98 protein-coding genes, 1 tRNA gene, 1 other RNA gene and 1 pseudogene are annotated in these 97,484 nt (G+C 74.4%); 33 read left to right on the forward strand and 68 right to left on the reverse strand.

From position 1 onward, the window contains the following. Positions 1 to 104 precede the first annotated feature (104 nt). Positions 105 to 401 carry a GroES family chaperonin gene (locus AC3WT4_RS12610; protein ID WP_009862228.1) on the reverse strand — a complete coding sequence of 99 codons (297 nt, stop codon included), beginning with the start codon at positions 399 to 401 and terminating at the stop codon, positions 105 to 107. A gap of 157 nt (positions 402 to 558) precedes the next feature. Between AC3WT4_RS12610 and bcp the strand changes: the two genes are divergently transcribed. Both bcp and AC3WT4_RS12620 read left to right on the forward strand, forming a co-directional pair. After that, positions 559 to 1,035: a thioredoxin-dependent thiol peroxidase gene (bcp, locus tag AC3WT4_RS12615; RefSeq protein ID WP_021482400.1), complete on the forward strand. Its 477-nt coding sequence runs from the start codon at positions 559 to 561 to the stop codon at positions 1,033 to 1,035. 95 nt (positions 1,036 to 1,130) lie between these two features. Beyond that, positions 1,131 to 1,212, forward strand: a tRNA-Leu gene (locus tag AC3WT4_RS12620). A 253-nt stretch (positions 1,213 to 1,465) separates the two neighbouring features. On the opposite strand, the gene trxA is transcribed toward AC3WT4_RS12620, so the two are convergent. Continuing rightward, the gene (gene trxA / locus AC3WT4_RS12625; protein WP_492315596.1) at positions 1,466 to 1,849 is read right to left on the reverse strand and encodes a thioredoxin; all 384 of its coding nucleotides are present in this window, start codon (positions 1,847 to 1,849) and stop codon (positions 1,466 to 1,468) included. 113 nt (positions 1,850 to 1,962) lie between these two features. Between trxA and AC3WT4_RS12630 the strand changes: the two genes are divergently transcribed. The 4 genes from AC3WT4_RS12630 to AC3WT4_RS12645 all read left to right on the forward strand — a co-directional run bounded on the left by AC3WT4_RS12630 (position 1,963) and on the right by AC3WT4_RS12645 (position 6,425). Further along, the gene (locus AC3WT4_RS12630) at positions 1,963 to 3,417 is read left to right on the forward strand and encodes an MFS transporter (RefSeq protein ID WP_492315597.1); all 1,455 of its coding nucleotides are present in this window, start codon (positions 1,963 to 1,965) and stop codon (positions 3,415 to 3,417) included. Next, positions 3,383 to 5,011, forward strand: coding sequence for a pyridoxal phosphate-dependent decarboxylase family protein (locus tag AC3WT4_RS12635; protein ID WP_492315598.1), 1,629 nt, complete (start codon positions 3,383 to 3,385; stop codon positions 5,009 to 5,011). Before AC3WT4_RS12630 ends, AC3WT4_RS12635 begins: the two co-directional genes overlap by 35 nt. 83 nt (positions 5,012 to 5,094) lie before the next feature. After that, complete coding sequence (locus AC3WT4_RS12640; protein WP_043652560.1) at positions 5,095 to 5,664, forward strand: NUDIX hydrolase family protein; 570 nt, start codon at positions 5,095 to 5,097, stop codon at positions 5,662 to 5,664. A gap of 218 nt (positions 5,665 to 5,882) precedes the next feature. Further along, positions 5,883 to 6,425, forward strand: a complete 543-nt coding sequence (locus AC3WT4_RS12645) for a flavodoxin domain-containing protein (RefSeq protein WP_074810667.1) — start codon at positions 5,883 to 5,885, stop codon at positions 6,423 to 6,425. A gap of 65 nt (positions 6,426 to 6,490) precedes the next feature. Here the strand turns inward: AC3WT4_RS12645 and AC3WT4_RS12650 are convergent, their stop codons facing one another. Further along, a complete protein-coding gene (locus AC3WT4_RS12650) occupies positions 6,491 to 8,122 on the reverse strand; it encodes an ABC-F family ATP-binding cassette domain-containing protein (protein WP_108048783.1) in 1,632 nt (543 codons plus the stop codon). 110 nt (positions 8,123 to 8,232) lie between these two features. On the opposite strand from AC3WT4_RS12650, the gene AC3WT4_RS12655 reads away from it, so the two are divergent. Then, the gene (locus tag AC3WT4_RS12655; protein WP_492315599.1) at positions 8,233 to 8,682 is read left to right on the forward strand and encodes a DUF3054 domain-containing protein; all 450 of its coding nucleotides are present in this window, start codon (positions 8,233 to 8,235) and stop codon (positions 8,680 to 8,682) included. Here AC3WT4_RS12655 and rdgB read toward each other — a convergent pair. The 6 genes from rdgB to clpS form a co-directional block, all read right to left on the reverse strand. Next, positions 8,671 to 9,357, reverse strand: a complete 687-nt coding sequence (rdgB, locus tag AC3WT4_RS12660) for an RdgB/HAM1 family non-canonical purine NTP pyrophosphatase (RefSeq protein ID WP_400109895.1) — start codon at positions 9,355 to 9,357, stop codon at positions 8,671 to 8,673. The genes AC3WT4_RS12655 and rdgB overlap by 12 nt on opposite strands. Then, the gene (rph, locus tag AC3WT4_RS12665; RefSeq protein WP_074810675.1) at positions 9,354 to 10,124 is read right to left on the reverse strand and encodes a ribonuclease PH; all 771 of its coding nucleotides are present in this window, start codon (positions 10,122 to 10,124) and stop codon (positions 9,354 to 9,356) included. Before rph ends, rdgB begins: the two co-directional genes overlap by 4 nt. A 92-nt stretch (positions 10,125 to 10,216) precedes the next feature. After that, positions 10,217 to 11,047: an MBL fold metallo-hydrolase gene (locus AC3WT4_RS12670; protein ID WP_074810678.1), complete on the reverse strand. Its 831-nt coding sequence runs from the start codon at positions 11,045 to 11,047 to the stop codon at positions 10,217 to 10,219. Continuing rightward, positions 11,047 to 11,850: a glutamate racemase gene (gene murI / locus AC3WT4_RS12675; protein ID WP_031316087.1), complete on the reverse strand. Its 804-nt coding sequence runs from the start codon at positions 11,848 to 11,850 to the stop codon at positions 11,047 to 11,049. Before murI ends, AC3WT4_RS12670 begins: the two co-directional genes overlap by 1 nt. A gap of 88 nt (positions 11,851 to 11,938) precedes the next feature. Further along, positions 11,939 to 12,622, reverse strand: coding sequence for a DUF2017 family protein (locus tag AC3WT4_RS12680; protein WP_492315600.1), 684 nt, complete (start codon positions 12,620 to 12,622; stop codon positions 11,939 to 11,941). Then, a complete protein-coding gene (gene clpS / locus AC3WT4_RS12685) occupies positions 12,619 to 12,906 on the reverse strand; it encodes an ATP-dependent Clp protease adapter ClpS (RefSeq protein ID WP_257416928.1) in 288 nt (95 codons plus the stop codon). The genes AC3WT4_RS12680 and clpS overlap by 4 nt, the downstream gene beginning before the upstream one ends. A 113-nt stretch (positions 12,907 to 13,019) precedes the next feature. Here clpS and AC3WT4_RS12690 point away from each other — a divergent pair, with 113 nt between their 5' ends. Further along, positions 13,020 to 14,450 carry a nicotinate phosphoribosyltransferase gene (locus tag AC3WT4_RS12690; protein ID WP_108048703.1) on the forward strand — a complete coding sequence of 477 codons (1,431 nt, stop codon included), beginning with the start codon at positions 13,020 to 13,022 and terminating at the stop codon, positions 14,448 to 14,450. Between the two features lie 85 nt (positions 14,451 to 14,535). Here the strand turns inward: AC3WT4_RS12690 and AC3WT4_RS12695 are convergent, their stop codons facing one another. The 9 genes from AC3WT4_RS12695 to AC3WT4_RS12735 all read right to left on the reverse strand — a co-directional run bounded on the left by AC3WT4_RS12695 (position 14,536) and on the right by AC3WT4_RS12735 (position 24,488). Beyond that, entirely contained in the window at positions 14,536 to 16,389 is a 1,854-nt protein-coding gene (locus AC3WT4_RS12695; RefSeq protein ID WP_492315601.1) for a DEAD/DEAH box helicase, read from the reverse strand. Then, a complete protein-coding gene (locus AC3WT4_RS12700) occupies positions 16,386 to 16,721 on the reverse strand; it encodes a DUF3039 domain-containing protein (RefSeq protein WP_021482851.1) in 336 nt (111 codons plus the stop codon). Before AC3WT4_RS12700 ends, AC3WT4_RS12695 begins: the two co-directional genes overlap by 4 nt. Positions 16,722 to 16,914: 193 nt before the next feature. Next, complete coding sequence (nagB, locus tag AC3WT4_RS12705) at positions 16,915 to 17,697, reverse strand: glucosamine-6-phosphate deaminase (protein WP_492315602.1); 783 nt, start codon at positions 17,695 to 17,697, stop codon at positions 16,915 to 16,917. Beyond that, positions 17,697 to 18,725: an ROK family protein gene (locus tag AC3WT4_RS12710; protein WP_492315603.1), complete on the reverse strand. Its 1,029-nt coding sequence runs from the start codon at positions 18,723 to 18,725 to the stop codon at positions 17,697 to 17,699. The genes nagB and AC3WT4_RS12710 overlap by 1 nt, the downstream gene beginning before the upstream one ends. A gap of 1 nt (position 18,726) precedes the next feature. Beyond that, complete coding sequence (locus AC3WT4_RS12715; RefSeq protein ID WP_021481374.1) at positions 18,727 to 19,659, reverse strand: carbohydrate ABC transporter permease; 933 nt, start codon at positions 19,657 to 19,659, stop codon at positions 18,727 to 18,729. Continuing rightward, positions 19,656 to 20,612 (reverse strand): carbohydrate ABC transporter permease, encoded by a 957-nt coding sequence (locus AC3WT4_RS12720; RefSeq protein ID WP_021481373.1) that lies wholly within the window; start codon positions 20,610 to 20,612, stop codon positions 19,656 to 19,658. Before AC3WT4_RS12720 ends, AC3WT4_RS12715 begins: the two co-directional genes overlap by 4 nt. Positions 20,613 to 20,768: 156 nt before the next feature. Then, complete coding sequence (locus AC3WT4_RS12725) at positions 20,769 to 22,079, reverse strand: extracellular solute-binding protein (RefSeq protein WP_108048709.1); 1,311 nt, start codon at positions 22,077 to 22,079, stop codon at positions 20,769 to 20,771. A gap of 208 nt (positions 22,080 to 22,287) precedes the next feature. Next, complete coding sequence (locus tag AC3WT4_RS12730; RefSeq protein ID WP_051027709.1) at positions 22,288 to 23,448, reverse strand: ROK family transcriptional regulator; 1,161 nt, start codon at positions 23,446 to 23,448, stop codon at positions 22,288 to 22,290. Positions 23,449 to 23,561: 113 nt separating this feature from the next. Then, positions 23,562 to 24,488 (reverse strand): PfkB family carbohydrate kinase, encoded by a 927-nt coding sequence (locus AC3WT4_RS12735; protein ID WP_492315633.1) that lies wholly within the window; start codon positions 24,486 to 24,488, stop codon positions 23,562 to 23,564. A gap of 97 nt (positions 24,489 to 24,585) precedes the next feature. On the opposite strand from AC3WT4_RS12735, the gene AC3WT4_RS12740 reads away from it, so the two are divergent. After that, positions 24,586 to 25,563 (forward strand): DUF4349 domain-containing protein, encoded by a 978-nt coding sequence (locus AC3WT4_RS12740; RefSeq protein ID WP_492315604.1) that lies wholly within the window; start codon positions 24,586 to 24,588, stop codon positions 25,561 to 25,563. After that, on the forward strand, positions 25,556 to 25,906 hold the full coding sequence (locus AC3WT4_RS12745; protein ID WP_492315605.1) for a hypothetical protein: 351 nt from the start codon (positions 25,556 to 25,558) through the stop codon (positions 25,904 to 25,906). Before AC3WT4_RS12740 ends, AC3WT4_RS12745 begins: the two co-directional genes overlap by 8 nt. 63 nt (positions 25,907 to 25,969) lie before the next feature. Here AC3WT4_RS12745 and ssrA read toward each other — a convergent pair. The 16 genes and pseudogenes from ssrA to AC3WT4_RS12825 form a co-directional block, all read right to left on the reverse strand. Continuing rightward, positions 25,970 to 26,336, reverse strand: a transfer-messenger RNA (tmRNA) gene (gene ssrA, locus AC3WT4_RS12750). A gap of 146 nt (positions 26,337 to 26,482) precedes the next feature. Then, positions 26,483 to 26,896 (reverse strand): hypothetical protein, encoded by a 414-nt coding sequence (locus AC3WT4_RS12755; RefSeq protein WP_021482408.1) that lies wholly within the window; start codon positions 26,894 to 26,896, stop codon positions 26,483 to 26,485. Between the two features lie 119 nt (positions 26,897 to 27,015). Then, positions 27,016 to 27,486, reverse strand: coding sequence for an SsrA-binding protein SmpB (gene smpB / locus AC3WT4_RS12760; protein ID WP_492315606.1), 471 nt, complete (start codon positions 27,484 to 27,486; stop codon positions 27,016 to 27,018). A gap of 119 nt (positions 27,487 to 27,605) precedes the next feature. After that, entirely contained in the window at positions 27,606 to 29,000 is a 1,395-nt protein-coding gene (locus AC3WT4_RS12765; RefSeq protein ID WP_492315607.1) for a peptidoglycan DD-metalloendopeptidase family protein, read from the reverse strand. Between the two features lies 1 nt (position 29,001). Further along, positions 29,002 to 29,913 carry a permease-like cell division protein FtsX gene (ftsX, locus tag AC3WT4_RS12770; RefSeq protein ID WP_061267705.1) on the reverse strand — a complete coding sequence of 304 codons (912 nt, stop codon included), beginning with the start codon at positions 29,911 to 29,913 and terminating at the stop codon, positions 29,002 to 29,004. Positions 29,914 to 30,182: 269 nt separating this feature from the next. Then, a pseudogene (gene ftsE / locus AC3WT4_RS12775) lies at positions 30,183 to 30,863 on the reverse strand (cell division ATP-binding protein FtsE); the annotation flags it as partial. A gap of 162 nt (positions 30,864 to 31,025) precedes the next feature. Beyond that, the gene (prfB, locus tag AC3WT4_RS12780; protein ID WP_074810766.1) at positions 31,026 to 32,138 is read right to left on the reverse strand and encodes a peptide chain release factor 2; all 1,113 of its coding nucleotides are present in this window, start codon (positions 32,136 to 32,138) and stop codon (positions 31,026 to 31,028) included. 166 nt (positions 32,139 to 32,304) lie between these two features. After that, a complete protein-coding gene (locus tag AC3WT4_RS12785) occupies positions 32,305 to 33,522 on the reverse strand; it encodes a WxL protein peptidoglycan domain-containing protein (protein WP_074810714.1) in 1,218 nt (405 codons plus the stop codon). Between the two features lie 132 nt (positions 33,523 to 33,654). Further along, positions 33,655 to 34,269, reverse strand: coding sequence for a hypothetical protein (locus tag AC3WT4_RS12790; protein ID WP_108048791.1), 615 nt, complete (start codon positions 34,267 to 34,269; stop codon positions 33,655 to 33,657). Positions 34,270 to 34,457: 188 nt separating this feature from the next. After that, positions 34,458 to 35,045, reverse strand: a complete 588-nt coding sequence (locus tag AC3WT4_RS12795; protein WP_492315608.1) for a pilus assembly protein TadG-related protein — start codon at positions 35,043 to 35,045, stop codon at positions 34,458 to 34,460. Continuing rightward, positions 35,042 to 35,515, reverse strand: a complete 474-nt coding sequence (locus AC3WT4_RS12800) for a TadE/TadG family type IV pilus assembly protein (protein WP_492315609.1) — start codon at positions 35,513 to 35,515, stop codon at positions 35,042 to 35,044. The genes AC3WT4_RS12795 and AC3WT4_RS12800 overlap by 4 nt, the downstream gene beginning before the upstream one ends. Further along, positions 35,512 to 35,937, reverse strand: a complete 426-nt coding sequence (locus tag AC3WT4_RS12805; protein WP_492315610.1) for a TadE/TadG family type IV pilus assembly protein — start codon at positions 35,935 to 35,937, stop codon at positions 35,512 to 35,514. Before AC3WT4_RS12805 ends, AC3WT4_RS12800 begins: the two co-directional genes overlap by 4 nt. Position 35,938: 1 nt before the next feature. Next, a complete protein-coding gene (locus AC3WT4_RS12810) occupies positions 35,939 to 36,154 on the reverse strand; it encodes a hypothetical protein (RefSeq protein WP_492315611.1) in 216 nt (71 codons plus the stop codon). Between the two features lie 154 nt (positions 36,155 to 36,308). Next, positions 36,309 to 37,250 (reverse strand): type II secretion system F family protein, encoded by a 942-nt coding sequence (locus AC3WT4_RS12815; RefSeq protein ID WP_108048725.1) that lies wholly within the window; start codon positions 37,248 to 37,250, stop codon positions 36,309 to 36,311. Further along, positions 37,247 to 38,107 carry a type II secretion system F family protein gene (locus AC3WT4_RS12820; protein WP_492315612.1) on the reverse strand — a complete coding sequence of 287 codons (861 nt, stop codon included), beginning with the start codon at positions 38,105 to 38,107 and terminating at the stop codon, positions 37,247 to 37,249. Before AC3WT4_RS12820 ends, AC3WT4_RS12815 begins: the two co-directional genes overlap by 4 nt. A 2-nt stretch (positions 38,108 to 38,109) precedes the next feature. Further along, positions 38,110 to 39,393: a TadA family conjugal transfer-associated ATPase gene (locus AC3WT4_RS12825; protein WP_257417036.1), complete on the reverse strand. Its 1,284-nt coding sequence runs from the start codon at positions 39,391 to 39,393 to the stop codon at positions 38,110 to 38,112. A 200-nt stretch (positions 39,394 to 39,593) separates the two neighbouring features. Here AC3WT4_RS12825 and AC3WT4_RS12830 point away from each other — a divergent pair, with 200 nt between their 5' ends. Next, positions 39,594 to 40,817: a pyridoxal phosphate-dependent aminotransferase gene (locus AC3WT4_RS12830; protein ID WP_108048089.1), complete on the forward strand. Its 1,224-nt coding sequence runs from the start codon at positions 39,594 to 39,596 to the stop codon at positions 40,815 to 40,817. A 6-nt stretch (positions 40,818 to 40,823) separates the two neighbouring features. On the opposite strand, the gene AC3WT4_RS12835 is transcribed toward AC3WT4_RS12830, so the two are convergent. Continuing rightward, the gene (locus AC3WT4_RS12835) at positions 40,824 to 42,191 is read right to left on the reverse strand and encodes an LCP family protein (protein WP_492315613.1); all 1,368 of its coding nucleotides are present in this window, start codon (positions 42,189 to 42,191) and stop codon (positions 40,824 to 40,826) included. Positions 42,192 to 42,270: 79 nt separating this feature from the next. Further along, complete coding sequence (locus tag AC3WT4_RS12840; protein WP_074809314.1) at positions 42,271 to 43,506, reverse strand: Bcr/CflA family efflux MFS transporter; 1,236 nt, start codon at positions 43,504 to 43,506, stop codon at positions 42,271 to 42,273. Positions 43,507 to 43,671: 165 nt separating this feature from the next. Here AC3WT4_RS12840 and AC3WT4_RS12845 point away from each other — a divergent pair, with 165 nt between their 5' ends. Further along, complete coding sequence (locus AC3WT4_RS12845) at positions 43,672 to 44,439, forward strand: SOS response-associated peptidase (RefSeq protein ID WP_074809312.1); 768 nt, start codon at positions 43,672 to 43,674, stop codon at positions 44,437 to 44,439. Positions 44,440 to 44,529: 90 nt separating this feature from the next. Here AC3WT4_RS12845 and AC3WT4_RS12850 read toward each other — a convergent pair whose 3' ends face one another. Then, positions 44,530 to 45,612 carry an adenylate/guanylate cyclase domain-containing protein gene (locus AC3WT4_RS12850; protein WP_286185777.1) on the reverse strand — a complete coding sequence of 361 codons (1,083 nt, stop codon included), beginning with the start codon at positions 45,610 to 45,612 and terminating at the stop codon, positions 44,530 to 44,532. A gap of 142 nt (positions 45,613 to 45,754) precedes the next feature. Then, a complete protein-coding gene (locus AC3WT4_RS12855) occupies positions 45,755 to 46,630 on the reverse strand; it encodes a biotin--[acetyl-CoA-carboxylase] ligase (protein ID WP_492315614.1) in 876 nt (291 codons plus the stop codon). Between the two features lie 154 nt (positions 46,631 to 46,784). On the opposite strand from AC3WT4_RS12855, the gene AC3WT4_RS12860 reads away from it, so the two are divergent. From AC3WT4_RS12860 to AC3WT4_RS12900, 9 genes are all read left to right on the forward strand, one after another. Beyond that, positions 46,785 to 48,416, forward strand: coding sequence for an acyl-CoA carboxylase subunit beta (locus tag AC3WT4_RS12860; RefSeq protein ID WP_492315615.1), 1,632 nt, complete (start codon positions 46,785 to 46,787; stop codon positions 48,414 to 48,416). A gap of 61 nt (positions 48,417 to 48,477) precedes the next feature. Next, entirely contained in the window at positions 48,478 to 48,987 is a 510-nt protein-coding gene (locus AC3WT4_RS12865; protein ID WP_074809302.1) for a hypothetical protein, read from the forward strand. Further along, entirely contained in the window at positions 48,984 to 49,250 is a 267-nt protein-coding gene (locus AC3WT4_RS12870) for an acyl-CoA carboxylase epsilon subunit (protein ID WP_492315616.1), read from the forward strand. Before AC3WT4_RS12865 ends, AC3WT4_RS12870 begins: the two co-directional genes overlap by 4 nt. Further along, entirely contained in the window at positions 49,247 to 49,960 is a 714-nt protein-coding gene (locus tag AC3WT4_RS12875; protein WP_492315617.1) for a hypothetical protein, read from the forward strand. Before AC3WT4_RS12870 ends, AC3WT4_RS12875 begins: the two co-directional genes overlap by 4 nt. A gap of 10 nt (positions 49,961 to 49,970) precedes the next feature. Then, positions 49,971 to 51,713 (forward strand): DUF885 domain-containing protein, encoded by a 1,743-nt coding sequence (locus AC3WT4_RS12880; RefSeq protein ID WP_492315618.1) that lies wholly within the window; start codon positions 49,971 to 49,973, stop codon positions 51,711 to 51,713. 71 nt (positions 51,714 to 51,784) lie between these two features. Continuing rightward, positions 51,785 to 51,949 (forward strand): hypothetical protein, encoded by a 165-nt coding sequence (locus tag AC3WT4_RS12885; protein ID WP_257417029.1) that lies wholly within the window; start codon positions 51,785 to 51,787, stop codon positions 51,947 to 51,949. Continuing rightward, entirely contained in the window at positions 51,946 to 52,338 is a 393-nt protein-coding gene (locus tag AC3WT4_RS12890; protein WP_492315619.1) for an AEC family transporter, read from the forward strand. Before AC3WT4_RS12885 ends, AC3WT4_RS12890 begins: the two co-directional genes overlap by 4 nt. A gap of 35 nt (positions 52,339 to 52,373) precedes the next feature. After that, the gene (locus tag AC3WT4_RS12895) at positions 52,374 to 53,033 is read left to right on the forward strand and encodes a Maf family protein (protein ID WP_108048074.1); all 660 of its coding nucleotides are present in this window, start codon (positions 52,374 to 52,376) and stop codon (positions 53,031 to 53,033) included. A gap of 183 nt (positions 53,034 to 53,216) precedes the next feature. After that, the gene (locus AC3WT4_RS12900; RefSeq protein WP_257417032.1) at positions 53,217 to 55,016 is read left to right on the forward strand and encodes an acetyl/propionyl/methylcrotonyl-CoA carboxylase subunit alpha; all 1,800 of its coding nucleotides are present in this window, start codon (positions 53,217 to 53,219) and stop codon (positions 55,014 to 55,016) included. A gap of 147 nt (positions 55,017 to 55,163) precedes the next feature. Here AC3WT4_RS12900 and AC3WT4_RS12905 read toward each other — a convergent pair whose 3' ends face one another. Next, positions 55,164 to 56,462: an MFS transporter gene (locus AC3WT4_RS12905; protein WP_492315620.1), complete on the reverse strand. Its 1,299-nt coding sequence runs from the start codon at positions 56,460 to 56,462 to the stop codon at positions 55,164 to 55,166. Between the two features lie 108 nt (positions 56,463 to 56,570). On the opposite strand from AC3WT4_RS12905, the gene AC3WT4_RS12910 reads away from it, so the two are divergent. The 4 genes from AC3WT4_RS12910 to AC3WT4_RS12925 all read left to right on the forward strand — a co-directional run bounded on the left by AC3WT4_RS12910 (position 56,571) and on the right by AC3WT4_RS12925 (position 60,357). Beyond that, a complete protein-coding gene (locus tag AC3WT4_RS12910; RefSeq protein WP_492315634.1) occupies positions 56,571 to 57,107 on the forward strand; it encodes an NUDIX hydrolase in 537 nt (178 codons plus the stop codon). Positions 57,108 to 57,217: 110 nt separating this feature from the next. Further along, complete coding sequence (locus tag AC3WT4_RS12915) at positions 57,218 to 59,230, forward strand: endonuclease/exonuclease/phosphatase family protein (RefSeq protein WP_492315621.1); 2,013 nt, start codon at positions 57,218 to 57,220, stop codon at positions 59,228 to 59,230. A gap of 82 nt (positions 59,231 to 59,312) precedes the next feature. Then, the gene (locus AC3WT4_RS12920; protein WP_061267660.1) at positions 59,313 to 59,786 is read left to right on the forward strand and encodes a hypothetical protein; all 474 of its coding nucleotides are present in this window, start codon (positions 59,313 to 59,315) and stop codon (positions 59,784 to 59,786) included. A gap of 1 nt (position 59,787) precedes the next feature. Then, the gene (locus tag AC3WT4_RS12925) at positions 59,788 to 60,357 is read left to right on the forward strand and encodes an AAA family ATPase (protein WP_492315622.1); all 570 of its coding nucleotides are present in this window, start codon (positions 59,788 to 59,790) and stop codon (positions 60,355 to 60,357) included. Positions 60,358 to 60,391: 34 nt separating this feature from the next. Here the strand turns inward: AC3WT4_RS12925 and AC3WT4_RS12930 are convergent, their stop codons facing one another. Continuing rightward, positions 60,392 to 61,855, reverse strand: a complete 1,464-nt coding sequence (locus AC3WT4_RS12930; protein WP_074809283.1) for an NAD(P)H-quinone dehydrogenase — start codon at positions 61,853 to 61,855, stop codon at positions 60,392 to 60,394. Positions 61,856 to 61,976: 121 nt separating this feature from the next. Between AC3WT4_RS12930 and AC3WT4_RS12935 the strand changes: the two genes are divergently transcribed. Together AC3WT4_RS12935 and AC3WT4_RS12940 are read left to right on the forward strand one after the other, a co-directional pair. Continuing rightward, positions 61,977 to 62,828, forward strand: coding sequence for a purine-nucleoside phosphorylase (locus tag AC3WT4_RS12935; RefSeq protein ID WP_031316850.1), 852 nt, complete (start codon positions 61,977 to 61,979; stop codon positions 62,826 to 62,828). A 1-nt stretch (position 62,829) separates the two neighbouring features. Continuing rightward, positions 62,830 to 64,674: a phospho-sugar mutase gene (locus AC3WT4_RS12940; RefSeq protein WP_257419381.1), complete on the forward strand. Its 1,845-nt coding sequence runs from the start codon at positions 62,830 to 62,832 to the stop codon at positions 64,672 to 64,674. 62 nt (positions 64,675 to 64,736) lie between these two features. On the opposite strand, the gene AC3WT4_RS12945 is transcribed toward AC3WT4_RS12940, so the two are convergent. The 15 genes from AC3WT4_RS12945 to AC3WT4_RS13015 form a co-directional block, all read right to left on the reverse strand. Continuing rightward, positions 64,737 to 64,964 carry a hypothetical protein gene (locus tag AC3WT4_RS12945; protein ID WP_257419380.1) on the reverse strand — a complete coding sequence of 76 codons (228 nt, stop codon included), beginning with the start codon at positions 64,962 to 64,964 and terminating at the stop codon, positions 64,737 to 64,739. 4 nt (positions 64,965 to 64,968) lie between these two features. Then, entirely contained in the window at positions 64,969 to 65,691 is a 723-nt protein-coding gene (gene deoC, locus AC3WT4_RS12950) for a deoxyribose-phosphate aldolase (RefSeq protein ID WP_074809281.1), read from the reverse strand. After that, positions 65,688 to 66,818: an adenosine deaminase gene (locus AC3WT4_RS12955; RefSeq protein ID WP_043651295.1), complete on the reverse strand. Its 1,131-nt coding sequence runs from the start codon at positions 66,816 to 66,818 to the stop codon at positions 65,688 to 65,690. The genes deoC and AC3WT4_RS12955 overlap by 4 nt, the downstream gene beginning before the upstream one ends. An 81-nt stretch (positions 66,819 to 66,899) precedes the next feature. Next, positions 66,900 to 67,139, reverse strand: a complete 240-nt coding sequence (locus AC3WT4_RS12960) for a hypothetical protein (protein WP_074809280.1) — start codon at positions 67,137 to 67,139, stop codon at positions 66,900 to 66,902. Between the two features lie 28 nt (positions 67,140 to 67,167). After that, positions 67,168 to 68,127 carry a hypothetical protein gene (locus tag AC3WT4_RS12965; protein WP_492315623.1) on the reverse strand — a complete coding sequence of 320 codons (960 nt, stop codon included), beginning with the start codon at positions 68,125 to 68,127 and terminating at the stop codon, positions 67,168 to 67,170. Beyond that, on the reverse strand, positions 68,124 to 68,468 hold the full coding sequence (locus AC3WT4_RS12970; protein ID WP_074809276.1) for a DUF202 domain-containing protein: 345 nt from the start codon (positions 68,466 to 68,468) through the stop codon (positions 68,124 to 68,126). The genes AC3WT4_RS12965 and AC3WT4_RS12970 overlap by 4 nt, the downstream gene beginning before the upstream one ends. Before the next feature lie 2 nt (positions 68,469 to 68,470). Further along, positions 68,471 to 68,878, reverse strand: coding sequence for a YidH family protein (locus tag AC3WT4_RS12975; RefSeq protein WP_074809274.1), 408 nt, complete (start codon positions 68,876 to 68,878; stop codon positions 68,471 to 68,473). A gap of 2 nt (positions 68,879 to 68,880) precedes the next feature. Beyond that, entirely contained in the window at positions 68,881 to 70,215 is a 1,335-nt protein-coding gene (locus AC3WT4_RS12980) for a thymidine phosphorylase (protein WP_492315635.1), read from the reverse strand. 29 nt (positions 70,216 to 70,244) lie between these two features. Next, a complete protein-coding gene (locus AC3WT4_RS12985) occupies positions 70,245 to 70,709 on the reverse strand; it encodes a cytidine deaminase (protein ID WP_257419242.1) in 465 nt (154 codons plus the stop codon). Between the two features lie 7 nt (positions 70,710 to 70,716). Continuing rightward, the gene (locus tag AC3WT4_RS12990; RefSeq protein WP_074809271.1) at positions 70,717 to 72,012 is read right to left on the reverse strand and encodes an ABC transporter permease; all 1,296 of its coding nucleotides are present in this window, start codon (positions 72,010 to 72,012) and stop codon (positions 70,717 to 70,719) included. Further along, a complete protein-coding gene (locus AC3WT4_RS12995; protein ID WP_074809269.1) occupies positions 72,009 to 73,325 on the reverse strand; it encodes an ABC transporter permease in 1,317 nt (438 codons plus the stop codon). Before AC3WT4_RS12995 ends, AC3WT4_RS12990 begins: the two co-directional genes overlap by 4 nt. Then, positions 73,322 to 74,971: an ABC transporter ATP-binding protein gene (locus AC3WT4_RS13000; protein WP_492315624.1), complete on the reverse strand. Its 1,650-nt coding sequence runs from the start codon at positions 74,969 to 74,971 to the stop codon at positions 73,322 to 73,324. The genes AC3WT4_RS12995 and AC3WT4_RS13000 overlap by 4 nt, the downstream gene beginning before the upstream one ends. 204 nt (positions 74,972 to 75,175) lie before the next feature. Further along, complete coding sequence (locus AC3WT4_RS13005; RefSeq protein WP_074809265.1) at positions 75,176 to 76,288, reverse strand: BMP family lipoprotein; 1,113 nt, start codon at positions 76,286 to 76,288, stop codon at positions 75,176 to 75,178. A gap of 225 nt (positions 76,289 to 76,513) precedes the next feature. Further along, positions 76,514 to 77,743, reverse strand: a complete 1,230-nt coding sequence (locus AC3WT4_RS13010; protein WP_074809262.1) for an amidohydrolase — start codon at positions 77,741 to 77,743, stop codon at positions 76,514 to 76,516. Further along, a complete protein-coding gene (locus tag AC3WT4_RS13015) occupies positions 77,740 to 78,888 on the reverse strand; it encodes a mannose-1-phosphate guanylyltransferase (protein WP_492315625.1) in 1,149 nt (382 codons plus the stop codon). The genes AC3WT4_RS13010 and AC3WT4_RS13015 overlap by 4 nt, the downstream gene beginning before the upstream one ends. 234 nt (positions 78,889 to 79,122) lie before the next feature. Here AC3WT4_RS13015 and sdhC point away from each other — a divergent pair, with 234 nt between their 5' ends. The 4 genes from sdhC to AC3WT4_RS13035 all read left to right on the forward strand — a co-directional run bounded on the left by sdhC (position 79,123) and on the right by AC3WT4_RS13035 (position 82,635). Further along, positions 79,123 to 79,506, forward strand: a complete 384-nt coding sequence (gene sdhC / locus AC3WT4_RS13020; RefSeq protein WP_021481379.1) for a succinate dehydrogenase, cytochrome b556 subunit — start codon at positions 79,123 to 79,125, stop codon at positions 79,504 to 79,506. Further along, positions 79,506 to 79,964, forward strand: coding sequence for a succinate dehydrogenase hydrophobic membrane anchor subunit (locus tag AC3WT4_RS13025; RefSeq protein WP_021481378.1), 459 nt, complete (start codon positions 79,506 to 79,508; stop codon positions 79,962 to 79,964). Before sdhC ends, AC3WT4_RS13025 begins: the two co-directional genes overlap by 1 nt. A gap of 71 nt (positions 79,965 to 80,035) precedes the next feature. Beyond that, entirely contained in the window at positions 80,036 to 81,868 is a 1,833-nt protein-coding gene (gene sdhA, locus AC3WT4_RS13030) for a succinate dehydrogenase flavoprotein subunit (RefSeq protein ID WP_492315626.1), read from the forward strand. Then, positions 81,868 to 82,635, forward strand: coding sequence for a succinate dehydrogenase iron-sulfur subunit (locus AC3WT4_RS13035; RefSeq protein ID WP_108048056.1), 768 nt, complete (start codon positions 81,868 to 81,870; stop codon positions 82,633 to 82,635). Before sdhA ends, AC3WT4_RS13035 begins: the two co-directional genes overlap by 1 nt. 198 nt (positions 82,636 to 82,833) lie before the next feature. Here AC3WT4_RS13035 and AC3WT4_RS13040 read toward each other — a convergent pair whose 3' ends face one another. The 7 genes from AC3WT4_RS13040 to sigE form a co-directional block, all read right to left on the reverse strand. Continuing rightward, positions 82,834 to 84,021: a YihY/virulence factor BrkB family protein gene (locus AC3WT4_RS13040; RefSeq protein WP_492315627.1), complete on the reverse strand. Its 1,188-nt coding sequence runs from the start codon at positions 84,019 to 84,021 to the stop codon at positions 82,834 to 82,836. Between the two features lie 10 nt (positions 84,022 to 84,031). After that, positions 84,032 to 84,595 (reverse strand): 2'-5' RNA ligase family protein, encoded by a 564-nt coding sequence (locus AC3WT4_RS13045; protein ID WP_108048052.1) that lies wholly within the window; start codon positions 84,593 to 84,595, stop codon positions 84,032 to 84,034. Further along, the gene (trpS, locus tag AC3WT4_RS13050; protein ID WP_081599752.1) at positions 84,592 to 85,683 is read right to left on the reverse strand and encodes a tryptophan--tRNA ligase; all 1,092 of its coding nucleotides are present in this window, start codon (positions 85,681 to 85,683) and stop codon (positions 84,592 to 84,594) included. The genes AC3WT4_RS13045 and trpS overlap by 4 nt, the downstream gene beginning before the upstream one ends. Positions 85,684 to 85,751: 68 nt before the next feature. Further along, positions 85,752 to 86,093, reverse strand: coding sequence for a twin-arginine translocase TatA/TatE family subunit (locus tag AC3WT4_RS13055; RefSeq protein WP_074809249.1), 342 nt, complete (start codon positions 86,091 to 86,093; stop codon positions 85,752 to 85,754). Positions 86,094 to 86,102: 9 nt separating this feature from the next. After that, on the reverse strand, positions 86,103 to 87,539 hold the full coding sequence (locus AC3WT4_RS13060; protein ID WP_492315628.1) for a S1C family serine protease: 1,437 nt from the start codon (positions 87,537 to 87,539) through the stop codon (positions 86,103 to 86,105). Further along, positions 87,536 to 88,504 carry a zf-HC2 domain-containing protein gene (locus tag AC3WT4_RS13065; RefSeq protein WP_492315629.1) on the reverse strand — a complete coding sequence of 323 codons (969 nt, stop codon included), beginning with the start codon at positions 88,502 to 88,504 and terminating at the stop codon, positions 87,536 to 87,538. The genes AC3WT4_RS13060 and AC3WT4_RS13065 overlap by 4 nt, the downstream gene beginning before the upstream one ends. Next, positions 88,501 to 89,127 carry an RNA polymerase sigma factor SigE gene (sigE, locus tag AC3WT4_RS13070; RefSeq protein WP_083385296.1) on the reverse strand — a complete coding sequence of 209 codons (627 nt, stop codon included), beginning with the start codon at positions 89,125 to 89,127 and terminating at the stop codon, positions 88,501 to 88,503. Before sigE ends, AC3WT4_RS13065 begins: the two co-directional genes overlap by 4 nt. A 235-nt stretch (positions 89,128 to 89,362) precedes the next feature. Between sigE and AC3WT4_RS13075 the strand changes: the two genes are divergently transcribed. Continuing rightward, the gene (locus tag AC3WT4_RS13075; protein ID WP_400110131.1) at positions 89,363 to 89,968 is read left to right on the forward strand and encodes an O-methyltransferase; all 606 of its coding nucleotides are present in this window, start codon (positions 89,363 to 89,365) and stop codon (positions 89,966 to 89,968) included. Between the two features lie 9 nt (positions 89,969 to 89,977). Here AC3WT4_RS13075 and AC3WT4_RS13080 read toward each other — a convergent pair whose 3' ends face one another. The 6 genes from AC3WT4_RS13080 to dapE form a co-directional block, all read right to left on the reverse strand. Continuing rightward, the gene (locus tag AC3WT4_RS13080; protein ID WP_492315630.1) at positions 89,978 to 91,582 is read right to left on the reverse strand and encodes a leucyl aminopeptidase family protein; all 1,605 of its coding nucleotides are present in this window, start codon (positions 91,580 to 91,582) and stop codon (positions 89,978 to 89,980) included. Between the two features lie 21 nt (positions 91,583 to 91,603). Continuing rightward, positions 91,604 to 91,771 carry a DUF3117 domain-containing protein gene (locus tag AC3WT4_RS13085; RefSeq protein WP_064506638.1) on the reverse strand — a complete coding sequence of 56 codons (168 nt, stop codon included), beginning with the start codon at positions 91,769 to 91,771 and terminating at the stop codon, positions 91,604 to 91,606. Between the two features lie 122 nt (positions 91,772 to 91,893). Further along, complete coding sequence (locus AC3WT4_RS13090; RefSeq protein WP_492315631.1) at positions 91,894 to 93,111, reverse strand: hypothetical protein; 1,218 nt, start codon at positions 93,109 to 93,111, stop codon at positions 91,894 to 91,896. Next, complete coding sequence (gene folP, locus AC3WT4_RS13095) at positions 93,108 to 94,106, reverse strand: dihydropteroate synthase (RefSeq protein WP_257419169.1); 999 nt, start codon at positions 94,104 to 94,106, stop codon at positions 93,108 to 93,110. Before folP ends, AC3WT4_RS13090 begins: the two co-directional genes overlap by 4 nt. A gap of 13 nt (positions 94,107 to 94,119) precedes the next feature. Continuing rightward, positions 94,120 to 94,959 (reverse strand): LOG family protein, encoded by an 840-nt coding sequence (locus tag AC3WT4_RS13100; RefSeq protein WP_108049902.1) that lies wholly within the window; start codon positions 94,957 to 94,959, stop codon positions 94,120 to 94,122. A gap of 10 nt (positions 94,960 to 94,969) precedes the next feature. Beyond that, positions 94,970 to 96,097: a succinyl-diaminopimelate desuccinylase gene (dapE, locus tag AC3WT4_RS13105; RefSeq protein ID WP_400110139.1), complete on the reverse strand. Its 1,128-nt coding sequence runs from the start codon at positions 96,095 to 96,097 to the stop codon at positions 94,970 to 94,972. A 36-nt stretch (positions 96,098 to 96,133) separates the two neighbouring features. Here dapE and dapD point away from each other — a divergent pair, with 36 nt between their 5' ends. Then, on the forward strand, positions 96,134 to 97,126 hold the full coding sequence (gene dapD, locus AC3WT4_RS13110; protein WP_074809449.1) for a 2,3,4,5-tetrahydropyridine-2,6-dicarboxylate N-succinyltransferase: 993 nt from the start codon (positions 96,134 to 96,136) through the stop codon (positions 97,124 to 97,126). Positions 97,127 to 97,484: the final 358 nt, after the last annotated feature.

Genomic DNA, 97,484 nt, shown 5'->3' on the forward strand with positions numbered 1-97,484 from the left:
CGAGAGAAAACACTAGCAGCCGCGGGCGCGCCGGGAAAATCCGTTCCGCCCGCCCTCGTGTGACGTCGGCGACACGGGCCGGCGGGCCCCCGGAGCGGCTCCGGCTACAGGTACAGCCCTGTCGGGCCGTCCTCCTCGACCTCCTGCGAGACGGCGTGCACGTCGCGCTCGCGCAGCAGCACGAGGTCCTTGCCGCCGAGCTCGACCTCGGCGCGCTCGTCCGGGTCGAACAGCACGCGGTCCCCCACCGCGACCTGTCGCACGTGCTCACCGGCCGCGACGACGACGGCCCACGCGAGCCGCTTCGGGCCCACGGCCGTCGCGGGGATGACGAGACCGGCCGAGCTCTGCCGCTCGCTCGCGTCGACCTCCGGGTCGACGAGCAGGCGGTCGTGCAGCATCCGGATCGGCAGGTCGCGGGCGACCGGCCGGGACGGCGACGGGCGGGACGAGGTGGTGGCGGGGGCGGACGTCGTCTTGCTCACAGCGCCAACGCTACCGGTGCCGCCCACCCTCACCTACGCTCGAACCACACCCTGGCCGGACCGAAGGAGATCCATGTCCACGCGCCTCACCGTCGGCGACACCGCTCCCGACTTCTCCCTGCCCGCCGCCGACGGCAGCACCGTCACGCTGTCCGACCTGCGCGGCAAGCACGTCGTCGTCTACTTCTACCCGGCGGCCGGCACGCCCGGCTGCACGACGGAGGCGTGCGACTTCCGCGACAACCTCGCCTCGCTCCAGGGCGCGGGCTACTCGGTCGTCGGCGTCTCCCCCGACCCGGTCGACAAGATCGCCGCGTTCGTCGAGGCCGAGCACCTGACCTTCCCGCTCGTGTCGGACGAGGACAGGTCCGTCCTCGAGGCGTACGGCGCGTGGGGCGAGAAGAAGCTCTACGGCAAGACGGTCGTGGGCGTCATCCGCTCGACGGTCGTCGTCGACCCGGAGGGCAAGGTCGAGCTCGCGCAGTACAACGTCAAGGCCACGGGCCACGTCGCGAAGCTCCGCCGCGACCTCGGCATCGACCCGAAGTAGCGCACCCGGGCGGCGCGGTCCTGGCCGGGTGCGCGTCGAGCGACGCGCACCCGGCCGCCGGGGCCGCGCCGCCCGCGCCGTAGACTGACCCCCGCGCGCGAGTGGCGTAACTGGCAGCCGCGCCAGGTTTAGGTCCTGGTGTCCTCGGACGTGCGGGTTCGAGTCCCGCCTCGCGCACCGTTCCCGTCCCGCCGGAGCCCTCGCCGGGACCGCGTGGCGGCACGCGCGGATTCACCCGCACCTCATCTGGACGACCGTCCAGTTCGGTGTCTACCGTTGGTGGCAGAGCCGGTGCCCGCACCACTTGCCCCCTGCCGGTACGGGCACCGGCTCCACACCCGCCACGCAGCGACTGCGCGCGAGACGGCCCCCGACACCACGACGGCCCGGCACCCTCCGAGGGTGCCGGGCCGTCGTCCTGCGTGCAGGCTCAGGCGTCCTGAGCCGGCGAGCCGTCGCTCGCCTCAGCGATCTGACTACGCACGTCCTCCATGTCGAGGCCCTTCACGGCGTCGACGACCTGCTTGAGCGCCGGGGCCGGGAGCGCGCCCGGCTGCGAGAACACGAGGATGCCCTCGCGGAACGCCATGAGCGTCGGGATCGAGGTGATGTTGGCGGCGGCGGCCAGGCCGCGCTCGGCCTCCGTGTCGATCTTGCCGTGCACGACGTCCGGGTTCTCCTCCGAGGACGCCTCGAAGACCGGCGCGAACATCTTGCACGGTCCGCACCAGTCGGCCCAGAAGTCGACCAGGACGATGTCGTTCTCCTTGATCGTCTGCTCGAACGTGGACTCGGTGAGCGTCTGCGTGGCCATGGATGTTCCTCCTGGGGCTGTAGGGGTCTGCTTCGTAGAGCGCACACCCTGTCCTGAGTATTCCCCGCGCACGACCGCGCAGGCCCGGCCCGCGCACCCTCTACGCTGCCCCTGTGACGCACGCCACCTCCACCCACCGGCTCTCGCGTGCCACGGTCGCGGGCTACGCCGCCGGGTCCGTCGGCACCGGCGGGTTCGGCACCCTGCCCGGCCTGGTCCTGCTGGTCTACCTCACCGACGCGCTCGCCGTCCCCGCCGCGGTCGCCGGCCTCATCGTCACGGGCGCCAAGGTGTGGGACGTCGTCGTCGACCCGTTCATCGGCTACGGGTCCGACCGAGACCTGGCTCGCACCGGCTCGCGCCGTCGCTTCATGACGCTGGGCGCCCTCACGCTGCCCGTGCTCTTCGCGCTGACGTTCGCGGTCCCGGCGGCCGCGGGGCCGACCGCCGCCGCGATCTGGGTGCTCGTCGCGTTCCTGCTCGCCGCGACGGCGTTCTCGCTCTTCCAGGTCCCGTACATCTCGCTCCCCGCGGAGCTCGACCCCACGTACGACGGCCGCACCCGCCTCCTCGCGTGGCGCGTCGCGACGCTCGCGTTCGCGATCCTCCTGTTCGGGGCGGGCGGACCGGCGCTGCGCGGGGGCGGGGACTCCACGACGGGGTACCTGGTCATGGGCATCGTGTCGGGCGTCGTCATCGGGGCCGGGATGCTCGTGGCGGCACGCGTCGCGCCCCGCGGCCGGGGCACGCCCGCTCCCCCGGCCGACGCACCCGCGGCGCCCGCCGGCGCCGTCGCGGGGACGACGGCGCCCTCCTCCGCCACGCGCGCGTGGACCCTCGCCGTGCGCGAGGCGGTCGACGCGCTGCGCCGCTCGCGCCCGTTCCGCACGCTGCTCGCCGCGTTCGTGCTCCAGGCCGTCGCGACGGGGCTCATGCTCGCCGGGGCGGCGTACGTCGCGCGGTACGTGCTGCGCGACGAGGCGGCCGTCAGCTACCTCTTCGCCGCGCTCGTCGCGCCCGCACTGCTCTGCATGCCGCTGTGGACGCGGCTCGCGCGGCGCGACGGCAAGGAGCGCGGGTTCGTCGTCGCGACCGTGCTCTTCGCGGTCGCCGCGCTCGGGATGGTCCCGCTCGTGTGGGCACCGGGCGCATGGGTCTACCTCCCGACGGCGCTCGCCGGCGTCGCGTACGCGGGCATGCAGGCGCTGCCGCTCGCGATGCTCCCCGACGCCATCGCGCACGACGCACGGACGCACGGCGAGGGCCGCGGCGGAGCCTTCAGCGGCGTGTGGACGGCGGGCGAGACGACGGGCATGGCGCTCGGCGCCGCGGTGCTCTCGCTCGTCCTGGGCGTCACCGGGTACGTGTCCACGCGGGCGGGCGAGACGGTCGGCCAGCCCGCCGCCGCGGTGGACGGGATCGCGCTCTCCTTCTCGGTCGTGCCCGCCGCGCTCGTCCTGCTGAGCCTCGTCCCGCTCGTGCGCTACGGTCTGCGCAGGGGGGACATCGACGACACAGCACCGGAGCTGCCGCGTGACCACTCCCCGACCGACCGAGCCCGTGACTGACGCGGGAGCGAGCGCCCCCGGCGCCCTGCCGCGGCCCGCGGACGACGTGCCGCTGCGCACCGACGGGATCCTCGACCGGCTCGCCGCGCTCCGGGCCGCCGACGCCCCGACGCACGGCGGACGCGTGCTGTCCTACGTCTACGACCCCGGTCTCGCCGAGCTCGACGAGCTCGCCGCCGCCGCCGCGCGGGCCGTCCAGCCGGTCAACGGTCTCGACCCCACGACGTTCACGTCGGTGGCCGTCATGGAGAGCGAGCTCCTCGGGTTCGCGCGCACGATGCTGCACGGACCCGCCGACGGGCCCGACGCCGTCGTGGGCTCGGTGACGTCCGGCGGGACGGAGAGCTGCCTGCTCGCGGTGAAGATCGCGCGCGACGCGTTCCGCGCGCAGCACCCGGGCGCGCGTCCACGCGTCGTGGCCCCCGTGAGCGTGCACGCCGCGTTCCGCAAGGCCGCGCAGCACCTCGACGTGGACCTCACGCTCGTCCCCGTCGACCCGGCGACGGGGACGCCCGCCGCCACCGACCTCGTCGCGGCGCTCGACGCCGACGACGTCGCGCTCGTCGTGGTGTCCGCGCCGTCCTACCCGCACGGCGTCGTCGACCCGGTCGCCGAGGTGGCCTCCGCCGCGGCCGCGCGCGGCGTGCCGGTGCACGTGGACGCGTGCGTCGGCGGCTGGGTGCTGCCGTTCTGGGCCGCGGCCGGGGGCGAGGACGTGCCGCCGTTCGACTTCTCCGTGCCGGGCGTGACGAGCATCTCCGCGGACGTGCACAAGTACGGCTACGCACCCAAGGGCGCGTCCGTCCTGCTCGTGCGCGGGCGCGACCGCCAGCGCCTCCAGTTCTTCGCGACCACGGGCTGGCCGGGGTACCCGGTCGTCAACCCCACCCTCTCCGGCTCCCGCTCGGCCGCGCCCCTCGCCGCGGCGTGGGCCGTGAGCCAGGCGCTCGGCACCGCCGGGTACACGGCCCTCACCGCGCGGTGCGTGCGCGCGACGCACGCCCTGCGCGCGGCCGTGGACGCGATCGACGGGCTCCGCGTCGTCGGGCGCCCCACCGGCCCGCTCGTCGCCGTGGCGACCGACGAGTCCGTGCCGTCCGAGCGGCGCGTCGACCCGCACCTGTGGGCCGACGCCGTCCGGTCCCTCGGGTGGGTGCTCCAGCCCCAGCCCGGGCTCGTCCAGGACGACGGCACGCGCCTGCCGCACACGACCCACCTCACGGTCACCCCCGTCACCGAGGCCGGCCTCGACGACCTCGTCGCGGCGCTCGGCGCAGGCGCCGACGCCGTCCGCGGCGCGGGGCGCCCCGACGTGGGCGGCGTGCTCGGCGCGCTCGCCGGTGCGCTCGCTCCCGACGGTGACGCCGCGCCCACCGCCGACGACGTGTGGGGGGCGCTCGCCGGGGTGCTCGCCGGAGGCGGCCGCACCGCGGAGGGCGACGACGACGTGCAGCGCGGCTCCGTGCTGCCCGACCGCCTCGCCCCGCTCATGGCCCTCATGGAGGTGCTGCCCGGTCCGGTCGCGGAGCGGGCGCTCGTGGAGATCGTGGCGCGCGTCTCCGAGCCGCACGCGGAGACGCCCGGCACATCGTGACGGCACAGCGTGACGGCTGCGCGCCGTGGTGCCGCGCGCGGGGCGGACTCGCCCCGCCGCACCGCTCGGGGTAGAACAGTCGCGTGACCGAAACCGCCGACTTCCCGCCCGACGACTTCTCCCACGAGAACCCGCGCCCCGCGGGCTGGCTCAGCCCGGAGGAGATCGCGGTGGCGCGCGCCCAGCTCCCGCTCGTCTACGTGGACGCCGTCCCGGTCCGGGTCGACGACTCGGGCGACGTGGTCGCGGTCGGTCTCCTGCTGCGCGTGACGCCCGAGGGCATGATGACGCGGGCCCTCGTCTCCGGCCGGGTCATGTTCCACGAGCGCATCCGCGACGCGCTGCTGCGGCACATCGAGAAGGACCTCGGCCCGGTCGCGCTGCCCCAGGTGCCCGCCTCGCCGCAGCCCTTCACGGTCGCGGAGTACTTCCCGACGCCGGGCATCACGTCGTACCACGACCCGCGCCAGCACGCGGTGTCGCTCGCGTACGTCGTGCCGGTGACGGGCGACTGCCGGCCGCAGCAGAACGCCCTCGAGCTCGCGTGGCTCACGCCCGAGCAGGCGTGCAGCGACGAGGTCCAGCTCGAGATGCGCGGCGGCCAGGGGGTGCTGCTGCGCCAGGCGATGGCGTACGTCGGCCGCCTGCCGTGACCGACGCGGCGCGCCACGTGCCCGCCGACGGCGGGCTCGTGCGCGGCGTCGGCCCCCTGCGCCTCGCGACCTGACGCGACAGCAGCGGGGCGGACGCGCGGGACCAACGACCCGCGCGCTCCGTCCGCCCGACCCTGGGCCTCGCGCTCCCCGCCCCCGAGGCTGGAGGGAGGGGACCCGTCCGGCCGGGACGGGCGGTCGACGGAGGGATGTGCGCCATGGACGCCGCAGTGGTCTACGAGTCGATGTACGGCAACAGCGAACGCGTCGCACAGGCGATCGCGGAGGGCCTGTGCGAGACGGTCCGCGTCGAGGTCGTGGACGTGACCGAGCCGGCCGCCGCGCCGGACGCTCTGCGTCACGTCCAGCTGGTGGTCGCCGGGGGCCCGACCCACGCGCTCGGCATGACGCGGCCCGCGACCCGCGCCGAGGCGGTGCAGCGCGCGACGGGACCGGTCTCCGACCGCACGACCGGACTGCGCGAGTGGGTGGAGTCCCTCCCGCCCCAGGACGAGGAACGGCTCGCCGCGACCTTCGACACGCGCGCGACCAAGGTCCGGTCGCTCCCGGGCTCCGCGGCCCGCGGCGCCGCCCGGGCCATGCGTCGCGCGGGGTTCCGCCTCGTCGTGCCGTCGGCGTCGTTCTACGTCGGCGACGTCGAGGGCCCCCTGGACGACGGCGAGCTCGACCGGGCGCGCGCGTGGGGTCGCGCGCTGGGCAAGGTGCTCGTCCCGGCGGAGAGCCCGGCCGAGGGCCGCTGACCAGCCGGTCCCGCCCGCACCCTGGCCGCGACGCCCCGGCCGGTCCGGCGCCGAGGACCCGGCGGTCAGCCGAGCTCGAGCCGGGGCCAGTCGTCGAGGTCCTCGCGCATGCGGCGGTCGTGCGTCGCCACGACGACCGCCGCGGGGGTGACGCGCAGCGCCTGGGTGAGCTCGTCGACGAGGTCGATCGACAGGTGGTTGGTCGGCTCGTCGAGGACGAGCACGTGCGGCGCCGCGAGGAGCGCGCGGGCGAGGTCGAACCGGCGGCGCTGCCCCGCGGAGAGCTCGCGCAGCGGGCGTTCCAGGTCCTCCTCCGTGAGCAGGCCGAGGAACGCGACGGGGACGAGATGGTCCGGGTCCAGGCGACCGGCGTCGAGCAGGTCGAGCGCCTCGCGCGCGTACTCGTCGAACCCGGTGCGGTCCTCCGCCTCCGGGGGCAGCGCCGGGCCCTCCTGCGCGACGACGCCCAGCCGCGCGCCGTCGACCACGGACCGCGTGCCGCGGTCGAGAGGCACCAGGCCCGCGAGCGCGGCGAGGAACGTCGACTTGCCGCTGCCGTTCGGCCCGGTCACGAGGAGGCGTCCCGAGGGCGGGAGCGCGACCCGGGTCCCGGGCAGGTCGAGGCGCGCGCCGCCGTCGGGCCCGACGCGCGGGCTGCGCAGCTCGAGCACCGGGTCGCCCGGCTCCCAGCCGGGCGACATCGCGGGGAGCTCGGGGAACACGAGCTGGAGCGGCGGGACGGGCACCTCGACGGCCTCGGCCTCGAGCTGCTGGAGGCGCCGGTCCGCCGCCTTGACGTGGATCCGGGCGCGCGTCGCGCGGCGGTGCTTCTGGCTGCCCTTGGGCGGGCGCCACTCGTCGGACAGCCCCTCGTACGACGCGTCGAGCACCGCCGCGAGCTTCTCCGCGCGCTTCTGCTCCGCCCGGAACCGCTGCCGCCACCGGTGCAGCGCCTGGTTCTTCGCGAACCGGTAGGAGAGGTACCCCGGCTGCCCGTAGAGCACCGGCTTCCCGTCCATCGCCGGGTCGAGGTCGAGGATCTCGGTCGCGACGTCGTCGAGCAGCTGCCGGTCGTGCGTGACCATCACCACCCCGCCGCGCCACGCGACGAGCTCGCCGGTGAGGAAGTCGATCCCGCCGGTGTCGAGGTGGTTGGTCGGCTCGTCGAGGAGGAGCAGGTCGGCGCGCTCGGCGAGCCGGCACGCGAGCCGCACGCGGTAGCGCTCGCCGACGGACAGGGTCGCGAGCTCCCGGTCCCGGTCGCGGCACGCGCCGAGGCGCGAGAGCGCGACGTCGACCCGGCGGTCCGCGTCCCACACGGCGAGGTGCTCGGCGCGGGCGAGGATCTCCGTGAGCTCGGCGAGGTCGCCCGCCTCGTGGTCGAAGTCGCGGGCCGCCGCCTCGAGCTCGGCGGCGACCGCCCGCAGCCCGCTCAGCGTCGCGGCGACGAGCGTGCCGACCGTCTGGCCCGGCGCGATGGCGAGCTCCTGCTCGACGAGCGCGAGCGAGCCCGCGCGGCGCACCTCCCCGCGGCCGGGTGCGAGGTCCCCGGAGAGCACGTGCAGGAGCGTCGACTTGCCCGTGCCGTTCTCCCCCACGACCCCGAGCCGCGTCCCCGCGGCGACGCGCAGCCCGACCCCGTCGAGGACGGGACGTCCGGGGTAGGCGAAGGCGAGGTCGTCGGCGGCGAGGTGCACGGAGACCACCCTATGTTCCAGGAGATCGACCCCTCGCGTCCTGGGACCCGTCTCCTGGGGCCGCTCCCGGCCGTGCGGGGCGGTCTCGCGGGCGGGGTACCGTCGGGAGCATGACCGACCTCGCGCCCTCCGGACCGCGCCCTCGTCGCCCCGGGCTCGTCGTGCTCGCCGCGCTCGCCGACGTCGCGTGCGTCCTCGCGCTCGCGACCGGCGGCCTCGCGACGCACTCCGCCGACGAGGGCCTGGCCCGGCTGCTCGTCGTGGCGTGGCCGTTCGCCGCGGGCACCGCGCTGGGCTGGCTCGTCACGCGCGCGTGCCGTCGACCATGGGCCCTGTGGCCGACGGGCGTGGTCGTCTGGGGCTGCACGTGGGCGCTGGGCGTCCTGCTCCGCGTGCTCACCGACCAGGGCGTGGCCCCGGCCTTCCAGCTCGTGTCGTTCGGGTTCCTCGCCGTGACGATGCTCGGCTGGCGCGGCGTGGTCGCGCTCGTCGGCGTCCTGCGGCCGGGCGACCGGCGACGCCGCGAGCGCGAGCTCGCCGGCCGCCCCCTACCGCGCTGAGAGCGCCGCGACGACGTCCGGTGCGAGAGCGCGGAACGCCTTGCCCCGGTGGCTGATCGCGTTCTTCTCCGCCGGGCTCAGCTCGGCGGCGGAGCGGTCCGCCCCCGCCTCCGGCTGCTCGTCCGGCAGGAGGATCGGGTCGTAGCCGAACCCGTTCGCGCCGCGCGGCGCCGTGAGCAGGGTCCCGCGCATCTCCCCCGTGCGCACGACCTCCGTGCCGTCGGGCGTCACGAGCGCCGCGGCGCACACGAACCCGGCCGCGCGGTGCTCGGCACGCACGTCGCCGAGCTGCGCGAGCAGCAGCTCGAGGTTCGCGACGTCGTCGCCGTGCCGCCCGGCCCAGCGGGCGGAGAAGATGCCCGGCGCGCCGCCCAGCACGTCGACGGCGAGACCGGAGTCGTCCGCGACGGCCGGCAGCCCGGTGGCCGCGACCAGGGCGCGCGCCTTGATGAGCGCGTTCTCGGCGAACGTCACGCCGTCCTCGACCGGCTCGGGCGCGCCGACGTCGCCCGCCCCGACGATCGCCCCGGGCGCGAGCTCGAGGACCGGGTGCGCGGCGAGCTCCGCCGCGAGGATCGCGCGCAGCTCGGCGATCTTCCCCGGGTTGTGCGTCGCGAGGACGAGGCGCGCGCCGTCGGGCACGACGACGCCCGTCGCCCCGGGTGCGCCGCTCACCGCGCGTCCGCCGCGAGCGCCGCGCGCTGGATCGCGGTGAGGTCGGCGGTACCGGCCACCGCGAGGTCGAGCAGCGCGTCGAGCTCGGCACGGTCGAACGGGGCGTGCTCCGCGGTGCCCTGCACCTCGACGAACGTCCCGGACCCCGTGACGACGACGTTCATGTCCGTCTCGGCGCGGACGTCCTCGACGTACGGGAGGTCGAGCATGGGCGTGCCGTCGATGATCCCGACGCTCACGGCCGCGACGGAGTCGGTCAGCACGGGCTTGCCGCCCTTGATGTGGCCGTGCCGCTGGCCCCACGCGACGGCGTCGGCGAGCGCGACGTAGGCGCCGGTGATCGCGGCGGTGCGCGTGCCGCCGTCGGCCTGGAGGACGTCGCAGTCCAGGACGATCGTGTTCTCGCCGAGCGCGGAGACGTCGATGATGGCGCGCAGGGACCGGCCGATGAGGCGGGAGATCTCGTGCGTGCGGCCGCCGATCTTGCCCTTCACCGACTCGCGCTGGCTGCGCTCGTTCGTCGCGCGCGGGAGCATCGCGTACTCGGCGGTGACCCAGCCCTCGCCCGACCCCTTGCGCCAGCGCGGCACCCCCTCCGTGAACGACGCCGCGCACAGCACGCGCGTGCGGCCGAACTCGACGAGCACGCTGCCCTCGGCCTGGTCGAGCCAGTGGCGGGTGATGGTCACGGGGCGGAGCTGGTCGGGCGTGCGGCCGTCGGCGCGGAGGGGCGCGGCCGTGCCCGTGGACGAGGAGGGGGTGGTCATGCCGCCACCCTACCGACCCCCGGCCCACCGCTGAGTGCGGTGAACAGTCGCGACTTCCGGGGCCGACGGCGACTGTTCCCCGCACTCAGCGGTCAGAGGTCGAAGACCGCGCCCGTCGTCGCGACGTCGACCGGGCCGTCGTACGTCTCGCGCGCCTCGGCGCGCGAGCGCTCGGGGTCGTTCCACGCGGGCAGGTGCGTGAGCACGAGCCGGCGCGCGCCCGCCGCCGTCGCGACCTCGCCCGCGCGCCGCCCCGTGAGGTGGATGCCCCGCTCGACGCCGTCGTCACGGCCCTCGTGGAACGCCGCCTCCGACAGCAGCAGGTCCGCGTCGCGCGCGAGCTCGACCACGCCGTCGCACGCGTCCGTGTCCCCCGTGTACGCGAGGACGGCGCGCTCCCCCGGGCGCAGCGTCGACGGCCCGGTGACGCGCACCCCGTACGCCTCGACCGGGTGGAACACGCGGTACGGCTCGAGGACGAGCGGGCCCACCCGGACCGGCGCGCCCGGCTCCCACGTGCGCACGTCGAGCTCCTCCGTCACGCCGTCGCCCGGCTCCGCGCCGTACGCCGCCTCGATGCGGGCGGCCGTGCCCGCCGGGCCCAGCACGGTGAGCCGGCTCGGCACGCCCGTGCGGGTCGAGCCGCGCACCGGGTGGTAGCGCAGGTAGACGTACAGGCCGCACACGTCGACGAAGTGGTCCGGGTGCAGGTGGGACAGGCCGACGGCGTCGAGGTCGAGCGGGTCGACGAACCGCTGGAGCGCGCCCAGCGACCCGTTGCCCAGGTCCAGCACGACGTTCCAGTCGCGCGCCTCGAAGCCTGCGGCCGCGGCCTCCGCGGCGGGGACCTGGACGAGGTACGACGACGCGGGCGACGCCGGGCCGGCGAACGACCCGGAGCACCCGACCGTGACGAGACGCATCAGGCCGCCTCCACGCTCAGCACCTCGGGACCGAGGAAGCGGCGCGCGAGGTGCTCGAACGGCTCCGCGCTCCCCGTCGCGAGGAACCGGTGCCGCGGCGGCCCCGCGTCCCGCGAGCGCTCGAGGTCGTGCGCGACGAGCGTGCGGTACACGTCCTTCGCCGTCTCCTCCGCGCTCGACACGAGCGTGACCTCGTCGCCCATCACGTAGGAGATGGCACCCGTCAGCAGCGGGTAGTGCGTGCACCCGAGCACGAGCGTGTCCACGCCCGCGGCCTTCACCGGGTCCAGGTAGCGGTGCGCGACCTCCAGCACCTCGGGGCCCGACGTCACGCCCTGCTCGACCAGCGGCACGAACTCGGGGCACGCCTGGGTCGTCAGCGTCAGGCCGGGGGTCACGGCGAACGCGTCCTCGTACGAGCGCGACGTGATCGTGGCCCGCGTCCCGATGACGCCGATGCGGCCCGACCGCGTCGCGGCCACGGCGCGGCGCGCCGCCGGGAGGATCACCTCGACGACCGGGAGCCCGTGGCGCTGCGTGTACCGCTCGCGCGCGTCGCGCAGCACCGCGGACGAGGCGGAGTTGCACGCGATGACGAGCATCTTCACGCCGTCGTCGACGAGCTGGTCCATGATCGCCAGCGCCATCGCCCGGACCGCGGCGAGCGGCTTCGGCCCGTACGGGCTGTTCGCGGTGTCCCCGATGTAGAGGAGGGCCTCGTTGGGGAGCTGGTCGAGGATCGAGCGAGCCACGGTCAGGCCACCCACGCCCGAGTCGAAGATCCCGATGGGAGCGTCGTTCACCCGGCCGAGCCTACTGTCGCCGTCCCGCGCGAGGCGCCCCGAACCACGCGTACGTGGCTGTGGCAGCGCCCACAGGCCCCGGGCACGCTCAGTCCCGCGGCTCGGGGCGCGGTCCGCCGCGCCCCGCCCGCAGGTCCGCGAGCATGCCGTCGACGAGCGACTCCTGGAGCAGCCCCGTGAGGAGGAACACGCTCACGAGGAAGCGGCGCGGCGCACCGCCCACCTCGCCGTCGTCGGGGCCGTCGTCGCCCTCGCGGTCCAGCTCGTCGTAGAGGCCCTCCACCTGCTCGTCCGTGCGCAGCCCCAGGCGCTCGGCCAGGACGAGGCGCACGTCGGTCAGCGCGCCCGCGACGTCCTCCGCCTCGTCGCGCCCCACGACGAACGGCGCCGCCTCGGCCGGCTCGGAGTCCACGAGCATCCGGCCGAGCAGCACCAGCCGCCCCACCTTGCGCGCCGCCAGGTCGTCCTGCGTGAAGCGTCGGAACTCGTGCGCCACCTCGACGTCGTCCGACGCGTCCGGGAGCAGGCGGCGCACGGCCGGGTCCGGCGGCGGCGTCGCCTCCGCCCCGCCGCCGCCGGGCGTCGGGCCGGTCCAGCCCGGGGGCGACCACGCGTCGTCGGGCACCGCACGGCCCGGTGCGTCCGACGCCCGCCCGGGGACGCCCTCCTGGAGCATCTGCGCGACGTCGCCCGCGAGCTGGGCCAGCACGATCCGCTCCGACGGCTCGAGCTCGGCGACGTACCCGTGCGCCTCCGCGCGGAACGGCCTCACTGCTCGCCGTCCTTCTGGAGCGTCGCCCACAGCCCGAACGAGTGCATCGCCTGCACGTCGACCTCCATGCGCTCGCGGTCGCCCGTCGACACGACGGCCCGACCCTCCCGGTGCACCTGCATCATCAGCTCGTGGGCGCGCGCGGTCGAGTACCCGAAGTACGACTCGAACACGTACGCGACGTAGCTCATGAGGTTGACCGGGTCGTTCCACACGAGCGTGACCCACGGGCTGTCGATCCGGGTCTCCTCCTCGGTGCGGACCGCCTCCTCGGGCACGGTCAGGGACGCCCGCGCGACCGCGGGACGGGTGAAGATCGGGTGGGGTCTCACGTGACCACTGTATTCGCGGGCCTGTCGGCACCCACCGCGGCGGTCGCTGCCCTACGGTATTCCGCATGAGCCTCGCCGACCCGGGCAGCGTCGCCCTCCCCGCGACCGACAGCGCTGCCCCCTCCGCCTCGCCGACGCACCGGTCGACGTACCAGCCGGCGTACCAGCCGGCCGCGTCGACGGCGCTCCTCACCGACCGCTACGAGCTGACGATGCTCCAGGCCGCGCTCGCCGACGGCACCGCGGGTCGGCACTGCCTGTTCGAGGTCTTCACGCGCCGCCTCCCGCCCGGTCGGCGGTACGGCGTCCTCGCCGGGACCGGACGGGTGCTCGAGGCGCTGTCGGCGTTCCGGTTCTCCGCGCAGGAGCTCGACTGGCTCCACGCGCAGTCCGTCGTCGACGACCGCACCCTCGAGTTCCTCGCCGGGTACCGCTTCACCGGCACGATCACCGGGTACCCCGAGGGCGAGGTCTTCTTCCCCCAGTCGCCCGTCATGACCGTCGAGGGCACGTTCGCCGAGGCGGTGCTGCTCGAGACCCTCGTGCTGTCGATCCTCAACTACGACTCGGCCGTCGCGTCCGCCGCGTCCCGCATGACGAGCGCCGCCGTCGAGCGCCCGTGCCTCGAGATGGGCGCGCGGCGCGCGCACGAGCAGGCGGCCGTCGCCGCGGCGCGGGCCGCCGTCGTCGGCGGGTTCGCCGGGACGTCGAACCTCGAGGCGGGCCGCCGGTACGGCCTCGACACCATCGGCACCGCCGCGCACGCCTTCACGCTCCTGCACGACGACGAGGAGTCCGCCTTCGCCTCGCAGGTCGCCTCCCTCGGCCCCGGCACCACGCTGCTCGTCGACACCTACGACGTGCGCCGCGGCGTCGAGAACGCCGTCAAGGCGGCCGGTGGCCGGCTCGGCGCCGTCCGGCTCGACTCCGGGGACCTCGGCGTCCTCGCCGTCGAGGTGCGCCGCCAGCTCGACGCCCTCGGCGCGCACGACACGAAGATCACCGTGACCTCCGACCTCGACGAGTACGCGATCGCGTCGCTCGCCGCCGCACCCGTCGACTCCTACGGCGTCGGCACGTCCCTGGTCACCGGCTCCGGCGCCCCCACGTGCGGCATGGTCTACAAGCTCGTCGCCCGGGCCGACTCCACCGGCGTGCTCCAGCCCGTCGCCAAGGCGTCCACCGCCAAGACGAGCACCGGCGGCCGCAAGTGCGCCGCACGCCGCTACGACGCCGACGGGCGCGCGGTCGAGGAGGTCGTCGTCTCCGGCGACGACCTCGCCGTCCAGGAGTGGGAGCCCGACGACGTCGACCTGCGCCGGCTCCAGGTGCCGCTCGTCGTGGACGGTGCCGTCGACTCGCGCTGGGTCGGGTCGTACGGCGTCGAGAACGCCGCGCACCGCCACCGCGAGGCCCGCGCCGAGCTGCCCCGTGGCGCGCGCCGGCTCTCCGCCGGCGACCCGGCGATCCCGACGGTCCTGCACACCCTCACCTGACGCGACCGAGGAGCGGCGCCCGGCCCCGCCGGGTGCCGGTCCTCGACGTCGGCCACGCCACCCGGCACCGCCGGGCGACGTGCGGCTACCGCTTGCCGACGAACCAGCCGCGCACCGTCGCGACGCGGGCATCGAGCTGCTCGACCGTCGCGAGCGGGACCTCGGGACCTCCGCAGCGGCGCCGGAGCTCGGTGTGCACCGACCCGTGCGGCTGCCCGCTGCGGCGTGACCACGCCGAGACGAGCTGCTGGAGCTCCTTGCGGAGCTCCGCGGCGCGCCGGTGGTCCATCTCCGCGCGCTCGCGCTCCGCGGACTGCGTGGTGCGGGAGCGCGCGCTCATCTGGTCGGCCTGCCGCTGGCGCAGGAGGGTCGTGACCTGGTCCGCGTCGAGCAGACCGGGCAGCCCGAGGAAGTCGAGCTCCTCGTCCGAGCCGACGTCCGCGCCCGTGCCGAACTCGCCGCCGTCGAACAGCACGCGGTCGAACGACGCCTGCGCCTCGAGCGCCTCGAACGAGCCCTGGACGAGCTCCCCCGACGCCTTGTCCTCGCGGTTCGCCTCGGCGAGCAGGGCGTCCTCGGGGTTGAACCCCTCGCCCTGCTCCTCCGCGGTGAGCGGTCGGTCCAGCGCGTGGTCGCGCTCGAGCTCGAGCCCGTTCGCGAGCTCGAGCAGGTGCGGCACGCTCGGCAGGAACACCGATGCCGTCTCGCCGCGCTTGCGGGCACGCACGAACCGCCCGACGGCCTGCGCGAAGAACAGCGGCGTCGCGGTGGAGGTCGCGTACACGCCGACGGCGAGCCGCGGGACGTCGACGCCCTCCGACACCATGCGGACGGCGACCATCCAGCGCGCGTCTCCGTCGGAGAACTCCTCGATGCGGCTGCTCGCGCCGTCGTCGTCGGACAGGACGACCGTCGGCGACTTCCCGGTGATGCGCGCGAGGTGGCCCGCGTACGCGCGCGCGTCCGTCTGGTCGGTCGCGATGACGAGACCGCCCGCGTCGGGGATCGCCCTCCGGACCTCGGTCAGCCGCTTGTCCGCCGCCGCGAGGACCGACGGGATCCACTCGCCGTTCGGGTCCAGCGCGGTGCGCCACGCCTGCCCCGTCATGTCCTTGGTGAGCGCCTCGCCGAGACGGGCGCTCACCTCGTCGCCGGCCTTGGTGCGCCACCGCATGTTGCCCGAGTAGGAGAGGAACAGCACCGGACGCACGACGTGGTCGCGCAGCGCGTCGCCGTACCCGTACGTGTAGTCGGCGCGCGACCGCCGGATGCCGTCGGGGCCGCGCTCGTACTCGACGAACGGGATGGCCGCGGTGTCCGAGCGGAAGGGCGTGCCCGTGAGCGCCAGGCGCCGGGTCGCGTCCTCGAACGCCTCGCGCACCGCCTCGCCCCACGACAGCGCGTCGCCGCCGTGGTGCACCTCGTCGAGGATGACGAGCGTGCGGTCGGCCGTGGTGCGCGCCGCGTGCAGCGCCGGCTTCGCGGCGATCTGCGCGTACGTGAGCGCGACGCCGTCGTAGTGCGCGCCGTGCCGGCCCTGGCTGTTGCGGAAGTTCGGGTCGATCCGGATGCCGACGCGCGACGCGGCGTCGGCCCACTGGTGCTTGAGGTGCTCGGTCGGGGCGACGACGGTCACGCGCCGCACCACGCCCTGCTCCAGGAGCTCGGTCGCGACGCGCAGCGCGAACGTCGTCTTGCCCGCGCCGGGCGTCGCGACGGCGAGGAAGTCGCGCGGCGAGCGCGCACGGTACAGCTCGAGCGCCTCGGCCTGCCAGGCGCGCAGCTTGGACGCCGAGCCCCACGGGGCGCGCCGCGGGAACGCGGGCGAGAGGTGCGACGCCGCCGCGGACGACGGGCTCTGGGGCGCCGGCGGCGAGGTCCTGCTACGGGAGTCGGGGGCGGAGTGACCGGTGGACGTCGTGTGGTGCTCCGCGCTCACTTGCCGGAGTCACCCTCGCCGTCCTGCGGGTCTCGCAGTCCCTCGTAGATCTCCTTGCACGTGGGGCACACGGGGAACTTGTTCGGGTCACGGCCGGGCACCCAGACCTTGCCGCACAGCGCGATCACCGGCTTGCCGGAGAGCGCCGACTGCATGATCTTCTCCTTGCGCACGTAGTGCGCGAAGCGTTCGTGGTCGCCGGGCTCGGTCTGCTCGCGCGTCTCCTCGCGCTCGAGCACCCCGGTCGACGTGCCGGTCGTCGGCTCGGTCGCAGGAGTCCGGAACGGGTCCTCGGGACCCCCGGGTGGCGTGCTCGCGCGGAGTTCGATCATGGAGGGAAGTCTACGTCGCGACGCCCACGCGTCGGGCGGCCGGCGTCGCGACAGCCCCGCGCGGCGCGCGACGGGAACGGCCCGGGCAGGGGACGACGAAGCCCGCCGACGCACGGTCCAGGGGCGTGGACCGCGCGCCGACGGGCGGCTCGGTGTCGCGGGAGCTCCCGCGAGGTGTCGTCGACCCGTCGGGTCAGAGGCCCTGCCAGTCGGGCTTGGACGCGTACGTCTGGCGGTAGTAGTCGCCCAGCTGCAGGCGCGAGGCCGCCGCGTCGTCGACCAGGACCGTGGCGTGGGGGTGCATCTGCATGATGGTGGCGGGCCACATCGCGCTGATCGGACCCTCCACGAGCTGGTGCACCGCCTCCGCCTTGCCCTTGCCCGTGGCCAGCAGCACCAGGTGCCGCGCCGACATGATCGTGGCCAGACCCTGCGTCAGACAGTGCCGCGGCACCCGCTCCACGTCGTCACCGAAGAACCGCGCGTTGTCCTCACGCGTCTGGGCCGTCAACGTCTTGATCCGCGTGCGCGACGCCAGCGACGAGCCCGGCTCGTTGAACGCGATGTGCCCGTCCGTCCCGATCCCCAGGATCTGCAGGTCCACACCCCCCGCCCCCGCGATCGCGTCCTCATAGGCCGCGCACGCCGCCACCAGGTCCGCCGCGTTGCCGTCCGGCCCCTGCACCGCACCCGGGGCGAAGTCCACCCGCGAGGCGATCTCGGTCTCGATCACGTTGCGGTACCGCTCCGGATGATCGACCGGCAACCCCACGTACTCGTCCAGCATGAACGCCCGCACCCCCGCGAACGACAACCCGTCCTGCACATGACGACGCACCAGCTCGTCGTACACCTTCAACGGCGACGACCCCGTCGCCAACCCCAGCACCGACCCCGGCCCCGACCGCACCACCGCCTCCACGGCATCCGCAGCCAGCACCGCCAACCGCTCCGCCGGAGCGATCACGACCTCCATCACAACACCTTTCGACGGCCGACGAGGGCAGCACCCACGGCGGCGACCGGGACGTCCGACGGAGCGAGGGAGACCCGCTCCGACAGACGCAACGAGGACAGGAAGGGGGACGTGCTCGACTGCGCGTCGAGCGCGTCGCGGACCGCGTCCAGCAGCGGCTGGCCCAGCGCGGACACGCCGCCGCCGAGCACGACGTGGCGCACGTCCACCGTCAGCTCGAGGATCCGCACGGCGGAGGCGACGGCGGACGCGAACTCGTCCTTGATCCGGATCGCGTCCGGGTCACCCGCGGCCGCGGCCTCGAAGAGCTCGGCGGGGGCCGGCCGGCCGTGCCGGGACGGCCAGCGCGCCGACACGGCGGAGCCCGACGCGTAGACCTCCACGCACCCGCGCTGCCCGCACGCGCACTCCGGCCCGCGCGGGTCGATCGGGATGTGCCCGATCTCGCCCGCGGCACCGCTCACGCCCCGGCGCAGCTCGCCGCCGAGCACGATGCCGGCCGCGAGCCCGGTGCCGAGCGCGAGGAACGCCAGGTCCTCGCCCTCCGCGCCGCGCAGGTGCGAGGCACCGAGGGCGGCGACGTTGAGGTCGTTGTCGACCCGGACCGGGACACCGCCGAGCTCGGCGGACAGCGCCTCGGCGAGCGCGAAGCGTCCGCCCTCGATGCCGAGGTTCACCGCGTGCATGACGGAGCCGTCGGCGGGGTCCACCAGCCCGGGCACCCCGACGCCGACGCCCTCGACGTCCGCGAGGTCACCGCAGGCTCGCCGGACCACCTCGCGGACCGCGCGCGCAGCGCTGGACACGACGCCCTCCGGTCCACGCACCGTCGGCAGACGCAGCGTCTCGCGCGCGACCCCGTCGGGGCCGAGGAAGGCCGCCAGCACCTTGGTGCCGCCGATGTCGAGGCCCACCGCGCTCCCCGGGCCCACGGGGCCGCGTCGTGACGCGGCCCCGGGCCCGGGGCGTCCGGCCAGGGCTGCGGCCGCCTCGCCGTCGAGCGAGGCAGCCGTGCTCAGGTCGCTCACGTCAGCCCTTCACCGCACCCGAGACGAGGCCACCGGTCATCCGACCCTGGACGATGAGGAAGAACACCACGGCCGGGATGGCGATGAGCACCGAGCCGGCCATGAGCGCACCCCAGTTGGTCGCCTGGGTCGCCTGCTGGAAGGTCCGCAGCCAGACCGGCAGCGTCATGGCCTCCGGGCGCTGCATGATGATCAGCGCCATGACGAACTCGTTCCACGCCTGGATGAACGCGAAGACACCCGTCGCGACCAGCCCGGGGGCCAGGAGCGGGAAGGTGATCTTCCAGAACGCCTTGCCCCGCGAGCACCCGTCGATCATGGCGGCCTCCTCGAGGTCTGCCGGGACGCCGTTGACGAACCCGCGCAGCGTCCAGATCGTGAAGGGCAGCACGCCGGACACGTAGACGATCCCGAGCCCGACGATCGTGTTGAGCATCTGCCAGTTGTCGATGATCCGGAAGATCGAGATCATCATCGCCTCGCCCGGGATCATCTGGACCACGAGGATCGCGAGGATGAACGTCCGGCGACCCTTGAACCGGAAGCGCGTCACCGCGAGCGACGCGAGGAACCCGAGCACCATGGCGATGACGAGGGTGAAGAACGTCACCGTGAGCGAGTTGCCCATGGCCGGGATGAACGGGGCCCGCGTCTCGTCCGTGATCGCCGTGACGTAGTTGTTCAGCGTGAAGACGTCGGGCGTCGGGAAGAACTTCAGCTCCGTCCCGCGCACGAGGCTCGACGGCAGGAACGACGTGTTGATCATCCAGTAGACGGGGAAGACCGACGAGACGAAGACGATGATCGCCAGGATCGCGTAGCCGACGTTCGCGAGCTTCTTGCGCTGCTTCTCGCGGCTCACGCGAGGGGCGGTGCCCGCCGCGGGAGAAGCGTGCCGGACCGCGGCGCGGGGGGTGGTCTGGACGGTGCTCACAGTTCTTCCTCCCGGACCGTCTGGCGCACGTAGTAGAACGAGATGCCGAGCATGATGAACACGAAGATCACCGAGATGGCGCCGGCGAGACCGTAGTGCCCCTGGGCCATGCCCATCTGGTAGATGTACACGCCGATCGTGTTCGTCTTGTCGCGGTCGCCACCGACGCCCTGGAGGGCGTAGATCTGCGTGAAGACGCGCAGGTCCCAGATGATCGACAGCACGATGAGCACCGTGATGATGCTGCGGACGTACGGGACCATGATGAGCCGGAAGCGCTGCACCGGCGTGGCGCCGTCGAGCTGGGCCGCCTCCAGGACCTCGCCGGGGATCTGCGTCAGTCCCGCGTACATCGTGAAGGCGACGAACGGCACGGCGCCCCAGACGATGACGATCGTCGCGATGAGGAAGAACTGGAGCGGGTTGAGCAGCCACGAGTGGCCCATCCAGTTGTCGCCCGTGATCGCGGTCAGCAGGTTGTTGATGACGCCGTACTGGGTGTCGAAGATCCAGCCCCAGACGATGGTCGCGGCGAGCGCCGGCATGGCCCACGCCAGCAGCAGCCCGACCGAGACCAGCAGGCGGAAGCCCTTGCCGAGACGCATCATGAGCAGCGCGATGAGCGTGCCGAGCACCATGGTCAGGACGACGCACGCCACCATGAACAGGAAGCTGCGCAGGAGCACGGTCCAGAAGCCGTCCACGTCGGTGAGGACCTGGACGTAGTTGTCGAAGCCGACCCACTCGGCGGGCTGACCCATGAGCTGGGCCCGCTCGTACTTCTGGAACGACATGATGACGAGCCGCACGAGCGGGTATCCGACGAGGATGCCGAGCACGACGAGGCTGGGGACGAGGAGCGTCCACGGCAGGATCGGTGGACGCCGCTTCTTGGGTGGCCGCACGGGCGCGCCGGAGCGCTCGGTGCGGGGTTCGAGGGTGGTTGAGCTCATTTCCTCACTCCGTCAGGGGTTGCGCGGTGGTGCGCAGGCGACGTGCCTCCGGGGCCCGTCATGGGAAGGGGTGGGGGCTCCGGCGAAGGAGTCCCCACCCCTGACGGCTCGAGCCTCCGACGGTGCCTGGCGGTCACCAGGCACCGTCGGACCGGCTCAGCTGTTGAGGATCGACTCGATCTTCGCGTCGAGCTCCTCGGCGACCGTCTGCACGTCGTCGCCGTTGGCGAGCTTCGTGAAGGCGCTCTGGAGCACGTTCTGCGCCTCGACGTCGGCCCACTTCGGGGACGCCGGGGTGAGGCGAGCGTTCTGTGCCGCCTCGACGCCCGCCTGGGCGATCGGGTTGTCCTGCGGCACCTCGCTCGCGAGGGACTTCTTCGCCGGGATCATGTTCGCCTGGGCGAGGATCGTCTGGTACTCGTCGCTCATCATGATCTCGAACGCCTTGTACGCGAGGTCCGGGTTGTTGGACTTCGCCGCGACGGCGATGTTCGAGCCACCGGCGAACACGGCCGCCGGCTCACCCGCGGTCTTGCCGGGCAGCGGGAACGCCGCGAGGTCGGAGCCGTAGGTCTCGAGGCACCCGGGGGTCACCTTCGGGTCGTCGGGCGTCGCCGAGGTCTTGATGGTGCCGGCGATCCACGTCGGGGCCGACACGTAGGCCACCTGGCCCTCGCAGAACGGCACCTGGAGGTCGGTCTCCTGACCGTCCTTCGGCGCCAGCGACGCCTTGGTCATGAGGTCCTGGACCTGCGCGAGGCCGGCGAGGCCGCCCTCCGAGGAGAACCCGGCCTCCCACTCGCCGTCGTCGTTCTGCTCGGCGATGAAGCCGCCGTTCTCCCAGACGAAGGGAAGGGCGTTGTACCAGTCCTGGCCGGGCCAGTAGACGCCGGAGACCGTGTCCGTCTTGAGCGACTTCGCGGTCTCGACGTACTCGTCGAGAGTGGTCGGGACCGGCGTGGAGCCGGTGACCTGCGGCGTGTAGAACACGGCGCGCGAACCGGCGTAGTAGGGCAGCGCGTAGTGCTTGCCCTCCCAGTCGCCGGCCTCGACGAAGCCGCCGAGCAGGTCGTCGCCGCCGAGGGACTGGAACTCGTCCTCGGTGATCTCACGGAAGAAGCCTGCGGACGTGAAGGCCGGGGACTGCGTGTTGCCGACCTCGACGATGTCCGGGCTGTCGGACCCGGAGAGCGACGTGGTGAGCTTGTCGACGAGGCCGGTCCAGGACTGCTCCTCGATCGTGAGGGTGCTGCCCGGGTTCTCCTCCTCGAACGTGGTCGTGAGGTACTCGCGCGCGGCGTCGGGCGTGTCCGACCCGTTGAGCCAGACGCGGATGTCGCCGGAGGCGGACTCGCCGTCGCCGGAGCCGTTGTCCTCGCTCCCGCCGCCGGTGCTGCAGGCGGTCAGCGCGAGCGCCAGGGTGATCGTCGACGCCACGGAGGCGACGACGAGACGGTTCCTCTTCACTGGGTGCTTCCTCTCGGTGATTCTTGGTGGTGGCGGCGACGCCCCCACCGGAGGTGTGGCAGGAGTCCTGCGTAATCGAGCGTGTGCAGGGGTGCTGCTGTGTTACAGCGTTCCTGGGGGTGCTGCACTGGGGGTCCCAGGAGGTCTGAGGGGCGGGTCGTGGCCCGCGCCCCGGTCGGGCAGAGAGGTCAGGCGGAGCGTCGTCGGCTCACGAGACCCCCAGCTGTCCGGAGAGGACGAGGACGGCGGCCCCAGCGAGGACGACGTCTTCGTCGAGCGTGGCCATCCGCACCTGCAGCCCGCTGCCGATGACCGGCATGGTGCGGGAGCGGATGGTCTCGAACGCCGACTCGCGCAGGGGTCCGTCGAGCAGGTCCGCCGGACCGCTCACGAGCACCTCCGCGAGGTTGAGCGCACTGACGACAGGGGCCAGGGCGATGCCCAGCGTCCTGCCCACCGACGCCAGCACGGCGTCGGAAGCCTCGGTGTCGAGCCCGTCCACCGCGCGGCGCAGCGCCGGCACGGACAGCACGGTCTCCAGGCAGCCGCGGCGCCCGCAGGCGCACGGCTCGCCGTCCTCGACCACGGTCACGTGGCCGAGCTCGCCGGCGGCGTCGGCGTGCCCGTGCACGCGTGCGCCGTCGACCATGATGCCGGCACCCACGCCCTCGCCCACGGTGAGGACGAGCAGGCCGTCGCCGGCCGCTCCCCCGAACGTGAACTCGCCGAGCGCGGCGATGTTCGCGTCGTTGGCGACGTGGACCGCGAGCCCGAGCCGCTCCGTGAGCTGCGCGGCGAGCGGGACGTCGTACCAGCGCCGGTTCGGCGCCTCGATGACCCGGCCCTCGGCGTCGACGACGCCGGGCGACCCGATCCCCACGCCGATGACCGGCTGGGTCGCGGACGCGATGAGGCCGCGGCAGAACCGCATGAGGAGGTCGACGAGCTCGGTCCCGGTACGGCCGTCCACGGCGAGGCTCTGCCGGACGACGAAGTCGCCCGTGAGCGTGACGACGGCGCCGCGCAGGACCTCGTCGTCGGTGAGGTCGACGGAGACGATCTGGTAGGCGCTCGTGCGCATCCCGACGAGGATCGCCGGCTTGCCGACGCGCTGGCCCGGGCGCACGCCGAGCTCCTCGACCAGGCCCTCGGCGATGAGCACGGACACCAGGTCCGAGATGGTCACACGAGTGAGGGACGTGGCGCGCGCGAGGTCGGCGCGCGACGTGGGTCCCTCGTGGAACAGGTGCTGCAGCACGAGCGACCGGTTGTGGGCCCGAGCGTGCTCGGGGAGCACCTTCGAGGTCGGCCTGAGCCCTGTGCTCAGTCGCCTCCTCGGTGCGCCGGTGCCGGTGACTGCCGTTGTCATGTTTGTTAGTAGACTGCCTTTACTAAGTGGCTGTCAACTCCCTCCCGGCTTCGTGACCGAAATGTAGCCGAGGAGGCCACGACGCGGGACCTTGGTCCCACGGCCGCCGCTCGTCAGGGAGCCGCGGCGATCCAGCCCCGCGCGCCGGCGTGCTCGACCGAGCGGGACGCGACCCGCACGGCGTCCTCCAGCGCTAGGCGCCACGACGACCCGCGCGCCACCGCCGCGGCGAACGCGCCGTGGACCACGTCGCCCGCACCCAGCGTGTCGACGACGGCGCCCGGCCGAGGGACCGCGACCTCGTACCTCTCCCCCGCGTCGAGCACCTCGACGGGCAGCGGACCACGGGTCCGCGCGACGAGCCTCGGCCCGAGCGCGGCGACGACGTCGAGCACGTCGTCCGTCGCGACGCCGGGCGGCCGGAAGTCCGCGGACACGACCACGGCGTCGCACAGCCCGATCATCGCGGGCGCGTCGGGCTTCCAGGAGCCCCCGTCCAGCACGACGACGCACCCGCGCTCCCGCGCGCGGCGCGCGACCCGGAGCGCGAGCCCGGGGTGGTGCCCGTCGAGCAGCAGGACGTCCCCGGGGCCGAGCGCGTCCAGGAGGTCCGCCGCGCGCCCCGGCACGACGAGCGGCGCGTCCGCGAGGTCGTCGAAGCCGGACGCGTTCGTGCTCACGACCGCACGCTCCCCGGTCGCGCGGGTGACGAGCACGGTCGAGACCGCGGGCTGGGCATGCCCTGCCGCACCGTCGGCGGCGTCGACGAGCGCGACGCCCGACGCCTCGAGCTCGGACCGCACGACCGCGGCGAGAGGACCGTGGCCCACGGCGGTCACGAGGGTCGTCGGGACGCCGAGCGCGACGGCGGTCGCCGCGGCGTTCGCGGCCGGGCCGCCGAACGTCGCGGCGAGGGACCGCGCGACGACCTTCTCGTCGGGTCCGGGCAGGGCGTCGACGACCTGGACGACGTCGAGGGTCACGAGTCCGCAGCACACCAGCACGCGCCCATCCTCGCGCGCGGACCGGCGCGTCCGCACGGCGCCGGGCGGCGGTCGGATCACGGTCAGTTCACAAGACGGTCACGATGTGGGTGCGGCTGTCCGGTTCGCGCGGTTGGCCCCCTACCCTCGCAGCATGCGGACCACTCGCCCTCTCGCCGTCGTCGCCGCGCTGGTCCTCGGCGGCGCGCTCCTGGCCGGCTGCTCCGCGACGCCGGGAGCCGGCGACGCTGCCCTCGACTCCGGCGCGGGGTCCGAGGCGGCGGTGGTCGACGGCACCGACACCTCGTCCGGCGCCTCGGCCGGTATCGCGCCCGGCGACGAGGACGCCGTGGTCGAGGCGGACCGCGAGATCGTCACCACCGGCTCGGTGACCGTCGTCGCGAAGGACCCGTCGGCGGCCGCCGAGCAGGTCGCCGAGCTCGCGGAGAGCGCGGGAGGTCGGGTCGAGAGCCGTCGGCAGTCCGAGCCCGAGGGCGAGGCGCGGCCCACGGCCGAGCTGACGGTGCGCGTGCCCGCGGCCCAGACGACCGCGACCGTGGACGCTCTCGGCCAGGTCGGCGAGGTGCGCGACCTCGCGATCGAGGCGGTCGACGTGACCGGCACGGCGCGCGACCTCGACGCCCGCGTCGCGGCGCTCACCACGTCGGTCGAGCGGCTGCGCACCCTCATGGGCGACGCCGCGACAACCGCGGACCTGCTCGCCGCCGAGCAGGAGCTCACGACCCGCCAGGCGGAGCTCGAGTCGTTGCAGTCGCAGCGCGCCGCGCTCACGGACCAGGTGTCGATGTCGACGCTGCACGTCACGGTCGTGCACGTGGCGCCGACCGAGCAGCTCGCGCCCGGCGGCTTTCTCGGCGGGCTGCAGAACGGCTGGAACGCTCTGCTCACGACGCTGAACGGCCTGGTCGTCGTCCTCGGCGCCCTGCTCCCGTGGCTCGTCGTCGCCGGTCTCGTGCTGCTCGTCGTGCGCTGGGTGCTGCGCCGGGTGCGCCGTCGTGCGCAGGACGGCGGCGCTCCCCCGGCCGACGACGGCGGCACGGCACCGGACGACGACCCGGGGGCGCCGTCCTCCGGGCGGGCTCCGCTCGTCGGGGCGTCCGCCCGTGACTGAGCCCGTCGCTCGCGAGGGCACCGGGCGGGTCGCGCGCCTGTGGGCCGACGACGTGGGCACGGCCCGGCTCGCCGGGCACCTCGTGACGCGCGTGTGCACGCACTGGGACACGGTCGGGCCGCAGACGTTCCCCCGGCACGTCAACCCGGAGCCGCGCGTGCAGTGGCGGGCCCACCTCGACGGCCCGGACGGCGACGACGAGGACCTGTACAGCGACGACCCCGGCGCGCCCCCGCTCCCTCGTGACGACGACGCCCGGCTCGAGGTGAGGGGGCGACGGCTGCGGCTCGAGTGGCTCGAGGGCGACGAGGGGGCGGCGGCCTGGGAGCGCTACGGCTGGTGACCGGACCGGGTGCCGGTACGACGACGGCCCGCACCCCGAGAGGGGTGCGGGCCGTCGCCGCAGGGGTGGAGGTGCGGGGAATCGAACCCCGGTCCGGTGACGCCGATCGAGGACTTCTCCGGGCGCAGTCTGCTGTCGTTTTTCTCGGCCCCCGCACTCACGCAGACAAGATGCGGACGGGCTCAGTCACCTGAAAGTCCCCGCAGCCCCGGTGACGAGGACTGCGAGCAGTGGCTCTCTAGATGACGCCAGGATCCGAGTCGAGAGCTAGCTCGGGCTGACGGACTTCGGGGCTCGCTCAGGCGGCGAGGGCGAAGTCGGTGCGCTTGTTATCGGCACCTGTGTTTTGCAGACATCGTTTACGAGATAAGCCTGCATCCTCGGCCCGCTTCTCCTCGAAGCACGACCACCGTCGAAACCGATCACCCCCTGTGCAGTTGTCAAGCACTGCGCGGCGCCCGGGCGGACCCGGACCTCGTGCAGCAGGCCCAGCCTACGCGATCAACGCCGTGCCCCGCACGGATATTTCCGCGCGGCCGGGTACCGGCGGTCTCGCCGCCGGTACCCGCGTCGCGGCTACTTCTTCCGGCTCAGCGAGTCGACGAGCAGCCCGCCGGCGATCCCGAGCAGGAACACGTCCTTGGCGAGCCCGGTCCCCTGCTCGGTGGGGCGGACACCGTCCTCGCGCGTCATGCCCGGGGTCTTGAGGTACATGCCCACGAGGCCGGCCGAGAAGACGCCCAGCCCGACGGCGACGAGCCCGGTCGGGACGAAGGGCGCCACGAGCGCCGCGCCGAGCGCGATCTCGGCGGTCGACAGGGTCTTGGTGAACTGCTTCGGCTCGACGTCCCCGAGGAACGAGTACGTGCCGGCGGCCATCCCGTGCAGTCCCTGCGCGGTCTCCTCGTCGGCACCGCGCTTGCTCAGGCCGGAGTTGAGGATGTACGCCCCCGCCGCGAGGCGCGGGATGTACTGGCGGAGCTTGACCATGGGGCCTCCTGGTTCGCGGTCGTCGTCTCGCCCTCGACCGTACGTCGAGGGCGACCGCGTCACCAGCGGGTGGGGCCGGCGTCGGGCACCCGTCTCCGTGCGGGACCCCGCGCGAGGCGTCAGCGCAGCTCGCGCTGCCGCATGGCGCGCTGCGCCTCGCGGTTGTCCTGCTTCTCGCGGAGAGCCTGGCGCTTGTCGTACTCCTTCTTGCCGCGCGCGAGCGCGATCTCGACCTTGGCGCGGCCGTCGAGGAAGTACAGCGCGAGGGGCACGATCGTGTGCCCCTTCTCGCGCGTCTTGGACTCCAGGCGCAGGATCTCCTCCTTGTGCAGGAGCAGCTTGCGCTTGCGCCGCGGGGCGTGGTTGTTCCACGTGCCCTCGGTGTACTCGGGGATGTGGACGTTCTCGAGCCAGGCCTCGTCGCGGTCGACCGCGACGTAGCCGTCGACGAGCGACGCCCTGCCCATCCGCAGCGCCTTGACCTCGGTCCCGGAGAGCACGATCCCCGCCTCGTACACGTCCTCGATCACGTAGTCGTGGCGTGCCTTGCGGTTGCTGGCGACGACCTTGCGGCCGCTGTCCTTCGCCATCCGTGTCCTACCGTCCTTCGTCGCTGTCGGTGCTGTCCCCGGGATCCGAGGCGTTCGTCCGGGCGCCCCAGCGTACGGGTGCCCGACGACGCCTGGTACCGATTATCCCCCGGGTGCGGTCAGCGCAGCACGGACATCGGGTCGATCGTGGACCCGTTGACGTACACCTCGAAGTGCAGGTGGCACGCCCCCGAGAGGCCGGTGTTGCCCGAGTACCCGATGACGTCGCCCTTGTTGACGGTCCGGCCCGACGACACCGCGAAGCGCGTGAGGTGGTTGTAGCTCGTCATGAGGTTCTTGCCGCCCACCGTGCCGTGGTTGATCAGCACCTGGTTGCCGAACCCGTTGCGCCACTGGGCGTGGACGACGGTCCCGGGCCCGGACGCCATGATCGGTGTGCCGCAGTAGGCCCGCAGGTCGGTCCCCGCGTGCAGGCGGTAGTAGCCGAGGATGGGGTGCAGCCGCATCCCGTAGCTCGACGTGACGTAGGGCACCGCCGTCGGGTACGACAGGAAGCTCGAGATGCTGCCGCGGTCGCCGCCGGAGGACGAACCGCCACCCCCGCCGCCGCCCCCGCCGGAGGACGACCCGCCGCCACCGCCGCCACCGCCACCACCGGACTGCTGGCTCTGCTGCTGGCGGCGCGCCTCCTCCTCGGCGGCCTTGCGGTCACGCTCGGCCTGCTCCGCGATGATGCCCTTGATCTCGCTCTGCAGGGACAGCTGCGCGGCCTCGTTCTCGGCGACCTTCGCCTCGGCCGCGGACTTGCGCTCCTCGATCGTCGCCTTCTTGGCCTGCTGGTCGACGATGAGCTGCTCGACCTCGGCCTTGCGGTCCGCCGCGGCCGTGCGTGCGGCCTCCGCGGCGACGAGGTTCTCGTCCGCCTGCTGCTTGAGGTCGGTGACCGTCTCGCGCACCGCCTGGAGGCGCGCCTCGCGGTTGCGCGACACGGACTCCGCCTCGAGGAGCTCCTGGAGCGAGCGGGACTGGCTGCGTGCCGCCGTCGAGGAGACGGCGTACTCCGCGATGAACTCCTCGGTGCTCTGCGCACCCGTGACGATGCCGAGGCTCGAGACGTCGCCCTGACCGCGGTACGCCCGACGCGCCATCTCGGCGATGCTCGACTTGGCGTCGGCCACCTCGGTCGCACCGCGCTCGATCTCTGCGCTGATCGCGGCCTCCTGGCCCAGCGCGTCCTCGAGCCGCTGCGCGAGCAGCTCCGCCTCGCGCTGCGTCCGCTCGACCTCGGCCTGGGCGGCGTCGAGCTCGGCCTGCGCGACGGGCAGCCGCGCCTCGATGGCCTGGAGGTCCACGACGGCCTGGGCGAGCGCCGAGTCCGTGTCCTCGAGCTCGGACTGGAGCTGCTCGCGGCTGCCGAGGATCTCGGACTGGCGGCGCTCCGCCGCGGCGCGGCGGTCGTCGATGTCGTCGGCGGACGCCGAGGCGACACCGCCCACGAGGAGCAGGGTCGTGGCGATCAGAGCCGCTGTCGCGCGGCGGAGGTCCCGGGTCATCTCACACCCTCGTGTGGCGGTTGAGCGTGACGACCGAGGACACGGCCGCCAGCAGGAAAGCGATCCCGACGAGCACGGGTGCGATGCGCAGCACGTCCGCCTCGTCGACGTAGGCCACCCACGTCACGGACTGGGACAACCAGTCGGTGACGAGGTACTTCACCCCGACCCAGAGCCCGCCCACCGCGAGGACCGCCCCGAGCACGGCGGCGATCGCCCCCTCGAGGAGGAAGGGGAGCTGGATGAACAGGTTCGACGCCCCGACGAGCCGCATGATGCCCGTCTCGCGCCGTCGGCTCAGCGCGGAGAGGCGGATCGTCGTCGTGATGAGCAGCACGGCGGCGAGCAGCATGACCGCCGCGAGGCCGGCCGCGAGCAGCGACGCGCGGTTGAGCGCGAGGAAGAGCGAGTCGAAGATGCGGCGCTGGTCCTCGACCACCTCGACGCCCGGCCGCCCCGTCACGACGTCGTTGACGACCTCGTAGTTCTCCGGGTTGGTGAGCTTGAGGCGGAAGGACGCCTGCATGTCGTCGACCGTGAGCTGCGTGCCGAGGTACCCGTCGGGGTAGCGCTCGGTGAACGCCGCGAACGCGTCGTCCTTGGACTCGAAGTACACCGTCTGGATCTCGTCGCCGAGCTCGGTGTCGAACAGGTCCTCGATCGCCGCGATCTGCTCGGGCGTGGCCTCGCCCGCCGCGCACGTGGGCGACGGCGACCCGGCCGGGCACAGGAAGACGGACACCTCGACCTTGTCGTACCAGTCGTCCTTGAGCTTGCCGATCTGCGCCTGGAGCAGCAGGGACGACCCGACGAACGTCAGCGAGACGAAGGTGACGAGCACGACGGAGACCGCCATGGAGACGTTGCGCCGCAGGCCCTGGCCGAGCTCCGCGAGGATGAACTGGAGTCGCACGCCGCTCACTCCCCCGCGGTCGCGTCGACGTGACGACGCGTCGAGCGTCGCCGGGGCAGCGGCGTCCGGCCGGGCGCGTCCACCACGGGCGTCGCACCGGTCGTCGCGCCGGGCGTCGACGCCTGGTCCGCGGCCACGGCGGGGGCCTGCCCGGACCGGGACGCCGGGTCGGGCGCCGTGGTCGGGCGCGCCGCGCGTCGCACGACGGCGGTCGGCGCCGACTCGGGTGCCGCGGCGGGGGTCGTCGGGTCGGGGATGACCTGGCCGCGCGCGCCGTACGACCCGTGCGCCTGGTCGCGCACGAGCGTGCCGGTGTCCAGCTCGACGACGCGACGGCGCATCTGGTTGACGATCTCCTCGTCGTGCGTCGCCATGACGACGGTCGTGCCGGTGCGGTTGATGCGGTCGAGCAGGCGCATGATCCCGAGGGACGTCGTGGGGTCGAGGTTCCCGGTCGGCTCGTCGGCGAGCAGGATCGGCGGGCGGTTGACCATCGCGCGCGCGATGGCGACGCGCTGCTGCTCACCACCGGAGAGCTCGTGCGGGCGGCGCTTCTCCTTGCCGGCGAGCCCCACCATCTCGAGCGTCTCGGGCACCGTGATGGCGATGGTGTGACGCGGCTTGCCGATCACCTGGAGCGCGAAGGCGACGTTCTCGAACACCGTCTTGTTCGGCAGCAGGCGGAAGTCCTGGAAGACCACCCCGATCTGGCGGCGCAGCTTGGGGACGTTCCAGCTCGACATCGACCCGAGGTCGCGACCCGCGACGAAGACCTTGCCCTTCGTCGGGCGCTCCTCGCGCAGGACGAGGTGCAGGCACGTCGACTTGCCGGAGCCGGAGGCACCGACGAGGAAGACGAACTCGCCGCGTCGGACCTCCAGCGACACGTCGTCGACGGCCGGCCTCGCGCCGCGCGCGTAGACCTTGGTGACGTTCTCGAAGCGGATCACAGCGGCACGTTCCTCGGGTCGGGGGTCGATCCGTGGACGAACGAGGTTCGTCGCACGATCCCGAGGGTAGGCATGCGTCTTCGGCCCGACGGGGCGGACACGCCGCACCCGGGTGCATCGATCCGTTGCTCGGATCAATCGGCCCGGGGCGGCCGAGGAGGATCAGGCCTCCTTCTGCACCCCACGGCGCCAGCGGATCCCGGCCTCGATGAAGTCGTCGATGTCGCCGTCGAACACCGCCGAGGGGTTGCCCACCTCGTGCTCGGTGCGCAGGTCCTTGACCATCTGGTACGGCTGCAGCACGTAGGAGCGCATCTGGTCGCCCCAGCTCGCCTTGATGTCGCCCGCGAGCTCCTTCTTCTTCGCGTTCTCCTCCTCCTGGCGCACGAGCAGCAGGCGGGACTGGAGCACGCGGAGCGCGGCGGCGCGGTTCTGGATCTGCGACTTCTCGTTCTGCATCGAGACGACGATGCCCGTCGGGATGTGCGTCATGCGCACCGCGGAGTCCGTCGTGTTGACCGACTGCCCGCCCGGGCCCGAGGACCGGAACACGTCGACCTTGATCTCCGACTCCGGGATCTCGATCGAGTCCGTCTGCTCGATGAGCGGGATCACCTCGACCGCGGCGAACGACGTCTGGCGGCGGCCCTGGTTGTCGAACGGCGAGATGCGCACGAGGCGGTGGGTGCCCGCCTCGACCGACAGGTGGCCGAAGGCGTACGGCGCCTTCACCTCGAACGTCGCGGACTTGAGCCCGGCCTCCTCCGCGTAGGACGTGTCGAGGACGGTCGTCGGGTAGCCGTGGCGCTCCGCCCAGCGCAGGTACATGCGCAGCAGCATCTCGGCGAAGTCGGCCGCGTCCACGCCGCCGGCGCCCGCGCGGATCGTCACGACGGCCTCGCGCGCGTCGTACTCGCCGGCGAGCAGGGTGCGGACCTCGAGCTGGTCGAGGTCCTTGCGGATGGCGGCGACCTCGTTCTCGGCCTCGACGAGGGTGTCCTCGTCCTCCATCTCCTGGCCCATCTCGACCAGGGTCTCGACGTCGGCGATGCGCTGCCCGAGCTTCTTCACCCGGTCCAGCTCCGACTGCGCGGCGGAGAGCGCCGACGTCACCTTCTGCGCGGCGTCCGGGTCGTCCCACAGGTCGGGCGCCGACGCCTTCTCCGAGAGGTCCGCGATCGTCGCGCGCAGCTCCTCCGGGTCGCTCACGCTCTCGATGGAGTCGAGCGTGCTCCGCAGCGCCTTGATCTCGGACGGGAAGTCGATGGTGGCCACGAGGTTCAAGGTTACGCGACCCCGCGCGCGGTCGGCGCCGTCGTGCAAGGTCACGGCGAGGGTTCCGCGCGGGGTCTCCTCGCGAGGTCCGCGCGCGGGACCGCCGCGGGGTTCGGCGCGGGGGTTCGGCGCCGTCGGGCGAGGCCCGCCCGACGGCGCGTCGCCGTCAGTCCTTCGTGCCGCCCTGCGCGCCGGACCCGCCCGTGCTCGACGACGCCGGCTCGGTGGTCGTGGCCTGCTGGCGGCCCTCGTCGCGCGCCTTCGCGAGCATCGCCTCGAGACGCTGGCGCCGGCGTCGGCGGTCGTCCCGCACCCCGAGGATCACGACGACGACGATCGCGAGGAGCAGGAGCTGCGGCCACGGGACCGCCCACGTGGTCACGGTGACCGTGACCGGGTCGAGCGGCGCGTCGACCTGGTCCTCGCCGACGACCGTCGGCGTCACGGTGATCGTCGTGCTCACCGGTCCGAGCGGCCAGACGTCGGCGAACGCGACCTTGCTCCGCAGCGAGCCGCCCGGCAGGACCTCGCCGAGCGGTTCCGCGGCGGCCTCGTCGACGAGGGCGCCGAAGAGGGCGGACGTCGCGACCTGGCCCTCGGCGCCGAGGCGCACGTTGCCGTCGTTGGCGACGTCGTAGGAGACGGTGAGGTCGCCCGCGGCGAACGGGTTCCACGACGGCGCGTAGGACGCCTTGACGTCCTGGACGGCGAGCGCGGGCTGGATCTCGCCCGTGACGCGGGTCGTGACGCGGAACCCGACGCGGCTCTCGACGCCGACGCTCGTGCCGCCCTCGCCACCGCCCGTGCTCGTGACCGACGCGGCGATGCCGGCCGGGTGGTCACCCGGGGTCGCGTTCTCGGGGACCGTGATCGTGTACGGGACGACCACCGTCTCCTTGGGGCCCACCTCCACGGTGTCCTGGACCGTGAACCACGTCCCCGCGTCGGTGGACTCCTGGTCCGAGGAGAGCATGTTGAAGCGCCCGTTGTCGGTGAGGTATCCGTCCGCGGCCTTGAGCGCGAACGTGGCCGGCACGTCGCTGAAGTTCGAGACGGCGATGTGCTCCTCGACCGTCGTGCCCGGGTCGGCGACGAGGTCGACACCGCGGCGCCCGTCGGGACCGTTCGCGTCCGCGGGCTTGGCGCCCCACGTGATGCGGTCGTCCGTGTCGAGGGGCAGCGTCGTCGGCAGGGCGCTCGCGACGTCGGCCTGCGCGCTCGGGGCGGCGGCGTGCGCGCTCGTGGCAGCGGTCGTCGCGGACGCGGCGAGCGGCGTCGCGGGCAGGAGGCCGACGGCGAGGGCCGTCGCGGCGAGGACGAGACGGCGCCCGCGACGGCGGGACGGGGACCCGGTGCGGGCAGGGTGCGTTGGTGCGGGGATCACGCAGGGGCTTCTCTCCGTACGACGACGGGTCGCCCGCCCCGCACGACCGTGGTCGTGCGGGACGGTGCGACCCGTCGTGTGACTACTCGGTCGGTGCCCGGTCGAGACCGGTCACCGGGACGTCGGGACGGCTCAGTCCTCGAACAGGGACAGCGTGATGGTCGAGTTGTACGCGCCCGGCGCGACGTCCTCGCCCGTCCGCAGCGTGAGGTTCGCGCCGGCGGTCCAGGAACCGGGGTTGACCTCGGTCGAGTCGAACGTCGAGACCAGGAGCTCCTGGTCGACGAGACCCGGGCCGTCCTCGAGGGAGGGCTCGACCGGCTCGCCCTCGGAGACCAGGCCGGTGTCGCCACCGTCGACGAGGGTCGGGGCCCAACCGAGGTTGTCAGCGCCGATCTCGCCCGCGTCGCCCGTGAAGGCCGACGCGTTGCCCAGCACGTACCAGTAGGCGCCCTCGGGCACCTCGGTCCGCGTGTCGGTGACGGTGACCTCCGGGAGCGCGCCGTTGAACTCGCGCGTGCCCTCGACCGACGACTCGTCGGCCTCGGTCAGCGTGGTCGAGCTCGAGGCGACGGTGAGGGCGAGGTTGCCCGGCTCCACGTTGGACTCGATCTCGACGGAGACGTCGACGTTCGTGTCGTCGCCCACCTGGTCGGCGGAGGCAGCGGACGCGAGGGCGACCGTGCCGATGAGCATCGCGCCGAGGGCACCCCCGGCGACGAGCTTCTTCGTTGCTCGTGCGTTCATGTTGTAGCTCTCCATCGTTGGAGTTGTTGTCGGACCGGATCACCATAGCGGCGAACCCAGGGTTTTGACAGGGTCGAAACAGAAGTGGCCATCCAAAGTTAAGAAAGTGAACAAAGGCGCGGGAGCGCGCTCACGCGACGTTGCGACATTCCTTCCCTGGACGTTCTTCGTCGAACAGCAACAGGTGCTCACCACGCTCTGGCACGTGACTCTGCACGCACGATGATGCCATCACTCCACGCCTCGGTCACCCAGCTGATCATCGCGGGTCGTGCCCGCGCGGCGAGGGTGACCGACGCCGTGCGCCCGTCGCCGGTCGACGCGTCGGTCACCACGACGTCGCTCAGGCCCGCGAGCGCCGCCGGGTTCCGGTCGAGGTAGTCGTCGACGTCCGCCCGGATCCCGGCGTCCGTGAGCGTGAGGACGGCGTCCTCGACCGGTGGCGCTGCGCCGCCGGAGTAGAACGTCTGGTGGGTCATCGAGTCGGCCGCAGAGAGCGCGAGCGCGTCGGCGAGCTCGTAGAGCCGCTTGCGCTCGAGGTGCACCTGCGTCGCGCTCACCACGACCGTGACGAGGAGGAGGGCGAACGCGACGAAGGCGCTCGTGAGGAGCAGGATGCGGCCGTCGTCCTCGCTCCCGCTCGGTCCGCGGAGGCGCGCGACGAGCGTCAGCGACCCACGCCCGCCCGCCGGGAACCGCTGCCCGGGACCCGGACCACGAGCGGGACGCGGACAGGGACCGGGTGGTCGTGCGCTCTCGGGAGTCCGGGCGCTCACGGTCGCCGCGCCGCGTAGGCGTCGACGGACGCGACGTGCTGCGCCTCGACGGGGACGGAGAGGGGGACGACCCCACGGACGAACTCCGGCACGAGCGGGAGCGGCACGTCGAGCCGGACGTGCGCCGTCACCTCACCGCCCGGCTCCAGGCAGGGCAGCGACGAGCACGCGATCGTCAGGCCGTCCGAGGTCGGGGCGAACCCCTGGTCGCCGAGAGCGAGGCCCACCGCCGCTGCGGCGAGCCGGGCGCCGTCGTCGGACGACGGCGCGGTGACGAACGCGCGCGCCGCCTCGCGAGAGGCGCCCTCCACGGCGAACGCCGCGGCCTGCAGCCGGCCGACGGTGAGCACGAGATACAGGACCGGCAGGAGGAGGACGAGCGCGACGCCCAGGAACTCCACGACCGCGCTCCCCCGGTCCGCGTGCGGCCCCGTCAGCCTCGAGCGGATCCGGAGGAGCAGGTGCCTCACGGAGCCTCCTCCAGGGCGTGACCGCGGACGGTGAGCGCTCCTGCCGGGCCGAGCAGCCCGACGACCGGGAGCGGCGCGGTGACGGTGACCTCGACGACCGGGAGACCGTCCACGACCGTCTGGCGCGCGACGACGTCCTGCGCGTAGCGCGCCGAGAGCGCGGACCCGACGAGGTCGCGCGTGCGGTCCGCGCCGTCGTGCGGGCCACGGTCCGCCCGGCCCGCGACGCGGGCGCCTTCCGCCGCGCAGTCCACCAGCGTCGCGCGCACGTGGACGGCGAGCGCGACCTGGACCACACCGAGGAACAGGACGAGGACGAGGACGGAGACGAGGGTGAACTCGACGACGGCGGAGCCCTGCTCACGGTCCTCGACGCCGGCCCCCGGACCGACGCCGGCTCCCGGACCACCGCGACGGCCCACCTCAGGGGGCGCCGACGCTCGAGATCGCGTTGCTGAAGGCCTCGATCAGCGCCGGTCCCGCGACGGCCCACAGGGCGATCACCAGTCCCGCCGTCATCAGGGTGATGAGCACCCAGCCCGGCACGTCACCGCGTTCCCGGTCCTGTCCGGCCAGCCGCCCGAGCGCGCCCCGCGCTGCGGCACGCACGGCCTGGTTCCCTCGGCTCCACCCCTGCATGGTTCTCCTTCGTCGTCGGTCGATCGGTCGTGCCGGACGGTCGTGTCGGGCGTTCGTGTCGGGCGTTCGTGTCGGGCGTTCGTGTCGGGCGTTCGTGTCGGGCGTTCGTGTCGGATGTTCGTGCCGGATCGTGGGGGACGTTCGTGGCTGCTTCTCAAAAGCCCAGCTGCAGGGTCGCCAGCGACGGGAAGACGGCGTAGACCACCGTCACGGGGAGGATGAGGAAGACGACCGGGACCATCATCACGACCTCTTTCCTGCCGCCCGCCTCCATGAGCGCGCGGCGACCCGACTCGCGCACGTCCTGCGCCTGCGCCCGCAGCACGTCGGCGAGCGGGGTCCCCCGTTCGACGGCCACCGCGACCCCCTCCGCGAAACGGGTGAGGCTGGGCAGCCCGGTGCGGTCGGCGAGCTGCTCGAGCGCCCGCGCGAGCGGCGTCCCGGCGCGCACGGCCGCGAGCGTCGTGCGCAGCTCGCCGGAGAGCTCGCCGTGCGCGGTCGTCGCGACGCGCTCGAGCGCGGCGACCGGTCCTTCCCCCGCGTTCACCGCGAGCGCGAGGAGCTCCGCGACCGTGGGGAACTCGGCGAGCATGCGCTCCTCCCGACGCCGCACGGCGCGGGTCAGCGCGTGGTCGCACGCGAGCACCCCGCCGACGCCGCACAGCAGCACGAGGACCACCAGCGCGGCGACCGCCGACCCCCGCGTCGCCGCGAGCAGCACGGCGAGCGCCGTCCCGCCGCCGAGCCCGACGACGCCCCACACGAGCTGCCGAGCGCGGAACTGCTCGACGCTGCGGCCACGCCCGGCGCGGTCGAGGCGGCGCCGGACGTCGGACGCCGTCGAGCCGAACCGTTCCAGCGCGCGGCCCGCGTCCGCGAGCAGCGGCGCGAGGAGTCGTTCGAGGGTCGGGAAGGGGGATCGGACGGGGTGGTCGCGCAGCAGCACCGACGTGCGGTCGTGCGTGCGCAGGTAGGGCGCGAGCCGCTCGTCGAGGCGGATCGCCCGCCCCCGGAGCCCGGTGACGACGAGGAGGACACCCAGCCCACCGAGCGCGCCGATCGCGGCGCCGGTCCAGGAGACGTCGACGACGCTCATCGCAGCACCCGCTCTTCCTCGGGCAGCCGCCCGATCCGCAGCATGAGCTGGTACGCCGTCGCGGAGCAGGCCGCGCCGGCGGCGAGGACGACCGCCCCCGTCATCGAGTTGTAGGCGGCCGCCGTCTCCGGGCGCGTCGCGAGGAAGCCGAGCACGACCCACGGGCCGGCGACCGCGAGCCGTGCCCCGTTCACGGTCCACGACTGACGCGCCTCGAGCTCACCGCGCGTGCGGGCGTCCTCACGCAGGAAGGTCGAGAGGGTGCGCAGGAGGCGACCCAGGTCGGTGCCGCCGACGTCCCGCGTGATCCGGAGCGCCTCGACGATACGGTCTGCGACCGGGTCCGCGAGCCGGTCCTTGAGCAGGTCGAGGCACTCCCCGAACCGGCCGGACGCGCGGTAGTCCCGCGCGAACTGGGTGAACGGCTCGCGCAGCTCGACCGGACCGCGCTCGCCGAGCTGACCGACGGCCTCGGGCAGCGACAGCCCCGCCCGCACGCCCGAGGACAGATGGTCGAGCACCTCGGGCCAGACCTCCCGCAGTCGCGCACGCCGCCGACGCGCGCGGGACCGCACGAGGAGCGCCGGTGCTCCCGCGGCGAGCACGGCGAAGCACGTCGCGATCGTCCAGGACCGCGCGAGCACGGCCCCGACGAGGAGCACGACGAGCCCGACACCGACGCTCGCGACCACCAGGGCGCTCGGCGTCACCGCCGGTGCACCGGCCTGGACGAGCAGGTCCTGGGTGCGCGCCGCCCACCCGTCGGCACGCTGCACGCGCGGGGGCCCGGGCGCCCAGAACGACCACCAGACGCAGAACAGCCCGGCACCGAGGAGCAGGCCCACCGCCACGCCCACAATCAGCCCACCCTCGTCGGCGCGGCGCCGTCGAGCACGTCGGCACCGGTCGGGCCCGGCCGCAGGACCGCTGCCAGGTCGATGCCCGCGCGGGCGAAGCGGTCGGCGCGCGGCGGGAAACCGCCCGCGCGCACCAGGCGGTCGCCCGAGCGGACGAAGATCTCCGCGGCCTCCACGACGCCCTGCTCGACGCGCCCCGTCACACCGAGGATCTCGCGCACACCGCGACGCCCGTCGGCATCGACGCCCAGGTGCACGACGAGGTCGATGGCGGACGCGACCGTCGGCACCACGAAGCGGTCCGACACGTTCTCGCCCGCGAGCAGGGGCAACGTGCACATCTTGGTGATCGCCTCCCGCGCGGAGTTCGCGTGGATCGTGCACATCCCCGGAACCCCGGCGTTCAGCGCGACGAGCAGGTCGAGGCTCTCCGCCTCCCGGACCTCGCCGATGACGATGCGGTCCGGGCGCATGCGCAGCGCCTCCTTGACCAGGCGCCGCAACGGGATCTCCCCCGTGCCCTCGAGGCTCGGCTGCCGGCACTGGAGGGACACGACGTCACGCACGGCGAAGCGCAGCTCGAACACCTCCTCGCACGTGACGACGCGCTGCGCGGGCGGGACGGACCCGGCGAGGGCGTTGAGCATCGTCGTCTTGCCGGCCTGCGTGGCCCCCGCGACGAGGATGTTCAGCCCGGCCCGCACGGACGCGTCGAGGAACGCCGCGGCCTGGGGCGGGAGCGCGCCGAGCCGGACCAGGTCGTCGAGGTGCGACGCCCGGACGACGTGCTTGCGGATGTTCACCGCCCATTCGCTGCGCGTGACGTCGGGGATGACGACGTGCAGCCGCTCCCCGCCCGGGAGGCACGCGTCGACGAACGGGCTCGACAGGTCGAGCCGACGCCCGGAGGACCGCAGCATCTGCTCCACGAGGTCGCGCACCTGCTGCGCCGTGAGGATCGTCGTCGTCAGCTCCGACGCCCCGCCGCGCGCCACGAACACCTGGGAGGGTGCGTTGATCCAGATCTCCTCGATCTCCGGGTCGTCGAGGTACGGCTGGAGCGGCCCCAGACCGGCGACGGCGTCGACGACCGCGCGACCGGCGGCGGCCGGGTCGGCGAGGGGCGCGACGGCCCCGAGCGCGCTGCGCGTCTCGTAGTCCGCGACGACGTCGCGGACGAGCTGGTCGACGGCCGCGCGGTCGCGCGCGGGGTCGACCCCGCGCCGCCGGACGAGCTCGCGCACCTCGCCCTCGAGCACGCCGACGGCGTGCGTGTCCGTAGACATGTCGAGCATTCCCCCTGCTCCGTCGGCCGGCTGCCCCGCCGGTCGTCAACGATCTGCGCCAGAGAGTAGGGCATGGACGCGCCCCCGTGAACCGCCCCTGTGGACAAGGTCGCGGGCGCCCCGGAATCGCGCGCCACCGAAGGGGGGACCGCGCTCCCGGCGTCCCACATCGTGGTCGTCGCGACGGCTAGGGTCGGGCCATGACGGACCTCCCGCCCGGCCGCTGGCAGGCCGCCGCACGCGCCACGGGCCTGCTCGGCGCCGACGGTGCGGTCGCGGCGACGATCTTCGCGGAGATGACGGCGCTCGCGCAGCGCACCGGGGCGATCAACCTCGGGCAGGGCTTCCCCGACGTCGACGGCCCGCTCGCCGTGAAGCACGCCGCGGTGCGCGCGATCGAGGACGGCCACAACCAGTACCCGCCGGGCCCGGGCGTCCTCGCGCTGCGCAACGCCGTCGCGAGCCACCAGTTCCGCCACTACGGCCTGGACCCCGACCCGGAGACCGAGGTGCTCGTGACGACGGGCGCGACCGAGGCGCTCGCGGCGACGATCCTCGCGCTCGCCGGGCCGGGCGACGATGTCGTGACGCTGGAGCCGTTCTACGACTCCCACGCCGCGTGCATCGCGCTCGCGGGCGCCCGGCACGTCACGGTCCCCCTGCTCCCCGGGCCCGACCGGTTCCGGCTCGACGTGGACGCGCTGCGCGCGGCCGTCACCGACCGCACGCGCCTGATCGTCGTGAACTCGCCGCACAACCCGACGGGCACGGTGCTCGACCTCGACGAGCTCGACGCGATCGCCGCCGTCGCGCGCCGTCACGACGCCGTGGTCGTCACGGACGAGGTGTACGAGCACCTGACGTTCGACGACGCCCGGCACGTGCCGATCGCGACCCTGCCGGGGATGCGGCAGCGGACGATCACCATCTCCTCGGCCGGCAAGACGTTCTCGTTCACGGGCTGGAAGGTCGGGTGGCTGCACGGGCCCGAGCCGCTCGTGACGGCTGTCCGCACGGTGAAGCAGTTCCTCACCTACACGTCGGGCGCGCCGTTCCAGCCCGCGATCGCCGACGCGCTCGCGGACGACGAGACCCCGCGTGCGCTCGCCGACTCGCTCGCCGCGCGCCGGGACCTGCTGTGCGAGGGCCTGGTCCGCGCGGGGTTCGATGTCGTCGTGCCGCAGGGCACGTACTTCGTCATCGCCGACGGCGCGCCGCTCGGGTTCGAGGACGGCACCGCGCTGTGCCGCGGGCTGCCCGCCCTCGCAGGCGTCGTGGCCGTCCCCGTGAGCGCGTTCTGCACCCCGGGGTCGAGGACGGCGCGCGCGCTCGCGTCGCGCGTCCGGTTCACGTTCGTCAAGCGCGAGGACGTCCTGCACGAGGCCGTGCGGCGCCTGGCCGCGCTCGGCGCGTCGCGGCCCTGAGCGAGGTCAGGCGCACACGCCGTCGCGCGGCGCCTCCGTCTCGGCGCCCCCCGGGTCGGTCCCCGCGCCCGGGTCCGTCGCGCCGGTGCCGGGGTCGACGGCGCCGGTCCCGGGGTCGGTGGTGCCTGGGTCCGTCCCCGCGCCGGGGTCGGTCGCGCCGTCCGCGGGCGCCGTGGCGTCGTCGCGGGGGTCCGTGACGGGCTCGTGCCCGGGCGGGGGCGCGTCGTCGATCAGCCGCTGCCAGATCGCGTCGGCCTCCGCCGTCCACTCGACGCGGTTGCGGTCGCTCGCCGCGTCCACGACGGGGACCTGCGTGAAGACGACCTCGGAGGGCTTGATGGCCCGGAGGCTGAACGCGAGCCCGGCGAGCGCCGTCGGGTCCGCGATCGTCGGGTCCGCGCTGATGGAGCCGAGCACGGCCTCGATGACCCCGTAGAGCTGGGGCGAGTTGGTGATGATGTTCTGCGAGAGCAGCTCGCGCACGGCCGAGTCGATGAACGCCTGCTGCCGGGCGATGCGGGTGAGGTCGGAGCCCATCTCGAGGCCCATGCCGGTGCCGTGCCGTGCCCGGAGGAAGCCGATCGCCTCGTGCCCGTCGAGCGTGTGCTCCCCGGCGGGGAGGTCGAGGGTCCCGTACCGGGGGTCCTCCTTGATCGGCTCCGGGAAGCACATGGTCACGCCGTCGATCGCGTCGACCACGCCGATGACCCCGGTCATCTTGACGACGACGTGGTTGGTGATGGGCACGCCCGTGAGGCTGTAGACCGACGAGATCGTGCAGCCGGCGGCCGCCTCCATGTCGTCGACGCCGCCCGACCCGATCTGGAAGGCCTCGTTGAACATGGTGTTGCGCCGCGGCGAGGACATCGACCCGTCGGGCAGCTTGCACGCGGGCAGGTCGACGAGCGAGTCGCGCGGGATCGACACGACCTCCATGCGCGTGCGGTCGCCGGACACGTGCACGATGAACGTGGTGTCGGACCGCATGCCCTCCTCCTCGCCCGCGAGCGCCGCGTTCTCGGCGTCGCGGTAGTCCGTGCCCATGACGAGGATGTTGAGCGCCTTGCCCGCGAACGGGTCGGACGGGTCCTTGGGCGGCGCCTCGGTCGGCATGCCGACGACGTACTCGGACACGTCGCTCACCGTGATCTTCGACTTGAGGTCGAGGTACACGGCTCCCGCCCCGACGGCGACGAAGACGAACGCGCCGGTGAGGACGAGCCCGATCGCCCGGGCGACACGGTGCGAGCGGAGCGCGCGGGCGTGGTGCGGACCCCCGCTGGGCTTGTCGGTCCCGCCCCTGCGGGAGCGCGTCTCCTGCGTCGCGCGAGACCTCGCGCGGGCGGGCGGCGAGGCGGGGGCGGTCTTCGGCACGGTCCGAGAGTAGAGGGTCCGGCGCGGATACGTGCGCCGGACCAGCAGGAGGACGTGTGAAAGGGCGGCGAAGACCGGGTCAGACGGGCGTGTGCCAGCCCCCGCGGCGGAACGCGGGCGTCGCGAGCGCGAGCACAAGGATCGACGCGACGACGGCCCCGAGCATGACGGTGGACATCGCGACGGCGTCGCCGCCGAGGACGCCGACGAGGGGGCTCACGAGCCCGGCGACGCCGGCCTGGAACGCGCCGATGACCGCGGCGGCGGTGCCGGCGATCTCGCCGTGCCGGGTGAGCGCGAGCGCGGAGGCGTTCGCGGGGATGAGGCCCTGCATCGACAGGACGAGGAACAGCGCGGCAACGATCCCGACGATCCCGCCCGCCCCCGTCAGGGCGACGACGAGGAGACCGACGGCGAACACGCCCTGCACGACGAGCGCCGTCCGGAGCAGCCGCACGGGCGCGACGCGGCGGACGAGCGCGGCGTTCGCCTGCGCCGACAGCACGAGCCCGATGCCGTTCACGGCGAACAGGAGCGCGAACTGCCCGTGGCTGAGGCCGTACCCCTCCTGCAGGACGAAGGGTGAGCCGACGACGTAGCTCATGAGCACGGCCTGCCCGAGGCCGGGCAGCACGGCGAGCGCGACGAAGTGCCGGTCGCGCAGGAGGCCCGCGTACCCGCGCAGGACGGTGCGCGCGCCGGCGGGGCGACGGCGCTCGAGCGGCAGGGACTCGGGCATGAAGAACAGGACGATCGCGCCGAGCACGACGCCGCCGAGCGCGAGGACCCAGAAGACCGCCCGCCAGGTGGCGTGCGCGCCGATGAACGACCCGATGGAGGGCGCGAGGAGCGGCGCGAGCCCGATGACGAGCATGAGCCGCGACAGGACGCGCGCGGCCTCGGACCCGGTGAACCGGTCGCGGATGGCGGCGATCGCGACGACCGACGCGGACGCGTTGAAGAACCCCTGGAGCACGCGCAGACCGATGAGGAAGCCGATGTTGGGCGCGAACGCGCACAGGAGCGACGTGACGACGTGCAGCGAGAGCCCGACGAGCACGGGCAGGCGCCGACCGTAGCGGTCGGAGAGCGGCCCGATGACGAGCTGCCCGACGGCGCCGCCGAGGAGCATGCCGGACAGCGTGAGCTGCGCGAGGGAGTCGGGCGCGCCGAGCTCGGCGCCCACCTCGGGCAGGAGCGGCAGGTACATGTCCACCGTGAGCGCGGGCAGCGTGGCGAGCGCACCGAGCAGCAGGACCCAGCGGGCGGACGATCTCGGTCGGGGCACGGCGGGGTCGACCGAGGAAGGGGGCATGACTCCCATCGTAACGATTCGATCGCGCGCGGACCGGGGTCCTGGGCGTGACCCTGCTCTCCCTCGGCAACCGTCTCGACCGCCGTGCCCGCGGAGCGGGACCCTCCCCCGTGCCCGCCCGTCGTCCCCGGCGCGAGCGTGGGTGGCGTGCGGCACGCTGGAGCCATGTGCGGACGCTATGCCTCCTTCCGGGACGCCCAGGACCTCGCGGACGAGTTCGCGATCGCCGACGTGGCCGACGACGCGCGCCTCCTCCCGCCGTCGTGGAACCTCGCGCCGACGGACCCGGTGCGGATCGTCGTCGAGCGCGCCGCGAAGGACACGGGCGAGGTGCGCCGCTCGCTGCGGCTCGCGCGCTGGGGCCTCGTGCCGTCGTGGTCGAAGGACCCGAAGGGCGGCGCGCGGATGATCAACGCGCGTGCGGAGTCGATCCTCGACAAGCCGGCGTTCGCCAAGCCGTTCGGCGTGCGCCGGTGCCTCGTGCCGGCGGACGGCTACTACGAGTGGCGCGTCCTGCCCGACGGCGCGTCCCCCGCCGGGTCCGCGGGCGTGCCGGCGCGCCGGGGCAAGGTCCCCAAGCAGCCGTACTGGATCGCGCCCGACGACGGGCGCAGCGCCGCGTTCGCGGGGCTCTACGAGTTCTGGCGCGACCGCACCAAGGCGGACGACGACCCGGACCGCTGGCTCGTCTCGACGACCATCATCACGACCGACGCGGCGCCGTACCTCGCCGAGATCCACGACCGCATGCCGCTCGCCCTGCCGTCCGACGCCTGGGACGCCTGGCTCGACCCGGCGGTCGACGCGCGGGGTGCCGCCGACCTCCTCGGGCTCGGCGGCCCGCACGACGACGTCCCCATGGTCGCGCGCGAGATCTCGACCCTGGTCAACTCCGTGACGAACGACGGCCCGGGGCTCCTCGAGGCCGTCTGACCGGTCGCCGCCCCGCCGGACGCACGTCAGGTGCCGTGCGGACGTCAGGTGCCGTGCGGACGTCAGCGGCCGGGTGCCGACGGCGTGCGGTCAGCCGCGGTAGGCCCACTGGAGGCGCACGGGCTCGATCGTGCCGAGGCCCTGCACCTCCGTCTCCGGCTGCGCCGTGAGCGCGAACCGCTGGTCTCCGGCGAGCAGGCCCGCCGTCTCGCGGTCGACGAGCACCGTCGTCGGGTCGGCGATGTCGACGAGGCGCGCCGCGAGGTTGACGCTCGGCCCGAACACGTCGCCGAACCGCGACAGCACCCGCCCCCACACGAGGCTCACGCGCACGGGCGGCACGTCGACGTCCTCCTCGCGCCCGCCCGCCTCGGCCAGGCCGAGCGCGACGCGCGCGCCGGTCGCGACGTCGTCGGCCACGTAGAGCACCGCGTCACCGATCGTCTTGACGACGCGCCCGCCGGCCGCGGTGATGACGTCGCGCGCGCTCGTCTCGAAGAGCTGCACGAACTCGGCGAGCTCGCTCGAGCCGAGCCCGCGGGTGCGCTGCGTGAAGGACACGATGTCCGCGAAGCCGACCGCACGCGGCAGCGGGAGCTCGTGCTCGTCGACGGCGGTGGCGCGCGCGTCGGAGAACTCGACCGCGAACCTCCCGGCGACCGCCGCGAGCTGGCGCCGCCACGCGTGCAGGAGCTGCTCCTCGAGGACGGGCGCGAGCTCGGGGAGCCGGTCGAGCACGAGCAGGCGCGCGCTCGTGTCGTCGAGGTCGAACCGCCGCGTGAGGTGCTCGACGAGCGCCTCGACCTGCCACAGCACGAGGCGCTCGGTCGTGTGCCCCGTCGAGCGGATGAGCGTCGTGAGGGCACGCTGGTCGAGCTGCTCCTGCGCGGCGAACGCGAACACGTCCGCGAGCGCCTGCGCGTCGCGCTCGGTGAAGGCGTGCTCCTCGCCCTCGGTGAGCGGGAGCCCGAGGGCCTGCCAGTAGCCGCGGACGCGGTCCTCGTCGACGCCGGCCCGCTCGGCGAGCCGCTCGACGGTCAGGGTGCGGGGTCCGCCGAGGAGCGCCTCGTCGAGCACCGCCTCGGTCGCCTCGGCCTCGGTGGTCGGTGCGTCGCCCTCCGCGGTCGTCGCGGACGGTGCGGGGGCGAGCTCGTTCTCCGGGTCCACTGGCACCCGGCGATCCTATTCCTCGGCCGGGCTCGCCGAGATCGGCGGTCGCACGCGAGATCGGCACGCACGACCGCCGACCCGGCCTGGGACCGCCGACCTCGCGCGGGCCCGGTCAGGTGTGGGGGCCGGTCAGACGTGGGGCCGGTCAGACGTGGGGGCGCAGATGGTGCACGTCGCCGCTGTGGTGGACGGTCGACGTGCCGTCGTCGAGGCGGACCTCGAGTCCGCCGTCGGAGGCGAGCCCGGTCGCGAGCCCGACGACGTCGCCACCCGCGACGCGCTCGACGCGCACGCGCGTGCCGAGCGTGGCGCTGACCTCGGCGCAGTCGGCGTCGAGCCCGGCGGCGTGCGCGTCGCCCCCGGCGTCCTGCCAGCGTGCGAGGACCTCGCCGAAGGCCTCGTGCAGCGCGACGAGCACGACCTCCCGGTCGGTCGTCGCGGCCCCGGCGAGGGCGAGCGAGGTGGCCGTCGGGACGGGCAGCTCGTCGCGCCGCTGCGCGACGTTGAGGCCGACGCCGACGACGACCCCGCCGTCGGGCAGCACCTCGGCGAGGATGCCCGCGACCTTGCGCAGCGGTGCGGGCTCGCCCGCGCCGGGGTCGGGGACGAGGACGTCGTTGGGCCACTTGACGACGGCGTCGACGCCGGCGGTGGCGCGCAGCGCGCGGGCGGTCGCGAGGCCGGCGAGCAGCGGGAGCCAGCTCAGGGCCTCGCGCGGGACGTCGGGCCGCAGCAGGAGGGAGCCGAGCAGGGCGGTGCGGGGCGGCGTCGTCCACGAGCGGCCGAGCCGGCCGCGGCCCCCGGGCTGGTGCTCGGCGACGAGGAGCGCGGGAGCGGGCCACGCGGCCGGGTCGTGCGCGACGGCGGCCGCGAGCTCCGCGTTGGTGGACCCGGACTCGGGCACGACCTCGAGCCGGGCGAGCGGCCCGGCGGGCGCCACGAGCAGCTCGCGCAGGAAGTCGGCCCGCAGCGGGGGTCGCTCGTCGCCGGACGGGGTCTCGGGGTCGTGCGCGGTCGCCATGCCCGCCATCCTCGCGCACGGCGCACGCACCGCACGAGGCGGGGACCGGCCGACCTGCGACCGGCCGCGTTGTGGGGACCCACCAACCCGGGCCCCCGCGGTGCTGGCGGCGGCCGCATCGAGTGGGTGCGATCCTCCAACTAGGCTCGGGTGCGTGACGGACTCTGCGACGACCTCGCCCGCGACGACCGAGAGCGCCGACGCGCCCCGCCTCACCGGGACCGCGGCGAAGCTCGCCGACCTCGACCGCCGTCGCGCGGAGGCGGCCGGGCTGCCCGAGGAGGCGGCGCGGACCAAGCAGCACGCGCGCGGCAAGAAGACGGCCCGCGAGCGCATCGACGCGCTCCTCGACGAGGGGAGCTTCGTCGAGCTCGACGCGTTCGCGAAGCACCGCTCCCACAACTTCGGCCTGGAGAAGAAGCGGCTCGCGGGCGACGGCGTCGTCGTCGGGCACGGCACGATCGACGGCCGCCAGGTGTGCGTGTACTCGCAGGACTTCACGGTGTTCGGCGGGAGCCTCGGCGAGGTCCACGGGCAGAAGATCACCAAGGTGCAGGACCTCGCGCTGCGCACCGGCGTGCCGCTCATCGGCATCTCCGACGGCGGCGGGGCGCGCATCCAGGAGGGCGTCGCGGCGCTCACGCAGTTCGCGGAGATCTTCCGCCGCAACGTCGCGTCGTCGGGCGTGATCCCGCAGATCTCGCTCATCCTCGGCCCGAGCGCGGGCGGCGCGGTGTACTCCCCCGCCCTCACGGACTTCATCGTCATGGCCGACAAGACGTCGAACATGTTCATCACCGGGCCGGACGTGATCCGCGCCGTGACGGGCGAGGACGTGGGCTTCGAGGAGCTCGGCGGCGGCCTGACGCACAACGAGAAGTCCGGTGTCGCGCACTACCTGGGCAGCGACGAGGACGACGCGATCGACTACGTGCGCCACCTGGTGTCGTACCTGCCGCAGAACAACCTGTCGGACGCGCCGACGTTCCCGCCCGACGACGTCGAGCTCGCGGTCACGGAGGAGGACGAGGAGCTGGACACGCTCGTCCCGGACTCCGACTCGCAGCCGTACGACATGCGCACGGTGATCGAGCACGTGCTCGACGAGGGCGCGTTCCTCGAGGTGCAGCCGCTGTTCGCGAAGAACGTGCTGGTCGGGTTCGGGCACGTGGAGGGCCAGTCGGTCGGCGTCGTCGCGAACCAGCCGCTCGCGATGGCCGGCACGCTCGACATCGACGCGGCCGAGAAGGCGGCGCGGTTCGTGCGCACGTGCGACGCGTTCAACATCCCGGTGCTCACGCTCGTGGACGTCCCGGGCTTCCTGCCGGGCGTCGACCAGGAGCACCAGGGCATCATCCGTCGCGGCGCGAAGCTCATCTACGCCTACGCGGAGGCCACGGTCCCGCTCGTCACGGTCATCACGCGCAAGGCGTACGGCGGCGCCTACATCGTCATGGGGTCCAAGCAGCTCGGCGCGGACGTCAACCTCGCGTGGCCGACGGCGCAGGTCGCGGTCATGGGCGCGGGCGGCGCGGTGAACATCCTGCAGCGCGCGGCGCTCAAGCGGGCGGCCGACGCGGGCGACGACGTCGAGGCGGAGCGCGCGCGCCTCGTCGCCGAGTACGAGGACGCGATCGTCAACCCGTGGGACGCCGCGGAGCGCGGCTACGTGGACGCGGTGATCCGGCCGTCGGAGACGCGCGTGCAGGTGGTGCGCGCGCTGCGCGCCCTGCGGACCAAGCGCGCGAGCCTGCCGCCCAAGAAGCACGGCAACATCCCCCTGTGAGCGCCGCGGACCGCACCAGCCCGACGACCCGTCGCACGAGCAGCCCGAGAGAAGGACGGTCATGAGCCACGAGGACGCCACGCACGGCCCCGCGCCGCTGGGCGCGGTCGACCCGGCACCGATGCACGCCGCGGTCGACGCGCTCGCCGCGGCGCTGCACGAGTACGTCGGCACGGCCGTGGGGGTGCGCGCCGAGTTCGGGGCGTCGGAGGCGGACGAGGACCCGCGCGTCCTCGCGCTCGAGTCGCGCGTCGGCGCGCTCAACGCGCAGCTCTTCGACGTGCTGCACGAGGCGCTCGGCATCCACCCGGACCTCACGTCGTCCGTCTGGGAGCCCGTGGAGGGCGAGGACACCGACGACGCGGACGCCGCGCCCGCGGACCTGGAGGACGACACGTTCACCCTGGAGTACGTCGTCGTCTCGCGCCCCGGCGGGCCCGACCTGGACGACGTCGTCGGGCTGCTGGACTCGTGGGGCCACGAGGCGCACGCGCGCCTCACCGAGGCGGGCTACGACGTCCCCGAGTGGGGCGTCGGCCGCGGCACGGACGAGCACGAGGACGACGCGTGAGCGAGCAGCGGCAGGTGCCCGGCGCCCCGAGCGTGCGCGTCGTGCGCGGCGCCCCCGACGATCTCGAGGTCGCCGCGCTCGTGGCCGGGCTCGCCGCGGCGGCCGCGGCCGGCGACGTGCCCGACGACGTCGCGCCCGTGGACGAGTGGACCAACCGCGCGCGCGTGCTGCGCGGGACGGGCGACGGCGCGACCGCGAAGAGCTTCGGCGGCCGCGCCGGGCGGCACAACGCCGACTCCTGGCGCTGGAGCCTGCGCTCGTGACGACGCCCGGCCCGTCCCCCCGCGTGCGTCGGCTGCCCGAGCGGGCGGTGCTCGTGGAGCCCGCTCCGTCGGCCGACGCCGTCGAGGCCGACCCGACGGCGCTGCCGCCGGTCGCACCCGTCGCCGCGTGGCGCCGCTGGGCCTGGGCGGTCGCCTTCGTGCCGACGGTCGCGCTCCTCGTTTACCAGCGTGCGGGCGCCGCGCGCGGCTGGCCGGTCCCGGAGTCGCTCGTGGTCGTGGCGACCCTCGGCCTGCTCCTGACCGCGCTGCTCGCGCTCGTGCGCTACCAGGACGACCGCGCCGCCGCGCGTCTCGCGCGCGGTCGCGACGCGCTGCTCGCCGACCCCGTCCGGGCCACGGGCACGCTCACCGTGCCCGTACCGGACACCGACGACCCGCCGCCCGGTGCGCACGACGTGCGCGGGACGCTCGTCGTCACGACGGGCTCGGGCGTGGCGACGGCGCGGCCGGTGCGCGTCGTCGTGCCCGCGGGCGCGGCGGGCCCCCGCCCGGGCGACCCGGTCGCCGTCTGGCACGCGGCCGACGACGAGGACGCGTCCGGGGTGCTGCTCGTCCGCTACCACCGCGCGTGGGCCGACGACCTGCTCGCCGCGCTGCGCAGGGGCGGCCCGGCAGCGGACGACGGGGCGGACCAGGACGGGCCGGACCAGCCCGATGGTCGCACGGAGCGCCCGCCCCGCGCCGAGTAGTCTCGTCCGGGTGAGCGACACCACCACCACCCCCGCCGGCGCCTCCGCCGGGACCCCCGACCGCACCCCCACGCCGATCGACGCCGTCGCCGAGGCCTACGTCACGCGGGTCGCCGAGCTCGACCCGCTGGCCGCCACCTCGATGGGCCTGTCCGGCTACGACCACCTCGTCACCGACCTCTCCCCCGCCGGGCACGAGGCACGCGCCGAGGCCGACCGCGCGGTGCTGCGCGAGCTCGACGGCCTCGAGCCGGTCGACGACGTCGACCGCGTCACCCTCGCGGCGATGCGTGAGCGCATCGGCCTGCAGCTCGAGCTGCACGAGGCCGGCGAGCCGCTCGCGAGCCTCAACAACATCGCGTCGCCCGTGCCGGAGCTGCGCGACGTCTTCGACATCATGCCGACGGGCACGGTCGAGGCGTGGGAGAACATCGCGGCCCGCCTCAACGGCCTTCCCGGCGCGATCGACGGCTACATGGCGTCGCTCACGGAGGCGGCGTCGCGCGGCAACGTCGCCGCGATCCGCCAGGTGCGGATCGGCGTGGCGCAGTCGCGCGAGCTCGCCGACCCGCAGGGCTCGTTCTTCACGTCCTTCGTCTCGGGTCCCGAGGCCGACGCCGTCCTCGACGACTCCGCCGCGTGCTCGCTCGTGCGCAAGGAGCTCGAGCACGGCGCCGCCGCCGCGCGCGAGGCGTACGGCCGTCTCGCGGACTTCCTCGAGACGACCCTCGCCCCGCAGGCCCGCGCCGAGGACGCCGTCGGCCGCGAGCGCTACCGCCTCTTCTCGCGCACGTTCCTCGGTGCCGAGGTCGACCTCGACGAGACGTACGCGTGGGGTCTGGAAGAGCTCGCGCGCGTCGTCGCGGAGCAGGAGGAGATCGCGCGCCGTATCGCCGGCCCGGGGGCGAGCGTCGAGGACGCGGTCGCGGCGCTGGACGCCGACCCGAGCCGCAAGCTCCTCGGCAAGGACGCCCTCAAGGCGTGGATGCAGGAGACGTCGGACGCCGCGGTCGCCGCGCTGAACGGCGTCCACTTCGACATCCCGGCCCCCGTGCTCGACCTCGAGTGCATGATCGCGCCGACCCAGACCGGCGGGATCTACTACACCCCGCCGAGCGACGACTTCTCCCGCCCGGGCCGCATGTGGTGGTCCGTCCCCGCGGACGTCACCGAGTTCAACACGTGGCGCGAGAAGACGACCGTCTACCACGAGGGCGTCCCCGGCCACCACCTGCAGTGCGGCCAGGCCGTGTACGCGCGCGCGACGCTCAACACGTGGCGCCGCCTGGCGTGCTGGGTCTCGGGCCACGGCGAGGGCTGGGCCCTGTACGCCGAGCGCCTCATGGCGGACCTCGGGTTCCTCGACGACGACGGCGACCGCCTCGGCATGCTCGACGCGCAGCGCATGCGTGCCGCGCGCGTCGTGCTCGACATCGGGGTGCACCTCGGGCTCCCCGCCCCGCAGGAGTGGGGCGGCGGCACGTGGGACGCCGACAAGGCGCTCGCGTTCCTGCGCGCCAACGTCAACATGCCCGACTCGTTCGTGCGGTTCGAGCTCGACCGCTACCTCGGCTGGCCGGGCCAGGCGCCGTCCTACAAGGTCGGGCAGCGGCTGTGGGAGGCCACGCGCGACGACGCGCGCGCCGCGGCGCAGTCCCGCGGCGAGCAGTTCGACGCGAAGGCGTTCCACGAGCGCGCGCTCAACCTCGGTTCCGTGGGCCTCGACGTGCTGCGCGACGCGCTCTCGTCGTGACCCCCGCGCACGACCGGCCCGGGACGGCGGCACGCCGCCCCGGGCCGGCCGGCGTCCGGCTGCCCTGAGCCGTGGGCGCCGTCCTCACCGGCTTCGCCGTCATCGCCGTCGTCGTGGCCGCCGGGTACGTCACCGCGCGCCTCGGCATCGGGGGCCCCGACGCGCGGACCGCGCTCAACCGCGTCGGGTTCTTCCGATCATCCTCGGGTCGCTCGCGGGCTCCGTCGTCTCGGTGAGCGGCTGGACGTCGCCGGTGGCCGTCATGGCCCCGCTCGACATCCTCGGCGGGGCCGCGATCCCCATGATCCTGCTCGCGTTCGGCATGTCGCTGCACGGCACGCGCCCGCTCCGGCGCGGCGAGCCGCGCGCGGCCGTGGGCGTCGCGAGCGCCGCGAAGCTCGTCGTCATGCCGGTGGTCGCGTTCGTCGTCTCGCACCTCGTGCTCGGGCTCGACGACGCGGCGGTCGCCTCGGCGGTCACGCTCGCCGCGCTGCCCACCGCGCAGAACGTCGACAACTACGCGGCGCGGTTCGGCCGCGGCGAGATCCTCGCGCGCGACACGATCCTCGTCACGACGGTCGGCTCGCCCGTCGTGCTCCTCGTCGCGGCGCTGCTCCTCGCGTAGCCGGGGCCGCGCGCCGTGCCGGGTAGTCTGCGCGGGTGCTCCGACTGCTCCTCGCCTCTCGCTCCCCCGCCCGCCTCGCGACGCTCCGCGCGGCCGGCGTCGACCCGCTCGTGCGCGTGTCCGGGGTCGACGAGGACGCCGTGCTGCGCGCGGCCGCCGCGGAGCGCGGCGGGCTCGAGCCCGTCGACGCCGTGCTCGTCCTCGCGCGCGCCAAGGCGGAGGAGGTCGTCCGCACGCTCGACCCGGCGGCCGCAGGGACACCGGAGGACGACGCCGCGCTGCTCGTCGGGTGCGACTCGATGCTGGAGCTCGACGGCGAGGTGCTCGGCAAGCCCGCCGACGCGGACGACGCGCGCGCCCGCTGGCGCGCCATGCGGGGCCGTGCCGGCGTCCTGCACACGGGGCACTGGCTCGTGGACCTGCGCCCGGCCGACGCCGGGGGGACGGGCGCTGCGGTGGGCGCGACGAGCTCGACCGTCGTGCACTTCGCCGACCTCGCGGACGACGAGATCGACGCCTACGTGGCCACCGGCGAGCCGCTCCACGTGGCCGGCGCCTTCACGGTCGACGGCCTCGGCGGCCCGTACGTGGAGCGGATCGAGGGCGACCACCACGGCGTCGTCGGGATCAGCCTGCCGCTCGTGCGGTCGCTCCTGCGCGAGGTCGGGGTGGCCTGGCACGCGCTGCGCGCCTGACGCGTCGCGCGTGCGCCGCGTTGTCGAGGGCGGACAACGCGGCGCACCTCACGGAGCCCAGGGACGGGCCGCTATGGAGGTTTCCGACAACCGCCCTCGGCGCGGCTTGGTTTGTTCTCCAATCTTGTCCGGTACCGCGCGCAGGAGCGTGAACCGCGCCGTGCGCACGCGTTACCGTGAGCCGTGCCCGCGAACCCCACCCGCCCCCTGAGCAAGGTCCTCGTCGCCAACCGTGGCGAGATCGCCGTCCGGATCGTGCGCGCGTGCGCCGACGCCGGCATCGCGTCCGTCGCGGTCTACGCCGACCCCGACCGCCAGGCCCTGCACGTGCACCTCGCCGACGAGGCGTTCGCGCTCGGCGGCACCCGCGCGGCCGAGACCTACCTCGACATCGCGAAGCTCCTGGACGTCGCGCGCCGCTCCGGTGCCGACGCCGTGCACCCCGGGTACGGGTTCCTCGCCGAGAACGCCGAGTTCGCGCAGGCCGTGCTCGACGCCGGGCTCGTCTGGATCGGGCCGCCGCCCGCCGCGATCGACGCGCTCGGCGACAAGGTCAGCGCCCGCCACATCGCGCACCGCGCGGGCGCCCCCCTCGTCCCCGGCACGCCCGACCCGGTCGCCGACGCGAGCGAGGTCCACGCGTTCGCGGCCGAGCACGGGCTGCCCATCGCGATCAAGGCGGCGTTCGGCGGTGGCGGCCGCGGCCTCAAGGTCGCGCGCAGCACCGACGAGATCGACGAGCTCTACGAGTCGGCCGTCCGCGAGGCGACCGCCGCGTTCGGTCGCGGCGAGTGCTTCGTCGAGCGGTACCTCGACACCCCCCGCCACGTCGAGACCCAGTGCCTCGCCGACGAGCACGGCACGGTCGTCGTCGTCTCCACGCGTGACTGCTCGCTCCAGCGCCGCCACCAGAAGCTCGTCGAGGAGGCGCCCGCGCCGTTCCTCAGCGCCGCCCAGGAGGCCGAGCTGTACAAGGCGTCCGAGGCCATCCTCCGAGAGGCCGGGTATGTGGGCGCCGGGACGTGCGAGTTCCTCGTCGGCGCCGACGGCACCATCTCCTTCCTCGAGGTCAACACCCGCCTGCAGGTCGAGCACCCCGTCTCCGAGGAGGTCACCGGCATCGACCTCGTGCGCGAGCAGCTGCGCATCGCCGCCGGGGAGCCCCTCGGGTACACCTCCACCCAGGTGCGCGGCCACTCGATCGAGTTCCGCATCAACGGCGAGGACCCGGCTGCGAACTTCCTCCCCGCCCCGGGACGCATCACGCGCCTGCGGTTCCCGTCCGGCCCCGGCGTCCGCGTCGACTCCGGCGTCGTCGAGGGCGACACGATCTCCGGCGCGTTCGACTCGATGATCGCCAAGCTCGTCGTCACCGGCGCCACGCGTGAGCAGGCCGTCCAGCGCGCCCGCCGCGCCCTGCGCGAGCTCGAGGTCGAGGGCATCCCGACCGTCGTCCCGTTCCACCGGGCCGTGCTCGACGCCGAGGCGTTCGTCCCCACCGACGACGAGCCGTTCCGCGTGCACACCCGGTGGATCGAGACCGAGTTCGCCGACCGGCTCGCCACGCTCGCACCAGCCCCGGCGGCGCCCGCGGACGAGGACGACGAGCCGCTCGCGACCGAGCGCGTCGTCGTCGAGGTCGGCGGCAAGCGGCTCGAGGTCGTGCTGCCCGCCGGGCTCGGCATGGCCGCCGGGCGCGCCCGCACCGCCAACGCCGCCCGGCGCCCGGCGCGCCGCAGCGCCGCGAAGTCCAACGGCGGCGGGTCGGGCACGACGCTCGCCTCCCCCATGCAGGGCACCATCGTCAAGGTCGCCGTCGCCGACGGCACCCAGGTCGCCGAGGGCGACCTCGTCGTCGTGCTCGAGGCGATGAAGATGGAGCAGCCCCTCCTCGCCCACCGCGCCGGCACCGTCCGCTCGCTCTCGGCGACCGCGGGCGCGAGCGTCAGCTCCGGCACGGCCATCTGCGAGATCGTCGACTGACCTGCGCGTCCCGCCCCGGCGTCCGACGGGGCAGACCCGGTCGTCCCGAGACCGGCACCACCGACCGAGCTCGGCAGTCGGGGTCACGGTCGGCCGCCGTGGCTGCCGATCTCGACCGCGAGCGCCGAGCTCGCGGTCTTCCCGCCGTCAGCGGGACTGGGCGGCGGCGCGGATCGCCCGGCGGCCCGAGGGCAGCGCGACGGCGACGGTCACGACGAGGAACATGAGGACCCCGGAGACCACGAGCAGCGACTCGACGGAGAAGCGGTCCGCGAGCGGGCCGAACACGACCATCCCGAGCGGCATCGAGACCGCCATGACGATGCCGACGAAGCCGAAGACCCGGCCCTGGCGCTCCGGCTCGACGGTCTCCTGGAGCACGGTCATCGACGTCGTGGAGAAGGGCGGCACGGAGAGCCCGAGCAGGAACATGAAGACGAAGAACACCCACATGTTCGTCGAGACGCCCATCGCGACGGACAGGACGCCGAAGACGAACGTCGAGCCGACGATCATCGCGATCCGGTTCTTCAGCCCGCCCCACGTCGCGAGCAGCACCCCACCGAGGAGCATCCCGACGGAGAACGCGACCTCGTTGACGGTGAGCTTCCAGACCTCCTCGCCGAAGGTGCGCGCGACCATGAGCGGCGTGAGGTACGACGGCGCGACGATGAGCAGGAACACGACGGCGTAGAGGCCCAGGACCCACCGGACGAACGGGTGCGACCCGAGGTAGCGGAACCCTTCGACGAGGTCGTCGAAGTACCCGGCTCGCTCGCCCGTGGCCGCACGCACGAGGGTCGGCACGGGCACGAGCAGGAGGAGCCCGATCCCGATCACCGCCGTGACGACGTCGACGAAGAACACGGCGACGAGGGACATGCTCGCGTACAGCGCCGCGGCGACCGCGGGCGCGAGGAGCATCATCGCGGACTGGATCGACTGGTTGATGCCGTTGACCCGCAGGAGCCTGCTCGTCGGGACGATCTGCGGGAGGAGCGCCGCGACGGCCGGGGTCTGGATCCCGGCGCCCGTCGAGCGGACGGCCAGCGCGGCGTAGATGAGCCAGAGGTCGTCGGCCCCGCCGAGCATGAGGAGCGCGAGCGCGAGCGTCGTCACCGCGATCGTGGCGTCGGCGGCGATGACGAGCGCCTTGCGGTTCACCCGGTCTGCCCACACGCCGCCGAAGAGGGAGACGACGGCCTGCGGGAGGAACCCGAAGAGCGTGCTCAGCGCGAGCACGGAGCCGGACTTCGTCTCGATCGTCAGGTGCCACATGACGGCGTACTGGACGAGCATCGAGCCGAACAGGGAGACCGTCTGCCCCGAGAGGAACACCGCGGTGTCGCGGCGCCACCGGGGCCGGGCGAGCGTGTCGTCCTCGGCGGGACGGTCGACGGCGTCCGCCGTCGCCGCGTCGGCGTTCTCGTACGGCGTATGGCTCACCCGGACATGGTGCCGGTCGCCACCCACACGGTCCACGGAATTCGCCGACGGCGCACCACCGCACGGGGCGGGGCGCCGCACCGGGCTGGCAGCATGGGGCTCGTGACGATCCCGACCGCCCCCCGCGACCCCGACGAGCCGCCGACCCGGCTCCCCCGCCACCTCCAGCCCGGCGACGGCTGGGTCGAGTGCGCGTGCGGACGCCGGCACTGGGGGTTGTTCGGGGCGGCCGGGCTGCTGCTCGCGCGGCGCGACGGTGCCGGGCGCGTGACCCACGTCGTGCTCCAGCACCGCGCACCGTGGTCGGACCAGGGCGGCACGTGGGGCGTGCCGGGGGGCGCCGTCGGGCCGGACGAGACCCCGGCCCAGGGCGCTCTGCGCGAGGCGGAGGAGGAGGCGGGCATCGACCCCGCGGCGGTGCGCGTCGTCGCCGAGCGCGTGCTCGACCACGGCCCGTGGCGCTACACGACGGTGCTCGCGGAGGTCGCGGACGGCGCGCCGGTCGAGCCGCGCGCGACCGACGCCGAGAGCATCGAGGTCCGCTGGGTCGCGGTCGACGACGTCGCGGGCCTGCCCCTCCTGCCCGCCTTCGGGGACGCCTGGCCGGGTCTGCGCGCCCTGCTCGACGGCGCGCCCGCGGGCTGACGGCGGCACCGGCCGCACGGCCGGGCCCGGCCCCGGCGTCCGACCACCCCCTGGCTCCCGCCCGAGCCTGCCCTGTGCCGCGCGCGCCCGGGGCGGTAGCGTCACGTCTCGTGAACCCCGCGCCGGCCCCTGTCGTCCCGCGCGTCCGCGCCGACCTCGCCACGCTGCTCCTCGTCGTCACCGTCACGGCGACGGTGGTCGAGCTCGTGCGGTCGAGCGGCCCGCTGCTCGACCACGCGTTCTCCGCGGGGGTCGTCACCGTGGCCCTGACGGCCCTCGCGACCTACGCGGCGCCGGGGCTGCTCGTCGCGATGATCGCCGCGCGGCTCGAGCTCACCGGCCGCGTGGTGCTGCTCGCCGTCTCCGCGCTCGTCCTGGCGCGGCTCGTGCTCCAGGGGCTCGGCGCGGCGATCGCCTCGGGCGCGGACCTCGGGCTCGTCCGGTACGGCGTGGGTCTCGCGACGGTCGCCCTCGGGATCGGCGTGCTCGTCCTCGTGGCGGGGTTCGCGAGCGGCGCCCGCGCGGGCGCGACCGGGGGCCTCGCGCGGGGCCGCCTCGTGGCCCTGGGCGTCGCGCTCGGCGCCCTCCTCGCGGCGGCGCTCAGCGCGACCCTGGGCACGTGGGACGCCTACTGGCGGGCCGACGTCGGCGCGTGGGTCGTGACGGTCGCCGTCACGGGGGCGGCGCTCGCCTGCGCGTGGGTGCTGCGCGGGCGCGACGCCCTGCCGGGGTCGCGCGGGCTGTGGGTGCTCGGCCCGTTCGTCGCGCTCGCCGTGCAGGTGCTGGTCAACCCGGCGTTCGCGGCGGCGCAGACGGGCGTCGCGCTCCCGTTCGCGGTCGTCGGCCTCGCCGTCGCCGCGCTGCTCACGGCGTGGGCCGCCCCGCGCGCCGCGCGGTCCGGGCCCGGTCGGGCGTGGCTCTCGCCCGCGGTGCTCGTGGTCGGCGTCGCCGTCGTCCTGCTCGCGGTCCCCCGCGTCGCCGGGCCGGGCCCGTGGGGATGGGCGCTGCTCGCCCTGCTCGTCGTGCTGGTCCCCGTCGCGGCGCGCACGCTCGCCCTCGCGCTGACCCGCCCGGCGCTGCCGCTCACCTGGCTCCGGCTCGCCGGTGCCGCGAGCGTCGCCGGCCTCGGCGCCGCCGTCCCGCTGCTGGGCTACCAGCTCGAGTACGACGTGCCGCTGCCGTTCCCCCACGCCCTGCTGCCCGTCGCGGCCGCGCTCGCCGTGGCGGTCCCCGCCGTGGTCGCCGGGCGGCGCGCCCGGCCCGCCCCGACGAGCCCCGACAAGCCCACTTCCCGCCAGGAGCGCGGACCGCTCGCGCTCGCCCTCGGGGGCGCGGTCGCGCTCCTCGCGCTCGTCGGCGTCACCCAGGTCCACGTGCCGACGACGACGTCCGCCGTCGCGGACCACCCCGTAGGCGACCTCCGGCTGCTGGACTGGAACCTGCACTACGGCGTGAGCGCCGACCCGTCGGTCCGGCTCGACGAGATGGCGACGACGATCGCGGAGTCCGGGGCCGACGTCGTCACGCTCCAGGAGGTGTCCCGCGGCTGGGTGCTCGGCGGCGGGGCCGACATGGCGACGTACCTCGCGCGCGCGACGGGCATGCGCGTCGTCTTCGCGCCCGCGGCCGACCGCCAGTTCGGCAACGCGATCCTCTGGGACCCGCTGCGGGGCGACCTCACCGACGTCGTGCGCCACGCCCTCCCCTACGGCGCCGGTCCCCAGGAACGCTCGGCCCTCTCCGCGACGATCGACGCCGCGGGCGTCCCGGTGCGCGTGACGTCCGTGCACGTGCAGCACCGGGAGGAGAACACCCCGACGCGCCTCGACCAGCTCGACGCGCTCCTCGCCGCGGAGCCCGTCGAGGAGGCGTACGTCCTGGCGGGCGACCTCAACGCCGAGCCGGGCTGGGACGAGATCGTCCTGCTCGAGGACGCGGGGCTCGAGAGCGGGCAGGACGTCGCGGGCGACCCCGCGGCGCTCACCTCCCCCGCGGTCGCCCCGGCGCACCGCATCGACTGGGTCCTCGGCTCGCCCGCGGTGACGTTCCGGTCGGTCGAGGTCCTCGACGTCACGACGTCCGACCACCGCCCCCTCCTCGCCGACCTCCGCGCGCAGGACTGAGACCCCGTCCAGCCCGCCCCCGCCTGAGGTCCTGGTGCCCGTGCCCCCGACCGGGCGCGGGGTGGCGGGTTAGGGTCGACGGGTGCGCATCGAGCTGACCGTGACCGAGGCCGTCGAGATCGCCCGCGCGACGGGCGGCCTGCCGCCGTACGTGCGGTCGGTCGCGAGCGAGGGCGACGACGTGCGGGTCGTCGTCGACCTGCGCGAGGTGCCCGACCCGCCGTCGGCCCTCCGGCTCGCGGCCCGGCTCGTCCCGGTCGTCCGCGCGACGCTGCGCGTGGAGTCCGTCGTCGCGGGCACCGCGGTGCTCGCGGTCGAGGCGAGCGCCGCCGGCCTGCCCGCCCACAAGCTCCTCGGCTTCGTCGAGGCACCGCTGCAGGGCGCGCTGCGCTCGCACGGCCTGCCGCCCGAGGCCGTGCGCGTGCTGCCCGAGGCGCGCGTCGCGGTCGACGTGCAGGCGCTGCTGGGCGGCGTGCTCGAGCACACGTTCCCCGGCTTCCAGCTGACCGAGCTCGCCTGGGCGGACGGGAGCCTGCGTCTCGACGGCCGGCTCTGACGTGCCGGAGGTTCCGCTCCTCGTCCTCCTCGGGCCCGCGGCGACCGGCAAGTCGACGCTCGGCGCGCTCGTCGCGCAGCGGCTCGGGGTGCCGTTCGTCGACCTCGACGCCGTGGCCGACCGCTACTACCCCGAGGTCGGGTGGAGCGTCGACCGCCTCGTCGAGCGCGTCGCCGTGGTCGGCCGCGTGGCGGCGGAGCGCGAGTGGGAGCCCGCCCGCGCGCACGCCGCCGAGCGCGCGGTCGCGGAGCATCCCGGCACGGTGCTGGCGCTCGGCGCCGGGCACGCGTCGTACACCGACCCCGCGCAGCTCGCCCGGGTCCGCGCCGCGCTCGCATCCGTGCCGCACGTCGTCCTCGTGCTGCCGAGCACCGACCGCGAGCACGCGCTCGGCGTGCTGCGGGCCCGTTCCCTCGCGACCAAGGGCACCGACTGGCGACCGGCGGGGCACGACTTCCTCGCCGAGTGGTTCGACGACCCGGGGACGCGGAGCCTCGCGCACCGCACGTTCGTCACGGGCACGGAGGACGCCGCCGCGAGCGCCCGGCGGCTGGTCGCCGCGCTCGGCTGAGGCGCCGCGCCCGCCGGGTACCGCCGACGGGCGCTCAGTCCTCCCGGTGGTGCAGCATGCGTGCCACCTCGGCGATCGACCCGCTGAGCGACGGGTAGACCGTGAAGGCCGACGCGACGTCGTCGACCGTGAGGCGGTGCGAGACCGCGAGCGTGATGGGGAACACGAGCTCGCTCGCGCGCGGGGCGACGACGACGCCGCCCAGCACGACCCCGGCCTCGGGGTGCGCGAACAGCTTGACGAAGCCGTCGCGCATGCCGAGCATCTTGGCGCGCGGGTTGCGGGCGAGCGGCAGCACGGTCGTCACGTACTTGCTGCTCTGCGCCTTGAGCTGCTCCTCGCTGTACCCGACGGTCGCGATCTCGGGCGCGGTGAAGATGTTCGCCGCGACGGTCCGCAGCTTGATGGGCACGACGGCGTCGCCGAGCGCGTGCGACATGGCGACACGGCCCTGCATCGCCGCGACGGACGCGAGGGGCAGCACGCCGGTGCAGTCGCCCGCGGCGTAGATCCCGCGCACCGAGGTGCGCGACACCTTGTCCACCTCGACGTGCCCGCTGGGCGTGAGCCGGACCCCGGCCTCCTCGAGGCCGATGCCGCTCGTCGAGGGGATCGCGCCGACGGCGATGAGCACGTGCGAGCCCTCGACGACACGGCCGTCGGAGAGCGTGACGCGGACGCCGTCCTCGGTGCGCTCGGCGGACTCGGCGCGCGAGCGGGACATGACCGTCATGCCGCGCGAGCGGAACACGCCCTCGAGCAGCTCGGCGGCGTCGGCGTCCTCGCCGGGGAGCACGCGGTCGCGGCTGGACACGAGCACGACGTCCGAGCCCAGCGCGTTGTACGCGCCCGCGAACTCGGCGCCCGTGACGCCCGACCCCACGACGATGAGCCGCTCCGGCAGCTCGGAGAGGTTGTAGAGCTGCGTCCACGTGAGGATGCGCTCGCCGTCGGGCTGCGCGGTGGGCAGCACGCGCGGCGTCGCGCCGAGCGCGAGCAGGATGACGTCGGCGTCGAGCACGAGCGGCCCGTCGGTGCCGTCGGGCGCATCGACCACGACGCGCTCGGGGCCGTCGAGCCGGCCCTCGCCGATGACGACGCGCACGCCCTCGCGCTCCAGCCGCGCGTGGATGTCGGCGGACTGTGCCGCCGCGAGCGCCATGACGCGCGTGTTGACGGCCTCGAGGTCGACGATGTGCCGCCGCATCGCGGGGTGCTGCGCCTTGGCGGTGTCGACGGGGAGACGGATGCCGAGCTCGGCCGCGCGCTCGGCGATGGTCATCCAGTCGGCGGTGGCGATGAGCGTCTTGGAGGGGACGACGTCCGTGAGGACGGCCGCGCCGCCGAGGCCGTGGCGCTCGACGACCGTGACGTCGGCACCGAGACGACGGGCGACGAGGGCCGCCTCGTAGCCGCCGGGCCCACCCCCCACGACGACGATGCGGGTGCTGTCCGGGGCGGTCGAGGAGTCCATGCTCACGTGCGTCACGCCGGACATTCTGTCAGGCCGTCGCGTCGCTCGGTGTCAGCATGCGAGACGTCGCGGCCGGTCCGGGGTCGCGCGCGCGACGGCGCTGCTCGTCAGGTCGCGCGCCGTGGGACGGACTAGCCTTGCGACCATGACGACGACGCCTCCGAGCACACCCCCGCTCGACGATCCCGCGACCGACCCCTTCCTCGTGGCCCGGGCCGCGGCCGACCACATCGCGCAGGCCACCGGGGTCGAGGGTCACGACATGGCTCTCGTGCTCGGGTCGGGCTGGGGCGGCGCCGCCGAGCTGCTCGGCGAGGTCGTCGCGGAGGTCCCGACGCACGAGATCCCCGGCTTCTCCGCGCCCGCGGTCGCGGGCCACCTCTCGGTGACGCGGTCCATCCGGGTCGAGCGCGCCGACGGCTCGGTGCGGCACGCCCTGGTGCTCGGCTCGCGCACGCACCTGTACGAGGGCAAGGGGGTGCGCGCCGTCGTGCACGGCGTGCGCACGGCCGCCGCGACGGGCGCGGAGACGCTCATCCTCACCAACGGGTGCGGCGGGCTCAACCAGGAGTGGGGCGCGGGCACGCCCGTCCTCCTCTCCGACCACATCAACCTGACGGCCCGCAGCCCGCTGGAGGGGCCGACGTTCGTCGATCTCACCGACGTGTACTCGCCGCGCCTGCGCGAGCTCGCGCACCGCGTCGACCCGACGCTGCCCGAGGGCGTGTACGCGCAGTTCCCCGGGCCGCACTACGAGACGCCGGCCGAGGTCCGGATGGCCGGGATCCTCGGTGCCGACCTCGTCGGCATGTCCACGACGCTCGAGGCCATCGCGGCCCGGCACTGCGGCCTGGAGGTGCTCGGCGTGTCGCTCGTGACAAACCTCGCCGCCGGGATCAGCCCGACGCCGCTCTCCCACGCCGAGGTCATCGAGGCCGGCCAGGCCGCGGGACCCCGGATCAGCGCCCTCCTGGCCGACATCGCGAAGCTGGTGTGACATGACGGACCGCACTGCGGGGCACCGGGCCGACCCGGCCGACGACCCGACCTTCGACCCGGGGACCGACCACGCGGCGTTCCTCGGGCGCGTCACGGCGTGGATCGACGACGACGTCGACGCGGGCGACCAGGACGAGCTCCGCCGCCTGCTCGAGCTCGTCGACTCCCCGGACCCGCGCAAGCACGACGTCCGCGTGCGCGCGCTCGCCGACCTGCGGGACCGGTTCTCCGGCCCGCTCGAGTTCGGCACGGCCGGGCTGCGCGGGCGCATGGAGGCGGGACCGCACCGCATGAACCGCGCGGTCGTGATCCGTGCGGCCGCGGGCCTGGGCGCCTACCTGCTCGACACCCTCGGTCCGGCGGGCGCGGGCGGTGCGGCGCGCCCGCGCGTCGTCGTCGGGTTCGACGCGCGGCACCGTTCCCGCACGTTCGCGGTGGACAGCGCGGCCGTGCTCACCGCGGCGGGCCTCGACGTGCTCGTCCTGCCGTCGGCCCTGCCGACCCCCGTCCTCGCGTTCGCGGTGCGCCACCTCGGCGCCGACGCGGGCGTCATGGTGACCGCGAGCCACAACCCGCCCGCCGACAACGGGTACAAGGTCTACCTCGGCGGCCGCGTCGTCACCGACTCGGGCCAGGGCGCCCAGATCGTCCCGCCGTACGACGCGCACATCGCCGCCGCGATCGCGGCCGTCGGGCCGGCGCGGTCCGTCCCGCGCGCGTCGTCCGGGTGGACCGTGCTGGACCCCGAGGTCGTCGTCGCCTACGAGCGGTCGGTCCTCGCGCTGTCCGACGGCGCACGGCGCGACCTCAAGGTCGTCACCACGGCGCTGCACGGCGTGGGCGGCGAGACGGTCGCGCACGTGCTGCGCGACGCGGGCTTCACGGAGGTCGTGCCCGTCGAGGAGCAGCTCGACCCGAACCCCGACTTCCCGTCCGTCGCGTTCCCCAACCCTGAGGAGCCGGGCGCGATGGACCTCGCGCTCGCCGTCGCGCAGGACGCGGCGGCCGACGTCGTGCTCGCGAACGACCCCGACGCCGACCGGTGCGCCGTCGCGGTCCTCGACCCGCGCGTCGGGACCTACCAGGGCGCGGAGACGGCCCGGTCGAACGGCTGGCGCATGCTGCACGGCGACGAGGTCGGTGCCCTCCTGGGCGACGACGTCGCGCGGCGTGCCGCCGCGTCGGGCGTCCCGGGGGGCGTGCTCGCGTGCTCGATCGTGTCATCACGCCTGCTGGGGAAGATCGCGGCCGCGCACGGGCTCGGCTCCGCGACGACGCTCACGGGGTTCAAGTGGATCTCGCGCGTCGACGGCCTCGTGTTCGGCTACGAGGAGGCGCTCGGCTACTGCGTCGACCCGGCCCACGTCCGGGACAAGGACGGCATCAGCGCGGCGCTGCTCGTCGCACAGCTCGCGAACCGCCTCAAGGCCGAGGGTCGCACGGTCGTCGACGCGCTCGACGACCTGGCGCGCGCCCACGGCCTGCACGTGAGCGACCAGCTCTCCGCCCGGTTCGAGGACCTCGACCGCATCGGCGAGACGATGGCGCACCTGCGGGCCGCTCCCCCGCGCACCCTCGCGGGCGCCGGCGTCTCCGACGTCACCGACCTCTCCGCAGGGCTGGACGGGCTCCCGCCGACGGACGGCGTGCGGATCCTCACGGCGGACGACACGCGCGTCGTCGTGCGCCCGAGCGGCACCGAGCCGAAGGTCAAGTGCTACCTGGAGGTCGTGGTGCCCGTCGCCCCGGACGCCTCGCACGCCGACCTCACCGCCGCCCGGGCCTTCGCCCGCGACCGCCTCGACCGCGTCAAGGCCGACATGACGCGCGCGCTCGGTCTCTGAGCCACCACGAGCCGGGGTCCCCGGTCGCCGGAACCTCTCCGGCGACCGGGGACCCCGGCTCGTCATACCTGCGCGGCGGCCACGAGGAACGCGTCCAGCGGTACTCGCTCCTCGCCGTCGGGCGGGAGGACCCCGCTGATCACGGCGACGCGCTCCGCCCGGAAGAGCTCGACGTCGACGAGGTTCCCGTGGATCTGGGTCCAGCCGTCGCCCGAGACGGACCATGCGGCCACCCGCGCGCGGGTGGCCGGTCCCGCCTCCGCCAGGAACAGGTCGAGGAGACGTGCCACGGCGTCAGTAGCCGTCCCCGGCAGAGGGGGCGTCCGTGCCGTCGAACCCCGCGAGGACGGCGGCGGTGCCGGACAGCCCGAGGCGCGTGGCGCCGTGCTCGATCATGGCGAGGGCGTCGGCGAGCGTGCGGACGCCGCCCGACGCCTTGACGCCCAGGCGACCGCCGACGGTCTCGGCCATGATCGAGACGGCGTGCGTCGAGGCGCCGCCCGCGGGGTGGAACCCGGTCGAGGTCTTGACGAAGTCGGCGCCCGCCGCCTCGGACGCGCGGCACGCCTCGACGATCTCGTGGTCCGTGAGCGCGGCGGACTCGATGATGACCTTGAGGACCCGGTCCGCCGGCACGGCGGCGCGGACCGCCGCGACGTCGTCGCGCACCGCGTCCCAGGCGCCGGCCTTGGCCGCGCCGACGTCGATCACCATGTCGACCTCGTCGGCGCCGTCGCGGACGGACCGGGCCGCCTCGAACGCCTTGACGTCGCTGTGGTGCTTGCCCGACGGGAAGCCGCACACCGTCGCGACCAGCAGCCCGCGCTCGCGCGTGGTCGCCGGGTCCAGGGGCAGCATCGACGGGGAGACGCACACGGAGTAGACGCCCAGGCGGACGCCCTCCTCGACGAGCGCCGCGACGTCCGCGGGGGTGGCCTCGGGCTTGAGCAGCGTGTGGTCGACGAAGCGGGCCAGGCCCGCCGCGTCCAGGGGCTGCGTGCCGGTCGCGTCGCTCACAGCTGCGCTCCTTCGATCTGCTGGTAGCCGGGGAGGATGACGTCGTCGACGAGCGCGCGACGCTCGTCGTGGTGCACGAACGCGCTCCACGCGGCGGTCATCGTGACGTCCGCGAGGTCGTCGATGGTCCAGCCGGCGTGCTCGACGAGGAGCGCCATCTCCTGGGTCATCGTCGTGCGCGACATGAGCCGGTTGTCGGTGTTGAGCGTGACCGCGAAGTCGAGCTCCTTGAGGCGCGTGATCGGGTGGTCGGCGATCGACGTCGCCGCCCCGGTCTGCACGTTCGACGACGGGCACAGCTCGAGCGGGATCTGGTGGTCGCGCACCCAGTGCGCGAGGAGGCCGAGCGCGGCCGTCCCGGGCTCGCCCTCGGCGCTGTGCGGGAACTCCGGGTCGAACGCGATGTCCTCGACGATGCGGACGCCGTGGCCGATGCGGCTCGCCTGGCCGAGGTGCACGGCCTCGGCGATCGACTGCGGGCCCGCCGCCTCGCCCGCGTGGATCGTCACGGGGAAGTTCTGCTCGGCCAGGTAGCGCCAGATCTCGACGTGGCGCGAGGGCGGGAACCCGTCCTCCGCGCCCGCGATGTCGAAGCCGACGACGCCGTTGCCGCGGTTCGCGACCGCGAGCTCCGCGATCTCCGACCAGCGGTCGGCGTGCCGCATCGCGGTGACGAGCTGCCCGACGCGGATGGTCCGCCCCTCCGCGGCCGCCTCGGCGACGCCCTGCTCGATGCCGGACTGCACGGCGTCGACCGTCTCCTGGAGGGTCAGGCCGCGCTGGAGGTGCTGCTCGGGCGCCCAGCGCTGCTCGGCGTACACGACGCCGTCGCGCGCGAGGTCGAGCACCGCCTCGCGGGCCACGCGGGCGAGGGCGTCGCGCGTCTGCATGACGGCGATCGTGTGGTCGAACGTCTCGAGGTAGCGCACGAGCGACCCGGAGTCCGCGGACTCCGCGAACCAGGCGCCGAGCGCCTCGGCGTCGTCCGCGGGGAGCTGGTGCCCCACGTCGGCGGCGAGCTCGAGGATCGTGGCGGGGCGGAGCCCGCCGTCGAGGTGGTCGTGCAGCACGACCTTGGGCAGCGCGCGGATGACGTCGACCGTCAGCGGGGCGTTCTCGGTGGTCATGCGCTCACGGTACCGGCCGGTACGCCCGGCCTCGCGCCGAGGGTACCGGCCGGGCCGGGTGGGTTCGGGTGGTGCGGGCGGTCAGGCGTAGTCGTCGTCGCTGCCGGGCACGGCGGACGCCTGCTCGACGACGTCGGCCTCGGCGGCCTCGCCCTCCAGGTCGGGGCGCGGGGTGCGCGGCTGGTACTCGTCGACCTCGTGCACGGGGTCCTCGACCCCGGGGTCGTCGTCCTCGACCTCTTCCACCAGGCTGACGGCCTCCTCGCCCTGCTCGTCCAGACCGGCGTCCCGCCATGCGTCGTTCCCGGGCACGGTGCTCATCGCGACTCCTCCTCGACGATCGGCGTGCTCACCACGGTCGTGGCGGCTGCGCCCATCCTGCCGCCGGGCGCGCGCCCTCGCCAGCGCGACCGTCGGGCAGGAGCGCCCAGCACACGTGCGGCCAACCCCCGAGCGCGCGACGCACCGCGGGCACCTGGGCGCCGTCGAGGAGCGCCCCCGCCGGGAGGGTGTGCAGCGTGCCCGACGACGGCTCGTAGACCCGGCACCACCCCGCCGCCTCGTCGGCGTCGGTGAGGAGCACGACGTGGCGCGGGACCGCGGTCGCGAGGCCGAGCGCGAGGTCTCCGCCGGTGAAGAGCGGCACGGGCACCCCGCGCGACGCGGCCACGAGCGCCGCCCTCCCGACGCGCTGCGCGCCCGGCCCCGCGACGACCCGGTCCACGAACGCCACGTCCGCGTACCGCGCGGCCCGGGCGGCGCCCCAGGGCGGCGTCCCGAGCGCCGCGGGCCACGGCAGCGGCCCGAGCCCGTGCCGGTTCGTCCGGCGCTTGAGCGCCTGCTGGAGCCTCCGGAAGCGCTCGATACCGGAGCGGGTGCGCGCGTCCGCCGGCTCGTCGCGCGCGGCCGCCCCCGGGCGCAGCCCGGTGGCGAGCCACAGCGCGAGCACCGGGTCGCCCGCCGCGGCGAGGAGTCCCAGGACGGCCGAGCCGCACGTCGTCCCGTCGGTCTGGCGCGCGGGCGCGCCCGCGATCTCGAGCGTCCGGACCGCGGGACCCGCGCCGGGTCCGTCGAGCCGGCACAGCGGGTCGACGACGGCCCGCCGGTCCACCGGCCGCAGCCCGTCGAGGGTCGCGGCGAGCGCGTCCACGCGGTGCTCGGGGTGGCCCGCGCGACGCGCTCGGTCGAGGAGGTGGGAGGTCGCGGCGTCGGGCGCGTGCGCGCCGGGCGGCGGGGGCGGCGGCAGCGTGCGCGCCGGGAGGAGGCGCGCGACGTCGGTCGCCCGCAGCACCCCGAGCCCGAGCCTCACGCGGCACCGCCGAGGACCCGGCCGAACGCCCACGCGGCCCCCACCAGCGCGAGCACCACGACGAGGCCGCCCACGCGCACGAGGAACGACCACGAGCGGAGCCGCCCGTCGCGCGGGAGCCCGCCGGTCGGGGGCCGCAGCACGGCGGGGACGAGCGCGAGCACGGCGACCGCGACCGCCGCGCACACCGTGACCACGGAACCGGACCGCAGCCCGGCGGCGGCGAGCACGAGCGCACCGACCACGACGCCGAGCACCGTGCGCTGCCACGCGAGCGCCGTGCGCTCGGGCTGCAGGCCCTCGTCCCGCGGCGCCGCGGCGCCGGGCTCCCGCGACGGCACCCTCACCCTCCGGTCGCCGCCCCGACGGCGTAGCCCGCGAGCAGCAGGGCCAGCACGACGACACCGACGACGAGCACGGGCAGGCCGCTCGGCGCCGGGAGGCGCCACCGCAGCCGCAGGGCCCGCTCGTTGCGGCGCCACGACACGAGCGCGTAGCCCGCGAACCCGGCGCCGGCGAGGCACGCGACACCCGCCACGACGTCGAGCAGGCCCGCCATGCCCGCGAACGTCGCGAACGACGTCAGCGCGACGCCGCCCGCGACCAGGCCCAGCCCGGTGCGCACCCACGCGAGCGCGGTGCGCTCGTTGGCGAGGCTGAACCGCGCGTCGGGCTCGGTCCCCACGCCGTACACCGACCGCGGCCGACGCGTGTCGGCCGGCTCGGGCGGGGGCTGCTCGTCGCCCGTCACGCTCAGTCGACGCGGTCCAGGACGACCGAGCCGCGCTCGACCACGGTGCCGAGATCCGCGACGGACCACGCGCCGTCGAGGGCCTGCACCGCACGCTCGAAGCGCTCCGGGGTGTCGGTGTGCAGGGTCATGAGGTGCTGGCCCTTGCGGACGGTGTCGCCGGGCTTGGCGAAGAGCTCGACGCCCGCGCCCGCCTGCACCGGGTCCTCCTTGCGGGCCCGGCCCGCCCCGAGGCGCCACGCCGCGACCCCGACGGCGTAGGCGTCGAGCCGCTCGAGCACCCCGTCGCGGTCGGCGACGACGTGCTCGCGCTCGCGCGCGACGGGCAGCGGGGCGCGCGAGTCGCCGCCCTGCTCCGCGATCATCTCGCGCCACTTGTCGAGCGCGCGCCCGCCCAGGAGGGCGTGGCGCACGTCGTCCTCGTCCTGCGGGCGACCCGCGCCCGCGAGCATCTCGAGCGCGAGCGCGACCGTGAGGTCGACGACGTCCTGCGGCCCCTCGCCCTTCATCACCTCGACGGACTCGCGCACCTCGAGCGCGTTGCCCGCCGTGAGGCCGAGCGGGGTCGACATGTCGGTGAGCAGCGCGACCGTGCGCACGCCGGCGTCAGTCCCGAGGTCGACCATCGTGCGCGCGAGCTCGCGCGCCGAGCCGATCTCCTTCATGAAGGCCCCGGAGCCGACCTTGACGTCGAGCACGAGCGCGCCCGTGCCCTCCGCGATCTTCTTGCTCATGATCGAGCTCGCGATGAGCGGGATCGACTCGACCGTCCCCGTGACGTCGCGCAGCGCGTAGAGGAGCCGGTCCGCGGGCGCGAGGCCCGAGCCCGCCTGGCAGATCACGGCGCCGACGTGCTCGAGCGCGTTCATCATCTGCGCGTTGGTCAGCGCCGCGCGCCACCCCGGGATCGCCTCGAGCTTGTCGAGCGTGCCGCCGGTGTGGCCCAGGCCGCGGCCGGAGAGCTGCGGCACCGCGACACCGTACACGGCGACGAGCGGCGCGAGGGGCAGGGTGATCTTGTCGCCCACTCCCCCGGTCGAGTGCTTGTCCGCCGTCGGGCGCGAGAGCCCCGAGAAGTCCATGCGCTCGCCCGACGCGATCATCGCCTGCGTCCAGCGGCCGATCTCGGCGCGGTCCATGCCGTTGAGGTAGATCGCCATCGCGAGGGCGGCCATCTGCTCCTCGGCCACCACGCCGCGCGTGTAGGCGTCGATCACCCAGTCGATCTGCTCGGGCGCGAGCCGCGCCCCGTCGCGCTTGGTCCGGATGACGTCGACCGTGTCGAACGCCTCCGGGGCCGGCCCCTCGGCGCCACGGTCCTCGCCGTCGTCCTCGATGCCGTCCTGCGTGGCCACGTCGTCGCTGGTCACGAGCGCTCCTCCAGATCCTCGGGCCCGAAGGCGTCGGGCAGCACGTCCCTCATCGTCTTGATACCACGCACCGTCTCGACCAGCAGGTCGGGGCCCCCGTGCTCCCACAGGAGCTGGCGGCACCGGCCGCACGGCATGAGCGTCGCGCCGTGCCGGTCGACGCACGCGAACGCCACGAGGCGTCCGCCGCCCGAGCCGACGAGCGAGCTCACGAGCGAGCACTCCGCGCACAGCGTCACGCCGTACGCGGCGTTCTCCACGTTGCAGCCGACGACGACGCGGCCGTCGTCCACGAGCGCGGCCGCGCCCACGGGGAAGCCCGAGTACGGCGCGTAGGCGCGGGTCATGATCTCGCGCGCCGCGGTGCGCAGCGCGTCCCAGTCGACGGCCGGCCCGACGGCGGACCCGTCCGGGTCCGTCCCCCCGCCCGGCCGGGTACCGCCGTCGTGCACGTCCGTCATGCCGTCCTCACTTGACGTAGGGGATGCCCTCGGCGGCCGGCGGGCGCACGCGCCCGACGAGGCCGGCGACGGCGAAGATCGTCACGACGTACGGGGTCATGAGCATGATCTGGCTCGGGATCGGCGTCCCGACGATGCCGAGCACCGTCTGGAGGTTGTCCGAGAACCCGAACAGGAGCGCCGCGACGAGCGCGCCGACAGGGTTCCAGCGCCCGAGGATCATCGCGGCGAGCGCGATGAAGCCCTTGCCGCCCGTCATCTCCTTGCCGAACGCGAGCCCCGCGGCGACGGTGAAGAACGCGCCGCCGAGGCCGGCGACCGCGCCGCCGAGGATCGTGTTGCGCACGCGCGTCGCGTTGACCTTGATGCCGACGGTGTCGGCGGCCTTCGGGTGCTCGCCGACCGCGCGCAGGCGCAGGCCCCAGCGGCTGCGGAACAGGAAGACCTGCAGCAGGATCACGACCACGTACATGAGGTACACGAGGAGCGTCTGGCGGAACAGCACCGGCCCGACGACCGGGATCTGCGAGAGCACCGGGATCTCGATGACGGGGAGCGGGTTGCGCGAGTTCCACGTCGCCGGGTCCTCGGTGAGGACCGTCGAGTACAGGTAGCTCGTCACGCCGACGACCAGCACGTTGAGCACGACGCCGACGATGATCTGGTTCACCCAGTACTTCACGGAGAAGATCACGAGCAGCACGCCCACGAGGGCGCCCGCGACCGGCGCCGCGATGAGGCCGGCGTACGCCGACGACGTGAGCGACGCGACGACGGCGGCGAGGAACGCCCCGGCGAGGAGCTGGCCCTCGATCGCGATGTTGATGATGCCGACGCGCTCGCACAGCACGCCGGACAGCGCACCGAACACGAGCGGGACCGCGAGGAAGAGCGAGCCCTGGAGCAGGCCCGTCAGCGGGATCGCCGACTTCCCGGCCCCGGCCCAGGACAGGAAGGCGAAGACGATCGCGACGCCGTACACGATCGGCAGCCACACGCCGACCTTGCGCCGGTCGCGCGCGGCCCAGAACGACAGTCCGGCGAGGAGCAGCGCGAGGATCGACAGGAACAGCGCCGCCCCGGTGGAGCTGACGGTGATCGGCTCGATCTGGAAGAAGTCCTTCGCCGTCGAGAGGCGGAACGTCGTCTGCTGACCGCCCGCGGGGAGCAGCGCGAAGAAGACGAGGGCCAGCAGCCCGATGACCCCGTAGGCGACCGGGGCCTTCCAGCTGATGGGCGGCAGCGGCTTGGCCGCGCGCTCCGGCGCGGCGGCGGGCGCCGGGGTGGTGGTCGCGGTGCTCATGCTCCGGCCTCCTGGGTGGTCGTCGTGGACGGGACGGCCTTCGCGCGGCGACGGGCTGCCTGCCGTTCGGCGCGCGTCGGGCCGCCCGGTGTCGGGAGGCGGAAGATCGCCCGCACGAGCGGCGGCGCGGCGATGAAGAGCACGATGAGCGACTGCACGACGAGGACGATGTCGATCGGCGTGCCGGTGCGGGCCTGCATGACGAACCCGCCCGCGCGCAGCGCGCCGAACAGCAGGCCGGCGAGCACCGTGCCGAGCGGCCGGGACCGTCCGAGCAGCGCCACCGTGATCGCGTCGAACCCGAAGCTCGCCGCGACGCCCGCCGTGAGCACGTGCTCCGTGCCGAGCACCTGCGCGCTGCCCGCGAGCCCGGCGAGCGCACCCGCGATGGCCATGACCCACACCGTCGTCCACGGGACCGACATGCCTGCCGTCCGGGCCGCGTGCGGGTTCTCGCCGACGGCGCGGAAGCGGAAGCCGAGCGTCGAGCGCTCCATGAGCCACCACACGCCGACCGCGACGAGCAGCGCGAGGACGAACCCCGCGTGGAGGCGGAAGCCCTCGCCCAGCAGCAGCGGGAACTGCGCGTTCCCCGGGATGCGCGGGCTGATCGGGTTGGAGCTGCCCGGCGCCTGGAACGGCTTCGTCGTGAGCAGGTACGCGACGAGGTAGATCGCGATGTTGTTGAGCATGATCGTGACGATCACCTCGTGGGCGCCCGTGCGGGCCTTGAGCACGCCCGCGATGCTCGCCCACAGGGCCCCGCCGAGCGCGGCGCCCAGCACGGCGAGCAGGAGGTGCAGCCCCGGCGGGAGCGCGAACGTCCAGCCGACGAACCCGGCGAAGATGCCGCCGAGGATGATCTGGCCCTGCGCACCGATGTTGAACAGGCCCGCGCGGAAGCCGATGCCGAGCCCGAGGCCCGCGAGGATGAGCGGCGTCGCGACCGTCATCGTCTCGGTGAGGGGGCGCAGCGCCCGCGAGACGTCGGGCGCGTCGACGTTGAGGACCGCGCCCTGGAAGAGCGCGGCGTACGCGCCGAACACCGCGTCCCAGACGGCCTGGAAGAAGTCCGAGGGGCGCGCGAAGAAGTAGGACGCCGCCTCCTGGACCGCGGGGTCGGCCGCCGCGATGAGGACGCCGCCGAGGACGAGCGCGGCGACGATCGCGAGGAGCGAGACGAGCCAGCTGCTCTCGAGCATCTCGCGCAGGACGCCCTGCCCGGCGGGTGCCTCCGGCTTCTGGGGGTCGCTCGGCGGAGCCGCCGTCGGCGGGAGCGCCGACGCGTCGTCGGGCGTTGCCTGCTGGGTCACTGGATCTCCTCCTCGCGGGCGGCGGCCGCGTCCTGCGCGGCGTCCGACGGCGCGTCCTCGGCGACGGCGTCCGACGGCGCGCCCTCGGCGACGGCGTCCGCCTCGCCGAGGGTCGTGTGGTGCTCGGCGGCCTGCACGACGGCCTCCTCGAGCGGGACCCCGGCCATCATGAGGCCGAGGACGTCGCGGTCGGTGTCGCCGGGCACGACCCCGACGACGCGGCCGCGGTACATGACGGCGATCCGGTCGGCGAGGGCGAGCACCTCGTCGAGCTCCGTCGACACGATGATCACGGGGGTGCCGTTGTCGCGCTCCTGCACGATGCGCCGGTGCACGAACTCGATCGAGCCGACGTCGAGGCCGCGCGTCGGCTGCGACGCGATGAACAGGCGCAGCGGCCGCGACATCTCGCGCGCGAGGACGACCTTCTGCTGGTTGCCGCCGGAGAGCGTGCCCGCCGGGGTCTCGACCGACTGGGTGCGCACGTCGAACTCGCCGATGCGCTGCTCGGCGTTCGCGCGGATCGTGCCGCGCGCGAGCGCACCCCCGCGCGAGTAGGGCGCGGACGTCACGAGGTCGAGCACGAGGTTCTCCTCGACGGAGAACGTCCCGATGATCCCGTCGGTGCTGCGGTCCTCGGGCACGTAGCCCACGCCCGCCTCGAGCACCTGGGACACGCTGCGCCCCACGAGCTCCTTGCCGTCGAGCAGGATCGAGCCCGCGACCGGCTTGCGCAGCCCGACGATCGTCTCCGTGAGCTCGGTCTGGCCGTTGCCCTGGACCCCCGCGACGACGAGGATCTCGCCGCGCGCGACCTCCAGGCTCACGCGGTCCACGACGGCCGTGCCGGCGTCGTCCATGACCGTGAGCTCGTCGACGTGGAACGTGGTGTCCCCGCTCTCCGCGGGCGCCTTGTCCACGCCGAGCGAGACGGACCGGCCGACCATGAGGGACGCGAGCTCGGTCTCGCTCGCGCTCGGGTCGGCCGTGCCGACGACCTTGCCCCGGCGGATGACCGTGATGCGGTCGGCGACCGCCCGCACCTCGCGCAGCTTGTGCGTGATGAAGACGATCGACGTGCCCGCGGCCTTGAGCTCGCGCATGATCGCGATGAGCTCGTCCGTCTCCTGCGGCGTGAGGACCGCGGTCGGCTCGTCGAGGATGAGCACGCGTGCGTCGCGCGACAGGGCCTTGATGATCTCGACGCGCTGCTGCACGCCGACGGGGATGTCCTCGACCATCGCGTCCGGGTTCACCTCGAACCCGAACCGGTCCGAGATCTCCTGGACGAGGCGGCGCGCGCGGCGCGCGTCGATGAGACCCGCGCCCTTCACGGGCTCGTGCCCCAGCGCGACGTTCTCGGCGACGGTGAACACCGGGACGAGCATGAAGTGCTGGTGCACCATGCCGATGCCGGCGGCCATCGCGTCGCCCGGGCCCGCGAACTGCACGGGCACGTCGTCGACGAGGATCTGCCCGTCGTCCGGGTCGTACAGCCCGTACAGCACGTTCATGAGCGTGCTCTTGCCCGCCCCGTTCTCCCCGAGCAGGGCATGGATCTCGCCGGGCTCGATGACCAGGTCGATGTGGTCGTTGGCGACCAGGGACCCGAAGACCTTCGTGATCCCTCGCAGCTCCAGCTTCACCGGTCTGCCTCTCCTCGTGCTTCGCAGTCGTACCGCGGTGTCGACCCCGATCCCGTCGAGGTACTCCATCGAACCGCACTCGCGGGAGCGCGGCGCGTCGTCGCGGCCCCGACGACACCGTCGTCGTCATGACGGTGGCCCGGGCGCTGGGCCCGGGCCACCGGTGCCGGTCGCCCGTGGGCGGCCGGCGGGTTCAGCGTCGCGTCACGGCGCGTTCGGCGACTCGACGACGAGGTCGCCCGCGATGATCTGCTCCTGGTACTGGGCGATCTGGTCCTGCAGCTCGGCCGGGACCGCGTCCTCGAAGTCGTGGAACGGCGCCAGGCCGACACCCTCGTTCTCGAGCGTGCCGACGTACGGCTCGCTCGTGAAGTTGCCGTCCGCCGACTCGCTCACGGTGTCGAAGACCGCCGGGCCGATCTGCTTCATCACGGACGTGAGGATGATGCTCCCGTAGTCCGTCGTGAGGAAGCCGTCCGAGTCGACCCAGATGATCTTCGCGCCACCGCTCTCGGCCGCCGCGGCGGCACCGAGGCCCACCGGGCCGGCCACGGGCATGATGATGTCCGCGCCCTGGTCGATGAAGCCCTGCGTGACGTTCTGGCCGTTCGCCTGGTTGTCGAAGTCGCCGGTGAACGTGCCGGTCTGCGCTTCCTTGTCCCAGCCGAGGACCTTGACGTCGGTGCCGTTGTCCTCGTTGTACTTCGCGACGCCGTCGGCGTAGCCGTCCATGAAGATGGCGACCGACGGGATCTGGATGCCGCCGAACGTGGCGACGGTGCCCGTCTCGGTCATGCCCGCCGCGAGGTACCCGGCGAGGAACGCCGCCTCCGCGGTGTTGAACAGGATCGGCTTCGCGTTGTCGATCTCGACCGCCTCCGGCGGGTCGTCCGCCGTGGCGCCCGGGTTGCTGAACGCCGAGTCGATGAGCGCGAAGTGCACGTCCGGGTTGGCCTCGGCGGCCGACTGGATCGGGTCCTCGAGGAGGAAGCCGACGCCGATGATGAGGTTGCAGCCCTGCTGGACGAGGCTGTCGATGTTCGGACCGTAGTCCGTGTCCGCCTGGGACTCGACCTCGTGCGTCGTGATGCCGAGCTCTTTCTTGGCCTGCTCGAGGCCCTCGTAGCCCGACTGGTTGAAGGACTGGTCGTCGAACCCGCCGGCGTCGGAGACCATGCACGCGGAGAAGTCGGAGTTGCCGCCCGCGGTGCCCTCGCCGCCGCCGGTGGTCTCGTCGTCCTCGGGCGCGGCGCCGCACGCGGCCAGCGCGAGCGCGGCGACCGCCGCGAGGGCGGTGACCTGAGTCGCTCTCTTCACCTGATAGCTCCTGTCGTTCTCGTAGCAGTGCCGCGCAGGGAGGACCCCTGGGTCCTCCCCTGCGCCGTTGCACGGGAGGACCGGTCCGTCGGCCTCTATACGACCGAACACTAATCAGCCGGAGGGGTCCAGCACGTTACTTGCCGGTAACGCGGGCGCTTCGTTATGCAAGCGTCACTTTGCGTCTGAGGCGTGACACACCCCTGTCCACGGGTCGGGACCGCGTCACCCGTCCTGGCCCGCGGCGACGCGCGCCAGGAGCCGCATGCCCAGGCCGACGGCGCGCTCGTCCACCTGGAGGTCGCCCTGGTGGATGTCGTAGCTGCGCCCGCCCGGCGTCCGCGTCCCGAGGCGGGCCATGGCCCCGGGCACCTTCGTCAGGTACCAGGCGAAGTCCTCTCCCCCGAGCGACTGCTCGGTGAGCACCACGCTGTCCGGGCCGAGCACGTCGCGCGCGGCGGCCTCCAGCAGCCCGGTGCAGCGCTCGTCGTTCTCGACGGGCGGGACGCCGCGCGTGTGGTGCACGGTCACCTCGACCTCGTACGGCGCGACGACCTGCTCCACGGCGTCGTGCAGCACCTGCCCCGCGAACTCCCACGCGCGCACGTCGAGGCAGCGCAGGGTGCCGCGGACCGTGCCGGTGCTCGGGATGGCGTTGTGCGCGGAGCCCGCGTGGACGGCGCCCCACGTGAGGTTCACGCCCGAGCGCGGGTCCAGCCGACGGCCGAGCACCGCGGGCACCTGCGTGATGACCTGGCCCAGCGCATACACCACGTCGCCGGTCAGGTGCGGCCGGGACGTGTGGCCGCCCGGGGACGCGATCGTCACCGAGACCTCGTCCGACGCCGACGTGATCGGCCCGATCCGCGTGCCGATGCGGCCCACGTCGACCTTCGGGTCGCAGTGCACGGCGTAGATCTCGTCGACGCCGTCCATCGCCCCGGCCGCCAGGACGTCGAGCGACCCGCCCGGCTGGACCTCCTCCGCGGGCTGGAGCACGAGCCGCACGCCGCGGCGCAGCTCGCCCTGGGCGTGGAGGTCCGCGAGCACGAGCCCGGCACCGAGCACGACGGCCGTGTGCACGTCGTGGCCGCACGCGTGCGCGACACCCGGCACGGTCGACGCCCACGGGAGGTCGCAGCGGTCCTGCAGCGGCAGCGCGTCGATGTCCGCGCGCAGGGCGACGCGGCCCGGCGGGACGGCCGCGCCGTCGGGCACGCCCGCGGTGGTCGTGCCCGGTTCCGGGCCGACGTCGCACACGAGCCCCGTGCCCGGCAGGAGCCGCGGCTCGAGGCCCGCGGCGCGCAGGCGGTCGGCGAGCAGCGCCGTGGTGCGCGTCTCGGCGCGCGAGACCTCGGGGTGGGCGTGGATGTCCCGGCGGATCGCCACGACCTCGTCGACGTGCCGCGCGACGGCGGCCCCGATGCGGGCGGCGAGGGTCACGTCGGCGCTCACAGGAGCTCGTCCATCCCGAGCTCGCGCACCGTGTCGACCATCGACTTCACCTGCTGGGCGCGCGCCCGCGTCGTGACGAGGAGCGCGTCGGGGGTGTCGACCACGACAACGTCGTCGAGACCGAGGACGGTCACGACGCGGTCGCTCGCCGGCACGACGACCGAGCCGGCGCTCTCGCGGCGCACGACGCGCCCCGTGTCGCCGAGCACCTTGGAGCCCGCCCCGTCGACGGACGGCAGGAGGGCGGCGAGGGAGTTGAAGTCGCCCACGTCGTCCCACCCGAACGTGCCGGGGACGACGGCGACGCCCCCGACCGCGGCGACCGGCTCGGCCACCGCGTGGTCGATCGCGATCCGCTCGAGCGCCGGCCACCGCTCCGCGAGCACGCGGTCGCGGTCGGGGCCGTCCCACGCGGCGGCGATCGCGCGCAGGCCGTCGTGCAGCTCGGGGCGCTGGTCCGCGAGGTGCCCGAGGAGCACCGACGAGCGCACGATGAACATGCCGGCGTTCCAGCGGTACTCCCCGGACGCGAGGTAGCGCTGCGCGGTCGCGGCGTCGGGCTTCTCCGTGAAGCCGCGCACGTGCTGCGCGGTCGGCGCGCCCGCGACACCGAGCGGGGCGCCGCTGTGCACGTACCCGAACGCCGTCGACGGCCGCGACGCCGCGATGCCGATCGTCACGACGTACCCGGCGCGCGCCGCCTCCACCGCCTCGCGCACCGACGACTCGAAGGCGGCGCGGCCCGTGATCACCTGGTCCGCCGCGAACGACCCCACGATGACGTCGCCGTGCCGCGCCTCGAGCACCGCCGCGGCCAGCCCGATGGCCGCCATCGAGTCCCGCGGCGACGGCTCCGCCAGCACGTTCTCGGCCGGCAGACCCGGGAGCTGCGTGCGCGCCGACGCGACGTGCCGGTCCCCCGTGACGAGCACGACGCCCTGCTCCCCCGCGAGCGGCACGAGCCGGTCCACCGTGGCCTGGAGCAGGGAGCGGCCCGAGCCGGTGAGGTCGAGCAGGAACTTCGGCGAGCCCGCGCGCGAGAGCGGCCACAGCCGGGTGCCGGCGCCTCCCGCGGGGACGACGGCGAAGAAGCCGGGGATCGGCGACCCGGACGGGCCGGAGGAGTCGTGCGGCGAAGAGGCCATGAGGGCCAGCATAGTGAGGGCCAGAGTTCCTCCGCGGGCTGTGGGATCAGTCACAAACCCCCCGTGCAGGGCCGTTCCGCCGTCCCCGGCGGTCCGCATCATGACGTCGATGTCACTATGGTGGAAGCCCAGAGACCGATGCCGACGACGGTCCCGGGGTCCGGACTGAGGGAGTTCCGGGCCACGGCCGGAACGTGACATCTCCCCCTGATCTCGCCACAGGAGGCCCCCAAAGTGCCCAGTGCACCAGCTGGCACGCTCTACCGCGGCCGTGAAGGCATGTGGTCGTGGGTCGCGCATCGCGTGACCGGCGTGCTCATCTTCTTCTTCCTGCTCGTGCACGTGCTCGACACGGCGCTCGTGCGGGTCTCGCCCGAGGCGTACAACGCCGTCATCGGGACGTACCAGACGCCGATCATGGGCATCGGTGAGGCGGGGCTCGTCGCGGCCATCGTGTTCCACGCCTTCAACGGCATCCGCATCATCCTGGTCGACTTCTGGTCCAAGGGCCCGCGGTACCAGCGCACGATGCTCTGGGTCGTCGTCGGCCTGTTCGTCGTGACGATGGCCGGGTTCCTGCCGCGCCACCTGATGAACGTCTTCGGAGGGGGGCACTGATGGCCGCCGCACCCACGGTCGAGGTCGCGAGCCCGCGCGACCCGTACAAGCGCCGCAAGGCCACGCGCAGCAACTACGAGCTGTACAGCTGGATCTTCATGCGCGCCTCCGGCGTCGTGCTGATCGTCCTCATCTTCGGGCACCTCTTCGTCAACCTCATGGTCGGCGAGGGCGTGCACGCGATCGACTTCGGCTTCGTCGCCGGCAAGTGGGCCTCGCCGTTCTGGCAGATCTGGGACCTGCTCATGCTCTGGCTGGCCATGTTCCACGGCACCAACGGCGTCCGGACGATCATCAACGACTACGCGGAGCGCGACGGCACCCGCCTCGTCCTCAAGCTCGCGCTGTACCTCGCCTTCACGATCGTCACGGTCCTCGGCACGCTCGTGATCTTCACGTTCGAGCCCTGCCCCGCGAACGCCCCGGCCGAGCTGCTCGCGTCGTTCTGCACGGCCTGAGCACCGCACCACCGCTCGCCCCCGTCTTCCTCTCGCTCCACCCGGCTCTCTCCCAGGAGGCATCGACCCCGATGCAAACCCATCAGTACGACGTCGTCATCGTCGGCGCAGGCGGCGCCGGGATGCGCGCGGCGCTGGAGTCGTCCGGCAAGGTCCGGACGGCCGTCATCTCCAAGCTCTACCCCACGCGCTCGCACACGGGCGCCGCGCAGGGCGGCATGTGCGCCGCGCTCGCGAACGTGGAGGAGGACAACTGGGAGTGGCACACGTTCGACACGGTCAAGGGCGGCGACTACCTCGTCGACCAGGACGCCGCGGAGATCATGGCCAAGGAGGCCATCGACGCGGTGCTCGACCTCGAGCGCATGGGCCTGCCGTTCAACCGCACGCCCGAGGGCCGCATCGACCAGCGCCGGTTCGGCGGGCACACCCGCAACCACGGCGAGGCCGCGGTGCGCCGCTCGTGCTACGCCGCGGACCGCACCGGGCACATGATCCTCCAGACGCTCTACCAGCAGTGCGTCAAGCAGGACGTCGAGTTCTTCAACGAGTTCTACGTCCTCGACCTCATCACCGACCACGATCTCGCCGCGGGCGAGATCCCCGACGACGAGACGGTCACCGCGACCGGCGTCGTCGCGTACGACCTCGCGACCGGCGAGATCCACCTCTTCCAGGCGAAGGCGATCATCTTCGCCACCGGTGGCGCGGGCAAGATCTTCAAGACGACGTCCAACGCGCACACGCTCACCGGCGACGGCATGGCGCTGGCCTACCGTCGCGGCCTGCCGCTCGAGGACATGGAGTTCTTCCAGTTCCACCCGACCGGCCTCGCGGGCCTCGGCATCCTCCTCTCGGAGGCCGCCCGCGGCGAGGGCGGCATCCTGCGCAACGCGGACGGCGAGCGCTTCATGGAGCGCTACGCCCCCACCATCAAGGACCTCGCCCCGCGCGACATCGTCGCCCGGTCCATGGCGAACGAGGTCCGCGAGGGCCGCGGCGCCGGGCCGAACAAGGACTACGTCCTGCTCGACCTCACGCACCTCGAGCCCGCGCACATCGACGCCAAGCTCCCCGACATCACCGAGTTCGCGCGGACCTACCTCGGGATCGAGCCGTACACCGAGCCCGTGCCCGTGTACCCCACGGCGCACTACGCGATGGGCGGCATCCCGACGAACGTCGACGCCGAGGTGCTGCGCGACAGCCACAACGTCGTCAAGGGCCTCTACGCGGCCGGCGAGGTCGCGTGCGTCAGCGTCCACGGCTCCAACCGCCTCGGCACCAACTCGCTGCTCGACATCAACGTCTTCGGCAAGCGTGCCGGCCGCACGGCCGCCGCCTACGCCGCGACCGCGTCGTACAGCGAGCTCCCGGAGAACCCCGCCGCGGCCGTCGTCGCGCAGCTCGAGGAGATGCGCAACCGTCCCGACGGCGAGCGCGTCGCCGACGTCCGCAAGGCGCTCCAGGAGACCATGGACGCCAACGCCCAGGTGTTCCGCACGGGCGAGTCGCTCGACCAGGCCCTCGCGGACATCCGCGACCTGCAGAAGCGCTACAAGAACGTGTCCGTGCAGGACAAGGGCCGCCTGTTCAACACCGACCTCCTCGAGGCGATCGAGCTCGGGTTCCTCCTCGACATCGCCGAGGTGACCGTCGTCGCGGCGATCAACCGCAAGGAGTCCCGCGGCGGCCACTACCGCGAGGACTTCCCGGACCGCGACGACACCAACTACATGCTGCACACGATGGCCTACCGCCGTCCGACGTCCGCCAGCGACGTCGCCGACGGGCACGTCGCGGGCTACTTCGACCACGTCGAGCAGTTCGACGGCTACAAGGTCGCCCTGGGCTCCAAGCCCGTCACCCAGACCCGGTACGAGCCCATGGAGCGGAAGTACTGATGACTGCCACACTCGAGAGCCCGGCCGCCGAGGCCAAGGCCGGGGAGATCCCCTCGTTCGAGGTCACGCTCCGCGTCCGCCGCTACTCCCCCGAGTCGGAGCACGGCGAGGAGGCGTACTGGGACGAGTTCACCGTCCAGGCGCACGGCACCGACCGCGTGCTCGACGCCCTGCACAAGATCAAGTGGGAGCACGACGGCTCCCTGACGTTCCGCCGCTCGTGCGCGCACGGCGTGTGCGGCTCGGACGCGATGCGCATCAACGGTCGCAACCGGCTCGCGTGCAAGACGCTGCTCAAGGACGTCAACCCCGACAAGCCGATCACGGTCGAGCCCATCAAGGGCCTGCCCGTGGTCAAGGACCTCGTCGTGGACATGGAGCCGTTCTTCGCGTCCTACCGCGAGATCATGCCGTTCCTCATCACGTCGGGGAACGAGCCGAGCAAGGAGCGCCTCCAGTCCGCCGCGCAGCGCGAGCGCTTCGACGACACCACCAAGTGCATCCTGTGCGCCGCGTGCACGTCGTCCTGCCCGGTGTTCTGGACCGACGGGCAGTACTTCGGCCCGGCCGCCATCGTCAACGCGCACCGGTTCATCTTCGACAGCCGCGACGAGGGCGCCACGCAGCGCCTCGAGATCCTCAACGACAAGGAGGGCGTGTGGCGCTGCCGCACGACCTTCAACTGCACCGAGGCGTGCCCCCGCGGCATCGAGGTCACGAAGGCGATCCAGGAGGTCAAGCGCGCGATGATCACCCGCGCGTTCTGACACCCCCGCACCGCCGACGAAGGGCGCCGACCGCACGGTCGGCGCCCTTCGTCGTGCCCGGGGTGGTGCCGTGGCCGCGCGGCCTCCGCACCGGCGATCGGCAGTCCCGACCGAGATCGGCAGCCGCGGTGGAGATCGGCAGCTGCACGTGCCGATCTCGGCAGCAGGTGCCGACCTCGACGCGCCGCGCGCACGCGGTCACGTGCCGCGCGGCATGCGGGCCCGCCGGATGCCCCGGACGACGGGGCTCCAGGGACGGTGCGAGCCGCGGCCGGCGCGCACGTGCTCCTCGACCGACGGGACGGCGTCGTCGCGAGCGTCCACGACGTCCGGGCGTCCGTTCTCGACGTCGTCCCCCGTGCGCCCGACGGCGTGGCGCGGCGCCCGCAGGTGGCGGCCGTCGGTCGGGTGGTCGCCGTCGAGCACGGGCAGCTCGGGACGGCCGTCGCGCACGTGCCGGGCGCCGTCGGGCACCGGGTCGGGTGGGCGGGGCGGGTTCGCCATCCACGCGCACACGGCCAGGAGGATGCGCGCGGTGAAGTTGACGAGGAGCAGCAGCGTCACGAGGACGGCGAACGACGCCAGGAGGGCGTTCCGCGTGGCGCTGCTCTCGACGAACGACGACCCGAGGTAGCGGAGCACCCCGAACCCGACGGCGGCGGTCAGCGAGCCGACGAGGAGGTCGCGTCGTCGGACCCGTACGCCGGCGAGGAGCCGCACGACGACGACCACGACCAGCGCGTCGAGCAGGACGCTCACGACGAGGCCCGCGCCGGTCACGAGGACGGCGGGCCCGCCGGAGAGCCCGATGGCCTCCAGGATCTGGTTGCCGAGGGTCGTGACGGCGATGCTCGCGACGGCGGAGACGAGGAGGAACAGCGCGAGGAGGAAGAACCCGAGGAGCGCCCGCGCCCGGGCGAGCACCGGGCTCTGGCCGAGGTCGCTGACGCCGAACATGGTGCGCACGGCGCCGCGCAGGTGGTACATGAACGACACGACGGAGAAGAGCAGGACCACGCTCGCGACGACGCTCGTCACGCTGAGCCCGGAGTCGAGCAGGAGCTGGTCGGGCCGGATGGCGCCCGGCTCGCCGTCGAGCGCGATGAGCCCGGGGACGAGCTCGTTGATCTCCCCGAAGACGACGTCCATGAGCTCCCTGCGGCCCCCCAGGACCTGCATGAAGACCGTGTAGCCGATGGCGAGCGCGGCGAACAGCGAGAACAGCGCGGAGTACGCGATGCCGCCGCACAGGAGCGCGCCGCGCGCGTACAGGTACCGGTAGGTCGCTCGGCCGGGCCGGCTGTCCTTCCAGCGGTCGACGAGCGCGTCCACCCGCTCGCGCGTGCGTGCGACGGCGCGGGGTGCGGCAGGGCGGGGCGACGTCACGCCCCGAACCCTACGAGGCGGTCGCTCCCCCGGCATCCGCGCCGAGGGGGAACAGCTGCTCGGGGCGCCAGACGCCGTCGTCCCCGTGCTCGTAGAGCGAGAAGCCCGCGACGTCGAACTGCGCCTCGTAGGTCGCCATCTGGTCGAACGCGGCGTCGAGCGCCGCCTCCGGCACCTCGTGGGCGACCGTCACGTGCGGGTGGTAGTTGAACCGCAGGTCCTGGGCGAGGGGGCCGGTGCGGATCGCGCTCTCGAGGTGCTCGCACTCCGCGATGCCCTCGACCACCTGGACGAACACCACGGGCGAGACGGGCCGGAACGTCGCGCTCCCCCGCAGGTGGAGGCGGAACGGCGACGCCGTCGACGCGACCTCGGCCAGGTGCGCACGCGCCGTGTCGAGCGCGGTCCGGTCCAGGACCGTCGGCCCGAGGAGCGTCACGTGCGGCGGGATCGACCGTGCGAGCGGGTCGCCGAAGCGTGCGCGCGCGTCCTGGAGCTGGGTCGCGAACGGCTCGGGCACCTCGATCGCGATGCCGATCCGCACCTGGTGGGGCTCGCGCTCCGGGAGGTTCACGCGGTCGTCCCGCCCACGGGCAGCAGGCCGACGCGGTCGTAGATGCGGGCGAGCGTGCCGGCCGCGATCTCGCGCGCCTTCTGCGCGCCGCGCGCGAGCACCGCGTCGAGCTCGGCCGGGTCTGCCAGGTACGTGTTCGCGCGCTCCTGGAACGGCACGAGGAAGTCGACGACGACGTCCGCCAGGTCGACCTTGAGGCGCCCGTAGCCCTGGCCGTCGTACTCGGCGGCGATCGCCTCGACGTCGCGGCCCGTGAGCGCCGAGTAGATGGTCAGCAGGTTCGACACGCCGGGCTTGGCGACGGGGTCGTAGCGGATCTCGGTGCCGGAGTCGGTCGCGGCCGACCGGATCCGCTTGGCGGCGACCTTCGGGTCGTCGAGCAGCCAGATGACGCCCTTGCCGTTCGACGACGACTTGCTCATCTTCGCCGTCGGCTCCTGGAGGTCGTAGATCTTCGCGACCGACCGGACGATGTGGGCCTCCGGCACGACGGCCGTCCCGTCGCCGAAGCGGGCGTTGAGCCGCTCGGCGAGGTCACGCGTGAGCTCGAGGTGCTGCCGCTGGTCCTCGCCGACCGGCACGAGAGCCGCGTCGTAGAGCAGGATGTCCGCCGCCATGAGCACGGGGTACGTGAACAGCCCGACGGTCGTGCCGTCGGCGCCCTGCTTCGCGGACTTGTCCTTGAACTGGGTCATGCGGCCCGCCTCGCCGAAGCCCGTCTGGCACGACAGCACCCAGGACAGCTCGGCGTGCTGCGGCACGTGCGACTGGACGAACAGCGCGGAACGGTCCGGGTCCACACCGCCGGCGAGGTACTGCGCGGCCGTGCGGCGCGTGCGCTCGCGGAGCCGCTCCGGGTCCGGGTTGACGGTCAGCGCGTGGAGGTCGACGACGCAGTACAGGGCGTCGTACGCGTCCTGGAGGGAGACCCACTGGCGCAGCGCACCGATGTAGTTCCCGAGCTGCAGGGAGTCCTCCGTGGGCTGCATGCCCGAGAGGATCCGTGGCCGGGTGCCCGTCGGGCTCCCGGGCTCCTGCGTGGTCTCCGGGACCGGTGCCGGACCGATGTGCGTCGCCTCGATGGACATTGCCCCATTCTGACAGGTGCTCGGGCGCCGGAACGAATCGCCCGTCGTGCTGCGGCCCGAGGGCGGCGTCAGGTGGCCTCGTCGTCGAACGGGGCGGGCCCCGTCTGCGCGACGGGCGCGGACGGCCGGGGCGGCGAGACGCGCTCGGGCAGGGGATCGTCGTCCAGGAGCGCCTCGCGCACGATCCGGCGCGGGTCGTACTGGCGCGGGTCGAGCTTGGCCCAGTCGACGTCCGACAGCTCCTCGCCGAGCTCCGCGTCCACGCGCGACTTCGCGTCGCGCAGGTAGCCCCGCGCGGACCGGACGAACGCCCCGAGCTGCTCCGCGTAGCGCGGCAGGCGCTCGGGACCGATGACGACGACCGCCACGATGAGGAGCACGACGAACTCGGCTCCGTTGATCCCGAACACGCCGACAGACTACTCGCTCGTGGCCTCGTCGAGGACGACGCGCACGTCGCGCTCCTGGTCGCCGGTCCGGACGCGCAGGGTCACCGCGTCCCCGGGCGCCTTCGCCCGGATCGCGACGATGAGCTCGTCCGACTCCGTGACGGGCCTGCCGTCGATGGACAGGATCACGTCCCCGGGCCGGATCCCGGCCGCGTCGGCCGGGCCGTCGGGCGTCACCGCGGGCGTCCCGGACTGCGAGTCCGTGGAGACCTGCACGCCCTCACCCTGGTAGCGCTGGTCGAGGAGCACGCCGATCACGGGGTACGTCGCGACGCCGTCGGCGATGAGCTGCTCCGCGGTGCGGCGGGCCTGGTTGGACGGGATGGCGAACCCGAGACCGATGCTGCCCGTGGCCTCGCCGCTCCCCGGCGGCTGCGCGATGGCCGAGTTGATGCCGACCACCTGGCCACGGCCGTCGACGAGCGGGCCGCCGGAGTTGCCCGGGTTGATCGCCGCGTCCGTCTGGATCGCGTTGATGAAGGCCGTCTCCGCCGCGGCGCCGGCCTGGACCGGGCGGTTGAGCGCGCTGATGATCCCCGTGGTCACGGTCCCGTTCAGCCCGAGCGGCGCACCGATGGCCACCACCGGGTCCCCGACGACCACCGCGTCGGAGTCACCGAGCGCGAGCGGGGTGAGGCCGGAGTCCTCGACCTTGACGACCGCCAGGTCGTAGTCGACCGTCCGCCCGACGAGCTCGGCCGGGCTCTCGTGCCCGTCGGAGAAGAGCACGACGATGTCGCCGCCGTCGGCGGCCGACGCCACGACGTGGTTGTTCGTGAGGATGAAGCCGTCCTCCCGCAGCACGAACCCGGAGCCCGTCGCGACGCCGTCGGCGCCGCGCACCTGGAGCGAGACGACGCTCGGCAGCACGGTCGCGGCGATGTCCGCCACCGACCCGTCCGGGCGGTCCGCGCCGGGCTCGACGCTCGCGGGCGGCAGCGCCGAGACCGACGAGCCGGAGGGCCGCGGGTCGGCGAGACGGTCGGCGGCGACGCCGCCGACGGCACCCGCGACGAGCGCGAGCACCGCGACGCCCGCCACCGCGGCCGGGCGCAGGCCGCGCCGCGGCGCGCCGGCGGCGCCGCGGGGCACGCCCACGAGGGTCGGGTCGACGGACCCGCCCGGACGCGTCGGCGCCTCGGGCTGGCCGAACGCGCTCAGCCGCTCCCAAGGGTCCGTGGACCCCGCGGTCGAGGGTTCCGCGGGCGCGGGCGCTGCGGGCGGCGGCGGGACCGGTCCCGGGCCGTACGCGGGCGGGAGGTGCCCCGACGCAGCACCCTCGGTGGGTCGTGGCGCGTCGGCGGACGGCGGGACGGGCACGCTGCGGTAGGCCGACGGCGGCGCGAACGGGTTCGGCGCGGCGTCGCGCGGACCGGGCTGCTCCGGTCCGGTCTGGGGGTCGGTCATGAGGTGCCGAGCGCTCCTGTCATGGTCGTCCAGCCCCGGGAGATGCGCGCCGGGACCCCGGCATCGTAGTCACGGGCCGGGAACGCCGCCACGAGGGCGGCGACCGTCTCCTGCTCGGTGTCGGCGACGACGTCGATCACCGTGTCGCCCGACTGCCACACCACGTGCCACGGCTCCTGAGACAGCACGTGCACCCGACGGCCGTCCACGTCCCACGTCTCGCTGCCGGCGAGCGCCGACGTGTCGAGCAGTCCCGTCTGCTCGCGCACGACCGCCTCCCCGCCGGGCGCCTCGAGGTCGATCTCCAGCACCCCGCGCGTCGCGTCGTCGCGCACGTCCGCCACGCGGAAGCCGTCCGGGAGCGGGGTGGGGCAGGACCAGCCCTGCGCCGCGAGGGCCGCGAGCGCGGACGCGCCGCCGTCGGCGACCGTCGCGGCGCCCGTGCCGCTGTCCGGGCCGTCGGTGCGCACCCCGCCGACGACGAGCGCGCCGGTGGCCCGGGGCGCCGCCTGCGCGAGCACGGTGAGCGGGTCGCTGCGGTGCAGGTCGGGCGTCACGAGAGGGCTCTCCCCCAGCGCGAAGAGGCCGACCGCGGCCACCCCGACGCCGCCGACGACGAGGCCCACGACCCTCCGCCGGAGCGAGCCCCGGCGGACGTCGCCGCTCCAGGCGCCGCGCGGGAGCGTCGCGGACGCGGCCCAGGGGTCGCTCGGTGCGGGTGCCGCACGCAGCGGGTCGCCGTCCGTCGGCGGGATCTCGGCGGAGAGCGCGAGCAGGCGTGCCGCGAGGTCCGGCGCCGGCTCCACCGGTCCGGCCGCGCTCAGCGCGCGCCGGGCCGCCCGGGCCGCGGCGAGCTCGGCCGCGCACCGCGGGCAGCAGGCCACGTGCTCCAGGGCGCGCTCCGCCTCGGCGGGCGACAGCTGCCCGTCGACGAGCGCGGAGAGCCGCGAGCCGAGATGGGTCACGCCACCCCCCGGGCGCCCACGGCGGTCGGTGCGTCGTCCGACGCCGGGCGCTCCGCGGGGTCGCGGTGCGGCAGGGCGGCGCGGAGCTGGGAGCGCGCGCGGTGGATCCGCGAGCGGACCGTGCCGAGCTTGATGCCGAGCGTCACGGCGATCTCCTCGTAGGACAGGCCCTCGATGTCGCACAGCACGACGGCGGCCCGGTACTCGGGCGAGAGCGCGTCGAGCGCGCGCTGGACGTCGTGGTCGAGGTTCGCGTGCTCGAACCCGCGCTCCGGCTGGGCCTCGGCGCGCGCCGGGTAGTGCCCGTCGTCGTCGCCCATGGCCTCCATCCGGATGCGCTGCTTGCGCCGGACCTGGTCGAGGAAGAGGTTGGTCGTGATCCGGTGGAGCCAGCCCTCGAACGTGCCCGGGGTGTAGCTCGACAGCGAGCGGAACACCCGGACGAACGTCTCCTGCGTGAGGTCCTCCGCGTCCTGGCGGTTGCCCGTCAGGCGGTAGGCGAGCCGGTAGACCCGCGCCGAGTGCTCCCGCACGATCGCGTCCCACGACGGCGGCACCCACGTGCCCGCGTCCTGCGTGCCGTGCGTGCCGGTCCTGGGTCGTGCGTCGTCCACGTGGTCCATCGTCCCAGAAGAACGCGCCACGCCTGGCGCGTGTTCCCCGCCCCGCGCGGGACGTGCGCGCGACGTCCACCGCCCGTGCACACGCGCGCGGCGCGGGAACGGGCCGGTGTGGGAGGGGACGGGTACGATCCGAGACAGCGCCCGGCCCGGCCCCCGGGGCCGGACGACGGACCACCAGGAGGACCCGATCACCAGCGACGTCGGCACCCACCGCAGCGCGAAGGCGGCGAGCTGGGTGTACAGCGAGGAGTTCGTCCCCGAGGACGAGGTCCTCCTGCGGGCACGCGACCGTGCGGCCGAGCTCGGCTGCCCCGCGGTCCTCCCCGGCGTCGGGGCCGTGCTCCAGGTCCTCGCCGCGTCCCTCGCGGCGCGCGCGGTGGTCGAGATCGGCACCGGCACGGGCGTCGCCTCGATCTGGCTCCTGCGTGGCATGCCGGCCGACGGCGTGCTGACGACCATCGACGTCGAGGTCGAGCACCAGCGCGCGGCGAAGGCCGCGTTCGCGGAGGAGCGCGTGCCCGCGTCCCGCACGCGCACGATCCCGGGCCGGGCGAGCGACGTGCTCCCCCGCCTCACCGACGGCGCGTACGACCTGGTCCTCGTCGGGGCCGACAAGCACAGCTACCCCGAGTACGTGGAGCAGGGGCTGCGCCTCCTGCGCCCGGGCGGCGTGCTGGCGGTCGACGGCGCGCTGTCGCACGACCGCGTCGCCGACCCCGCGCGGCGCGACGAGGTCACGACGATCGTCCGGGAGGTCGGCCGGTCGCTCCGGTCCGACGAGCGCGTGCTGCCGGCGCTGCTGCCCAGCGGCGACGGCCTCCTGCTCGCCGTCCGCCGCTGACCCGCCGCGTCAGAGCCGCTCGAGCGCCTCGAGCAGCAGCCGGGCGCCGAAGCCCGTCGCCCCGGCCACGACCTCGTGGCGGTCGGCCGTCGCGCGCGCGGGCCCCGCGACGTCGAGGTGGGCCCAGGGCACGTCGCCCACGAACTCCCGCAGGAACAGGGCCGCGGTGATCGCCCCGCCGCCGGGGCTCTCGACCGGGACGTGCCGCAGGTCGGCGACGTCGGAGCGGAGCGCACCCGCGTAGTCCTCGACGAGCGGCATGCGCCACACCCGCTCGCCCGTGGTGAGGGCGGCGCCCTCGAGCGCGTCGGCCACCCCGTCGTCGGTGGCGAACAGCGCGCCGTGGCCCCGGCCCAGGCCCACGCTCGCGGCGCCGGTCAGGGTCGCGACGTCCACGAGCACGTCGGGGGCGAGCTCGTGCACGGCGTACGCGACGGCGTCGGCGAGGACGAGACGGCCCTCGGCGTCCGTGTTCGCGACCTCCACCGTGCGGCCCGACCACGTGCGCAGCACGTCGCCCGGGCGGTACGACGCCGCGCCGACGTGGTTCTCCGCGAGCGGCAGCACGGCGGTCACGCGCCGGTCCGAGCGCGCACGGGCGGCCCCGAGCACGACGGCGAGCGCGACGGCGGCACCTGCCATGTCGGTCTTCATGGGCACCATCGCCTCGCGCGGCTTGATGGACAGGCCGCCCGTGTCGTAGGTGATGCCCTTGCCGACGACGACCACGTGCCGCGGCGCGGCGCGGCCCTTCGCCGGGGTCACGCCGTGGTCCGCGGGGTCGTAGGTGACGGTGAGGAGCCGGGGCCCGCGCGCCGAGCCGGCGCCCACGGCGAGGAGCGCGCCGAAGCCCTCCGTGGCGAGCTCGGCGGGGCCGCGGAGAGTGGTGTCGAGGCCGAGCTCGTCGGCCAGCCCGAGCGCGCGCTCGGCGAACCAGGCGGGGTCCTTGACGTCGGAGGGCGTGTTCGCGAGGTCGCGCACGAGCCACGTCGCGGTAGCCGCGCGGGTCGCTGCCTCGATCGGTGCCGCGACGTCGGGACGGTCGGGCGGCGTGAGCAGCACGAGCTGCGCGGCGGCGGTCTCCGTGCCTGCCGGTGCGTCGCCCCGTCGCGGCTGGGCGTACGCGGCGAGCAGGTAGCCCTCGACGTAGGCGCGGACCTCGGCCGCACCGGCGTCCGCGGTCACGGCGCTCACGACCCGCTCGAGGCCGCGGGACGCCCGGGCCAGCGCGGCACCGGCGCGGCGCAGGTCCGTCGTGGTCCCGGCGCCGACGCCGAGCAGCAGGAGACGGGGCGGCAGGCCCGCCCACGGCAGCCGGGTCGTCGACCCGACGTGCGCGCGCGGCAGGTCCACGCGCACGACCTCGCCGGCCGCGCCGCGGAAGCCCGGCCCGCCCGCCCGCTCGGCCAGCTCGGCGAGGTCGACTCCGTACCGCACGGTGGCATCGACCGTGCCGGCACGCGGCTGGAGCCCGTCCTCCGCCTCGCGCGGCGGAGCGACGGCGACCACGACCGCGTCGGCCTGTGACTCGTCGACGAGCGGGGCGTCGCTCAGCGTGCCCCGTGCGCCGACCACCTCCGGCAGCGCGCGCGGGATCTCCGAGGTTCCGGACACCCGGCGCTCACGTGCGGGCAATCAGCCCACCACGGCCTGGAGCGCCTCACCCAGCTCGCTGGCCTCGGTCGCGTTGAGCTCGACCACCAGACGCCCGCCACCCTCGAGCGGGACCCGCATGACGATGCCTCGCCCTTCCTTGGTGACCTCCAGCGGTCCGTCACCCGTCCGCGGCTTCATCGCAGCCATCGATGGCACTCCATTTCCGTTTGTCCCGAGTCCACCCCGCACGCGCGAGGAGGGGCGTCCGACCTCGGACGACGCCCGGGGGACAGTCTAGTTCACGCGTGCCGACATCCCGGGCGTCCCGGTCACGGCGGCCACCCCGACGGCGGGACCAGCCGCCACAGCGACCACACCCACCACACCTGCCCCACGACGCACGCGACGGTCACCGCCGCGAGCCACGTGCGCGACCGCGTCCACCCGACCGTCACCGCGCCGAGCGGGAACGCCAGCAGGAGGAAGCGCACGAGGGACGTGCCCGGCTGGACGGTCGCCACGAGGTAGGCCAGGTACGCCCCGGACCACGCGTGCATCTCCGGGCCGAGGCGCGCCGCGACCGGGTTGAGGACGAGCGCGGCGGCCGCCACGAGGACGAGCGCGAGGAGCCACGGGCCGGCGTCGCCCGCGAGCCATCGCGAGACGTCCACCCACGGCACGAACGGCACGACCTCCGCGCCGCCGCGCCAGGCCTCCTGGGTGCGGAAGTACGCCTGGTGCACGCCCGTCACCGCGCCGCACAGCCAGGGCCACACGAGCCCGCTCCCGAGGGCGACGACGAGCAGGCCGCCCAGCCGGGCGGCGTCGGGCCCGCGCAGGTCCCCGCGGCGCCACCGCACGAACCCGTGCCACAGCACGACCGCCGCCATCGGCAGCGCGACCGCGCGGCAGAAGCCGAGGAGGACGACGACGAGCGCCGTCCAGGCGTAGCGACGGCGGGCGAGCAGGAGCAGCGCACCCGCCACGAGGAGCAGGGCGAGGGACTCGGTGTACGCGACCTGGAGGACCGGGCTGGAGGGGAACACGCTCACGAGCAGCACGGTCGCGAGCGGGAGGCCCGGGCGGCGCTCGACGGCGGCGGCCCCCGCCGTCGCGACGAGCCGGTGGGCCACGAGCACCGCGCCCGCCCCGCACACCACCGCGAGGGTCGGGGCCAGCACCTCCCACCCGAGCCCTGTGACCGTGTCGAGCGCGCGCACGAGCGCCGGGAACAACGGGAAGAAGGCCCACACGTTCTGCTGCACGGCGCCGTCGGGACCCACGGGGAGCGTGTCCGGGTAGCCGGACCGGTAGATCTGCTCGTACCAGCTCGCGTCCCACATCCGGCCGACGTAGGCGAGGTAGGAGGGCGCGGCGTCCGTCCACAGGTTCTGCTCCTGGGACCGCGCGGTGACGAGCAGGACGACGGCGCTCACCACCCGGGCGAGGGCGTAGACCGCGAGCACCTGGACCCACCACCGCCAGGTCGCGGGCCGCAGCAGCCGCGCCCGTGCCGGGGGCAGGGCGGCCGCGCGCGGCGTCGTCACGCGAGGCCCCGCAGCGCCGCCGCCGGGGCCGTCTCGTCGCGGACGGCGGAGACCAGGTCGAGGACGCGACGTGTCGCGGCGACGTCGTGCGCGCGGAAGACGCGCGCGCCGAGCCACGCGGCGACGGCCGTCGCCGCGAGCGTGCCCTCGAGGCGCTCGTCGGCCGGGAGGTCGAGCGTCTCCCCCACGAAGTCCTTGCGCGACAGCGCCATGAGGAGCGGGAACCCGAGCCCGGCGAGCACCTCGGTGCGGCGCAGCAGGTGCAGGGAGTGCCACGTGTTCTTGCCGAAGTCGTGGGTCGGGTCGACGAGCACCGACGCGCGCGGGACGCCGCACGACACCGCCCGCTCGGCCGCGGCCCGGAGCGTCGTCACGACGTCCTGCACCACGCCGTCCCGCGGGTCGGCCGCTCCGGGGCGGGCCGGGTAGGCGACGCGGACGGGGTCCGTGCGCGGCCGCGCTCCCCCGGTGTGGGAGCACACGACGCCGATCCCGTGCTGCCCGGCGACCTCGACGAGCCGCGGGTCGTGCCCGGCCCACGTGTCGTTGACGAGGTCCGCGCCCGCGAGCGCCGCCTCGTGCGCGACCTCGGCGCGCCACGTGTCCACGCTGACGAGGAGGTCCGGGAACTCCGACCGCACCCGTGCGACGAACGGGACGACGCGGCGGATCTCCTCCGCCGGGGTCACCTCCGGGCCGACCCCGGCGCGCACCCCGCCCACGTCGAGGATCTCGGCGCCCTCCGTGACGGCGCGCTCGACGGCGGCGAGCGCCTGGCGGTCGTCGAGCTGGCGCGCCCCGGCGTAGAACGAGTCGTCGGTGCGGTTGACGATGGCCATCACCGCGGGCCGGTCGAGCTCGCGCCCGCGCAGCACGAGCGACGAGCCGCGCGGGGGCACCCCGAGGGGCGGCAGCGGGACGGGCGCGCCCTCGCCGGGCGTGGGCGCCCCGCGCTCGCCCGCGCCGGAGCCGGGCGCGCCCGGACCTGCGGTCATCGCGCCGCGCCCGTCAGCTCGCGTCGCCGGCCTGCGCCCGGGCGAGCTCCTCGGTCGCCTCGCGCTCCTCCGCCCGCAGCTCGGCGCCGCGGTCGCACACGTACTCGACGGCCTCGGCCGGGTCGTCGCACAGGTGGACGAGGTCGAGGTCGTGCTCGCTGATCATGCCGCGGCCCACGACGGCGGTGCGCGCCCAGTCGAGCAGCCCGGTCCAGTAGTCCGTCCCGACGAGCGCGACGGGGAACTCGGTGATCTTGTGCGTCTGGACGAGCGTCAGCGCCTCGAAGAGCTCGTCGAACGTGCCGAAGCCGCCCGGCAGCACGACGAAGCCCTGCGCGTACTTGACGAACATCGTCTTGCGGGCGAAGAAGTAGCGGAAGTTCACGCCGAGGTTGACGTAGCGGTTCATGCCCTGCTCGAACGGCAGCTCGATCCCGAGGCCGATCGACAGGCCGCCGGCGTCCGACGCACCCTTGTTGGCCGCCTCCATGATGCCGGGGCCGCCGCCCGTGATGACGGCGAAGCCCTCGTCGACGAGGAGGCGCCCCACCTCCTCGGCCAGCGTGTAGTCCGGGTGGTCCGGCTTGGTGCGCGCCGAGCCGAACACGGAGACGGCCGGACCGACCTCCGCGAGCGCCCCGAAGCCCTCGACGAACTCGCTCTGGATCCGCATGACGCGCCACGGGTCGGAGTGGACCCAGTCCGCGTTGCCCCGCGAGTCGAGGAGCCGCTGGTCCGTCGTCTGGCCCGGGATCTGGTCGCCGCGCAGCAGGACCGGCCCCTTGCGGTACCCGGTGCCGGTCTGGGGCACGCCGTCGTCGGAACCTGGCTGGTCACGCACCGTGTCGCTCATGGTCACGAGCCTATGCCGCAGGTGCGGCCGTGAGCCACGCACGGAGCGCGTCGCGGCACAGCGCGAGCTGCCCGACGGGGCACCGCTCGTCGTCCTTGTGCGCCAGCAGCGGGTCCCCGGGCCCGAAGTTCACCGCCGGGACGCCGAGCTCGGCGAACCGCGCGACGTCGGTCCAGCCGTACTTCGGGGCCGGTGCGCCTCCCGTCACGCCGAGGACGGCCGCCGCGAAGTCCGCCGCGAGCGGGTCGTCGAGCCCGGGCCGCGCGCCGGGCGCCGCGTCGGTGAGCGTCACCGCGTAGCCGGCGAAGAGGTCGCGGACGTGCTGCTCGGCCTCGGCCACGCTCCGGGAGGGGGCGAACCGGTAGTTCACCGTGACCACGCACTCGTCCGGCACGACGTTCCCCGCGATCCCGCCCGCGATCCCGACGGCGTTCATCCCCTCCCGGTAGACGAGGCCGTCGACCTCGACGTCCTGGGGGACGTACGCGGCCAGGCGGTCGAGCACCTCGTGCGCGGCGTGGATCGCGTTGGTCCCGGTCCAGGAGCGCGCGGAGTGGGCGGCGACGCCCGGCACGCGCACCTCGGCGCGCAGCGTCCCGTTGCACCCGCCCTCGAGGCCCGCCGAGGTGGGCTCCCCGAGCACGGCGAAGTCCGCCGCCAGCAGGTCCGGACGGTTCCGCGCGAGGCGCCCGAGCCCGTTGAGGTCCGCGGCGACCTCCTCGTTGTCGTAGAAGACCCACGTGACGTCCTGGGCCGGGGCGTCGAGCTCCGCGGCCAGCGCGAGCGCGACCGCGACACCGCCCTTCATGTCCACCGTGCCCCGGCCCCAGACCTCGGCGTGCGCGCCCTCGCCGACGACGCGCGTCGGCAGGTTCGGCGGGTCCGTCAGCGGCACCGTGTCGAGGTGGCCCGCGACCACGACGCGCCGCTCGCGGCCGAGCGTCGTGCGCGCGACGACCGTGTCGCCGTCGCGCACGACCTCCAGGTGCGGGAGCGCACGCAGCGCCGCCTCGACCGCGTCCGCGAGCGCACGCTCGTCCCCGCTCACGGACGGCACGTCGCACACCGCGCGGAACAGGGCGACGAGGTCGCCGCGGAGGTCGAGCACGGGTCCGGTACCAGGGGTGGGAGAGGTCACGCCAGCACCCTACCGGCGCCGGATAGGGTGGGGCGCATGACTTCTGCGACCCCCGCGCCCGCCTCGTCGGCGGGCGCGTCCGAGCCGCGTACGGCGTGGGGCTACGGCCTGGCGACCGTCACCGACGACGGCACGACCCTCGACGTCTGGTACCCCGCGCCGGAGCTCGGCGCCGCCCCGGCGGACGCCGCCGTGCCCGCGTCGCTCGACGCGCTCGCGGAGCGCGACGAGCTGCGCGGCGTGGACGTCGTCGTGGTGCGGACCGAGATCGACCTCGACGCCGCCCCCGCCGACACCGCCGACGCCTACCTGCGCCTGCACCTGCTCTCCCACCGCCTCGTCGTGCCGCACGGCCTGAACCTCGACGGCCTCTTCGGCGTGCTGGCGAACGTCGTGTGGACGAACCACGGCCCGTGCGCCGTCGACGGCTTCGAGGAGACGCGCCTGCGCCTGCGCGCGACGGGTCAGCCCGTGACCGTGCTCGGCGTCGACAAGTTCCCGCGCATGGTGGACTACGTCGTCCCGTCCGGCGTCCGCATCGCCGACGCGGACCGCGTGCGCCTCGGAGCGCACCTCGCGGCGGGCACCACGGTGATGCACGAGGGCTTCGTGAACTTCAACGCGGGCACCCTCGGGACGTCCATGGTCGAGGGGCGCATCTCGGCGGGCGTCGTCGTGGGCGACGGCTCCGACGTGGGCGGCGGCGCGTCGATCATGGGCACGCTGTCCGGCGGCGGCCGCGAGGTCATCTCGGTCGGTCAGCGCTCCCTGCTCGGCGCCAACGCCGGCCTCGGCATCCCGCTCGGGGACGACTGCGTCGTGGAGTCCGGCCTGTACGTCACCGCGGGGACCAAGGTGACGGTCGTCGGGCAGCAGGACGCCGCGGGCGAGCCGCTCGTGGTCAAGGCGCGCGACCTCGCCGGGCGGTCGGGCATCCTCTTCCGGCGCAACTCGCTGACCGGCGGGGTCGAGGCGGTCTCGCGGACCGGCGCGGGCGTCGAGCTCAACGCCGCGCTGCACGCGAACTGACCGGCCCTCCCGAGCACGCCCCGCCTCGGCGATGACGACGACGCAGCCCCCGCGCTCCCCCGACGCCCCGGCGCCGGGGCGCGTCCGGCCGCGCCGACGACCCCTGCGCACCGCGGTCACCCTCGTCACGGTCGCCGCGGTGGGGGTCGGCGCGGTCGTGGTCGCGCTCAACCGGCTCGACGACGCCACGCCCGTCGCGGAGCGCTGCGCCGCCACCGCCGACGGCCGCACGTGGTACCTCTCCGTGACGCAGGCGGACAACGCGGCACTGATCAGCGGGGCCGCGGTGGGGGGGGGGGGGGGGGGGGGGGGGGGGGGGGGGGGGGGGGGGGGGGGGGGGGGGGGGGGGGGGGGGGGG

The sequence above is a fragment of the Cellulosimicrobium sp. EB106-03-01-XG111 genome (assembly GCF_058792115.1).

What these genes read in the sequence shown, in the direction of transcription:
- AC3WT4_RS12865 (WP_074809302.1), top strand. Translation starts at nt 48,478, where the DNA reads ATGAGCCACGAGGACGCCACGCACGGCCCCGCGCCGCTGGGCGCGGTC.
- AC3WT4_RS12755 (WP_021482408.1), bottom strand. Translation starts at nt 26,896, where the DNA reads ATGGTCAAGCTCCGCCAGTACATCCCGCGCCTCGCGGCGGGGGCGTAC.
- AC3WT4_RS12985 (WP_257419242.1), bottom strand. Translation starts at nt 70,709, where the DNA reads ATGACGGACGTGCACGACGGCGGTACCCGGCCGGGCGGGGGGACGGAC.
- AC3WT4_RS12845 (WP_074809312.1), top strand. Translation starts at nt 43,672, where the DNA reads ATGTGCGGACGCTATGCCTCCTTCCGGGACGCCCAGGACCTCGCGGAC.
- trpS (WP_081599752.1), bottom strand. Translation starts at nt 85,683, where the DNA reads ATGTCCATCGAGGCGACGCACATCGGTCCGGCACCGGTCCCGGAGACC.
- AC3WT4_RS12610 (WP_009862228.1), bottom strand. Translation starts at nt 401, where the DNA reads ATGCTGCACGACCGCCTGCTCGTCGACCCGGAGGTCGACGCGAGCGAG.
- AC3WT4_RS12690 (WP_108048703.1), top strand. Translation starts at nt 13,020, where the DNA reads ATGAGCCTCGCCGACCCGGGCAGCGTCGCCCTCCCCGCGACCGACAGC.
- smpB (WP_492315606.1), bottom strand. Translation starts at nt 27,486, where the DNA reads ATGGCGAAGGACAGCGGCCGCAAGGTCGTCGCCAGCAACCGCAAGGCA.
- AC3WT4_RS12825 (WP_257417036.1), bottom strand. Translation starts at nt 39,393, where the DNA reads ATGTCTACGGACACGCACGCCGTCGGCGTGCTCGAGGGCGAGGTGCGC.
- AC3WT4_RS12940 (WP_257419381.1), top strand. Translation starts at nt 62,830, where the DNA reads ATGACGGACCGCACTGCGGGGCACCGGGCCGACCCGGCCGACGACCCG.
- sdhA (WP_492315626.1), top strand. Translation starts at nt 80,036, where the DNA reads ATGCAAACCCATCAGTACGACGTCGTCATCGTCGGCGCAGGCGGCGCC.
- AC3WT4_RS12830 (WP_108048089.1), top strand. Translation starts at nt 39,594, where the DNA reads ATGACGGACCTCCCGCCCGGCCGCTGGCAGGCCGCCGCACGCGCCACG.
- trxA (WP_492315596.1), bottom strand. Translation starts at nt 1,849, where the DNA reads ATGGCCACGCAGACGCTCACCGAGTCCACGTTCGAGCAGACGATCAAG.
- AC3WT4_RS12790 (WP_108048791.1), bottom strand. Translation starts at nt 34,269, where the DNA reads ATGAACGCACGAGCAACGAAGAAGCTCGTCGCCGGGGGTGCCCTCGGC.
- AC3WT4_RS13100 (WP_108049902.1), bottom strand. Translation starts at nt 94,959, where the DNA reads ATGAGCGACACGGTGCGTGACCAGCCAGGTTCCGACGACGGCGTGCCC.
- AC3WT4_RS12955 (WP_043651295.1), bottom strand. Translation starts at nt 66,818, where the DNA reads ATGACCACCGAGAACGCCCCGCTGACGGTCGACGTCATCCGCGCGCTG.
- AC3WT4_RS12990 (WP_074809271.1), bottom strand. Translation starts at nt 72,012, where the DNA reads ATGAGCACCGCGACCACCACCCCGGCGCCCGCCGCCGCGCCGGAGCGC.
- AC3WT4_RS13015 (WP_492315625.1), bottom strand. Translation starts at nt 78,888, where the DNA reads ATGGCCTCTTCGCCGCACGACTCCTCCGGCCCGTCCGGGTCGCCGATC.
- bcp (WP_021482400.1), top strand. Translation starts at nt 559, where the DNA reads ATGTCCACGCGCCTCACCGTCGGCGACACCGCTCCCGACTTCTCCCTG.
- AC3WT4_RS12960 (WP_074809280.1), bottom strand. Translation starts at nt 67,139, where the DNA reads ATGAGCACCGTGCCCGGGAACGACGCATGGCGGGACGCCGGTCTGGAC.
- AC3WT4_RS12810 (WP_492315611.1), bottom strand. Translation starts at nt 36,154, where the DNA reads ATGCAGGGGTGGAGCCGAGGGAACCAGGCCGTGCGTGCCGCAGCGCGG.
- sigE (WP_083385296.1), bottom strand. Translation starts at nt 89,127, where the DNA reads ATGGACCACGTGGACGACGCACGACCCAGGACCGGCACGCACGGCACG.
- AC3WT4_RS13060 (WP_492315628.1), bottom strand. Translation starts at nt 87,539, where the DNA reads ATGACCGACCCCCAGACCGGACCGGAGCAGCCCGGTCCGCGCGACGCC.
- AC3WT4_RS12855 (WP_492315614.1), bottom strand. Translation starts at nt 46,630, where the DNA reads ATGGCGACCGCGCACGACCCCGAGACCCCGTCCGGCGACGAGCGACCC.
- AC3WT4_RS12840 (WP_074809314.1), bottom strand. Translation starts at nt 43,506, where the DNA reads ATGCCCCCTTCCTCGGTCGACCCCGCCGTGCCCCGACCGAGATCGTCC.
- AC3WT4_RS12670 (WP_074810678.1), bottom strand. Translation starts at nt 11,047, where the DNA reads ATGCGTCTCGTCACGGTCGGGTGCTCCGGGTCGTTCGCCGGCCCGGCG.
- AC3WT4_RS12720 (WP_021481373.1), bottom strand. Translation starts at nt 20,612, where the DNA reads ATGAGCTCAACCACCCTCGAACCCCGCACCGAGCGCTCCGGCGCGCCC.
- AC3WT4_RS12645 (WP_074810667.1), top strand. Translation starts at nt 5,883, where the DNA reads ATGGACGCCGCAGTGGTCTACGAGTCGATGTACGGCAACAGCGAACGC.
- rph (WP_074810675.1), bottom strand. Translation starts at nt 10,124, where the DNA reads ATGACCACCCCCTCCTCGTCCACGGGCACGGCCGCGCCCCTCCGCGCC.
- AC3WT4_RS13025 (WP_021481378.1), top strand. Translation starts at nt 79,506, where the DNA reads ATGGCCGCCGCACCCACGGTCGAGGTCGCGAGCCCGCGCGACCCGTAC.
- AC3WT4_RS13085 (WP_064506638.1), bottom strand. Translation starts at nt 91,771, where the DNA reads ATGGCTGCGATGAAGCCGCGGACGGGTGACGGACCGCTGGAGGTCACC.
- dapD (WP_074809449.1), top strand. Translation starts at nt 96,134, where the DNA reads ATGACTTCTGCGACCCCCGCGCCCGCCTCGTCGGCGGGCGCGTCCGAG.
- folP (WP_257419169.1), bottom strand. Translation starts at nt 94,106, where the DNA reads ATGACCGCAGGTCCGGGCGCGCCCGGCTCCGGCGCGGGCGAGCGCGGG.
- nagB (WP_492315602.1), bottom strand. Translation starts at nt 17,697, where the DNA reads ATGGAGGTCGTGATCGCTCCGGCGGAGCGGTTGGCGGTGCTGGCTGCG.
- AC3WT4_RS12700 (WP_021482851.1), bottom strand. Translation starts at nt 16,721, where the DNA reads ATGATCGAACTCCGCGCGAGCACGCCACCCGGGGGTCCCGAGGACCCG.
- AC3WT4_RS12655 (WP_492315599.1), top strand. Translation starts at nt 8,233, where the DNA reads ATGACCGACCTCGCGCCCTCCGGACCGCGCCCTCGTCGCCCCGGGCTC.
- AC3WT4_RS12730 (WP_051027709.1), bottom strand. Translation starts at nt 23,448, where the DNA reads ATGACAACGGCAGTCACCGGCACCGGCGCACCGAGGAGGCGACTGAGC.
- AC3WT4_RS12765 (WP_492315607.1), bottom strand. Translation starts at nt 29,000, where the DNA reads ATGACCCGGGACCTCCGCCGCGCGACAGCGGCTCTGATCGCCACGACC.
- AC3WT4_RS12740 (WP_492315604.1), top strand. Translation starts at nt 24,586, where the DNA reads ATGCGGACCACTCGCCCTCTCGCCGTCGTCGCCGCGCTGGTCCTCGGC.
- AC3WT4_RS12930 (WP_074809283.1), bottom strand. Translation starts at nt 61,855, where the DNA reads ATGTCCGGCGTGACGCACGTGAGCATGGACTCCTCGACCGCCCCGGAC.
- AC3WT4_RS12935 (WP_031316850.1), top strand. Translation starts at nt 61,977, where the DNA reads ATGACGACGACGCCTCCGAGCACACCCCCGCTCGACGATCCCGCGACC.
- AC3WT4_RS13035 (WP_108048056.1), top strand. Translation starts at nt 81,868, where the DNA reads ATGACTGCCACACTCGAGAGCCCGGCCGCCGAGGCCAAGGCCGGGGAG.
- AC3WT4_RS12815 (WP_108048725.1), bottom strand. Translation starts at nt 37,250, where the DNA reads ATGAGCGTCGTCGACGTCTCCTGGACCGGCGCCGCGATCGGCGCGCTC.